Genomic DNA, 109,429 nt, shown 5'->3' with positions numbered 1-109,429 from the left:
CCGCCGCCGGCCTGATCAACGCGTGCCACTTGACCGGACGCGACCTGTCGACGGTCAAGGTCGTCGTCAACGGCGCCGGTGCGGCGGCGATCGCCTGCACCGCGCTGATCAAGGCGCTGGGCGTGCGGCACGAGAATGTCATCATGTGCGACCGCAAGGGGACGATTTACCAGGGCCGCACCGAGGGCATGGACCAGTGGAAGTCGGCGCATGCGGTGCCGACCGAGGCGCGCGACCTGACCGAGGCGCTGAAGGGCGCCGACGTGTTCCTGGGGCTGTCGGCCGCGGGCGCGCTCAAGCCCGAGATGGTCAAGGATATGGCGCCAGCGCCGATCATCTTCGCGATGGCAAACCCCGATCCCGAAATCTCGCCGCCGGATGCCCGTGCAGCAAGGCCCGACGCGATCATCGCGACGGGGCGGTCGGACTTTCCGAACCAGGTCAACAATGTGCTTTGCTTCCCCTTCATCTTCCGCGGCGCGCTCGACGTGCGCGCGACCGCGATCAACGAGGAGATGAAGATCGCCGCGGCCTATGCCATCGCCGATCTCGCGCGCCAGCAGGTGCCCGAGGAGGTCGCGGCGGCCTATGGCGGGCGGGCATCGAGCTTCGGCCCCGAATATATCATCCCCTCGCCCTTCGACCCGCGGTTGATGGAGATCGTCCCCGCGGCGGTGGCGAAGGCGGCGATGGACACCGGCGTCGCGCAGCGGCCGATCGAGGACATGGCCGCCTATCGCAACTCGCTGAAGGCGCGGCTCAACCCGACGACATCGGTGCTGACGCTCGCCTATGAAGCCGCGCGCGCCAATCCGAAACGCATCGTCTTTGCCGAGGGCGAAGAGGAAGTCGTGCTGCGCGCCGCGATCCAGTTCCGCGACGGCGGTTACGGCATTCCGGTGCTCGTCGGGCGCGAGGGGTTGCACGACAAGCTCAAGGAGATGGGCGTTGCCGATCCCGAGAGCTTCGAGGTGCACAACAGCGTCAATTCGCCGCATGTGCCGCAGATGGTCGACATGCTCTACGAGCGGCTGCAGCGGCGCGGCTACCTCCGCCGCGACGTCGAGCGGATGGTCAACCGCGACCGCAACATCTTCGGCTCGCTGCTGCTCAAGCTCGGGCTGGGCGATGCGATGATCACCGGCACGACACGCACCTATGCGCAGACGATGCGCGAGGTGCGCCGCGTGATCGACCCCGCCGAGGGGCAGACCAATTTCGGCATCCACGTCCTCGTCGGCCAGCACCACACGGTGTTCATGTCCGACACCACGGTCAACGAACGGCCGAGCGCACAGCAGCTCGCCGACATCGCCGAGCGCACCGCGCAGGTCGCGCGCCGCATGGGGCACGAACCGCGCGTCGCCTTTCTCTCCTATTCGACCTTCGGCAACCCGCCGGGATCGTGGCTCGACAATATCCGCGAGGCGGTGGCGATCCTCGACGCACGCAAGCCCGGATTCGAATATGAGGGCGAGATGTCGCCCGACGTCGCGCTGAACCCCAAGGTGATGGCGAACTATCCCTTCTGCCGCCTGTCGGGGCCGGCGAATGTGCTGGTCATGCCGGGGCTGCAGTCGGGCAATCTGTCGGCGAAGCTGCTGCGCGAACTCGGCGGCAGCGCGGTGATCGGCCCGATGCTGGTCGGCATGGAAAAGCCGGTGCAGGTGGCGACGATGGCGTCGACCGCGTCGGACCTGGTCACGCTGGCGGTGCTCGCCGCGGGCGGGATCGCGGAATAGGGAAAAGCGTCGCCCCCGCGCAGGCGGGGGCGGACGGCTTGTTACGGCCCCGAGGGGCCGCCGCTGCCGCCCATGCCGGGGGCGCCGACGGCGCCGATATTGCCGAAGATATCCTCGAAGAAGCTGCGCTCGCGGCCCAGCGTCGGAGTCTTGTCGCCTTCGGGGTTGATCTTGCTCACCAGTTCGAGCCCGGTGCGGTCGACCGCGACGACATTGCCCGCGGGGTCGAAGCGCACGCGCAGCACCTGCTGCGCGACCGGGCGCGGGTTGGCGAAGGCGAGCTGGCGCGTCTCGCGCGAGACATAATAATATTCATTGTCGCTGAACTGGCCGACGAAGGTCGGGCGGCCGAGCGTCTTTTCCACCGATTCGCGGTTGTCGACGCCGGGCGCGATCGCCTCGGTCAACACGGGGTCGACGACATAGCCCTGGCGGCCCTTGAGCTGCGCGCAGCCGCCGCTGGCGAGCGCGAGCGCGACGGCGCCCAGCAGCAGGGGCGCCCGGCGGGCCGAAAAACTGGTGGTGAAATGCGGCATCAATTGGTCTCCGTTGCGCATGCCTTGCCGCTCGCCCCCGCGACTGCGCTTGTGTGGGGCCTCTTAGCGCCAAGCGGGCGCGGCGCACAAGGGTTATGGCAAGCCGCTTGTGGCGCGGCAAAGCTTGCTGGAGCCTGACCGGCGGGCCTTTTCCGCGCGGGCAAATGCGCCTAAGCGTCACGCATGATTTCGCTTCGCAACCTGTTCAAGCCCGCCCCCGACCCGCGCGAGGCGCGCCGCCCGCTTTGGAACGCCGTGGTCGCCACCGCGCGCGCGCCGCACTGGTATGTCGAGGGCGGGGTTCCCGACACGCTCGACGGGCGTTTCGACATGATCAGCCTGGTGCTGGCGCTGGTGCTCCATCGCATCGACGAGGATCCGGGCCAAGCGCTCGCGGGCGTCCAGCTGACCGAATTGTTCGTCACCGACATGGACGGGCAGATGCGCCAGATCGGTTTCGGCGACATGGTCGTCGGCAAGCAGATCGGGCGGATGGTCGGCGCACTCGGCGGGCGGCTGGGCGCCTATCGCGTGCCCGACGGGTCGGAGGAGATGCGCGCGGCGCTGGTGCGCAATCTGTGGCGTGGGCAGGAACCCGATGCGGCGCATCTGGCGCATGTCGCGGACGAGGCGGCAAAATTGCGCGCCGCGCTCGCCGCCACGCCGGTCGAAGCGCTGATCGTCGCCGACCGCCTGCCGGACGCCGCATGACCGCCCCCGAATTTTCGCATGTCGTGACGCTGACCGAAGCCGGGCAGGGGCGCGACGTCGAACTGACCGCCGACGAAGCCGCGCGCGCGCGGATCGCGAAGCGGCTCGATCTGGTCGAACTGTCGCGTTTCGAGGTCACTGCAGCGGTGCGCGCGGTCGCGGGCGGGATGACGGTGCGCGGCGAAGTGAAGGCCAGGCTGGTGCAGAGCTGCGCCGCGAGCGGGCTGCCGGTGCCCGCGACGATCGCCGAACCCTTCGACCTCAAATATCTGCGCGACATGCCCGCGGGCGCCGAGGACGAGGAAATCGAGCTCGGCGCCGAGGATATCGACATATTGCCGCTCGAGCACGACCGCGTCGACTTGGGCGAGGTCGCGGTGCAGACGCTGTCGCTCGCGCTCGATCCCTATCCGCGCCACCCCGACGCCGATCGCATCCTGGCGGAAAAGGGCGTGTTGAGCGAGGAGCAGGCGGGCCCCTTCGGCGCGCTCGCGGCGCTCAAGGGCAAGACGACTTAGAGCGCTTCAAGCTTCACCAGAGATGGTGCGCGGAATCGCAGATGCCGGTGAAATTTTTTTCGCGCAAAGACGCAAAGATGTCGTGCCGCCCGCGAAGCGGCTGCATCCCTTCGACTTGGCGATTGACGCGACGAGGATGAGAAAGCGGCCTGACGGCCGCGCTCTGCTTCTTCATGCCTTTGCGTCTTTGCGCGAAACAAAAAAATCCCGCCCATCGGTTCAAATCGAGGTCTCTGCGTAAACGGCCGCTCTACGGGGCTGCGACTATTCGGGTGTGTCTTCGTCCTTCGGCTCGTCCGCATCGGCATCGGCCTTGGGCGGATCGGTGAGCAGGTCGGCGACCGCGTCGTCGAGACCCGATTCCTTCTTCGCTGGCGCATCCTTCTTTTTCGCGGCGGGCGCGGGCTTCTTTTCGGTGAGCGTAGGCTTTTCGCCGGCGGCTTCGGCCGCCGCCTTCTCGTCGCGCGTCGGGGGCAGGCTACCGCCGAGCGCCTTGGCGAGGCCGACGAGCTGCTCGCCGATCACCCCATCGACCGCGGGCGCGATTTCGGGGACCTTGAAGCGCATATAGCCGCCGACGACATAGTCGAAGCGGATCGCGGCGCCGGTCGGCGTTTCCTTGATCTGGATCGTCAATGTGCCGGTGAGCGCCTCGCCCTGCAGCGGCCCGAAGGCACCCGAGAGACGGAGGATCTCGTTCGGCTTGGCGAAGAGGATGCGCGCGTGCTGCACGCTGCCGAGGCCCTTGCCCGTGTCGGGAAGCTTTTCGCAGAAGCAGCCGCCCGCCTGCGAATCGAGCCAGAAGTTCGCGGCGTCGCCCGACCAGCTATGCTCCTTCGACCACCATTTCTGGGGCATTTTGAGCATCTTCCAGACATCTTCGGGGGTCGCGGCGACCTGCGCGGTATGCGCGACGGTGAAGCCGACATCGCTCTGGTCGATGACTTTGGCCTCAGCCGGCACAGCGCCAATTCCGGCAATTGGCAGGAGCGCCGTCGCCAGCATGATTTTCAGATTCATCGCTCATCCCCCACCGCCACAGGGCTTCGTCATTGCGAGCGAAGCGAAGCAATCCAGGGCGGCCTTGCGCGCTCTGGATTGCCACGGGCCTTCGGCCCTCGCAATGACGATGTGAGGTGGGCTAGGCCGTCGCGGCGCTGAGGATCGTTTCGATCGCGTTGTTTACGACGTCGATGTCGGCCATGCCGTCGACGCGCGTGACGATGCCGCGCGCATCGTAGATCGGCAGGATCGGCGCGGTCTTGGCGCGATATTCGGCCATGCGCGTGCGCACCGTTTCCTCATTGTCGTCGGGGCGGCGCTTGAACTCGTTCGAGCCGCAAACGTCGCAGGTATCGGCGACCTTCGGCAGCTTATAGCGGTCGTGATAGCCCTCGCCGCACTTCGCGCAGCTGAAGCGGCCGGTGATGCGGTCGACGAGCGCATCTTCCTCGACCACCAGCTCGATCACATGGTCGAGCTTGCGGCCGCGATCGCTGAGGATCTGGTCGAGCGATGCGGCCTGCGCGGCGGTGCGCGGATAGCCGTCGAAGATCACCGAGACGTCGCCGCCGAGCTCGTCAAGCCGCTCGCCGATCAGGCCCGAGACGATCTCGTCCGAGACCAGCTCGCCCGCGTCCATCACCGCTTTCGCCTGGACGCCGATCGGCGTGCCGGCCTTGACCGCCGCGCGCAGCATGTCGCCGGTCGAGAGCTGGATCATGCCATGCTCGTCCTCGAGCCGCGAAGCCTGCGTTCCCTTGCCCGCTCCCGGCGGACCCAGCAAAATGATGTTGAGCGTCATGAAGGCCCCTGTTTCCCTGCCCGTTCGTGATTCGCGTAGCGGGCCGATCAGCGGCGCGCAACGCCGCCTTTCAATTTGGCTTTCTTGATGAGGTCGCCATATTGATGCGCGAGCATGTGGCTCTGGATCTGGGTGATGGTGTCGATCGTCACGTTGACGATGATGAGCAGGCTGGTGCCGCCGAGCTGGAAGGGCAGGCCCGACCGCGCGATGAAATATTCGGGCACCAGGCAGATCAGCGCCAGATAGGCCGCGCCGATCACGGTGATGCGCGTCAGCACATGGTCGAGATAGGCAGCGGTGTTCTTGCCGGGGCGGATGCCGGGGATGAAGCCGTTCTGGCGCTTCAGATTGTCGGCGGTTTCCTCGGGGTTGAAGACGACCGCGACGTAGAAGAAGCAGAAGAAGATGATGCCCGCGGCATAGAGCGCCATATAGAGCGGCTGGCCGTGCGCGAGATACTGGTTGAGCGTGATCAGGAAATCGCCCGACGCGCTGTCGCTGGTGACATTGTTGCCCATGAACTGGGTGATGGTCAGCGGCATCAGCAACAACGACGAGGCGAAGATCGGCGGGATCACGCCAGCGGTGTTGACCTTCAAGGGCAGGTGGCTGCGGTCGGCCTGCATCACGCCGCGCTGGGTCGCGCGCTTTGGATATTGGACGAGCACGCGGCGCTGCGCGCGTTCCATGAAGCTGATGAAGGCGATGATCAGGACCGCACCGAGGATCACGGCGAAGACGGTGCCGCCGCCCATCGAGCCTTCGCGGACCTGGCTGAACATCTGGCCGAAGCTGCGCGGCAGCTGTGCGAGAATACCCGCCATGATGATCAGCGAGACGCCGTTGCCGATGCCGCGGCTGGTGATCTGTTCGCCCAGCCACATCAGGAAGAGCGTGCCGCCGACGACGCTGATCACGGTGGTGATGCGGAACAGCATGCCGGGGTCGAGCACCACGGTGATGCCCTGCGCCCCGGTCGACGCCTCGGCGGTGAGCGCGAGGAAATAGGCCTGGATCGCGGTCAGCGCGACGGTGCCGTAGCGCGTATACTGGTTGAGCTTCTTGCGCCCGCTCTCGCCCTCTTTCTTGAGCGCGGCGAGGCTGGGGGCCAGCGCGGCGGCGAGCTGCACCACGATCGATGCGGTGATATAGGGCATGACGCCGAGCGCGATGATGCTGAGGCGCTCGAGGCTGCCGCCCGAGAAGGTGTTGAAGATGTCGAGGACGCCGCCCGAGGCCGCTTGCTTATAGGCCTGCGCCAGCGCGACGGGATCGACGCCCGGCAGCGGCACGAAGGACAGGAAGCGGAAGACGATCAGCGCGCCGATCGTGAACCAGATGCGGTTCTTGAGTTCGGTCGCCTGGCCGAACTTCGAGAAGTTCAGGTTGGAAGCAAGCTGGTCGGCGCGAGAGGCCATGGGTATTTATCCTCGGATTTCCGGACCGCGCCCCCCGCGACCCGGCGCCTATGTGCGGTCGGAGGTCGTGAAGCGCAAGGGGAAAGGCCCGATTCAAATGCGTCGGGGGCGGCGCGGCCCGATGCCGCGCCGCCCCCGAAAATCATCAGGCCTTCTTGGCGGCCGCTTCGGCCTTGCGCGTGGCGCGCTTGCCGTCGCCCGCGGGCTTGGCTTCGGGCAGTTCGACCTTGCCGCCGGCCTTTTCGACCGCCTCGATCGCGCCCTTCGACGCGCCGGCGACCTTGAAATTGAGCTTCGCGGTCAGTTCGCCCTTGGCGAGGAGGCGAACGCCGTCCTTGCCGCCGCGCGCGACGCCCGCGGCCTTGAGCGCGGCATGGTCGATCACGGCCTTGGCGTCGAGCGTCTTGGCGTCGACCAGCTTCTGGATCATGCCGAGGTTCACGATCGCGAAATCCTTGGCGAAGATGTTGTTGAAGCCGCGCTTCGGGATGCGCATGTGGAGCGGCATCTGGCCGCCCTCGAAGCCGTTGATCGCGACGCCGCTGCGGGCCTTCTGGCCCTTCTGGCCGCGACCGGCGGTCTTGCCCTTGCCCGAGCCGATACCGCGGCCGACACGCATGCGGCCCTTGCGGGCACCGGCGTTGTCACGAAGGTCGTTAAGCTTGATAGTCATAGTTGCACTCGCTTTCGCTATGTTCGCGCTGGGAACCGGCCCATCTCCAAGACGGAGACTCAATCCGGTTCGATTTCACTCGACGGCTGAAAGCCGGGATAGGGCCCGGCTTTCTCCATCACGATGGCCTGGGCGACATAGCCGCGGCCATCGACACTGGTAATCGAAGGACTGCCGTGAAGCTGCCATCCCCGGTTGAGCAGGCCTTCGACGCGGGCGCAGAAAGCGCTGTCGTCGGGACCGGTCAACAGGCGGTAAAGCTTCATGGAAGCTTAGCCCTCGACGACTTCCACCATGTGCGGAAGCTTGCGGATCATGCCGCGCACTTCCGGGGTGTCGACCAGTTCAACCTCGCGGTTCATCTTGCCCAGGCCGAGCCCGGTCAAGATGGCGCGCTGGCCCTTGGGACGACGGATCGGCGAGCCAATCTGGCGGATCTTGATCTTCTTGTCGGCCATCGTCTTACTCCGTCACCGCCGCGGCTTCGGCCTCGGCTGCGCGGTCGGACGCACCGCCACGCTTGATCAGGTCCGAAACCTTCTTGCCGCGACGCTGGGCGACCGACTTCGGGCTGGTCTGTTCGCCGAGCGCCTCGAAGGTCGCACGGATCATGTTATAGGGGTTCGAGGTGCCGACCGACTTGGTCACCACATCGGCAACGCCCAGCGATTCGAACACGGCGCGCATCGGGCCACCGGCGATGATGCCGGTACCGGCGGGCGCCGAACGCAGCGTCACATTGCCCGCGCCGAACACGCCGCGACCGTCGTGGTGCAGCGTGCGGCCGTCGCGCAGCGGAACGCGGATCATCGCCTTCTTCGCGGCAGCGGTCGCCTTCGAAATGGCTTCGGGCACTTCGCGCGCCTTGCCATGACCGAAACCGGCGCGGCCCTTGCCGTCGCCGACGACGACGAGCGCGGCGAAACCGAAGCGCTTGCCGCCCTTCACGGTCTTCGAGACGCGGTTGATATGGACGAGCTTTTCAATGAGCTCTTCGCCGCCCTCTTCGTCGCGCGGACGACGGTCGTCGCGGCGGCCACGGCCACCTTCGCGTCCGCCCCGGCCGCCATCGCGGCCGCCGCCCCGGCCGCGGCGCGGGGCCTGGCCTTCGGTGGGGGCAGCTTCGGGAGCGCCTTCGACGTTCTGAATTTCGTCAGCCATATTAGAACTCCAATCCGCCTTCGCGAGCCGCGTCGGCCAGCGCCTTGATGCGCCCGTGGAACAGGAAACCGCCGCGGTCGAACACGACCTGGGTCACGCCGGCCTTCTTGGCGGCGTCGGCGAGGCGCTTGCCCACGTCGGCGGCTGCCGCAGTGGTCGCGCCGGTCTTGCCGCGGCCATCCTTGTCGAGCGTCGAAGCCGCAGCCAGCGTCTTGCCGGCGGCGTCATCGATGAGCTGCGCATAGATGTGGCGACCCGAACGGTGCACCGAAAGACGCGGGCGGCCGGCGGCGCGCTGGCGAAGGGCGGTACGAACGCGCTGACGGCGCTTCTGGAAAGAGGTGAGATGTGCCATGGCTTACTTCTTCTTGCCTTCTTTGCGGAAGATGTACTCGCCGCGATATTTGATACCCTTGCCCTTATAGGGTTCGGGCTTGCGCCAACGGCGGATTTCCGCCGCGACCTGGCCGACCTTCTGCTTGTCGATACCGCTGATCTCGATCGTCGTGTTGTCCGGCGTCTTGATCTCGATGCCCTCGGGCACCGCAAAATCGACATCGTGGCTGTAGCCGAGCTGCAGCTTCAGCGTCTTGCCCTGCGAGTTGGCGCGATAGCCGACGCCGGTGATCTCGAGGACCTTGGTGAAGCCTTCGGTCACGCCGGTGATCAGGTTCTGCACCAGCGTGCGCTGCATGCCCCAGAAAGCGCGCGCTTCGCGGGTCGCGTTCGCGGGCTGCACCGAAATGCTGCCTTCGCCGACTTCATAGTTGATGAGGTCGGAAAGCGGCATCGCGAGCGTGCCCTTCGGACCCTTCACCGACAGCTGGCCGCCGTCGATCGCGGCGGTGACACCGCCGGGGATCGCTACTGCCTTTTTACCAATGCGCGACATCAGAACACCTCCGCCAGCACTTCGCCGCCGACATTATGCTCGCGGGCTTCGGCGTCCGAGAGAACGCCGCGCGGGGTCGACACGATGGTGATGCCCAGGCCGTTGCGCACGATCGGAAGTTCCTTCGAACCCGAATAGACGCGGCGGCCCGGCTTCGAAACGCGCGCCACATGGCGGATCGCCGGCTGCCCTTCGAAATATTTCAGCTCGATGCGGATGCCCTTGTGCTGGCCCTTGGCACCCAGCGCTTCTTCGCTGTAGCCGCGGATATAGCCTTCGCGCTGGAGCACATCGAGAACGCGGACACGCAGGGTCGAGGCGGGCGTGAGGACGCTGTCCTTCTTCGCCTGCTGGCCGTTGCGGATGCGGGTGAGCATATCACCCAGAGGATCGGTCATTGCCATCTTGCGTCTTCCTTACCAGCTCGACTTCACAACGCCGGGGATCAGGCCCTTGTTGGCCAGATCGCGGAGCTGAATACGGCACAGCCGGAACTTGCGATAATAGGCGCGCGGGCGGCCGGTCATCTCGCAGCGGTTGCGGATGCGGGTCGGATTGCCGTTGCGCGGAACTTCCGCCATCTTGAGGCGCGCGATCAGACGCTCGCCTTCGTCGAGCGACGTGTCCGCCGCGATCGCCTTCAGCTTCGCATAGCGGCCGGCATATTTCTTCACCAGCTTCTTGCGACGCTCATTCTTGTTCACTGAACTCAGTTTCGCCATGACTTAAGTTCTCTTTCCTCTTGAAAGAGCCTGCCTGGTCCCGTGCGGGACTCAGGCGGCTTCCTTTTCCTGCGCTTCGATCGGGAAGGGGAAGCCGAACAGCTTGAGCAGTTCGCGGGCTTCTTCGTCCGACCGGGCGGTGGTGGTGACGATCACGTCCATGCCGCGCACCGTGTCGATGCGGTCATAGTTGATCTCGGGGAAGATGATCTGTTCCTTCAGGCCCATGGCATAGTTGCCACGGCCGTCGAAGCTGGTCGCCGACACGCCACGGAAGTCGCGGATGCGGGGCATCGCGATCGTGATCAGGCGGTCGAGGAACTCGTACATGCGTTCGCGGCGCAGGGTGACCTTGCAACCGATCGGCATGCCTTCGCGCAGCTTGAACTGGGCGATCGACTTCTTGGCCTTGGTGATCACCGGCTTCTGGCCCGCGATCAGTTCCATTTCGGCGGCCGCGATTTCGACCTTCTTCTTGTCCTGGACCGCGTCGCCCACGCCCATGTTGAGCGTGATCTTCTCGATCTTCGGGACTTCCATCGCATTCTTGTAGCCGAATTTCTCGGTCATCGCCTTGACGATCACATCGTCATAGCGCTTGCGCATGCGCGGGGTGTAGGTGTCAGCCATTGATCGTCTCCCCGGACTTCACGGCCACGCGGACCTTCTTGCCGTCCTTGGTTTCAAAGCGGACGCGCGTCGGCTTGCCGGTCTTGGGATCGGCGAGCGCGACCTTGCTCGCGAAGAGCGGCGCTTCCTTGCGCTCCAGACCGCCCTGCGGGTTGGTCTGGGTCGGCTTGCGGTGGCGGGTGATGACGTTGACGCCGGCGACGACGAGCTTGCCGTCCTTGGGCAGGCTCTGCGTCACTTCGCCGGTCTTGCCCTTGTCCTTGCCGGACAGGACGACGACGGTGTCACCCTTCTTGATCTTGTTCGCCATGGTTAGAGGACCTCCGGCGCCAGGCTGATGATCTTCATATAGCCCTTGCCGCGCAGTTCGCGGACGACGGGGCCGAAGATACGGGTGCCGATGGGCTCTTCGTTCTTGTTGACGAGCACGGCGGCGTTGCTGTCGAAGCGGATCACCGAACCGTCGGCGCGGCGCACATCCTTCGCGGTGCGGACGATGACGGCGCGATGCACGTCGCCCTTCTTCACCTTGCCGCGCGGCTGGGCTTCCTTGATCGACACGACGATGACGTCGCCGACGCCGGCGGTGCGACGCTTCGACCCGCCCAGCACCTTGATGCACTGGACGCGCTTGGCGCCGCTGTTGTCGGCGACTTCCAATTGTGACTGCATCTGGATCATCGATGCATTTCCTTCTTGTTTGGCCTACCGGGATGCCCCGGCGGTTCCGTGAAAACCAGCTTAGGCGTCGGCAGCCGTCTTGGGCTTGCTGTGGGTGTCGACCTTGTCGAGCACCTTCCACGTCTTCAGCTTCGAAATCGGCTTCGTTTCCTCGATGCGGACGGTCTCGCCAGCCTTGATGGCATTGTCCTCATCATGGGCGTGATACTTCTTCGAACGGCGGATGATCTTGCCGTAGAGCGGGTGCTTCACCTTGCGCTCCACTTTCACCACGACGGTCTTGTCGCCCTTGTCGGACACCACGGTACCGGTCAGAATGCGCTTCGGCATCGTCAGTCTCCTTACTTCGCGGCCGAGCGCGTACGCTCGGTCTGCTGCGTCTTGATGCGGGCGATCGAGCGCCGCACTTCCTTGACGCGCGAGGGCTTTTCCAGCTGGCCGGTGGCCGCCTGGAAGCGGAGGTTGAAGGCCTCGCGCTTCAGTTCGCCGAGCTCGACGGCGAGCTGGTCGTCGGTCTTGGCCTTGAAATCGTCGGTCTTGGCCATGTCCTTAACCCTCCAGGTGGGTCGTGTCGCCGAGGCGGGCAACGACCTTGGTCTTGATCGGCAGCTTCATCGCGGCGCGTTCGAACGCCAGCGCGGCCACGGGGCCCGGAACGCCGTCGAGTTCGAACAGGATGCGACCCGGCTTGACGCGCGCGGCCCAGAATTCCGGCGAACCCTTGCCCTTGCCCATGCGGACTTCGGCGGGCTTCGACGACACGGGGACGTCGGGGAACACGCGGATCCAGAGGCGGCCCTGGCGCTTGATCGCACGGCTGATCGCGCGGCGAGCCGCTTCGATCTGGCGCGCGGTGATGCGCTCGGGTTCCATCGCCTTCAGCCCGTAGGAGCCGAAGTTCAGCGCGGTGCCGCCCTTGGCGTTGCCGTGGATACGGCCTTTGAACGCCTTGCGGAACTTGGTTTTTTTCGGTTGCAGCATGTCAGCAGTCCTTAGCGGCGATCATCGCGCGCCGGGCGCACGCCCGACGTCTGCGCGTCGAGCATCAACCGGTCGGTCGCCATCGGGTCGTGACCCAGGATTTCGCCCTTGAAGATCCACACCTTGATCCCGCACACGCCATAGGCGGTGTGGGCTTCGGCTTCGGCATAATCGACGTTGGCACGAAGGGTGTGCAGCGGCACGCGGCCTTCGCGATACCATTCGGTGCGTGCGATTTCCGCGCCGCCCAGACGGCCGGCGCAGTTGATGCGGATGCCTTCGGCGCCGAGACGCATCGCCGACTGCACCGCGCGCTTCATCGCACGGCGGAAAGCCACGCGGCGCTCGAGCTGGTCGGCAATGCCCTGGCCGACGAGCTTGGCGTCGACTTCGGGCTTGCGGATCTCGACGATGTTCAGCGACACGTCGCTGCCGGTCAGTTCGCCGAGCTGCTTGCGCAGCTTTTCGATGTCGGCGCCCTTCTTGCCGATGATGACGCCCGGGCGGGCCGCATAGATCGACACGCGGCACAGCTTCGCCGGACGCTCGATCACCACCTTCGAGATCGCTGCCTGCGGCAGCGTCTTGAAGATGAAGTTGCGGATCTTGAGATCCTCAACGAGCATGCGGCCATAGTCCTGGCCTTCGGCGAACCAGCGGCTGTCCCAGGTGCGGTTGACCTGCAGGCGCAGGCCGATCGGATTGCTCTTCTGGCCCATCTTACGCCTCTTCTTCCTGTTCGCGCACGACGATGCGGATGCGGCTGAACGGCTTGACGATCCGGGTCGACTTGCCGCGGCCACGCGCATGCCAGCGCTTCATCGAGATCGACTTGCCGACGCTGGCTTCCTGGACGACCAGGGCATCAACATCGAGGTTGTGGTTGTTTTCCGCGTTGGCGACAGCGCTGGCGAGAACCTTGCGCACGTCGACGGCCATCGCCTTCTTCGAGAAAGCGAGGACGTTCATCGCGTCTTCGACCTTGCGGCCGCGGATCAGCGCGGCGACGAGGTTCAGCTTCTGCGCCGAGCCGCGGATCTGCGTGCCGACCGAGAGAGCCTCGTTATCCGCAACGCGGCGGGGGGACTTTTCCTTGCCCATTAGCGTTTGCCCTTCTTGTCGGCCGCGTGGCCGGGGAAGAAGCGCGTCGGCGCAAATTCACCCAGCTTCATGCCGACCATGTCTTCGTTGACCGACACCGGCACGAACTTGCGGCCGTTGTAGACGTTGAAGGTCAGCCCGACGAACTGCGGCAGGATGGTGGACCGGCGCGACCAGGTCTTGATCGGGGCAGAGCTGCCGCCGTCCTGGGCCGTTTCGGCTTTCTTGAGGAGATGAAGGTCCACGAACGGACCCTTCCAGACCGAGCGAGCCATGGCTTACCTCTTCTTCTTCGCGTGACGCGACCGGATGATCATCTTGTCGGTCGACTTGTTGTGACGGGTACGGGCGCCCTTGGTCGGCTTGCCCCACGGAGTGACCGGGTGGCGGCCGCCCGAGGTGCGGCCTTCGCCGCCGCCGTGCGGGTGATCGACCGGGTTCTTGGCGACGCCGCGGGTGAGCGGACGCTTGCCGAGCCAGCGGTTGCGGCCGGCCTTGCCAAGGTTGGTGTTCTGGTTGTCGGGGTTCGACACCGCACCGACCGTGCCCATGCACTCGCCGCGGATATAACGCTGTTCGCCCGAACCGAGACGCACGATCACGAGACCGCGGTCACGACCGACGACCTGCGCATAGGTGCCGGCCGAACGGGCGATCTGGCCGCCCTTGCCCGGCTTCATCTCGATATTGTGGACGATCGTGCCGACCGGCATCTGCGACAATTCCATCGCATTGCCCGGCTTCACGTCGGTCTTCTTGCCCGCGACGACGGTGTCGCCGACCGCCAGGCGCTGCGGCGCCAGGATGTAGGTCTGCTCGCCGTCTTCGTACTTCACCAGCGCGATGAAGGCGGTGCGGTTGGGGTCATATTCCAGACGCTCGACGGTGGCCGGCATGTCCCACTTGCGACGCTTGAAGTCGATGAAGCGATACTTCTGCTTGTGGCCGCCGGCGATGCCGCGCGAGGTCACATGACCCTTGTTGTTGCGGCCGCCGGTCTTGCGCTTGCCTTCGGTCAGCGCCTTGACGGGCTTGCCCTTCCACAGCGACGATTTGTCGACGAGGATCAGGCCGCGCTGCGCGGGGCTGGTCGGATTATAGGATTTAAGTGCCATTGTTCTTGCCTCTTCCTACAATCAGACGCCGGTGGTGACGTCGATCGACTGGCCTTCGGCCAGGCGAACGATCGCCTTCTTCACGTCGCTGCGGGTGTAGGGCTTGCCCTTCCAGCGCTTGGTCTTGCCCTTGGTGACGAGCGTGTTCACGCCGATCACCTTGACATCGAACAGCGCCTCGACGGCGGCCTTGATGGCGGGCTTGGTCGCGTCGTTCGCGACCTTGAACACCACCGCGTTGTTTTCGCTCAGCAGGGTCGACTTTTCGGTGATCACCGGAGCGAGGATCACGTCATAGTGACGCGCGTCGACAGTTTTTGCCTTAGCCATGGAAACGGGCCTCCAGCTTTTCGACCGCCGCGCGGGTCAGGACCAGCGTGTCGGCACGGATGATGTCATAGACGTTGGCACCAGCCGCCGGCATCGAGTCGATACCGACGAGGTTGGCCGAGGCCAGGGCGAAGCTTTCATGGACCGCATCGCCGTCGATGAAGAGCGCGCGGTTGCCGAGTTCGAGCTTGCCGAGCTTGCCGGCCAGCGCCTTGGTCTTGGCATCCTTGAGCTCGAGCGTGTCGAGAACGACGATCTTGCCGCCCTTCGCCTTGTCGCTGAGCGCCATCTTGAGGCCGAGCGCGCGGATCTTCTTGTTCAGCGAGTGACCGAAAGTGCGGGCCCGGGGACCGTGCGCCTTGCCGCCGCCGATGAAGATCGGCGCCTTGCGATCGCCGTGACGCGCGGTACCGCCGCCCTTCTGGCGACCGAACTTCTTGCCGGTGCGGGCGACGTCGCTGCGTTCGCGGGCGGCGCGAGCCGGACCGCGGCGCTTTTCGAGCTGCCACGAAACGACGCGGTGCAGGATGTCGGCGCGCGGATCGACGCCGAAGACATCGTCGTTGAGGTCGATGTCGCTACCGGCCTTGCCGTCGATGGTCTGAACCTTGACCTTCATGATCAGGACTCCTGTGCGCCGTCGGTGGCCGCGGTGTCGACGACGACGGCTTCTTCGGCCGGCGTTTCGACCGGCGCGTCAGCCGGGGCAGTGTTGCTGTTGGCCGCGCTCTTGATGCCCGCCGGATAGGGGGCCTCGGGGTGGCGGGGCAGTTTCACCGCGTCGCGGACGAGCAGCCAGCCGCCCTTCGAGCCAGGGACCGAGCCCTTGACGAAGAGAAGGCCGCGCTCGGCGTCGGTGCGGACGATTTCGAGATTCTGCTGGGTGCGGTTGCGCGCGCCCATGTGGCCGGCCATCTTCTTGTTCTTGAAGACGCGGCCCGGATCCTGGCGGTTACCCGTCGAACCATGGGCACGGTGGCTGATCGACACGCCGTGCGTGGCGCGCATGCCCCCGAAACCCCAGCGCTTCATCGCACCGGCAAAACCCTTGCCCTGCGTGACGCCCTGGATGTCGACGATCTGGCCGGCGACGAAATGGTCGGCCGACAGTTCGGCACCGACGTCGAGCGTCGCGTCGTCGGCGACGCGGAATTCGACGACCTTCGCCTTGGGTTCGACTTCGGCCTTGCCGAAGGCCCCACGCTGCGGCTTGGCGACATTCTTCGCCTTCGCCGAGCCGGCACCGAGCTGGACGGCGACATAGCCGTCACGTTCTTGTTCGCGCACGGAGACGACCTGGCAGCCTTCGAGGCTCAGGACGGTGACGGGCACGTGGCGGCCGTCGTCCTGAAACAGGCGGGTCATCCCCATTTTCTTCGCGATCACGCCAGTCCGCATGATCCATACTCCTCAACAGAGGCCGGGCGGACCATTCCGCACGGCTTGCGGGACCCATTGGAGCAAAACCCCTCAGGAACCCTCCCAGCCCGAAATTTCGATGCATCGCCCCGTCCGGGCTGAGGTGCCGCCATCCCGAGGGAGAGCGGCGAGACGGGGGACGCAGCCCGGACCATGATGCTTCCGAAGAAGCGGTCCGGCGGTATCCACCCTATCGTGATGCAGGCGCCTTAACGTCCTGCCGATAGAGACCCCCGCTTGTCCGGGGGCTTCGTTGGCTTAGGCCAACTTGATCTCGACGTTCACGCCCGCGGCGAGGTCGAGCTTCATCAGCGCATCGACCGTCTGCGGGGTGGGCTGCACGATGTCGAGCAGCCGCTTGTGGGTACGCACCTCGAACTGCTCGCGCGACTTCTTGTCGACATGCGGGCCGCGGTTCACGGTGAATTTTTCAATACGCGTCGGAAGCGGGATCGGGCCGCGAATAAGCGCTCCGGTACGGCGGGCCGTATCGGCGATGTCGGTGGTGGCCTGATCGAGCACGCGGTGATCAAAGGCCTTCAGGCGAATGCGAATATTCTGCGTTTCCATGACTGTTCCAGTCGAATCCCGTCTAACGATGCGAAAGAGCCGAAATGGCCTGCTCCGGCTCCCGCATGGAAGCCGAACCGGCCATTAAAATTCTTAAAGCTACGAGCCGCGCGAATCAGTCCGAATCGCGCGGCTCGCGGCCCTATATTACTTTGTGATCGTCGCGACAACCCCTGCGCCGACCGTGCGGCCGCCTTCGCGAATCGCGAAGCGCAGACCCGGGTCCATGGCGATCGGGGCGATCAGCTTGACCGACAGCTGGACGTTGTCGCCCGGCATGACCATCTCGGTGCCCTCGGGGAGGATGACCTCGCCGGTGACGTCGGTGGTGCGGAAGTAGAACTGCGGACGATAGTTCGCAAAGAACGGCGTGTGACGGCCGCCTTCGTCCTTCGACAGGACATACACTTCCGAGGTGAACTCGGTGTGCGGCGTGATCGAGCCGGGCTTCGCCAGAACCTGGCCGCGCTCGACTTCTTCACGGCCGACGCCGCGGATCAGCGCACCGATGTTGTCGCCGGCCTGGCCCTGGTCGAGCAGCTTGCGGAACATTTCGACGCCGGTGACGACGGTCTTCTTGGTGTCCTTGATGCCGACGATTTCGACTTCTTCACCAACCTTGACGATGCCGGTTTCGACGCGGCCGGTCACGACCGTACCGCGACCCGAGATCGAGAACACGTCTTCGATCGGCATCAGGAAGGGCTTGTCGAGCGGACGTTCCGGCTGCGGAATCCACTCGTCGACGGCAGCCATCAGCTTCAGGATCGCGTCCTTGCCGATGTTGTCGTCGCGGCTTTCCAGCGCGGCGAGCGCCGAACCGGCGATGATCGGAATATTGTCGCCGTCGAAGTCGCGCTTCGAGAGTTCTTCGCGGATTTCGAGTTCGACGAGCTCGAGCAGCTCGGGATCGTCGAGCTGGTCGACCTTGTTGAGGAACACGACCATGGTCGGAACGCCGACCTGCTTCGCGAGCAGGATGTGCTCCTTGGTCTGCGGCATCGGGCCGTCAGCGGCCGACACGACGAGGATCGCGCCGTCCATCTGGGCAGCACCGGTGATCATGTTCTTCACATAGTCGGCGTGGCCCGGGCAGTCGACGTGCGCATAGTGGCGGCCTTCGGTTTCATATTCGACGTGCGCGGTCGAAATGGTGATGCCGCGCTCGCGCTCTTCGGGAGCCTTGTCGATGTTCGCGAAGTCGACGGCGGCGTTGCCCGCGACGTTCTCGGCGAGGATCTTGGTGATCGCTGCGGTCAGCGAGGTCTTGCCATGGTCGACGTGACCGATGGTGCCGATGTTGCAGTGCGGCTTCGTCCGCTCAAATTTAGCCTTGGCCATGATTTAAGAACCTTCTTCTTAGGTGTTTCGTTTGATCAGTCCGGACGGGCCTGCTGAATCAGGCGCCGCCCTTAGAGGGTCTTGCCGCGCGGCGCAAGTCCGCGCGGCTTCAACCCTATCAGGCCATCTTGGCCTTCACTTCTTCGGCGACGTTGGTCGGCACTTCTTCGTAATGCGAGAATTGCATCGAGTAGCTGGCGCGCCCCTGGCTGAAGCTGCGCAGCTGGTTGACGTAACCGAACATGTTCGCCAGCGGCACGATCGCCTCGACGACCTGGGCGATGCCCCGGCTGTCGGTGCCTTGGATCTGGCCGCGACGGCTGTTGAGATCGCCGATGACGTCGCCCATGAATTCCTCAGGGGTCACGACCTCGACCTTCATCACCGGCTCGAGCAGCTTGATGCCGGCCTTCGCCGCCACTTCGCGCATCGCCGCACGGCCCGCGATTTCGAACGCCAGCGCCGACGAGTCGACGTCGTGGTACGCGCCGTCCGTGAGCTTGATTTCGAAGTCGATGATCGGGAAGCCGATCATGTGACCATTTTCGGCCGACTCGCGCATGCCCTTTTCGACCGACGGGATATATTCGCGCGGAATGTTGCCGCCCTTGATCTCGTCGATGAAGGTGATGCCCGAGCCGCGTTCGCCGGGAGCGACGCTGACCTTGACGCGGCCGAACTGGCCCGAGCCGCCCGACTGCTTCTTGTGGGTGTAGTCGACGTCGACGGCGCGCGCGAGCGATTCGCGGTACGCCACCTGCGGCGCGCCGACGTTCGCCTCGACCTTGAACTCGCGCTTCATGCGATCGACGAGGATGTCGAGGTGAAGCTCGCCCATGCCCTTGATGATCGTCTGGCCCGATTCATGGTCGGTCGACACGCGGAACGAGGGATCCTCGGCGGCCAGGCGGTTGAGCGCGATGCCCATGCGTTCCTGGTCGGCCTTGGTCTTCGGTTCCACCGACAGCTCGATGACCGGCTCGGGGAACTCCATCCGCTCGAGGATGATCGGCGCGCTGGTGGCGCAGAGCGTGTCCCCGGTGGTTGTTTCCTTGAGGCCGGCGAGCGCGACGATGTCGCCCGCATAGGCTTCGTCGATGTCTTCGCGGCTGTTCGCATGCATCAGCAGCATACGGCCGACCTTTTCCTTCTTGTCCTTCACCGAGTTCAGGTAGGTGCCCTTGTTGAGCGTCCCCGAATAGATGCGGGCGAAGGTGAGCGAGCCGACGAACGGATCGTTCATGATCTTGAAGGCGAGCAGCGACAGCGGCGCCGAGTCCGAAGTCTCGCGCGAGTCGGGCTGGTCGTTCGACGGGTTGATGCCCTGGACGTCGGGGATGTCGAGCGGCGAAGGCAGATAGTCGACGACCGCGTCGAGCAGCGTCTGGACGCCCTTGTTCTTGAACGCCGAGCCGCAGAGGACCGGGACGAACGCCTGCGCCAGCGTGCCCTTGCGGATCAGCGCCTTGAGCTGGGCGACGTCGGGGACATTGCCTTCGAGATAGGCTTCCATCGCGTCGTCGTCCTGTTCGACGGCGAGTTCGACGAGCTTTTCGCGATATTCGGCAGCCTTGTCGGCGAGGTCGGCGGGGATTTCCTCATAGAAGAATTCGGCGCCGAGGCTTTCGTCCTTCCAGATGATCGCGCGCTCGTTGACGAGGTCGACGAGACCCTTGAAGTCGCCTTCGGCGCCGATGGGCAGATAGAGGACGGCCGGGGTCGCACCCAGGCGATCGACGATCGTCTGGACGCAATAATAGAAATCGGCGCCGGTGCGGTCGAGCTTGTTGATGAAGCACATCCGCGGAACCTTGTACTTGTCCGCCTGGCGCCACACGGTTTCCGACTGCGGCTCGACGCCGGCAACGCCGTCGAACGCGGTGATCGCGCCGTCGAGCACGCGCAGCGAACGTTCGACTTCGATCGTGAAGTCGACGTGTCCGGGGGTGTCGATGATGTTCAGGCGATGCTCGGGACCCTGACCTTCGTCAGCTTTCCAGAGGCAGGTGGTCGCAGCCGACGTGATCGTGATGCCGCGTTCCTGTTCCTGCTCCATCCAGTCCATCGTTGCGGCGCCGTCATGGACTTCGCCGATCTTGTAGGACTTGCCGGTGTAGTAAAGGATGCGCTCGGTCGTCGTGGTCTTGCCGGCGTCGATGTGCGCCATGATCCCAAAGTTGCGATAATGTTCGAGCGAATGGCTGCGTGCCATGGTCTTTTCCTTGGTTTTTGGGGGAGGCCTTTGGAGCCGCCCCCGATATAGGAAGTTTTGTTGCGATTGCGAGACGCCCCCCTGACGCGGGGGGCGTCCGGCAAATTACCAGCGGTAGTGCGAGAAGGCGCGGTTCGCTTCCGCCATGCGGTGCGTGTCTTCGCGCTTCTTGACCGCGTTGCCGCGGTTATTCGACGCGTCGAGCAGTTCGCCCGAGAGGCGCGCGGCCATGGTGGTCTCGCTGCGGTTGCGCGCGGCGGTGATCAGCCAGCGGATCGCGAGCGCCTGCGCACGGTCCGGACGGACTTCGACCGGAACCTGGTAGGTCGCACCGCCGACGCGGCGGCTGCGGACTTCGATGTTCGGGCGGATGTTCGCCAGCGCTTCGTGGAACACGCCGATGGGTTCCTTCTTGGCGCGGGCTTCGACCGACTCGAGCGCACCATAGACGATGCTTTCGGCGACCGACTTCTTCCCGTCCAGCATGACGCTGTTCATGAATTTCGACAGCACGACATCCCCGAAACGGGGATCGGGCAGGATTTCGCGGCGTTCAGGACGACGACGACGAGCCATAGGTAATTCCTTTTACAACAGCATCCCGGCGCCGAGGCGTCACGGGATGATCAAATGCCGAAAAAGCGGGCCTTACTTGGGCCGCTTCGCGCCGTACTTCGAACGGCTCTGCTTGCGGTCCTTCACGCCCTGCGTATCGAGCACGCCGCGCAGGACGTGGTAACGCACGCCGGGAAGGTCGCGCACACGGCCGCCGCGGATCAGCACGACGCTGTGCTCCTGGAGGTTGTGGCCTTCGCCGGGGATGTAGGTGATGACTTCGCGGCTGTTGGTCAGGCGGACCTTCGCAACCTTGCGGAGCGCCGAGTTCGGCTTTTTCGGGGTCGTCGTGTAGACACGGGTGCAAACGCCGCGCTTCTGCGGGTTTGCGTCCATCGCCGGGACCTTGGACTTCACCTTCTGGGGAGTCCGGCCCTTGCGGACCAGCTGGTTGATCGTGGGCATGAATGCTTCACCTTTAAATGTCCGCCCATCAAAGCGAACGGTTACTGTACCGCGGTGGATGAAGCATCGATCCGAACCCCGCGGAAAACCGAGGAAAACGGGCGACCCTGTAACAGCAAAAGACCCCGGTCGGTCGCAATTGACCCCCGGAGGCTCCATCCGCGCCAGCAATGTTCAAGCGCTGTTGTGCCCGAGTTTGGCGGAAGTCCGCCGCTTTCGAACGGGGGCGCCCCTAGCCCCGATTCCCCTGCCGGTCAAGGGGTGAGCAAGATTGTTGCGCCGGTTCGGGCGCGCTATCGGTCGGCCATGCCCGCCGTCCGCCACGCCAGTTTTGCGCCGCATGTCTATCCGGATACAAGACTGTTGATCCTCGGCAGCCTGCCCGGCGTGCGCTCGCTGGCGGAACAGCGCTACTATGCGCATCCGACGAACCAGTTCTGGCGGCTGCTGGGCGAAGCGATCGACCGGCCGCTGGCGGCGATGGATTATGACGACCGGCTGGCGGCGCTGCGCGCGGCGAAGGTGGGGCTGTGGGACGTGATCCGCACTGCCGAGCGTCGGTCGAGCAGCGACAGCGAGATTCGCGAGGTCGAGGCGCAGGATCTCGCGGTGCTGACCCTGACCTTGCCCGATTTACGGATGATCGCGTTCAACGGCGGCAAGGCCGCGGCGATCGGGCGGCGGCAGTTGCCGGGGCTGGAGGGGATCGAGGTGGTCGACCTGCCTTCGAGCAGCGCAGCGAATACCGGGAGCTATGCCGGGAAGCTCGCCGCTTGGCGCGTGCTGGGACAGGCGCTGGTCGAAATCGACTAGGGCGCAACGACCTAGCGACCGTTTCTGAAGCGATAAAGATTGGGCGAAACACAGCGCTGCTGCGCCTGACAGTCTTCCGTCACGCTTTTTCTGAACGCTTCGAAATCGGGGCCATCGGCCATCACGCCCGCGAACACGAACTGATCCGACACCGCGGTCAAAAACAAGTCATCGCCGAGGGCATCGGATATTTTCTGCCACGCCGGCAGGTCGGCTGCGAGGCTGGCCAGATATTCTTCGCTTTCAAAAGCCGCGGCCGATTTCCCGAGATCCGCCGCCGACGGGATTTTCGGCAGGATCGATTGCGTCTGGCGCCACCCAATGTCCCACGCAGCCGCCTCCGACAATTTGAGTTCGGCCAAAGAAGTGTCCCCGACCAAGGCAATCGTATTGGGGCCGTCGCTCACCAATATGGCGAAGAGATCGTCGCCGATCTGCCGGCGGATCGCCTGCCGATTGCCGGCTTTGGCTTCGAACTGTCCGATGTAATCCACATAGACGGCATCCCTCACCACGATCCTGAGGCTGGCAGAGGTCAGCGGCGGCGGCTTGGTCGAGCTTTTTTCGACGAACTCCTTCTTTGCCGCCTCGCAATCCTCGGCCGCGGCGTTCTGGCAATATTGGAATATCCGGTGAAGGTTGAGCGTGCCGCTGGCGTCGGCGCCGCCATCGACGGACACCACCAATGGTTCGTCGCCGATTTCGAATTTCACGTCGGGCTGCTGCTTGCGAAAACGCTCGATCATGTCGTGACGGAACTGGTCCTCGGTCGCCTTGGCGGGCGCGCAGCCCGCGCAAAGGAGGATGATCAGGAGCGCGGCCAGTCGTTTCATTCGACCACGCTCCCCCGCGCCATCACAAAATCGACCTTCTTGAGCACCGTCACATCGGCGATCGGGTCGCGGGCCACCGCGATGATGTCGGCGCTCTTGCCGGGCGCGATGGTGCCGATCTGGTCGGACAGGCCGAGGAGGTCGGCAGCGTTTACCGTCGCAGCCTTGAGCGCTTCGGCCGGGGTCATTCCGTGCTGCACCAACAGTTCGAACTCGTCGGCGTTGCGGCCGTGCTTCGAGACGCCGGCGTCGGTGCCGAAGGCGATGCGCACGCCGCGCGGCACCAGCGCCTCGAGGCTCTTGCCGGTGATGCCGATGCGCCACTGGATCTTCGCGAGCACGTCGGGCTCATAGGCCGCGGCGTTGGCGGCGATGCGTTCCTTGTAGCCGTTCACGGTCGACAGCGTCGGGACATAATAGGTCCCGGTTTTCGCCCAGGCGGCGATGGTCGCTTCGTCGAGGATCGTGCCATGCTCGATCGAATCGGCGCCCGCCGCGAGCGCGAGGCGGATGCCGTCGGCGCCGTGGGCATGGACCGCGACCTTCTTGCCGAAGAGATGCGCGGTATCGACGATCGCCTGCGCCTCGTCGTCGAACATCTGCTTGCCGAGCCCCGCGCCGATGCGGCTGTTCACCCCGCCGGTCGAGGCGAATTTGATCACGTCGGCGCCGCGCCCGATCTGCAGCCGCACCGCGCGGCGGCAGTCGTCGGCGCCGTTGCAGGTGTTGCCCGCGCCCGCGAAGAAGGGGCGGAGCTCGTCGCGATAGCCCAGTGAGCCGTCCATATGCCCCGCACTGCCCGAGATGCTGTTGCCGGCATCGACGATGCGCGGCCCCTGCACCTTGCCCGCGAGGATCGCGTCGCGCAGCGCCAAGGTCGCGCCGTCGCCGTCGCCGAGGTTGCGCACCGTGGTGAAGCCCGCGCGCAGCGTCTTCATGCCGTTGACCTCGGCATTGAAGGCCTGCGCCGCGGGACTGAGCGTCACTTCCTCGAGCTGGCCGGCGATGCCGCCCGCGTCGCTGGTGAGGTGGACGTGGCTGTCGATCAGGCCGGGGAGGACATATTTGTCCTTGAGGTCGATCAGCGTCGCGCCGGGGTCGGCGGGCTGGTAGCCTTCGGCGATCGCGACGATCTTGCCGCCTTCGACGATGATCGTCGTGGCGCCTTTGACCGGCTTGCCGGGTTCGGCGATCAGATGGCCGGCGTGGATGACGGTACGCGTCGCCTGCGCCGCGGCGGGCGTAGCGAGCGCGGTGCCGATGAGAAGGAGCGGGAGGAAGGTCGTCGGTTTCATGAAAAGGCGTCCCCTGTCGTTTCCATATTTCGTCACCCCGGACTTGATCCGGGATCCCGCTGTTTTGAAGTGCAAGCGGGACCCCGGGTCAAGCCTGGGGTGACGGCGGGTGTGCGGGGTGGGCCATATGTATGCAACTTGCCCATCCGGCGCGCCGCCGGTAAGCGCCGCCGCATGCCCCAGCGCCTGACCGATATCGATACGTGGATCTTCGATCTCGACAACACGCTCTATCCGCCGTCGGCGCAATTGTTCGACCTGATCGACGAGCGCATGGGCGCCTTCATCATGCGGCTGCTGGGTGTCGATGCGGTCGAGGCGCGGCGCGTGCAGAAGCAATATTTCCACGACCATGGCACGACGATGGCGGGGCTGATGCGCCATCATGACGTCGCGCCCGAGGATTTCCTGGTAGACGTCCATGCGATCGCGCTCGACCGCATCGCGCCCGATGCGCGGCTGCGCGCCGGGCTCGAACGGCTGCCCGGACGGCGGCTGATCTTCACCAACGCCGATGCCGATTATGCCGCGCGGGTGCTGGCGGCGCGCGGGATCGCCGACCTGTTCGACGGCATCTGCGACATTCGCGTCACCCGCTATACGCCCAAGCCCGATCCCGAAGCCTATCGCCTGATGGTCGAGCATCTGGGCGTCGACCCCGCGCGGAGCCTGTTCGTCGAGGATATGGCGCGCAACCTGACCCCGGCGAAGGCACTGGGGATGACGACCGTGTGGCTGGACAATGGCAGCGAAAGCGGCCATCGCGACCACCTGCCGGAGCATGTCGATTTCCACGCCAGCGACATCGCCGACTGGCTCGATACTTTGCCGAAACCCTGGGGGATTTCATGACGACCGACCTGCAAGCCACGATCGAAGCCGCCTGGGACGACCGCGACACGCTGGGTCTCACCACGCAGGGCGCCGTGCGCGAGGCGGTCGAGACCGCGCTCGCAGGACTCGACGGCGGCAGCTTCCGCGTCGCCGAGCGGGACGCGGGCGGGACGTGGCAGGTCAACCAGTGGCTGAAGAAGGCGGTGCTGCTGTCCTTCCGGCTCAACGACATGGAAATCATCGATGGCGGCGCCGGCGGCGCGACCTGGTGGGACAAGGTGCCGTCGAAATTCGCCGGCTGGGGCGAGAACCGTTTTCGCGACGCCGGTTTCCGCGCCGTCCCCGGTTCGATCGTCCGCCGCGGCGCCTTTATCAGCAAGGGCGCGGTGCTGATGCCGAGCTTCGTCAACATCGGCGCCTATGTCGGCGAGGGATCGATGGTCGACGCCTGGGCCACTGTGGGAAGCTGCGCGCAGATCGGCGCCAACGTCCATCTGTCGGGCGGCGCCGGGATCGGCGGCGTGCTCGAACCGCTGCAGGCGGGGCCGGTGGTGATCGAGGACGGCGCGTTCATCGGCGCGCGCGCCGAAGTCGCCGAGGGCGTGATCGTGCGCGAGGGCGCGGTGCTGTCGATGGGCGTCTATCTGGGCGCGTCGACCAAGATCATCGACCGCGCGACGGGCGAGGTCTTCATGGGTGAAGTCCCCGCCTATTCGGTCGTCGTGCCGGGCTCGCTGCCGGGCAAGCCGCTGCCCGACGGGACGCCTGGGCCGTCGCTCTATTGCGCGGTGATCGTCAAGCGCGTCGACGCCAAGACGCGCGCCAAGACCGGGATCAACGAGCTGCTGCGCGACTGATCGCGGCGCGCGCTGGTCGAAGCCAGCGCGCGGTTCATGGAAGATGACATAATTTTACGACTTCCTTCTTTAAGGAGGCGCGGGCGACAGGATATTGCGTCGCCGCATCGGGGAGGGATTATGCGCGCCATTATCGGGGCAGCGTCGCTGAGCGCGATCGCCGCGCTGTCCTCTGCGCCTGCCATGGCGCAGGCGCCGAGCGGCGACGCGCCCCCCGCCATTCCCGCGCCGGTGAACGGCGCCGAGCGCTATACCCCCACCGATTTCGCGCGCTTTGCACCGCGCACCGCACTCGACATGGTCGAGAAGGTGCCGGGCTTCCTGATCGTCACCGGCACCAACGGCGGCGCGCGCGGGCTGGGGCAGGCGACCGAGAATGTGCTGATCAACGGCGAGCGCATCGCGAACAAGTCGACCGACGCGCGCACCGCGCTGGCGCGGATCACAGCTGCCCAGGTGGCCTATATCGACATCGTCGACGGCGCGAGCCTGAACGTTCCCGGGCTCACGGGGCAGGTCGCCAATGTCGTGCTGGTCGCGGGCGCGAGCGCCGGCGGCGGATTCAAGACGACCGTCCGCTGGCAGCCCGAATGGCGCCCGCGGATCGACGACAATTGGCTGAATGGCGAGATTTCGACCACCGGCAAATTGGGCGGCACGCAGGTCACGCTGAGCCTCAAGAACGAGGCGAACCGCAACGGCCATTGGGGCCCCGAGCGGCGCTTCGACAGCAATGGCGACCTGCAATTCATACGCGACGAGTTCGGCGCATATAACGGCGACCGGCCGCGGCTGTCGGCGGCGCTCACGCGCACCACCGCGAACGGCAACAAATGGAATCTGAACCTTGGCGGGCAGCTGCAATATTTGCGCGAACGCGTCGACGGCACGTCGGTGCAACCGGGCCGCGGGCGGGTGGACGAAGCATTCCGCTTCAAGGAAGACGAATATAATTTCGACCTCGGCGGCGATTACGAGATGGGGCTGGGCAAGGGGCGGCTGAAGCTGATCTCGCTTTATCGTTTCGAGCATAGTCCCGTCGTCGACAGCTTCGTCGTCGACCGGGAGATCGGTGGGCGCATCGGCGAGCGCTTCAGCCAGGCCGCCGACGAGGGCGAGGCGATCCTGCGCGGCGAGTATAGCTGGCGCACCGCGGGCGGCACCGACTGGCAGGTCGCGCTCGAGGGGGCGTACAACACGCTCGACGTCGATGCCGAATATGCGGTGCTGCAACCGGACGGCAGCTTCCTGCCCGTCACCTTCGGCGGCGAAAGGACCAAGGTCGAGGAAAAGCGCGGTGAAGCGTCGCTGACCTGGGGCCGCGCGCTGGCGCCGAACTTGACCGCGCAGCTCAATCTCGCCGCCGAATATAGCGAGCTCAGCTCGTCGGGGCCGGGCGGACTGACGCGCAGCTTCATCCGGCCGAAGGGCAAGTTTGCGCTCGCGTGGAAGGTGGGAGCGAAGACGACGATCAACTGGTTCGTCCAGCGCCGCGTCGACCAGCTCGACTTCTTCGATTTCGCAAGCTCGGTCGACGTCGCGAACGGACAGGGCAATGGCGGCAACGGCCGGCTCGTGCCGCCGGTCGTCAACCGCAGCGAACTCGAGTTCGTCCAGGACATGGGCCGCTGGGGCAATGCGTCGATCGCCTTTGCCTATGGCTATGCGCAGGATCTGGTCGACCAGATCCCGCTGTCGGCGACCGAGGAAGGGCGCGGCAATCTGCCGCCCGCGCATCTCTATCGCGTCACGACCAAGGGCACTTTGCTGCTCGACCCGCTGGGGTGGAAGGGGGCGCGGATCAACGCCGACGTCACCTGGCGCCGCAACCGTGTGCGCGACCCGCTGACCGACCAGTGGCGCGACCAGAGCTTCGGGCAGGAATATATAGCCGACCTCAGCCTGCGCCACGACGTGCCGGGGAGCAATTTTGCTTGGGGAGGCGGCTATTTCGACGAGCGCTTTTCGCCTGGCCTACGGCTCGACGCAATCGAGAAGGAATATACGGTCGGGCCCTTCGTCACCGCCTTTGTCGAGCACAAGAATGTCGCGGGCTTCACCGTGAAGCTCTCGTACCGCAACCTCGCGGGGATGAAGGACGGCTTCGACCGCACCGTCTTCGTCGACCGGCGCGACGGGCCGATTGCATTCAGCGAAAGCCGCCAGCGCAAGTTCGGGCAATATTTCCAGCTGACGGTGACTGGGACGCTCTGAGACCTACCGCTCGCTCAGATAATAACGTTCGCGCGCGGTCAGGTCGTCGTTCAGCTCGTACACGATCGGCTGGCCGGTCGGGATTTCGAGCCCGGTGATGTCGGCGTCCGAAATGCCCGACAGATGCTTGACCAGCGCGCGCAGGCTGTTGCCGTGCGCCGAGATCAGCACGGTCTTGCCCGCCGCGAGCTCGGGTTCGATCGCCGCCTGATAATAGGGCAGCACGCGCGCGATCGTGTCCTTGAGGCTCTCGGTGTCGGGGATCGCGATGCCGGCGTAGCGGGGGTCGCTGGCGAGGTCATAGGACGAGCCGGCTTCGAGCGGCGGCGGCGGGATGTCGAAGCTGCGGCGCCAGATCTTGACCTGTTCGTCGCCATGCTTGGCCGCGGTCTCGGCCTTGTCGAGCCCGGTGAGCCCGCCATAATGGCGCTCGTTGAGCCGCCAGTCCTTGGTCACCGGCAGCCACAAACGCCCCATCGCCTCGAGCGCGAGATTGAGCGTCTTGATCGCGCGCGACTGGACCGAGGTGAAGGCCACATCGGGGGCGATGCCCTTTTCCTTCATCAGTTCGCCTGCAGCCTTCGCCTCGGCCGCGCCCTTTTCGGTCACATCGACATCCCACCAGCCTGTGAAGCGATTTTCGAGATTCCACTGCGACTGGCCGTGACGGATGAGGATGAGCTGCGGCATTTTCTGTCCTTCCGGAGAGGGTGTTCGCGCGCGCCATAGCGCGGCTTTTCGTAGAAGGCCAATGCCCCTCTTGAAATGGTTTCAGCCGCCACCAGATTCGCCTCATCCGGCCGCCGCAACGGGGCCGGGTGGCGATCGCGGCGCGCCGCCGCGGTCCCTGACTTCGCTTTGGACAAAGGAAGAAAGACCATGCGTAACAGCTTCGACTGGACCCCCTATCGCCGTTCGACCGTCGGGTTCGACCGGTTGTTCGATTTCCTCGAGACCGGCGGTTCGGGCGCCGAAAATTATCCGCCCTTCGACATCGAGAAGGTCGCCGACGACCATTTCCGCATCACCGTCGCGGTCGCGGGCTTCAAGTCGCAGGAAATCGACATCACCGCGCAGCAGAACATGCTGACCGTCAGCGGCCGCAAGGCGCCCGCGCCCGAGGGCGAAGAGCGCCAGCTGCTTTATAGCGGCATCGCGACGCGCGCCTTCGAGCGCCGCTTCCAGCTCGCCGATTTTGTGCGGGTCGACAAGGCCGACCTGTCCGACGGGCTGCTCGCGATCGACCTGGTGCGCGAAGTGCCCGAGGCGATGAAGCCGCACAAGATCGCGATCGGCGGCGCGCAGCCGGTGATCGAGGACAAGAAGGCCGCGTAACGCGCCATCTTGTCTCAGCCCCTCGGGGCAATCAGCGGGGTCCGGAGTCCCTTCCGGACCCCGTTTTCGTTTCTAGAGCGCGCGCGTCATGAAGCGGCTGAAGGGATCGGGCTTGTAATCGGCGAAGGGCTCGCAATCTTCGAAGCCGTAGCGCCGATAGAGCGCTAGCGCGGGTTCGAAGGCGGGGCTCGATCCGGTTTCGAGGCTGAGCCGTCCGGCGCCGCGAGCGCGGGCTTCGGCGAGGATATGACCCAGCATGCGGGCGGCGACGCCTTGGCGCAAAAACGCGTCATGGGTGCGCATCGACTTGATCTCGCTGTGCGCGGCGTCGAGCATCTTGAGCGCGCCGCAGCCCGCGAGATCGCCGCCGCGGTGGATCGACCAGAAGGTCACATCCCCCGCGCGCAGGCCGTCGAAATCGAGGAAGTGGCAGCTGCCCGCCGGCGAATTGGCGAGCATGCCCGCGAAATGCCGTTCGAGCAGCGCGCGGATGGCGGCCCCCGACAGATCGTCCTCGACGATGCGCCAGGCGCCGCCATCGGAACTCACAAAATGCCGTCCAGCGTCGAGAGGCACGCGTGCGCGAGCAGCTTCGAGCGTTCGGGCGACCAGCCCTGAACCGGGTCGGGCAGGTCGCGATTGTCCTTGAAGGGCATTTCGAGCGTCATCGACACCGCGCCATAGCGTTCGGCGAGCTGCGTCGTCGACATCGTCAGATTGGCTTGCCCCGGCGCCGATTCGACATAGCCGAGATCGACCTGGAAATCGGGCGTCGCGGCGGCGAGCGCCGCCTGGAATGCCTTATATTTGTCCATCTGCTCGGCCTTGAGCGAGGGAATGCCCTCGAAGCCCGCGAAGAAGACCGCGGGAATCGCTTCGTCGCCGTGAACGTCCATCGCCCAGTCGACGCCGCTTTCGTCCATCGCATTGCGGACGCAGAGCACCTCGGGGCTGCGCTCGGGCGTCGGCTCGTGCCATTCGCGATTGAGGTTCACGCCGGCAAAATTGGTGCGCAAATGGCCGCGGCGCGAGCCGTCGGGATTCATGTTGGGCACGACGTGGAAGCGGCATTTCTGGCGCAGCGAGCGCGCGTGCGGGTCGGCGGGGTCGGTGAGCTTTTCGAGCGCGCCTTCCATCCACCATTCGGCCATGCTCTCGCCCGGATGCTGGCGCGCGTAGAGCCAGACCTGCGTGTCGCCGGTGCCCATTTCGAGGCAGTCGATCGGCTGGCCCTCGAGGCTGTGGCCGAGGCAGCGATAGGTGACGCCCTCGCATTCGGCGACCGAGGCGACAAGATCGTGGTGACGTTCCATCGAATAGGGTGCAAAATAGGCCACCCACAGGATCGGGCTTTCGGCGGTGTGGGTCAAGATCAGCGAGCCGCCATCGGTCGCGGCGTCGTATCGCGTGTCGAGGCGGAACCAATGTTCGCGGTCGGTGCTGGCGCAGACGGCATAGTCGGGCCAGCCGTCGGGATAGGCCGAAGAGGCTAGGCCGGTGATCGCCAGTTCCAGCGCGTCGCCGGTCTGGCAGCCGACGCGGAAGTGGAACCATTGGAAGAAGTCGGATTCGCGGTCCTTGCGGATCGAAAGCCGGGCGGTGGTGCCGGCGAGCGACTCCACGACGATATTGCCGCTGTCGAAGGCGGCGTCGATGCTGATGGTCATGGGACGCTGATAGTGCGTCCCGATTCGCCGGGGAAGTCCTTGAATAGGGCCTCGGCCAATTTTGCGGCAGCGAGCGACGGCTGTGCCGCGGGCGCCTTCGCCGGGATGGCGGCGATCGCGCGCCCTTCCCAGAGCGCATTACCGCTGGCAGAATCGTCGATGCGCACAGCGAGCTCGATGTCATAGATCCGGCGCGGACCGCCGCCGAGGCTGAAGCCGATGCCGAGCCCGACGCCCGAGCGGTAACCGCCGGTCGATCCGCCGACACCGACCGAAACCGGTGAGTTGCCGCCGCCGCGCTCGCGTTCGCTGCGCACGAAATCGATGCGCACGAGCAAGGGCGCGCGGTCGCCCGCGCCCGCGGCGACGAGACCCTGGCGCTGGAGCTGCTGGTCGACCGCGGCGCGATAGCTGTTCCATTCGATCGGCGGCATGCTCGCGGCCGGGCCATCGAGCGGCGCGGTCGCGATGGCGTAGCGCGTGCCGGGCGCCCAGGCGGGCGCGGCGTTGTGGAAGCGCGTGACTTCGACGGGGGGGACGGCGGTTGCGCAACCGCCGAGCACCAGCGCCGCTGCGGCGAGCAGGGCGACGTTGTGATGAAGCTTCATGGCCGCATCATGCGCCAGCTATTATGGCTTGGCAATGAACGGGATGCAGGCCGCATCCCGCCATCGTCAGCGATAGAAGATGTGATTGTCGATCTGCGCGATGCGCGTCTTGCGCCAGCCGGGCGAGACGTGGCGTGCGTGGAAGAAGAGCGCGCCGGGCGCCTGGTTCTTCCAGCTGTCGCTGCGCGCGATCTGTGCGATGGCAACGGCGTTCGACCAGAGCGTCGAGGATTCGCGGATCGCGGGCATCTTGCCGCCGCGCACGAAGCTGAACTGGCTCGGCTGGTGGACGACGCCGCAGAGGCTGGTCGGGAAGCGGCCCGATTCGGCGCGGTTGATCACCACATGCGCGACCGCGAGCTGGCCCGAGAGCGATTCGCCGCGCGCTTCGAAATAGACCGCGCCGGCGAGGCAGCGCAGTTCGGGATCGAGCGTGTCCGGAACCGGCGTCGCGGCGACGAGCGCGGCGAGCGATTCGGCGCTCACCGGCGCCTTGACGGGCTCGGCGGGCTGATCTTCGTCGATCTTGGGGGTTTCGACCGTCATATCGGTCGAAAGATCCGCCCGCTGAAGCAGCTCGGGCACTTGGCTCGACGAGGCTGCGAGGGGCAGGCTGGCCTCGGCGGCCAGATCATTGGCGAAACCGGGTTCCGCCATGACCAGCATGGTGGCGACGGTCATGCCGACGGCGGCCACGCTGGCGACGTTCAAAATGCGACTCATAAAATCCGTCAAAAGGGCGGCTGACCGGCCAAAGAAAAACAGGCGGGGGACTTGTTCTTGTACCCGCCTGCGGCAGTCATCCGACTGCGTGTCCGAACCGTTGGACCGGGTGTCTCGGCTCAGAGCCGATGCAACCCGCGGAGCGACCTACGCGTTAATCTGAGGGCGCCACTTATTGTGCGGCGCAACAATGTCAAGCCAAAGCGCCCCACTCGGCGACGAGTCGTGGCGCATCTGCGATGTCCAGTTCGACGATCCAGAGGTCGGGGTCGGCCTTTTTGCGCCGCTCGCGATAGGCGGCGCGCGCCGTTTCGTCGGTGCCGGCGGTGGCGCCCACATCCTCCCAGACATAGCCGGCCGCCATCGCGAAACGCCGTTCGAGCAGCGGACCAAGGGCCCCGCGCTCGCTGCACTGGATCAGGATGACCCCCGACTGGTCGTCGCCCGAGGCGAGGACGGTCGCAAAGCCGCCCGCGGCTTCGGTGCGGCGGCAGAGCAGATCGATGAGGAAGCGGCTGGTGAGCCGCGTCATGTGGAAAAGCGGATCTTAAGCCGCGTCACGCGTTTCGCCGTCAGCGAGCAAAGCGTAGAGCGCTTCGTCGCTCTTGGCGCCGCGCAGGCGGTCGGCGATCGCCTCGTTGCGGAGCATGCGCGACACCCCCGCGAGCGCCTTCAGATGGTCGGCGCCGGCGTCGAGCGGCGAGAGCAGCACGAACAGCAGGTCGACGGGCAGCCCGTCGACGGCCTGGAAATCGATCGGTCGCGCGAGCTGGAGGAAGAGGCCGCGGACCCCGGTGAGGTCGGCCATCTTGGCGTGCGGCAGCGCAATGCCGCGGCCGAAACCGGTCGAGCCGAGGCGCTCGCGCTCGAGCAAAGCCTCGCTGACCTCGCCCGAATCGAGCCCGAGCGAGCGCGCGGCGAGATCGCCGACGAACGGGAAGAGGGCCTTTTTCGAATCGAGCTGGACGTGCGCGCGCACGGTCGCCGGATAGAGAAGGGAAGAAAGGTTCATCGGTCTGGTCAAATCTCAATCAACCCGGCAAAGGCCGAGGTCGCCCCAATTGGCGTGCGATCCATATCGTCGTGACGGCCCCCGCCATCGCGGCCCCGGGTACCATGCTGGTATCGTTGGGCGCGGCCCTTAGGCCGGATGGCGGAGAAAATCCAGTCCTATTGCGGTTCGACCCAGCCGATGGTGCCGTCGGTCCGCCGATAGACCATATTATGCGCGCCGGTCTTGCTGTTGACGAAGAGCAGGGCGTTGGTGTTCCTGAGGTCGAGCATCATCACCGCGTCGGACACGCTGCTGTTCGGAATGTCGACGCGCGTTTCGGCGATGATCGCGGGGGCGTCACCCGCATCCTCTTCCTCGCTGCCCGCGTCGAACACGGTGTAGCCGGCATTGTCCTGGATCTCGTCGACCGTCGGCGACGGCGCGCCGGGACCGTTGTTGCGGTCCTTGAGGCGGCGCATATAGCGGCGCAGCTGCTTCTCGATGCGCTCCGCGGCGCCCTCGAAGGCGACATGCGCGTCCTGCGCCTGGCCGTGCCCCTTGAGCACCAGCCCCTGCATCACATGCGCGACGATGTCGCACTGGAAACTGTCGTGCGGCCCCTTGCCGAAGGTCGCGTGCGCGCCGATCGCGCGGGAGAAATATTTGTCGGCAATCGCGTTCATCCGATCCGAGACGTGCGACTGCAGCGCTTCGCCGGTTTCGATCTGGTGGCCAGAGACGCGGATTTCCATTATTCTTCTCCTTCCAGGGTCTCGGTGGCGGCGGCCGGAGCCGCCGTCACGGGCTATCGTGCCACAGCGGTTGGGTCAGCTTGGCAACGAACTCTGCATGACGCGCCAGTTCGGCGGGAGTTGCGGCATGCGGGCGGGGTTCGCGGAACGCCTGCGGCGCCGCGGCAGGTGTGAACGTCGGGGCGCTGGTCGCGGCGCGCGCGGGAGCCTCGGCGGCAAGGCCGAGGCCGATCTGGCGGCCGCCGGTCATCTCGATATAGAGATGCGCGAGCAGTTCGGCGTCGAGCAGCGCGCCATGCTTGACGCGGTGGCTGCGGTCGATGCCGTAGCGCGTGCAGAGCGCGTCGAGGCTGTGCTTCGCGCCCGGATGGAGCTTCCGCGCCATCTGCACGGTGCACAGCATTCGCGCCATGTCGAGCGCAGGGCGCCCGGCGCGCGCGAGCTCGGCGTTGACGAAGCCGAAATCGAACGCGGCGTTATGCGCGATCAGCGGCGCGTCGCCCAAAAATTCCATCAGGTCGTCGACGCGCGTCGCGAAGAGCGGCTTGTCCGAGAGGAACGCGATCGACAGGCCGTGCACCGCTTCGGCGGCCGCGGGCATGTCGCGCTCGGGGTTGAAATAGGCGTGGAAGGTCTGGCCGGTTTCGCGGCGGTCGACCAGTTCGATGCACCCGATTTCGACCAGCCTGTCCCCGGTCTTGGGATCGAATCCCGTGGTTTCCGTATCGAATATAATCTCGCGCATCGAAGCTTTAATCTGGACCCTATCGGGCGCGGAAACAAGAGGCGATGGCGCGAATCTGGCGATGCGTCGCGCTTTTGGGGCGGCCCGTTTCGATGATGAAATCGGCGCGCGCGCGCTTGACGCGGTCGGGAACCTGGAGACGGCGGACCGCGCGCAGCTTGGCGAGCGTCATCCCCGGCCGGCGCATCACGCGCTTGCGTTGCATCCAGGCGGGCGCCGACACGACCGCGATCGCGCCGACGCGGCGCCACCCGCCCTTTTCGAACAGCAGGGGGATGTCGAGGATGACGACGGCGCGCGCGCGGTGCCGCGCGAGGAAGCGCTTCTGCGCACGCCCGACCGCGGGATGCACGATGGCTTCCAGGGCCGCAAGTTCGTGCGTGTTGCCAAGCACTTGCGCGCCCAGTTTGTGCCGGTCGACTCCCTTCGGCCCGGTGGTACCGGGAAATCGCGCCTCGATCGCGGCGACGAGCGCGCCGCCGGGGCCCTGCAGCCGGTGCACCTCGGCATCGGCGTCGAACACCGGAATGCCTTCGGCCTCGAACATCTTCGCCGCGGTCGATTTGCCCATGCCGATCGAGCCGGTGAGGCCGAGGAGGAAGGGGCGGCGGAGCCGCGAGGCGGGGCGCTTGAAATGGCTCATGCCGTCAGCAGATCGCGGAGTTCCTCGTCGCGTCCCTCGGGCGGCGGCTTGCCGAAGAAGAGTTCGAAGGCGAGCGCGGCCTGGCCGATCAGCATGTCGAGACCATCGACGGTGTCGAGCCCGCGCGACTCGGCGGCGGCGAGCAGCCCGGTCTTCAGCGGTGCATAGACGAGGTCGTAGACGATCGCGTCGGCTGGGAGCGGCGAGAGGTCGAGCTCGAGCGGCGGCTGGTCCTTCATGCCGAGGCTGCTGCTGTTCACCAACAGCGCGGCCGGCGGGAGGCCGGCATCGAGCGCGAGCACCTCGCCCTTGAGCCCGAAGGTCGCGAGCAGGCCCATCGCTTTGAGCGGCGAGCGGTTGAGAATGGTGACGTGCCCGACGTTGGCCCGGGCGAGCGCGAAGAGCACCGCGCGCGCGGCGCCGCCGGCACCCACGACGGCGACCGGGGCACCCGCAAGGTCGAGCTCGGCGAGCGGGGCGTAGAAGCCCGCGGCGTCGGTGTTGGTGCCGATCAGCGCGCCGTCCTTCTGGCGCACCACCGTGTTCATCGCGCCGATCGTGCCGCGCACGTCGCCGGGATCGTCGACATAGTCCATCACCGCCAGCTTGTGCGGGATGGTGACGTTGCAGCCGCGCCAGTCGGGATCGGTGCGGCGTTCGGCGATAAAGGCCGCGAGGTCGTCCGGCTTTACATGCGCGCGGCGGTAATCGCCCTCAAGACCCAGCGCCTTCAGCCAGAAGCCATGAATCAGCGGCGATTTCGATTGCGCGATCGGGTCGCCGATCACCTCTGCATAAGGGACGCTCATGACGCCGCGAGCCCGGTCTCGCGCAGCCAGGCGAGCAAAGGCAGCATCGGCATGCCGATGATCGTCCAGGGATCGCCCTCGACCCGTTCGAAGAGTTGCACGCCCGCTCCCTCGATTTCGTAACAGCCGACGGTCCAGCGGATGCTGTCCCATTCGCGCGCGACATAGTCGGCGATGAAGGCGTCCGACAAGGGGCGCATCCAGAGCTTGGCCTCGCCGACCGCGCGCCAGACGGGCGCGCCTTCGCGTGCGGCGACGACCGCGCTGAACAGGCGGTGGCGGGTGCCTGCCATGCGGCGGAGATGGCTCGCGGCCTCGGCGGGATCGACGGGCTTGGTCAGCATCGCCCCGTCGTCCAGCGCCAGCGTCGAGTCGGCGCCGAGCACGGTCACGCCGGGGAGTCGCGACGAAATCTTGACCGCTTTCGCTTCGGCGAGCGCGTCGGCGATGTTGCGCGCGCTCTGGCCCTCGGCGTGCAGCGCGGCGGTCAGGCCCTCCTCGTCGACATGCGCGGCGCTGGTTTCGAAGCTCAGCCCGGCAGCGCGGAGCATCGCGGCGCGGCCGCTGCTTTGCGATGCGAGCAGCAAGGTCATGCCGCGCTACGGTCCTCGACCAGCTTGATCACCGCGGCGGCGGTTTCCTCGATCGAGCGGCGCGTCACGTCGATCACCGGCCAGCCGTTATCGGCGAACATCCGCCGCGCGAAGGCGAGCTCGGCCTTTACGCGTTCGTCGTCGACATAGGGCGTTTCGGGCGCCTGATTGAGCGCGAGCAGCCGGTTGCGGCGCACCTGCACCAGCCGGTCGAGCCCGGTGGTCAGCCCGACGACGAGCGGCTTTTTCAAATTGTAGAGCGCCGAGGGCGGCGGCGATTCGGGGACGATCGGGATATTCGCGGTCTTGAAACCGCGGTTGGCGAGATAGATGCTCGTCGGGGTCTTCGAGGTCCGCGACACGCCGGCAAGCACGATGTCGGCCTGTTCCCAATTTTCCCAGCCGATGCCGTCGTCGTGCGCGACGGTGAACTGGATCGCCTCGACGCGCGCAAAATAGGCGGCGTCGAGCTGATGCTGGCGGCCGGGGCGTGCCTTCGCCTCTTGTCCCAGCATCTGCGACAGCGCGTCGGTGACCGCATCGAGCGCGGCGACGAGCGGCAGGTCGCGCGCGCGGGCGCGGCGCTCGAGGCTAACGCGCAAATCGCCGTTGACGAGGGTGAAGAGGATCATGCCGGGGCTCGCCTCGACCTCGGCCATGATCCGGTCGAGATGCGATTCCGAGCGCACCATCGGCCAGAAATGGCGCACGACCTCGACATCGTCGAACTGCGCGATCGCCGCCTTCGCGATATTTTCGAGCGTTTCGCCCGTGGAATCGGATATGAGGTGCAAGTGGAGCCGGCCCATGGTGTCACTTGGGGCAAAGGGACGGAAAAAGGCAAGCAGAGACGCGTTTCGCGTGGGCTGTGGATAAGTTTCGGGACAAGCGCAGGGGCAAAATCGGGATGGTGGATTCATCCCCCGCCGCGTCGATTCCGCCCCATGGCTTGTCCACAGCGTGCGATGTTTATCCACAGGCTGTGAAGAACGGGGAAAGCGGCACGCGACTCCGCGGCGAAGATGGCACGGCGACGAGTCAAGCTGTTGGCAAAGGCGGCGGCGCTGCCTAAAGCCGCCTTCTTCGCCCGCCAACAAACCACCACCATATTCTTATATATTCTAATGGAAGAGAAAGAGGGACGACCGATGGCGTCACATAAGAGCTTGCTCAGTGCGCTGCGCGGGGTGCGGCAGGAGCGTCCGCCGCTGTGGCTCATGCGCCAGGCGGGGCGTTACCTGCCCGAATATCGCGCGCTGCGTGAGACCAAGGGCGGCTTCCTCGAGCTCTGCTACGATCCCGAGGCCGCGGCCGAGGTGACGCTGCAGCCGATCCGGCGCTTCGGCTTCGACGGCTCGATCCTCTTTTCCGACATCCTCGTCGTGCCGCACGCGCTCGGGCAGCATCTGTGGTTCGAGGCGGGCGAGGGGCCGCGGCTCGCGCCGCCGCTGGTCGACAGCGCGCTGGCGGCGCTCGAGGTGGCGCACCAGCGGCTCGACCCCGTCTATGCCACCGTCGCGCGCGTCGCCGCGGCGCTGCCTCCCGAGACGACCTTCCTCGGCTTTGCCGGCAGCCCGTGGACCGTCGCGACCTATATGGTGGCGGGGCAGGGGTCGAAGGACCAGGCCGCGGCGCGGCGCATGGCGTTCGGCGATCCCGCGGCTTTCCAGGCGATCGTCGATGCGATCGTCGACCTTAGTGTGACCTATCTCTCGGGGCAGATCGAAAACGGCGTCGAGGCGGTGCAATTGTTCGACAGCTGGGCAGGGAGCCTCAGCCCCGCGCAGTTCGAGCGCTGGGTGATCGCGCCCAATGCCGAGATTATTCGGCGGCTGAAGGCGATGCACCCGGACACGCCGGTGATCGGCTTTCCCAAGGGCGCGGGCGGCAAGCTTCCGGCCTATGCGAACGAAGTCGGCGCCGATGCGATCGGGCTGGACGAGACGGTCGATCCGGCTTGGGCCGATGCCGCCTTGCCGCCGCATCTGCCGGTGCAGGGCAATCTCGACCCGCTCGCGCTCGTCGCCGGCGGCGAGGTGCTCGACGCCGCGATCGACCGCATCCTTGCGGCCTTCCCATCGCGTCCCCATATCTTCAATCTCGGCCATGGCATCGTGCCCGACACCCCGATCGCGCATGTCGAGCGATTGATCAAACGCGTGCGGGGATAGGCATGGAACTGGCGGGCTTGAGTCTGACGGGCTTTTTGGGATCGGCGACCCTGTGGGTCAAAGCGGCCCATGTGATCTTCGTGATCTTCTTCATGGCCGGCCTGTTCATGATGCCGCGCTTCTTCGTCTATCACCACCAATGTCCGGTCGGGTCCGACGAGGACAAGAAGTGGATCGAGCGCGAGGAGCGGTTGCGCAAGATCATCCTGGCGCCGGCGATCGGCTTCGTCTGGATCTTCGGGCTGATGCTCGCCTTCAACGGCGACTTCTGGCGCGAGGGCTGGTTCGTCGCCAAATTGCTGCTCGTGATCGCGCTGTCCGGCTATCATGGCTGGATGGTCGGCTATGCGAAGAAGCTCGCCAAGGGGCAGCGCCCTTTGACCGAGAAGCAGCTGCGCATGCTCAACGAGGTCCCTGGGGTCGCCGCGGCGCTGATCGTGATCCTCGTGGTCGTCCGCCCGTTCTGACGCCTCGGCTGGGCGCAGCCGCGATTGACTTGGGCCGGACGCGGTTATAGGGGCCGATCAACCTCGTTTCCTGCGGGCGGCGCTCCCATGCGCCGAGCTATCTGTAACGGTCGTCCCACGGCCGGATAGGCACCAGCCGGTGCAACGAACTTAGTCCAAATATCTCCCTATATTCATACCCGGAATCTATCCATGCATCTCAAAGAACTCAAAACCAAGTCGCCCGCGCAACTCGTCGAAATGGCCGAGGAGCTGGGCGTCGAGGGCGCGTCGACGCTGCGCAAGCAGGACCTGATGTTCTCGATCCTGAAGGAACTCGCCGAAGAGGGCGAGGAAATCATCGGGTCGGGCACGATCGAGGTCCTCCCGGATTCGTTCGGTTTCCTGCGCTCGCCCGACGCCAATTATCTCGCCGGCCCCGACGACATCTACGTCTCGCCGAACCAGGTCCGCAAATATGGCCTGCGCACCGGCGACACCGTTGAAGGCGAGATCCGCGCGCCGCGCGACGGCGAGCGCTATTTTGCGCTGACCAAGCTGATCAAGGTCAATTTCGACGACCCCGAAGCGGTGCGTCACCGCGTCAATTTCGATAATCTCACGCCGCTTTATCCGAACCAGAAGCTCTCGCTCGACACCGTCGACCCGACGGTCAAGGACAAGTCGGCACGCGTGATCGACCTCGTCAGCCCGCAGGGCAAGGGCCAGCGCGCGCTGATCGTCGCGCCGCCGCGCACCGGCAAGACCGTGCTGCTGCAGAATATCGCCAAGGCGATCACCGACAACCACCCCGAGGTCTATCTCATCGTCCTCCTCGTCGACGAGCGTCCCGAGGAAGTCACCGACATGCAGCGCAGCGTGAACGGCGAGGTCGTCTCCTCGACCTTCGACGAACCCGCGACGCGCCACGTCCAGGTCGCCGAAATGGTGATCGAAAAGGCCAAGCGCCTCGTCGAGCACAAGAAGGATGTCGTGATCCTCTTGGACTCGATCACGCGCCTCGGTCGCGCCTACAACACCGTGGTGCCCTCGTCGGGCAAGGTGCTGACCGGCGGTGTCGACGCCAATGCGCTCCAGCGCCCCAAGCGCTTCTTCGGCGCCGCGCGCAACATCGAGGAAGGCGGTTCGCTGTCGATCATTGCGACCGCGCTGATCGATACCGGCAGCCGCATGGACGAGGTGATCTTCGAGGAATTCAAGGGCACGGGTAACTCCGAAATCGTGCTCGACCGCAAGGTCGCCGACAAGCGCATCTTCCCCAGCCTCGACGTCGGCAAGTCGGGCACGCGCAAGGAAGAATTGCTCGTCGAGAAGGACAAGCTCAGCAAGATGTGGGTGCTGCGCCGCATCCTCATGCAGATGGGCACCGTCGACGCGATGGAATTCCTGCTCGACAAGATCAAGGATTCGAAGACCAACGAGGATTTCTTCGACAGCATGAACCAGTAGGTCGCGGTTCTTGTGGTGACGACGGTGCGCGGACGGGCTTGAACGTGCGCGTGGCCGTCCCGATGTTGAGGCCATGCCAGCGCTCCACATGACCCGCGTTGCGGTCGGCTGTTCCGATTATGGCGTGCTCGAAGCGCGTATCGCGTCGCGCGCCGAAGCGGGCGAGGTGCGCTTCACGACGCGCTTCAAGCCCAAGCGCGCCGACGAGCTGATCGGCGGCAAGCTACATTTCATCGTCAAGCATATGCTCGTGGGGCGTGTCGAGATATTGCGTTTCGACGACCGCGACGACGGGCGGATCGACATCGTCTGCGCCGCGGTGCTCGAGCGCATCCACCCGCAGCCCAAGCGCGCACACCAGGGCTGGCGCTACCTGACCGATGCCGATGCGCCCAAGGGCGTCGACGATAAGAGCGGGATCGGCGAGCTGCCGCCCGAGCTTTACCGCGAGCTCGCCGAGCTGATGCTGATCTAGCTCGCCTGTGCGGCGAGCATCTCGGCCATCTTCTCCCAGACCTTGTTGATCGCCTTGAGCGGGCGGACCATCACCTTGAAATCGCTAATCTTTCCGTTGTCGTTCCAGCGGATGATATCGACCCCGTTGATCTGGATGCCGTCGAGTTCGCTCTGGAATTCGAGCATCGCCTGGTCGCCGTCGACGATTTCGCGCAGGTAGCGGAAATTCTCGCCGCCGAGCACATGGCTGGCGGCGTGCAGATAGGCGAAGACCTTGTCGCGCCCCGCCTGCGGTGTGTGGACGACGGGCGAGTGGAACACGGCATCCTCGGCGAGCAGGTCGCGCAGCGCCTGCGGATCGCCGCCCTCCGCCATATAGGCGTGCCAGGCGGCGAGGCCCGGATGCGCACTCATGCGAGATGCTCGACAAAGAAGGCGCGCGTACGGCCGTCGGCGAGCTGCGCGCCCTCCTCGTTGCGGCGGTTGCCGCTGGTCGCTGCGAAACCATGGTCGAGGCCGGCATAATCGTGGAGCGTGACCTTCGGGTGCGGGTCGAGCCCGTCGTGGATGACCTTCTGCGCCGCATGGTCGACCAGATGGTCTTCGGTCGGGATATGGAGCATCAGCGGGTGCGCGATCGCGTGGCTCTCGTTCAGCATCTGGTCGATCATGACGCCATAATAGCCGACCGACGCGTTCACGTCGGTGCGCGCCGCGGCCATATAGGCGAGGCGACCGCCGAGGCAGAAGCCGACGCAGCCGACCTTCGCGGCGCCCTGGCCGTGGAGCCATTTGATCGCTGCTTCGATATCCTTGACCCCGTCGTCGGCGTCATATTGGCCGAAATAGCCAAAGGCCTCCTGCAATTCGGCTTCGACATCGGGGTTGAGCTCGACCCCGGGGGCGAAGCGCCAAAAGATGTCGGGCGCGATCGCAAGATAGCCCTCGGCCGCCCAGTCGTCGCATTTCTTGCGGATGCCGGCGTTCACTCCGAAGATTTCGGGAATGACAATGATTGCGCGCGAGCTGTCTGCGTCGGGGCGCGCGACATAGGCGGGAATTTCCGCCGCGCCGTCGAGGGCGGGGATGGTTGTGTTGGTCGCGGACATTCGGAGGCTCTCCTGACTCTTGCTTCTTGCCGGTGAAAGCGCGAAGCTAGCGGCCACGGCGGCGCGGCTCAAGCGCGCGCTGAGGCTTTTTGCGGGGCGGAGACCGGCGATGAAATTCAATATCGAGATCGATTGCACCCCCGAGGAAGCGCGACGGCTGGTCGGCCTGCCCGACCTCGAGCCGCTGCACGAAATTTACCTCAGCCGCGTCAAGGAGCTGATGGCGAAGGGGATCACCCCCGATATGGTCCAGACGATGGTCAAGAGCTGGGTGCCGATGGGCGAAAGCGGGCTGGGGCTGATCCAGTCGTTGATGAGCCAGTTCGGCGGCGGGCTGATGGGCGGGGCGGTCAAGACGGCCGATGCCGACGACAAGTCCGCGAAGGGACGCAAGAGCTGAACCAAGGCGAGGCGAACGACACGATATTCGCGCTGTCGAGCGGGATGCCGCCGGCGGCGATCGGCGTCGTGCGTGTAAGCGGGCCACGCTCGGGCGCGGCGCTCGAAGCCTTGGCGGGGCGACTACCGGTGCCGCGGCGAGCGTCGCTAGCCGAGTTGAAGGATGCCAACGGCGCACCGCTCGACCGCGCGCTGCTGCTCTGGTTTCCGGGGCAGGCGACGGCGACGGGCGAGGATCTGGCAGAGCTGCACCTGCATGGCGGGCGCGCTGTGGTCGCGGCGGTCGAGGCGGCGCTGGGCGCGATGCCTGGGTTGCGACGCGCGGAGGCCGGCGAATTTACGCGGCGCGCGTTCGACAACGGTCGGATCGATCTGGCCGAGGCCGAGGGGCTCGCCGATCTGCTCGCGGCCGAGACCGAGAGCCAGCGCAAGCAGGCGATGGCCATGGCAAGCGGGCATGTGTCGCGCGCGGTCGAGGTGTGGCAGGGACGGCTGCTCGGGCTGATGGCCGGGGCCGAGGCCGAGCTCAATTTTGCCGATGAGGATGATGTCGACGTTGTCGATGGTTGCGCACATCGCTTGTGCGAGGGCATGTCGTCATTGGCGGCCGATATGAGTGAATGGCTGGCGCGGCCGGCGGCGGAGGTGATTGCCGAGGGCTTGTCGGTCGTGATCGCGGGGCCGCCTAATGCAGGTAAATCCACTCTTATCAATGCTTTAGCTAAGCGCGAGCTGGCAATCGTGTCGCCGGTAGCAGGGACGACGCGCGATGTGATCGAGACGGCGCTGGCGCTCGACGGGATCGCGATGCGCTTTTCGGACACCGCGGGCCTGCGCGCGACAAGCGCCGATGAAATCGAGATGATCGGGATCGATCGCGCCAAGGCGGCGGTCGAAGCCGCGGACATATTGTTGTGGCTGGGGCCGCCGAAGGAAGCGCCCGATCATCCGCGCGCGATCCTGGTCGCGGCGCAGGCCGACCGCTGGAAGGGCGATGCCGCGGCGGAGGCCGAGGCGGCGCGCTGCGACCTGATCCTGTCGGCGACGACGGGCGAGGGGTTGGACAAGCTCCACCGCATGATCGTCGAGATGGCGCGCGCACTGCTGCCGCGCGAGGGCGAGGCGGCACTGCGCCGTCGCCAGCGTGACGCGCTTCGCGAGGCGAGGGATTGGCTGGGGATCGAGACCGGGTCGCGCGAGGCGGGCGACCTGATCCTGCTCGCCGAGCGGCTGCGGCTCGCCGGCGGGGCGCTCGACCGGATCACCGGAAGCGCGGGGGTCGAGGAGATGCTCGACGCCTTGTTCGGGCGTTTCTGCATCGGGAAATGATGTTCCACGTGGAACAGCGGTTCTGGCCAGGTTGGGCGTAAGCCCATTATTCTTACGCAAAGGCCCAAAGAGGAAAGCCGATTCTCTTCGCGTCTTCGCGTGAGACTTTCGTGGCGCTACGCGCCGATAGATTTGCCAGCGCTTATCCGCTATGCGCCGCCACAATCATGCACAGCAGCGCAACAACATATGATGTCATCGTCGTCGGCGGTGGGCACGCCGGGACCGAGGCCGCCGCGGCGGCGGCGCGGCTGGGCGCGTCGGTCGCCCTCGTCAGTTTCGACCCGGCGCTGATCGGGACGATGTCGTGCAACCCGGCGATCGGGGGGCTCGGCAAGGGACATCTGATGCGCGAAGTCGACGCGCTCGACGGGTGGATGGCGCGCGGGGCCGATGCGGCGGCGATCCATTACCGCATGCTCAACGCGTCGAAGGGCGCGGCGGTGCAGGGGCCGCGGATTCAGGCCGACCGCAAACTCTATCGGCAGGCGATCCAGGATTTGCTCGCCGCCGAAGAGGCGATCACCGTCGTCGAAGGCGAAGCGGCGGCGCTGATCCTGTCATACGATGGCGCGCGCGTTGCGGGGCTCGAACTCGGCGACGGGACCACGCTGGCCACCGGTGCGGTGGTGCTCGCGACCGGGACCTTTCTTGGCGGGCGGCTGTTTCGCGGCGAGGAGCGGATGGAGGGCGGGCGTATCGGCGAGGCCGGGGCGCATCGGCTCGCCGAGCAGCTCCGCGCCGCCGACCTCCCGATGGCGCGGCTCAAGACCGGCACGCCGCCGCGGCTCGACGGGCGGACGATCGACTGGGCGCGGCTCGATGAGCAGCTGTCGGACAGCGCCGAGGGCGCAAGCTGGACCTGTTCCACGTGGAACAATCGCCGGACGGTCCCGCAGATTTTCTGCGCGATCACGCGCACCAACGCCGAAAGCCATAAGATCATCGCGGCGAATCTCGACCGCTCGCCGCTGTTCACCGGGGCGATTGGCGCCGCGGGGCCGCGCTATTGCCCGTCGATCGAGGACAAGATCCACCGCTTCGCCGACCGCGACGGGCACCAGGTGTTTCTCGAGCCCGAGGGGCTCAACTCGGCGCTGGTCTATCCGAACGGCATTTCGACCTCGCTCCCCGCCGATGTGCAACTCGCGATGCTGCGCACGATGGAGGGACTCGAGGCGGTCGAGATGACGGTGCCCGGCTATGCGGTCGAATATGACCATATCGACCCGCGCGCACTCGACCGGACCTTGCAGGTGCGTGGCATAGGTGGACTTTATTGCGCCGGGCAGATCAATGGCACCACCGGTTATGAAGAGGCGGCGGCGCAGGGGCTGGTCGCGGGGGCGAATGCCGCGCTCGCCATGCAGGGGCGCGAGCCGCTGATCCTCGATCGCTCGGAATCCTATATCGGGGTGATGGTCGACGACCTGGTGCTGCAGGGGGTGACCGAGCCCTATCGCATGCTCACCGCGCGCGCCGAGTACCGGCTGCGGCTGCGCGCCGACAATGCGGCGACGCGGCTGACGCCGAAGGGCATCGCGCTGGGGCTGGTGCGGCCGGCGACTGCGAAACTGTTCGACGCGCGGATGGCCGAGCGCGCGCGCGCGGCGGCTTTGCTAGACGCGCCGGTGACGAGCGCCGATTATGCGGTGATCGGGCTCGCGCTGCCCGGCGATGGCGCGGCGCGGCGGCGGATCGACCTGCTGCGTTTTCCCGAGGTGACGATGGCGAAGCTGGCTTTGCTCGCGCCCGAACTCGCGGCGATCGACGCGTCGATCCTTGCCGAGCTGGCCGAAGATGCGCATTATGCGCCCTATGTCGCGCGGCAGGAGGCCGAGTTGCGCTCGCTCGCGGCAAATGAGGCGATCCTGCTCGACCCGGCGCTCGATTATTCGGCGATCGGCGGGCTGTCGCGCGAGATGGTCGAACGGCTGGGCAAGGCGCGGCCGGAGACCCTCGGTCAGGCAGGGCGGATCGACGGGGTGACCCCGGCGGCGCTGACCGCGATCCTTGTGCACAGCAAGCGGCGAGCGGCTTGATAGGCGCGATGCCGATCGAAATCGACGCGGATGTTCATGACGAGCTGGCTGCGCAAGAACGCTAGGAATGGTCTTGGCTGTTCGGGAGTTTGAGCGGAAAGGGGACCCCGGATCAAGTCCGGGGTCATGACCAATAGTATTGGCGCTCAAGACCGAAGGCTCGTCTCGCGTGGCTCGCGGCCCCCTTTGTGACTTTGTGTGAGAAATTCTTGGGTCGGCGATGTCTTTGCATGTGCCCATGCCTTTGCGTGAGGCTTTTAAAATCTCGCGCAAAGGCGCAAAGGCACGAAGGACGGATAAGCCCGCTTCGCGGGGAAGGTGGAAGACGACGTGGCGGACGCCGAACTATTGGAAGATGAAGGCGCTGCGCGCGACTGGCTGAAAGCGGCGTTTGCGCCGACCGCCGTGCAATGGGCGGCGCTCGAGCGGTTTGCGGCGATGCTCGTCGCCGAGAACGAGCGGCAGAATCTGATCGCGGCGTCGACTATCCCGACGCTTTGGGTGCGGCATATCGCCGATAGCGCGCAGTTGCTGGCACTCGATCGGGAGGGCGAAGGGCTTTGGGTCGATTTGGGGAGCGGCCCGGGATTGCCGGGGCTGGTCGTCGCTATCCTCTCCGAGCGGCCGATTTTGCTCGTCGAATCGCGGCGGCGGCGATGCGAATTTTTGCGCGCCGTCGCGGGTGAGCTGGGCTTGGGGCATGTCGAGGTTGCCGAAGCGCCGCTCGAGCGCGTCGAAACGCAGTCTGCGGGGACGATCAGCGCGCGGGCCTTTGCGCCGCTCGATCGGCTGATCGACTTATCCGCGCGTTTTTCCACCGAATCGACGCGCTGGCTGCTGCCAAAGGGGCGAAACGCGGTTAAGGAACTGGCGTTGCTGCCGCCGGCATGGCAGAGAATGTTCCACGTGGAACAGAGCCGCACCGATGGCGAAAGTCAGATCCTGGTGGGTCAGGGGCGCATTGCGCCAAAAAAGCGAGGGAAAGCATGATCCGCATCGCGGTGGCGAACCAGAAGGGTGGGGTCGGCAAGACGACGACCGCGATCAACCTGGCCACCGCGCTCGCGGCGACGGGCTGGCGCACGCTCATCATCGACCTCGATCCGCAGGGCAACGCCTCGACCGGGCTCGGCATCAAGCAGGCACAGCGCGAGCTTTCGAGTTACGAGCTGCTGCGCGGCGACGCGACGGTCGCCGAATGCGCGATCCCGACCGCGGTGCCGCGGCTCGACATCGTCGCGGCGACGGTCGACCTGTCGGGCGCCGAGATCGAGCTGATCGAATTCCAGGACCGGCTGCAGCGGCTGCAGCAGGCGCTGTCGGGCGCCGAGGCGGGGCAGTGGGACATCTGCCTGATCGACTGCCCGCCCTCGCTGGGCATGCTGACCTTGAACGCGTTGATCGCCGCCGAATCGCTGATCGTGCCGCTGCAATGCGAATTTTTCGCGCTCGAGGGGCTCAGCCAGCTGCTGACCACGGTCGAGCGCGTGCGCGAGCGCTTCAACCAGAAATTGTCGATCTTGGGGGTCGCGCTCACCATGTTCGACCGGCGCAACCGGTTGACCGATCAGGTGTCGGACGATGTGCGCGAGGTGCTGGGGCCGGTGGTGTTCGAGACGGTGATCCCGCGCAACGTGCGGCTTTCGGAAGCGCCGAGCCACGGGCTGCCCGCGCTGATCTACGACCATCGCTGTCCGGGATCGATGGCCTATATCGCGCTGGCGCGCGAGCTGATCGATCGCCTGCCCAACGTCCGCAAGGCGGCCTAAATGTCTGATAACGATAAAGAAACTGGCACTACCGCAGCGGCTCCCGCGAAAAAGCGGCCGTCGGGGTTGGGGCGCGGGCTGAACGCGCTGTTCGGCGATGCGGCGGTCGAGGCACCGGTGCTCGCGAGCCCGGGCGGGGCGGCGAAGGTCGCCGCGCCGGTCTCGGGCGATGCGGTGCAGCACGTGCCGGTCGGCGCGATTCGTCCGCTGCCGGGGCAGCCGCGGCGTCATTTCGATGAAGATGCGATCGCCGAGCTCGCCGACTCGATCGCGGCGCGCGGCCTGCTCCAGCCGATCATCGTGCGCGCGGCGCCCGACGGGGGGGGCTATCAGCTTGTCGCGGGCGAGCGGCGCTGGCGCGCGGCGCAGCGCGCGGGGCTGCATGCCATCCCCGCGCTGGTGCGCGCCTTGGACGATGCGGCGACCTACGAGATCGCGCTGGTCGAGAATATCCAGCGGCAGGATCTGAATGCGATCGAAGAGGCCGGGGCCTATCGCAAGCTGATCGAGGATTTCGGGCACAGCCAGGACGCGCTGGCGAAGCTGGTCGGCAAGTCGCGCAGCCATGTCGCGAATCTGATGCGATTGCTCGACCTGCCCGACAGCGTGCAGGCGCTGGTCGGCGACGGGTCGCTGGCGATGGGGCATGCGCGCGCGCTGATCGGCGCCGAGGGGGCCGAGGCGATCGCGCGCAAGGTCGTCAAGGAAGGCCTGTCGGTGCGCGCGGTCGAGGCGCTGGTGCGCACGGGCAAGGGCGGCGGGCGCAAGGCGCCGATCGAATATAAGAGCATCGACGGCGGGCGCGACCCCGACATCGTCGCGGTCGAGCGGCACCTGTCCGAGCTGCTCGGCATCGGCGTCGCGATCCAATATGCCGGCGGGGGCAAGGGCGCGCTGACGCTCAAATTCGCGTCGCTCGACCAGCTCGACATGATCTGCCAGCGATTGTCTGGCGAATCGATCTGATAGCCGCCGAAGGCATGAATTGATTCGCGCAGAGGCGCAGAGAGCGCAGAGGAATGGGCAGCTCCGCAGCGCTCTGCGTCCTTTGCGCCCCTCCGCGAATCCCGATCCGGCGACACGGCTCGAATCGGTCTTTCGGCCGGGCTTAATTTGTGCCGAACCGGGCCGTTAGTAGAAAGAGACGGTCCCCACTGTCACCCTGAAACAGCGCCAAAGCGCTGATTTAGCCTGCTTTCCATCGGAAATGCGGGCCAATCGTATATGCGCCGTTAACCATGGTTGTTGGGCAAAGGCTGAACGGGTGCGCCGTAGAAGGGCGGCAGCGATGGGGTGGGATTTCCATTCGCGACACGATAGTTCAAGGGACCAAATCATATGCGCACCATTGGAATGAAGCGCGCCCTGCTGGGCGCCGCGATTGCTGCCCTCGCCATGAACGCCTCGGCGGCGCATGCGGCGTCGGCCACGGGTACGGCGAAGGCGAAGATCCTGCGCCAGATCACGCTCACCAACACCAGCGACCTGCAGTACGCCACGGTGATCAGCGGCGCGACCGCCTCGACCGTCGCGGTGTCGACCTCGGGCGCTGCGACCTGCGGTACCGGGCTGACCTGCACCGGCACCACCACCGCCGCCAACTTCAACATCGCCGGCACCTCGGGTGCGGTGGTCGTCGTCGGTGGCGATTCGTCGGTGACGCTCAACGGCTCGCTGGGCGGCACGATGTCGTCGTCGCTGACCTATTCGGCGAGCACCGTCACGCTGGGCGCGACGGGCGGCAGCTTCCAGGTCGGTGGCACGCTGAGCGTCGGCGCCAACCAGACGGCGGGCGACTATTCGGGCACGTTCAACGTCACCGCCAACTATCAGTAAGCCTTTATAAGGGTGGGGGGTACGGCGGGCGCTTGCGTCCGCCGGCCGAAAAAAGGGTCGTCGGGGTACCAGCCCCCGGCGGCCCTTTTTGCGCTGTTTTCGCGCAGCGAGCGTTGTCGGAGCCCGACGGGTCGGGATTTTTTGCTTCGCGCAAAGACGCAAAGACGCGAAGATGTCGTGTCTGCCGCGAAGCGGCCTATTCCTGCTGCGTGGCGGTGGGCGCGGCGATGAATAGGATGGCGGCCTTCCGGCCGCGAGCCAGCTTCTTCGTGTCTTTGCGTCTCTGCGCGAAATAATCTCGCTGACGTCTTCGGCAGGAAGCCCCGTCTCGGTCGGCACGCGGCCGCCCTATGGTTAGCGAAATATCAACCATGTTGGCGCAACAGGGTGGGGACTGCCGGGCGGTGTGGGCCGACGGTTTCCTAAATGGTGGGGACCATTTCATGTTGCGATTTCTGAAGGGCTTCGGCCTGTTTTCGGCGGCCGTGCTTTGCGCGGCGGCTGCGCCTGCTCATGCCGCGGGCGACCTGCTCGTCGCGCCGACGCGCATCCTGCTCGACGGATCGCGCGGGACCGAGGTGGTGCTGAACAATATCGGCAGCGCGCCCGCGACCTATCGTATCAGCCTCGAGATCAAGCGCATGACCGCGCAGGGCGGACTCGACGAGATCGAGGAGGCCGATGCCAATGACGCGGAGAAGGCCGCGCTCGCGATGATCAGCTTCAACCCCCGCCGCGTCACGCTGCCGCCGAACCAGCCGCAGGTGATCCGCGTCGGGGTGCGCGTGCCCGAGGGCATGCCGGCGGGCGAATATCGCGCGCATATGTTGTTCCGCGCGGTGCCCGACGCCGCGCCTGCGGTCGATCCCGCGAAACAGCAAAGCAGCGGCGGCGTGTCGATCGCGCTGACGCCGATCTATGGCATCACGATCCCGGTGATCGTGCGTGTCGGCGAACTCGGCGCGAGCGCCGAGATCGGCGAGGCGCGGGTCGAGGACACCGTCGACGGCCCCGCCTTTGCCTTCGACCTCGCGCGCACGGGCAATCGCTCGGTCTACGGCGATATCGAGGTGACGCGGCCGGGCCTCGCCGAGCCGCTGTTGCTCGCGCGCGGCATTGCGGTCTATCCCGAGGTGGGGCAGCGCAAGGTGTCGCTGCGCGTGCCGCCCGAACTCGCGGCGAAGCTCAAAGGGCAGGTCAAGATCCGCTATAGCGAGGACCGCGAAATCGGCGGCGGGACGATCGACGAGGCCGACCGGGTGGTGAAATGAGGTAGCGGGACGGCCAAACGAGCAAAGCCGTGTTTCGCGCGGTTCTTGCACGATTTCTCCCGGCTGCATTGGCCGGGCTGGCGCTGGCCGGGCTCGTCCCGACCGGCGCCCATGCTGCTGAAAAAGCGGAGCTTTCCGACGGGTGGAAACCCAATGAGGACGACAGCTGGCTGTTCGACGTGCGGTCGGGGCAGTACCGCCTCGGCGACGGGGTGCGCGGCTATCAGACGCCGTCGGGGGTGTGCGTCGACCTCGCCGATGTCGTGCTCGCGCTCGACCTGCCGGTGCGCGTCGACAAGAAGTTGCGCCGCGCAACCGGCTGGGTGTTCGACGAGCGCCGCAGCCTGACGATCGATCGCGACGCAGGCGAGGTGCAGAGCGGCAGCCGAAGCTTCCCGATCGGCGCCACGGCGATCCGCGACACCGCGGCGGGCTGGTGCGTCGATGTGAAGCAATTGTCGGCGTGGCTCGACCTGCCGCTCGTCCCCGATCTGTCGAATGCGGTGCTGCGCATCGATTCGAAGGAGAAATTGCCCTTCCAGCTCGCCGCCGAGCGCCGCGCGCGCGCGGCGGGGATCAAGCCCGCGGCGCAATTCGACCTCGCGAGCCTGCCGCAGGCGACGCGCCCCTATCAGATGTGGGCGACGCCCTCGGTCGATGTCGCCGCCTCGCTCGGCGCGGTGTCCGACAAGCGCGGCGGCGACTATGTCCAGGCGCGCTACGAGATATTCGCCGCCGGCGAGGTGCTGAAGCACAGCTTCGACGCGCGACTGTCGTCGGATAATGAGGGCGTGCCCGACAGTCTGCGGATGCGGCTCTATCGCACCGACCCGCAGGGCAATCTACTGGGGCCCTTGAAGGCGACGCACTATGCGGTGGGCGATGTCAGCCTGCTCTCGACCGGACTCGTCGCGCAGTCGGCGCCGGGGCGCGGCGCGGTGCTGACCAATCGCCCGGTCGAGCGTCCCGACGCCTTCGACAAGACGAGCTTTCGCGGCGACCTGCCCGCCGGCTGGGACGCCGAACTCTATCGCAACGGGCAGCTTCTGGCCTTCACCAGCCCCGATTCGTCGGGGCGCTACGAATTTCTCGACGTGCCGCTGCAATATGGCTCGAATCGCTTCGAGATCGTGCTCTATGGCCCCCAAGGGCAGATACGGCGCGAGATCAAGCAGTTGCAGGTGGGGATCGATTCGATCCCGCCGCAGCAGACCTGGTATTGGGCGGGTTTCGCGCAGGAAAATGCCGACCTGATCGAATTCGGCAACCGCCGGCGGGGGCCGTTCCGGCGCGGCTGGCGCGGCACGCTTGGGATCGAGCGCGGGCTCGATCCGCGCACGTCGGTCGCGGCCTATGCGCACAGCCTGGTGATCGAGAATGTCCGGCGGAGCTATGGCGAAGTCGCGCTGCGGCGCTCGATCGGGCCGACGCTGCTCGAGGTGGCGGGGAGTTACGCCGATGACGGGGGCGGCGCGGTGCGCGCGGGGTGGCTCGCGGCGTTCGGCGAGACCTATGTCCGCGCCGAGGCGATGCGCGGCTGGGGCGGTTTTACCTCGGATCGTTTTGTCGGCAATATCAACGGGCTGTATCAGCTCTCGCTCGACCAATCGGTCAAACTGGGGCGGACGATCCTGCCGCTGCATTTCGACCTGCGCCATGTCGACCGGACCTCGGGCATCCAGAGCCTCGAGGCCTCGGCGCGCGCGTCGGCGAGTTTTCGCGCGCTGACCTTCACCGGCCAGCTCGACTGGATGCGCACCAAGGTGCCGATCGGGCCCGATCCGCCCGACAATGTCACCGCGACCCTGCTGGCCAATGCGCGTATCGGGCGCGTGCGTCTCCGCGGCGAGGCGCGCTTTGCGCTGTCGGGCGCCAATGCCGATTCGCGCGCGACGGTGATCGCCGAATGGGCGGGCAAGCACGACGCCGAATGGCGCGCCGAGCTGGGTTACGACAAGGGGCTCGATCGCGGGCGCGCGGGCATCGGATATACACGCCGTTTCAAGGCGTTGCAGCTGACGGGTTTCGGCGAGGTGGCGAGCGACGGCTCGGTCGCGGCGTCGCTGTCGCTCGCCTTCAGCTTCGGGCCCAAGCCGCGGACCAGCGCGGGCGCGGGCGGCGGCTGGCGGCTGTCGAGCGAGAAGCTCGGCGGGCGCGGGCAGGTGAGCGCCGAAGTGTGGATGGACGACAATGGCGACGGTATCCGGCAGGCCGACGAGGCGACGCTGCCCGGTGTGCCGCTGACCGCGGGCAACGCCTTCATCGAGGCGGCGACCGACAAGGCGGGCGCAGCGACGATCGACGGGCTCGAACCCTTCCGCCCGGTGATGATCGGGGTCGACGCGGGCAGCCTGCCCGATCCTTATGTCCAGCCGGCGCTGCCCGGCGTTGTGGTCACCCCGCGGCCGGGCGTGGCGACGCGCGTGATGATCCCGATGACCGCCGCAGGCGAGATCGAGGGCACCGTCATGCGCGACGGCGGCAATGCGATCGGGGGGCTGGGGCTCGAACTGGTCGACGCCGAGGGGCGCGTGCGCGCGACGACGCTCAGCGAGTTCGACGGATATTTCCTTTTCGAAAGCGTGGCTTATGGGCGCTATACGGTGCGCCCGGCGAAAGCCTCGGCGCAGCTCTTGCGCCTCGATACGGCCTTTGCGGTGAGCGCGTCGCCGGGCAAGGCGACCCCGCGCGTGCGGCTGGGCACGCTGGCGCTGAAACCCGTGGCGCGGATGCTGGCCGAGGGCGGCGAGGGCGCGACAGGTGAAGGCAACGATGCGCGCGGACCGCCGGGCGGTGACGGTGGGGCGGGGCTATAGCCGGTCCATCCGCAGCCAGCTCTCCTTGCCCAGCCATGCCTTGTCCAGCGCGCGGCGCGCGGCGGCGGCTTCGAGTTTCTTGCCCTGCACGGCTTCGCTGCGGCTGAGGCCGTAAAGGGCCCAGCCGTTGTTCGGCGCCTGCGTCAGCGCGGCACGGAAGGCGTCGCTCGCTTCGGCGGGACGGCCGGCCTGGAACAGCGCGGCGCCGAGCGACTGGCGCACCGGATAATACCAGTAGGTCGGTTCCTGATAGGGGAGCGTCGCCTCGACTTCGATCGCCTGGCGGTAGAAGGCGATCGCCTCCTCGTAGCGGCGCAGGCGGGCGGCGAAGCGGCCGCGCGCGACGAGTTCGGCTAGTTTGACGAGATCGGGGCCGGGGACGCCCTGCGCGACCATGTCGGCGAAGGCGTCCGACGTGCGCAGCTTCTCCATCGCGGCGAGTTCGCGGTCGAAACCAGCGCGATCGCCGCGCTGCGCCTGCGCGACGGCGCGGGCGTAGTGGCGCATCGCGGTCGGGTAGGGCAGGCGCGCGTCGGGGGCGGGCATGGCGAGGATCGCCTTCGGATCGGCGAATTGCGCCATCGCGAAATAGGGCGCGGCATCGATCGACTGGATCCACGCGATGCGCGCCGAGGTCGCGGGGTCGAGCACCGCGCCGAGGCGCTTCGCCTCGCGCACCGCGGTCGTCATGTCGCCCGCCATCTGCGCCGAGGTGACGATGAAGTGGATATTGTGCGGATAATAGCCGTAGCGCACGAGCCCCTGGTCGCCGGCGCCTAGGATATAGGCCTCGTCGGCGCGCGCCGCGGCGATGTTGACGCGGATCGAATCGGCGTGGCGGCCGCGCAGCTGGTAGATATGGCCGGGCATATGGACGAGATGCGCGGCGCTGGGCGCGCGCGGGTCGGCGAGGCGGTCGGCGGCGGCCTCGGCGCGCGCCGGATCGACCGATTCCATGAGGTGGATATAGAGATGGTTCGCCTGGACGTGCGCGGGGTTGCGCGCGAGCACGGTCTCGACGAGGCGCACCGCCTCGCCGCTGCGACCCACCGGGGTCTTCTTGTCGCCCGCCCAATAATTCCACGGGCTGGTGTTCATCGCCGCCTCGGCCGCGAGCACGGCGACATCGTCGTCGGCGGGGAAGCGGCGCGCGACGCCGAGCATCGCGTCGGCATAGGCGGCGTCGAGCGCGGCGCGGTCGGCGGCGGGGTCGCGCGAATAGCGCAGCGCCACCGCCTCGATCAGCGCGCGTTCGAGCGGGGTTGCGGTCGTGCGCAGCGCCATCGCGCGGTCCATGGCAGCGAGCGCGGCGCCGCGGTCGCGGTCGTCCATCGGCGCGTTGATATTGGGGCCGAGCGCGAGCGCTTCGCCCCACCAGCAGGACGCGCAGCCGGGCTCGCGCCGCTGCGCCTCGCGGAACGAGCGCACCGCCCCGGCGTGGTTGAAACCATAAGTGAGCAGCAGCCCCTGGCTGAAATAGGCGCGCGCCTCTGCGTCTTGTGCCGAAACGGGGAAGGGCGACGCGGCGAGGTCGGGGTAGAGGGGGATGGTGGTGCCCGCACTCGCCGGGGCGGCATAAGCGCTGGCGATCAGCAGCTCGCTGGCGAGGCTGGCGCCCGCGTCGCGCGCGCCGCAAAAGGCCTTGGCGAGGCGGGTGGGATCGAGTGCGTCGAGCGCGGCGGCGGAAAAGCCGGGCTCGGCGGGCAGGCTGGCGAGGGTGAATCCCATGCAAGCGATCGCGGCGGCCTTGTACCCCTGGTACATCGCAAACCCTCCCCAAGGCGCGGAACAACCGGGGCAGGCTATCATAGAAGATGTGCGCTCCCAAGCGCGCGGCGAATGCCAAAGCGGGCGGCGTTAACCTTTCCTTATCCATATTTGCCCAAAGCGGACGACGAGCAATATTTTGCCTGTGGGGAGTCCGAAATGTCGAATGTGTCCGGTTCGAAGAACCGCCCGACCAGCGCCGATGTCGCGATCATCGGGGCGGGGCCCGCGGGGCTGACCGCCGCCTATCTGCTGACCAAGGAAGGCTATAGGGTCACCGTGATCGAGAAGGACCCCGTCTATGTCGGCGGGATCAGCCGCACGGTCGAGCATGAGGGTTTCCGTTTCGACATCGGCGGGCACCGCTTCTTTTCGAAGAGCCAGGAAGTCGTCGACCTGTGGAACGAGATCCTCCCCGACGACTTCATCCAGCGCCCGCGGATGAGCCGCATCTATTATGAGGGCAAATTCTACTCCTATCCGCTGCGCGCGTTCGAGGCGCTGTGGAATCTGGGCGTCGTGCGTTCGACCCTGTGCATGATCAGCTATGCGCAGGCGAAGCTGTTTCCGAACAAGAAGGTGCGCAGTTTCGAGGACTGGACGATCAATCAGTTCGGGCGGAAGCTCTATTCGATCTTCTTCAAGACCTATACCGAGAAGGTGTGGGGCATGCCGTGCGACGAAATGTCGGCGGACTGGGCGGCGCAGCGCATCAAGGGGCTCAGCCTCGGCGCCGCGGTGCTCGACGGACTGAAGCGCAGCCTGGGTCTCAACAAGAGGCCCAATGACGGCATGGCGACAAAGACTTTGCTCGAGACTTTCCGCTATCCGCGGCTGGGGCCGGGGATGATGTGGGAGGCGGCGCGCGGGCACGTCGAGGCGGGCGGCAACCATGTGCTGATGGGGCACAGCTTCAAGCAATTGACGCAGGACCAGGTGAGCGGCCGCTGGCGGCTGACCGCGAACGGGCCGGGCGGCGACGTCGTGATCGACGCCGCGCATGTGATCAGCTCGGCGCCGATGCGCGAGCTCGCGGCGCGTATCCATCCGCTGCCGGCGTGCGCGCTGAGCGCGGCGCCGTCGCTCAAATATCGCGACTTCCTGACCGTGGCGCTCAAGATTCGCTCGGAGGATTTGTTCCCCGACAACTGGATCTATATCCACGACAGCAAGGTGCAGGTCGGCCGCGTGCAGAATTTTCGCAGCTGGTCGCCCGAAATGGTGCCCGATCCCGAACTCGCGTGCGTCGGGCTCGAATATTTCTGTTTCGAGGGCGACGGCCTGTGGGCGTCGCGCGACGAGGATCTGGTCGAACTCGCCAAGCGCGAGATGGCGATCCTCGGGCTCTGCGATCCCAAGGATGTCGTTGGCGGCGCGGTAGTGCGGCAGGAAAAGGCCTATCCGGTCTATGACGACGATTATGCGGCGCATGTCGAGACGATGCGGTCCGAGCTCGAGGCGCGTTATCCGACGCTGCACATGGTCGGGCGCAACGGCATGCACCGCTACAACAACCAGGACCATGCGATGATGACCGCGATGCTGACGGTGCGCAACATCGTCGCCGGCGAGCGCGTCTACGACATCTGGGGCGTCAACGAGGACGCCGAATATCATGAGAGCGGCACCGAGGGCGAACAGGCGGCGCTGGCGTCGGTCCGCGACGTGCCCGCGCGCGTCAGCAAGGCGGCGTGACGCACGTGATGGCGCGGCCGCTCCCCGCCTTTGCGCAGAAACTGCTGCAGGTCACCTTCCTGCGCTACGTCGGTGCGAGCGCGATCGCACTCACCGGCGACATGGCGCTGTTCAAACTGTTCCTTGCGGCGGGCTGGGCGTCACCGGCCGCTGCGGCAGCGAGCTATGGCGCAGGGATCGTGATCCACTGGCTGATCAGCTCGCGCCTCGTCTTCGTCGAGGGCGCGCGCACCGCGGGGCTCGACCGCGTGCGGCAGAAGGGGCTGTTCCTCGGTTCGGCCTTCGTCGGGCTGGGGCTGACCGTCGCGATCGTCTGGGCGGGCGACCGCGCGGGGATGGACCTGATTCTGGCGAAGCTCGCGGCGATCGGCGTGTCGTTCGTCGCGACCTATGTCCTTCGCAAGACGCTCGTTTTCGCGGCCGACTGAAGGCCAAGACCGATGCGCGCGCAGCTCGAACGTCTGAGCGTCGACCGGATCGCGCTGCTGCTGTGGCTCGCGGTGGTCGCGGCCGGGCTGTTCCTCTATCGCGAGGGCATCGCCACGCTGGGCCTGCGCGATGCCGACGATTATCTGCGGCTGGTCCAGGTTCGCGACCTGCTCGGCGGGCAGAGCTGGTTCGACGTCACCCAGTACCGGATCAACCCCGCCGAGGGCGGCGGGATGATGCACTGGTCGCGCTTCGTCGACATGCAGATCGCGGCGCTGATCGCGCTGCTGCGCCTCTTCCTTGCGCCCGACATGGCCGAGCGCTGGGCGATCGCCATCTATCCCCTGCTTCTCGTCCTGCCGCTGCTGCTGCTGCTCGGGCGCATCCTGACGATGCTGGGCGACCGGCGCCAGACGATCGCGGGGCTGCTGATCGCCGCGTCGGGGGTGACCTTCCTCCATTATTTCGCGCCGCTGCGCATCGACCATCATGGCTGGCAGCTGCTTCTGTCGGTCGCGATGCTATGGCTCGCGCTCGGCGAAGCGACGTTCCGGCGCGGGCTGGCGGCGGCGCTGGTGATCGCCGCGCATGTCGAAATCTCGCTCGAAGGCCTGCCTTATCTGGCGATCTTCGGCGCGCTCTTCGCGCTCGAATGGCTGCGCGATCCGGCCAAGGCGCCGCGGCTCGCGGGCTTCGCCGCCGGGCTGGTGGCCATTCCCGCGCTATGGCTGCTGGTCTTCCGCGGCTGGACGTCGTTCGTCACGGTGCATTGCGACGGCTTTTCCTTGCCCTATGCCACCGGCGTCGCGGCGACCGGGTTGATGCTCTTCGCCTGCCTGCAGTTTCGCGCGCTGGCGTCGAGCTGGCAGCGGCGGCTGGTCGTCCTCGCCCTCGTTGGCGCCGCGGGCGCCGCCGCCTTCCTGATCTTCGGCCGGCCGTGCCTCGGCGGGCCCTTCGGCGAACTCGAGCCGCTCGTCCGCCGCTTCTGGTACGACCGGGTGATGGAGGGCCAGCCGGTGTGGGCGCAGGATTCCGACGTCGCGGCGCTGTTCTTTGCCCCGACGATCGTCGGCTATGGCGCGGCGCTCTGGGCGTGGCGTGCCGCGCGCGGCAGCAGCGTCGCCGAAGGCTGGGATCGCCTGCTGTTCGTGCTGACGTGCAGCGTGCCGCTGTCGATGCTGGTCTTCCGTACCGGCGCAGTGGCGCATGCCTATATGGTCCCGGCCTTCGGCGCGATGGCCGCGGCGCTGTGGGGCTGGAGCCGGGCGCAGCGCTCGCTGCTCGGCCGCGTCGGCGGCGCGATGCTGGTGCTGACCGCGATTCCGTCGATCGACGCGCTGATCGCGGCGCGCACGCTGGCGGTCGTCCTGCCCGCCGACGCCACGGGCAAGCTGAAGGCGGCCGAAGGCGAGGAAAGCTGCGTCACCCCGGCGGCGCTCGCGCCGCTTGGCGAAGCGCCCGCGGCGCTGGTCTTTGCGCCGATCGATACCGGACCCGCGATCCTCGTGCGGACCCCGCACAGCGTGATCGCGACCGGACACCATCGCAACCACGCCGCGATGAACCGCGTGATCACCGCCTATATGTCGGACCCCGTCGAATCGGCGCCGATCGTGCGCGCCAGCGGCGCGACCTGGCTGGTCTATTGCGCGGGCATTCCCGAGATGGAGAATATGGCGCTCGCCAATCCGCGCGGGCTTTCGGCGCAGCTCGCAAAGGGCGCGAAAATCGACTGGCTGGCTTACGACGCCAAGCTGTCGCGTGGCGCGCTTCGCGTCTATCGCATCCTGCGCTGAGGCGCGTCAGCCGGGCCGGAAGGACAGCGCGGCGCCGTTCATGCAATAACGCTTGCCCGTCGGTTCGGGCCCGTCGTTGAAGACATGGCCGAGATGGCCGCCGCAGCGCCGGCAATGCACCTCGGTGCGCGCATAGCCGAGGTCATAGTCGGTCGAGGTGCCGATCGCGCTCTTCAGCGGCGCCCAGAAACTGGGCCAGCCGGTCTTGCTGTCATATTTGGTCTTGCTCGAATAGAGCGGCAGCGCGCAGCCGGCGCAGAGGAAGGTGCCGGCGCGCTTTTCCTTGTCGAGCGGGTGCGAGAAGGGGCGCTCGGTCCCCGCCTCGCGCAGGATTCTGTACTGGAAGGGCGTCAGGCGCTTCTTCCATTCGGCCTCGCTCAATTGCCAGCCGGGCTGGCCCTTGGGGCGCGGCGAATTTTTGGCGAAGAGCATCGGCGCCCCGATGAGCGCGCCGCCGAGCGCGAGGCCGCCGATGAGATAGCGTCGTTCGATCATGAAAAGCTCCTCATGCCGGTTCGTCCGGCATGATCGGCCGGTTTCACCCGCGCATCAATATTTTTCGAGCTCGACCTGCATGTGGCGATAGCCGTGGACGAAGCTGGCATGGACGCGCTCGGGTTCGGCGAGGACGTTCACGCGCAGGCGGCGCTTCTGCATTTCGCTGATCAGCGTCGTGAGCTGGAGCTCGGCGACGCGCGCGCCGACGCAGCGGTGGATACCGTAACCGAAGGCGAGGTGGCGGCGGGCATTCTCGCGGTCGACGATGATGCGGTCGCCGTCGGGGAAGACGCTCTCGTCGCGGTTCGCCGAGGCGTACCAGAGCGCGATCTTGTCACGCGCCTTGATCGCGTGGCCGAACAGCTCGGTATCCTCGGTCGCGGTGCGGCGCATATGCGCGAGCGGGGTCTGCCAGCGCAGGATTTCGTGCATCGCGTTGACCGCGAGGTCGGGATTGTGGTCGCGTTCGAGCTTGGCGCGCTCCTCGGGAAAGCTGTGCAGGCCATAGGCATAGGCCGACATCGAATTGCGCGTCGTGTCGTTGCCGCCGACGATGAGCAGGATGAGGTTCCCCATGAACTCATTCTCGCTCATATGCTTCATCGCGTCGGACTGGAGCATGATCGAGATCAGGTCGTGGGTACCCGGATTCTGCGCCTTATGATCCCACAGCTGCTTGAATGCGGCGCCCATTTCGAAGGCGATGCCGAGGCGTTTCTGGCGCTTTTCGAGCGTGTCGAAGCTTTCGATATCGCCGAGCGCGTCGGACCAGCGGGTGAGGTTGTGGCGATCCGCCCAGGGGAAATCGAAGAGGATCGCGAGCATGTCGGTGGTGAGCTCGATCGACACCTTCTCGACCCAGTCGAAGGGCTGGCCGACGGGCAAGGTGTCGATGATCGCGGCGGTGCGCGCGGCGGTGTCGGCGCGCATGCGCTCGATTTCGGAGGGGCCGAAGGCGGGGGCGACGGTGCGGCGCTGCGCGGTGTGCTGCGGCGGGTCCATCGCGATGAACATCGGCATCGGGATTTCGCCCTCCTGGAGATGTTCGATGCCGTCGCCGGCGACGGTGATGCCGCCATATTCCCAGCTGGAGGAGAAGATTTTCGGTAAGGCCTCAATATGCTGGATCGGCTTGTAGGTCGTCACCGACCAATAGGGGCCGAATTTCGAATCCTCGCAGCGATAGATCGGCGATTCGGCGCGCAGCTGGCGCATCGGGTCCTGCCAGCGGTCTTCGCTCCACAGCTCGGCGCGGCTGACGTCGAAGGGGTCGAGGGTTTCGGGGACGGGGCGGATCAATGATGCCATGGGGGCTGCTCCTCTGCGCGGCCGTCTCGCGCGGCCGATTCAGTTGCAGAATGCCACTATTTACAGCTTTGTCAACGGAGGCGGGGGCCGGGCTTGTCGCTCGAAGGTCGTGCGGATCTCCGATGTTCGGATTTTTTGTTTCGCGCAAAGACGCAAAGGCACGAAGATGTCGCGCCCGCCGCAAAGCGGCTTTTTCAGGCGCGCCGTGCCATCGCGCAGCGATCGTTGAAAAAGCGGCCTTGCGGCCGCAGGACAGCTTCTTCGCGTCTTTGCGTCTTTGCGCGAAACCTTTTCACGCCATCGCGGCATAGCCCGGCATCGCGGTGAAAAAAGCCTACGCGCCCTTCTTCCGCCGCCAGAAACGCCAGTCGCTGCGGCCGCTGAGCACGCCAGCGCGGAAGAGGCGGACCGAGATGAAGATCACCAGCGCGACCCACAAAGCCTGCCAGCCGAGCGCGAGGAGGTGGACCGACTTCGCCTCGTCGGTCGCGGCGCGCGCCGCCATCGCGAGCGGCGAGGAAAAGGGGAATATCTGCGCGAAGGTCGCGAGCCCGCTGCCCGGCGCGCTCGCGGCGGCGGCCGACAGGCTGAACATGCCGACCTGGAAGATGGTGATCGGCAGGCTGAGCATCTGGATCTCGCGCACCGTCGCCGCCTGCGCGCCAACGCCGAGGAAGACCGCGCCGAGGAGCAGGAAGGACAGGATGAAATAGACGAAGCCGATGCCGAGGAAGAAACCCCAGCCGGTCGCGGGCATCGAGGAGAGTGCCGCCGCGGCCTTGCCCGCGCGGCCGGTCGCGTCGAGCATGGCGGGGTCCATCTGCGCCGCGGCGACGAAGCCGCCGGCGAAGGCCATCACGATCCAGAAGGCGATGAACAGGATCGCGACGCCGAGGAAACCGAGCAACTTGCCGAGGAAGACGCTTTCGAGCGGCACCGCCGCGGCGAGGATCTCGATGACCTTGTTGCCCTTTTCCTCGGCGAGCGAGCTCACCGTCTGCCCCGCAAGGAGCAGCGTCAGCAGGAAGATCGCGAACACCGCGCCGAAGCCCAGGCTTTGCTGGAGCGCGATGCTGTTGCCGCCGCGCGACAGGCTTTCGAAACGCGGCGCGACCGCGGGCAGGTCGCCCGCGGCGCGGGCGCGGATCACCTCGCCCGCGAGCAGCGACAGATAGCGCCCCGACGCGCTTTCGGGTTCGCGCTCGACGATGCGCGGGGCGTCCAGCGGACCGCTCATCACGGCATAGGTGTCGCTGCCCTTTTCCTTCGTGATCGCGACGGGATCGGCGGCCGGGGTCGCGATGCGCACGACGAGCGTCGCAGGTTCGCGCGGCATTGCGGCGCGCAGCCGCGTGTCCGCATCGCGCAAGGCTTCGGCGTCGGTCGCATCGGCGACGACGACGATGCGCCCGGCGCCGCGCGCGCTGTCGGCGAGCTGCGACGCGCCCATGCCGCCAGCGAGCCCCATGCCGATCATGAACAAAGGCGCGAGCAGGAAGAGCAGGAAGGTCGGCGTGGCGACGATCGCCAGAAAGTCGCGCCGCGCAACGACGAACATGTTCTTGAGGAAGGGGGTCATGCGCTGGCCTCCTCGATCGCGTCTTCGGACGCGTCGGCGGTGAAGCCCGCGTCGACCTGGCGGACGATATGGACGAACGCGTCGTGGAGCGCGGGGCGGCTGATCGACAGGCCGGTGACGCCAAGGCCGCTCGCGGTGATGCGCGCGAGCAAGGGCTCGACGTCCTGGTCCTCGATCGCGAAATGCCAGGCCTCGCCTTTGGGCTCGGCGCCGGCGGGGAGCAGCGCGGCGACGGCGGCGGTGTCGCTCCCTTGGCGGGGAGTGTAGCGCACCTGCATCGGCAGCAGCGCGCGGGCGTCGTCGACCGTGCCCTCGAAGCGCCGCTGCGAGCGCGCGATGATCGCGAGCCGGTCGCAGAGGCGTTCGGCGTGCGCCATGACGTGGGTCGAGAAAAGCACGGTGGCGCCGCGGTCGCGCTCGCGCTTCACCAGCATTTCGAGCCGTTCCTGGTTGACCGGATCAAGTCCCGAGAAGGGCTCGTCGAGCACGATGAGGTCGGGCGCGTGGACGATCGAGCCGATCAGCTGGATCATCTGCGCCATGCCCTTCGACATCTTGCGGATCTTCGAATCGATCACGCGTTCGAGCCCGAGTTCGGTCATGAAGGTCGTGGCGCGGCGGCGCCCCTCCGACCAGTCGAGCCCGCGCAGCGCGCCCATGAAGGCGATCGCCTCGCGCGCCTTCATGCCGGGATAGAGCCCGCGTTCTTCGGGCAGGTAACCGATGCGGTGGCGCACGGACTGCGGCTTGTGCCCGCCGAGGAGGCGGCTCGACCCCGCGTCGGGATCGATGATGCCGAGCGTCATGCGCAGGCTGGTGGTCTTGCCCGCGCCATTGGGGCCGAGCACGCCGTAGATGCTGCCCGCGGGGACCTGAAGCGACACTTGGTCGACCGCCTTGTAGGTCTCGAAATATTTGGTGAGGCCAAGAGCCTCGACGGCGAGATCGGTCAAAAGCTGGTCCTGCGAAATGTCGTTGCTGCCCCTATGACACGCAAAGGCGGCTCGCGTATAGGGCGGCAATGGTTGCCGAAGCCTTGCCTTCTCCCGACGACACGCTGGAACAGCGGCTGGAAGCCGTCGCGCGCGAGCATGGCTTCGCGGCGTTCGGGATCGCGCGCGCCGATGCGGCGCCCTCGACCGCGGCGCGGTTGAACGCCTGGCTCGCCGAGGGCTGCCATGGCGAGATGATCTGGATGGAAAGCCGCGCCGCTGAGCGCGGATCGCCGCAGGGGCTGTGGCCCGAGGTCCAGTCGGTGATCGCGCTGGGGATGAGCTATGCGCCCGCGGCCGATCCGCTGGCGCTGGCGGATCATCCCGAACGCGGGCGGATTTCGGTCTATGCGCAGGGCGGCGATTATCATGACGTCGTCAAGAAGGCGCTGAAACATGTCGCGCGCTGGCTGGTGGCCGAAGCGCAGGACGCCGAGGTCAAGGTGTTCGTCGACACCGCGCCGGTGATGGAAAAGCCGCTGTCCGCCGCCGCGGGGCTCGGCTGGCAGGGCAAGCATACGAATATGGTCAGCCGCGACCATGGCAGCTGGCTGTTCCTGGGGGCGATCTATACGACGCTCGACCTGGCGCCGTCGGTACCCGGACGCGATACGTGCGGGAGCTGCACCGCTTGCCAGGAGGCGTGCCCGACCGACGCTTTTCCCGCACCCTACCGGCTCGATGCGCGGCGCTGCATCTCCTATCTCACGATCGAACATGCGGGGCCGATCCCGCTCGAGTTCCGCCGCGCATTGGGCAACCGCATCTATGGCTGCGACGATTGCCTCGCGGTGTGCCCGTGGAACAAATTCGCCGACGCCGCGGCGCGGAACAAGGCGTTCCTGCCGCGCGCCGAACTCGCCGCGCCGGCGCTCGGCGACCTGCTCGACCTCGACGATGCGGGATTCCGGCAGGTGTTCGCCGGGTCGCCGATCAAGCGCATCGGGCGCAGCCGCATGGTGCGCAACGCCGCGATCGCGGCGGGGAACAGCGGTGATGTCCGCTTCCGGCCGCTGCTCGAGCGGCTGAAAAGCGACGAAAATCCGGTGGTTGCCGAGGCCGCGGAATGGGCGCTGGCCGAGCTGGCGTCTTGACGCCAGCCTAGCGGCGAAGCGCGGCGACGCAGCTTTCGGGCTCGGCGTTGCGCCCATCGGGCGTGCGCGCATCGACATGCGTCGCGACCGCGTCGGCGCCCGCGCGCGGCGCGTAGAAATAGATGTCGATGACGCACGCGCTGCCCTCATATTGCAGCTTGCGCGCGGCGCCTTCGGTGACGTCGAGGCGAGGCTTGCCGAACATCCGCTGGGTCGCGTCGGCGCTCTGGCCGATCAGGCTGTTGTTCTGCACCGGGCGCACCACGGTGGGCGGCGGCGCGGCAGCGACCGGCGGCGGGGTGCTGCGCGGCGGCGGAACGGCGGACGAGCAGGCGCCGAGCAGGAGGATCGGCCCAGCAGCCAGGATCAGGCGGTTCATTCGGTGTCCCTGTCGCGCAGGTGGATGAGGTGGACGGCCATAGCCGCGCCGATGATGGGCGCCAACAGATTGACGACGGGCACCAGGAAAGCTGCGGCGGACAGCGCGCCGAGCGACCAGCGCGCGCCGCGATCGAGCCGCGGCCGCTCGGGGTGGCGCGCGAGCACCATCGCCTCGAGATCGCGGCCGAGCAGCAGCGCGTTGAGGAAGAAGGCCAGCAGCGGCGCGCCGATCGCGGTGAACAGCAGCGGGATATAGACGGGCAGCGCGAGCAGGTTGACCGCGATGAGCCGCCCGACCGAGGCGAGGCCGAGGCGCAGGCTCTTGGCGAAGCTGACGTCGACCGCGAATTTGGCGGCGGCGGGATAATGGCGCTCCTCGACGTCGGCGACGATCGCATCGCCGAACAGCCCGACGACGAGGATCGCGACCGCGCGAAAGAGCAGCCAGCTCGAGCCGATCAGGCCGATGATGATCAGCAAGCCGGCCATGTCGAGCTCGACCTCGCCAAGCCAGGTCCAGTGATCGAGCGCCCAGCGCGCGCCGAAGAAGATCGCAGCCCCCGCGGCGACGAAAATGACGAGCGTGAGCGCGAGGCTTTGCGCGAGGACGGCGAGCACCGGGCGGCGCGGCAGGTCGCCAAGGGCGAGCATCAGGGCTTGGATCGCGCGGGCCATGGTACGGGATGGCGCGGACGGAGGCTATGCGTCAAGCGTCAGACGCCGCCAATTGTTCACGCGGAGACGCGGAGGCGCGGAGAGAAAGAAGAGAAGAGGATTCGCGCAGAGGCGCAGAGACCGCAGAGAAAGAAGGATTAAGGGCGGCGAAGCCGCCATTCTCTTCTCTTCTCCGCGCCTCCGCGTCTCCGCGTGAACCTTTTCTCTGCGCCCTCTGCGCCTCTGCGCGAATAAATCGCTGCGCCGTCGCCAACTTGCCAAGAAGCGCCGCCGTCCCTAAAGCCGCGCGCAATCTTTTTCCCATCATCGACAGGAATTTTCATGGCCTCCACCGCCCGTTTCGACGTCGTTGCCATCGGCAATGCCATCGTCGACGTCCTTGCCCGCGCCTCCGACGAGCTGATCGAGGCCGAAAAGCTGGTCAAAGGGTCGATGCGGCTGATCGACGCCGACGAGGCCGAGCGGCTCTATGCCGCGATGGGCCCCGCGGTCGAGATGTCGGGCGGCAGCGCCGCGAACACGCTGGCGGGCATGGCCGCGCTCGGGCGCAATTGCGGCTTCATCGGGCAGGTCGCCGACGACCAGCTTGGCCAGGTGTTCACCCACGACCTGACCTCGCTCGGCGTCGCGTTCGACACGCCGGCGGCGGCGGACGGCGCGCCGACCGCGCGCTGCCTGATCCTCGTCACCCCCGACGGGCAGCGGACGATGAACACCTTCCTCGGCGCCTCGCAGAGCCTGGGGCGCGAATCGCTCGACGCGGCGCTGATCGCCGACGCCGACATCCTCTATCTCGAGGGCTATTTGTGGAACGCCGACGCCTCGCGCGCGGCGATGGCCGAGGCGATCGGCCTCGCGCGCGCCGCGGGCCGCCGCGTCGCCTTCACGCTGTCGGACACCTTCGTGGTCATGGGGCATGGCGAGGATTTCCGCCGCATGATGGCGGCGCGCGAGATCGACATCCTCTTTGCCAACGAGGCCGAGCTGCTCGAGCTGGCGCAGGAAGGCGATTTCGAAGCCGCGCTGGCGAAGGTCGCCGCCGAAGTGCCTTTGCTCGTCGCGACGCGCGGCGAGCATGGCGCGGTCGCGGTGACCGACGGCACGCGCACCGAAGTCTCGGCCGAGCCGATCGAAACGGTGGTCGACACCACCGGCGCGGGCGACCTGTTCGCCGCGGGTTTCCTGTCGGGTCTGGCCGAAGGGCGCCCGATCGCCGACTGCCTGACGATGGGCGCGGTGTGCGCACGCGAAATCATCGCGCAGGTCGGCCCGCGCGCGCAGACCGACCTCAAGGCGAAGGTCGCGGCGCGGCTGGGCTAGGACATCCTTTCCGCTGACGCGGAATTCGGCACCGGCCCGCTCCCCCACCCGGCCTCCCCAGGTTACTATCGTCGGGGAGGCCGGTGGGGGAGCGGGCCGGTGCCGGAACAAATCACGATTTGACGCGTCCTATCCGCCATCAGATGGATAGGAGGCTCTTATGGCCGATGAGATTCATACCACGCGCGAGCCTGACGGCACGACGCACACCACGACGATCGTCGAACGCGAACCGCGCCGCGGCGGCGGGATCGGCATGCTTATGCTGCTGGTCGTCGTCGTGATCGCGGGTTTCTTCGCCTTCCAGTTCCTCGGCAATGAAAAGGCCGAGACCGGTGCGATCACCGAAGCGGCGCAAAAGGTCGGCGATGCCGCGCAGGATGTCGGCGACGCGGCGCAGGAAGCAGTGAAATAAGCGTCTAGCCCGGGCCGGCGGCTTCGGTCGCCGGCTCGGGATGCTTGCGGAACAATGCGCGGTCGGCGGGGCCGAAACCGCGCGTCCAGATCAGCCAGGCATAAATGCCGAGGATGACGGGCACGCCGATCAGCAATTCCGCCCATTCGGGGAGCTGCGTCGCGCCCCAGCCGAGCACCGCGGCGCCCCCGGTCGCCCAGACCAGCGCCCAGCGCAGGCTGTTCACCGGCGCGTCGAGGATCTTCGAGAGCAGCCGCGCCTTGACCAGCGACGCAAAGCCGAGCGCGAGCATCAGCGCGAGCGCGACCGCACCGGCGTAGAATATCGGCGGCCATCCCATCGCGCGCGCGATCAGGATGAAGCCGACACTGAGCGCCGCCTGCAGCGCGAGCGTCGCGAGGCTGATCAGCAGATTGCGGTGGCGCGCGACATAGACGAGCGCCGCCTCGCTGACGACGGCGGTCGCCGCGACGACCTCGGCGGCGAGCAGGAACGCGAGCGCGCCGGTACCGCCGACGAACTGGGGGCCGACGAGTCCCATCACCGCCTCGCCCGGGATGCCGAGCGCGAGCGCGACGCCCGCCTGCGCGGCGATGATCCAGAAACCGACCTGGCTCACTTGTGCCGCCACGGCGGCAAGCTTCTTTTCGGCGAGGTTGCGCGTGATCACCGGGCCCAGGATCGGTTCGAAGCTGGTCTTGAGTTTCTGCGGCAGCGAGGCGACCTGCTGCGCCATATAATAGATGCCGTAGATCGTCGGTGAGGTGAACTGGCCGAGGATGAAGAGGTCGAGGCGGCGCGTGCCCCATTCGATCGCATCGGCGGCGGCGAGCGGCGCGTTGCGGCGCGCGAGGCCGATGAGGTGCGTCGGCTGCGGCCGCCACACGCCGGGGCCGCCATAATGGCGGATCATCGGCCACAGCGCGGTCGCGAAGGCGCCGAGCATCGCCGCGGCATAAGAGAGCATCAGCCCGTCGGGGGGCGAGACATACCAGAAGGCGGCCGCACCGAGGCTGATCACCCAGGGTTCGACCACCGCGCGCGCGCGCACCGTCGCGCCGATGTCGAAACGATAGGCGCAGGCGGCGAGCGCGATCTCGGTCCCCGCGATCGCGAAGACGAGCAGCGCCATGAAACGGTCGGATGCGCTGATCGAGCCGCTGGGGAACATGAATTGCGGGAAGAGGAGGAGCACCGCCGAGCCGAGCGCCGAGGCGAGGAAGGCCACGAACATGCCGTCCCACACGGTGGTGCGCGGATCGGCGCCGGGTTTGCTGAGCTGCTCGGCGAGGCCGCGCTTGAGCCCCAGCGTCGAGAGCTGCGCGACGAGTTCGATCACGAGCACCGCGAAGGCGAAGCGCCCGACCGCCTCGGGTCCGTACCAGCGGCCGGCGACATAGAGGAAGGGCAGGCGCGCGACGAGGCGCAGGATGAAGCCGAAGAAGTTGGTACGCCCACCCTTGGCGAGCGCGGCGGTGTCGGCGTCGCGCTCCGGCGGTGCAGGAGGCACGTCGGGGGCGGTCGGTGCCGCGCTGTCCGTCTGGCTCAAGCCTGGCGCCCCTTCTGCTTCTCCCCGGCGCGCAGACTAGCGCGGCGGCGGGGGGCAGGCAATCGCGGCGATGACCTCACCGGCCCTCGCGTCGCAGCGGGCGGCTGAGCAGCGCCTGAATGGCCTCGGTCGCGCGGATCTCGCCCGCGACGAGCCGCGCCACCGCGTCGGTGATCGGCATGTCGATGCCGTCGGCGCGCGCCGCGGCGGCCACGACGGGCGCGCTGAACGCCCCCTCTGCAACCGTGCGGCGGTCGGCCATCAGCACCGCGGCTTCCTCGCCGCGCCCGAGCCCCTGGCCGAGCGCGAAGTTGCGCGAATTGGCCGAGGTGCAGGTGAGGATCAGGTCGCCGAGCCCGGCGAGCCCGGCGAGCGTCTCGGCCTCGGCGCCGCGCGCGAGGCCGAAGCGCGACATTTCGGCGAAGCCGCGGCTGATCAGCGCCGCGCGCGCGTTGAGCCCGAGCCCGGCGCCGTCGACGATGCCGCTCGCGATCGCGAGGATATTCTTGACCGCGCCGCCGATCTCGGCGCCGGTCACGTCGGTCGAGACATAAGGGCGGAAATGCGGGCGCGCGATCGCCTGCGCCAGCGCATCGGCGAGCGCGGGGTCCGCGGCGGCGAGGGTGATTGCGGTCGGCAGCCCGGCGGCGACCTCGTGTGCGAAGGTCGGGCCCGACAGCACCGCGACGGGGCGGCTTGGTGCCACGTCGCGCGCGATATCGACGGGGAAGGCGAAGCTGCCCGCCTCCATGCCCTTGCTGCACAGGATCAGCGGCGCATCGCCCGGCGGCAGGTCGGCCAGTACCGCGCGCATATAGGGCACCGGGACGACGATCAGCAGCGCGTCGCAGGTCGCGAGCTCGGCTAGGTCGCCGGTTGCGGTGAGCGAGGGGGCGAGCGTGGCGCCGGGCAGGAAGAGCGGGTTGCGATGCTCGCTATTGATCGCCGCCACGACGTCGGCCTCGCGCACCCAGAGCTGCACCGGCGCGCCATCGGCGGCGAGCAATTGCGCGAGCGCGGTGCCCCAGGCGCCGCCGCCGACCACGCCGAAATTGCTGCACGACGTCACGCCTTCACGTGTCATGCTTTGACTCCGGCGCCGCGCACCGCTTCCGCCTCGGGATCGAGCGGCCAGCGCGGGCGCGCGGGGATGCCCAGCGGATCGGTGAGCCCCGCGGCGAAGCGCTCGGCGCCCGCCCAGGCGATCATCGCGCCATTGTCGGTGCAGAGCCACAGTGGCGGCGCGACGAAGACCTTGTCGAAGCGCGCCGCGAGCTCGGTGAGCGCGGTGCGGATCGCGCCGTTCGCCGCGACCCCGCCCGCGACGACGAAGGCACTGGCTTCGGGGCAGGCGGCGAGCGCGATGCGGCTGCGGTCGACCAGGCAGTCGACCACCGCCTGCTGGAACGAGGCGGCGAGGTCGGGGGTGTTGTGCTGCCCCGACGCCACGGCGCGCACGACCGCGCTCTTGAGCCCCGCGAAGGAGAAATGCGGCTCGGCGCTGCCGACGAGCGGGCGCGGAAAGGGCACGGCCTTCGGATCGCCGTCCTTGGCGACGCGCTCGACCGCCGGGCCGCCGGGATAACCGAGCCCGAGCAATTTCGCCGTCTTGTCGAAGGCCTCGCCCGCGGCGTCGTCGATCGTGGTGGCAAGGCGGCGATAGTCGCCGACACCCCGCACCAGCAGCAGCTGGCAATGCCCGCCCGAGACGAGCAGCAGCAGATAGGGGAATTCGAGGCTGGGGTCGGCGAGGCGCGGTGAGAGGGCGTGGCCCTCGAGATGGTTGACCGCGATCAGCGGCTTGCCCGCGGCGTGCGCGAGCGCCTTGCCGGTGACGAGCCCGACCATGACGCCGCCGATCAGTCCGGGGCCCGCGGTCGCCGCGATCGCATCGACGTCGGCGAGCGTCTTGCCCGCGTCGGCGAGCACGCGTTCGACGATGGGCGCGAGCCGGTCGACATGCGCGCGCGCGGCGATCTCGGGCACGACCCCGCCATAGGGCGCATGATCGGCCTCCTGCCCCGCGACGCGGTGCGCGAGGATAGTCCGTTCGCTGTCGACGAGCGCCGCCGCGGTTTCGTCGCAGCTCGATTCGAGGCCGAGGATGAGAGTCATAATCTTGCGCGCCTCTTAGTCCTGCAAGGCTGGGGTTGGAAGGGGTTCACGCGGAGGCGCGGAGACACGGAGGGTTTTCGCGTCGAGGCTGGGCGTATTTGGAATGCGCGCAGAGGCGCAGAGAGAAGAAGCGGCGGAGCCGTCAATCCTTTTCTCCGCGCCTCCGCGTGAACAAAGAAAATCTCTGCGCCCTCGGCGCCTCTGCGCGAATCCCTTCTTCTTTCCTTTCGCAGCCCGAAGCCCTAGCAGCACCGCATGGCTTCGATCCCGCTTCCGACCCCCGACCGCCCGCTACGCATCGGAACGCGTGCCTCGCCGCTGGCGCGCGCGCAGGCCGATATGGCGGCGGCGGCGCTCGTGCGCGCGCATGGGCTCGATCCCGCCGCGCTCGAAATCGTGCCGATGACTGCGACCGGCGACCGCATCCAGGACCGCGCGCTCGCCGAGGTCGGGGGCAAGGCGCTGTGGACGCGCGAGCTCGACGCCGCGCTCGATGCGGGGACGATCGATATCGCGGTGCACAGTTTGAAGGATGTCGAGACCTTGCGCGATGCGCGCTTTTTCCTCGGCGCGATGCTCGAGCGCGCCGACCCGCGCGACCGGCTGGTGGTGCGCGAGGGGATCGTCGCGGCGACGATCGACGCGCTGCCGACGGGCGCAAGGCTCGGCACGAGCAGCCCGCGGCGCGCGGCGCAGGTGCAGCGGCTGCGCGGCGATATCGAAACCATGCTGCTGCGCGGCAACGTCCAGACGCGGCTCGCCAAGCTGGCGGCGGGCGAGGTCGATGCCACTTTGCTCGCGGCGGCGGGGCTCGACCGGCTGGGGATGTTCGAGATCGGGGTGGTGCAGGATTCGAAGATGCTGTTGCCCGCGGCGTCGCAGGGGGCGATCGGGATCGAGTGCCGCAGCGACGATGCGGCGACGCGCGCCCTGCTCGCGGCGGTCGACCATGGCCCGACGCACCGCGCGGTCGCGGCCGAGCGCGCCTTGCTCGCGGCGCTCGGCGGCGATTGCCGCTCGCCGGTCGCGGCGCATGCGGCGTGGCAGGCCGATGGCGCGCTGCGGCTCGACGCCGAGCTCTTCTCGGAGGACGGGCGCGAACATGTCGCGGGCTGGACGCTGGTCGATCGGGACGATGCGCCCGAAAGGCTCGCCGCGCGGCTGCTCGGCGAGGCGCCCGAATCCGTGCGACGGCTCTTCGCGGCATGACGCCAAGCGGTCCGGTCCTCGTCACGCGCGCCGAACCGGGCAATGCGGCGACGGTGGCGCGGGTGCGGGATATGGGGCTCGATGCGCGGGGGGTGCCGCTGTTCGCGGCGCATGCGGTCGGCTGGGACGCGCCCGATCCGGGCGATTTCGATGCTCTGCTGTTGACGAGCGCGCAGGCGTTGCGGCTTGCAGGACCGGAACTGGGAAGGCTTGCAGGGCTTCCGGCTTATGCCGTCGGCGCGGCGACGGCGGCCGCGTCGGAGGCGGCGGGCCTGACCGTCGCGATGACGGGTCCAGGTGATGCGCAATCGCTGATCGACGCCATGGCGTCGTCCAGGAAAGTATCAAATATATTATGGCTTTGCGGGTCCGATCGGACCGCGTTCGATGCGCACGGGGCGCGGCTGCTGCCGCTGCCCGTCTATGCCGTCGACCCGGTCGATCCGCCGTCCGGCTGGCAAGCGGTGACGGCCGCGCCGGCGATCCTGCTTGCGCATTCGGCGCGCGGCGCGGCGCGGATCGCCGAGCTGGTTGGGGGGCATCGCGGCCATCTGTCGCTCGTCGCGATCAGCGATGCCGCGGCCACTGCGGCGGGCGACGGCTGGGCGGCTGTTACCGTTACGGAGCGCCCCGACGACGCGGCGATGGTGACAGCGGCTTATGCTTTGTGCCAAAAGGCGCAAAAATAGGGTCGTTCGAAAGAGGTTTATGGCAATCGAAAGCAACGACAACCCCGTCCAATTGGGCGAGGCGGGTTCGGGCAAAAGGCCATCTTTCCGCAGCTTGGCAATCGCGGCGCTGCTGTTGCTGCTGGTCGGCGTCGTCGCCGGCGGCTGGGCGATGAATCGCTTCCTGGCCGACAATGGCGCGCCGGCGGCCAAGGTCATCGACACGGCAACTCCTGGCGGCACGGTCGCCGTGGCCGGCGCGGGCGAGGCGCCCGCGGTCCTCGGGACGACCCCGCAGCCGCTCGCGGCGCTGCCCGCCGACGGCTCGACTTTGCCCGCGCGCGTCGCCGAACTCGAACAAAGGCTGTCGCGGATCACGCTCGAAGCCGCCTCGGCGTCGGGCAATGCCTCGCGCGCCGAGGGGCTGCTCGTCGCCTTTGCGGTGCGCCGCGCGCTCGATCGCGGGCTGTCCTTGGGTTATCTCGACGCGCAGCTGCGGCTGCGCTTCGGCGACGACCAGCCCAATGCCGTCAAGACGATCATCGAGACGTCGCGCGACCCGGTGACGCTCGAACAATTGCGCGCCGAGCTCGACGCGATTGCCCCCGAACTCGTCGGGCGCAGCGGCGACGATGCGAGCCTGTGGACGGGAATCCGCCGCGAACTCGGCGAATTGTTCGTCGTGCGCGCCGCGGGCACCCAGTCGCCGCGCGCGACCGAGCGCCTCGACCGCGCGCGCCGCTACCTCGCGGGCGGCATGGCCGACAAGGCGATCGCCGAGGTCGAGGCGATGCCCGGCGCGGCGGCGGCGAACGAATGGCTGATCGACGCGCGCCGCTATCACGAGGCGCGCCGCGCGCTTGACCTGATCGAGACCGCGGCGATATTGGAGCCGCGCGGCGGCCAGCCGACCGCGACGGCCGGAAAAGCCCCGGCCGCGACCACCCCCTAGCGCGCGTTCCCTCCCGGGCGCTCGCATAAAGAGAAAGCCCAGCCAATGGCCCTCGCCGATCCGCAGCGCGTCGCCGCGCTCGACCCGCTCGATCCGCTGATGCTCGATGCGCAATTGAGCGAGGAGGAGCGGATGATCCGCGATGCCGCGCGCGCCTATGCCGAAGGCGAGCTCTTGCCGCGGGTAACCTCGGCCTTTCTCGAGGAGCGCTTCGACCGCGAGATCATGTCCGAAATGGGCGCGCTCGGGCTGCTCGGCGCGACGGTCGACCCCGAATATGGCGGCGCGGGGCTCAGCTATGTCAGCTACGGGCTGATCGCGCGCGAGGTCGAGCGGATCGATTCGGGCTATCGCTCGGCCTGCTCGGTGCAGAGCAGCCTCGTGATCCACCCGATCAACGCCTATGGCAGCGAGGAGCAGAAGCGCAAATATCTGCCCGGGCTGATCTCGGGCGAACTCGTCGGCTGTTTCGGGCTGACCGAGCCCGACGCGGGCAGCGACCCCGGCGGCATGCGCACCCGCGCCGAAAAGATCGAGGGCGGTTATCGCCTCAAGGGCGCGAAGATGTGGATCACCAATTCGCCGATCGCCGATATCTTCGTCGTCTGGGCCAAGTCCGACGCGCACGACGGCGCGATCCGCGGTTTCGTCCTCGAAAAGGGCATGAAGGGCCTGTCGGCGCCGAAGATCGAGGGCAAGGTCAGCTTGCGCGCCTCGATCACCGGCGAGATCGTGATGGACGGGGTCGAGGTCGGCGAGGATGCGCTGCTGCCGCACGTCTCGGGGCTGAAAGGTCCGTTCGGTTGCCTCAACCGCGCGCGCTATGGCATCGGCTGGGGCGCGATGGGCGCGGCGGAATTCTGCTACGAAGCGGCGCGCAATTATACCGGCGAGCGCAAGCAGTTCGGGCGCCCGCTCGCGGCGAATCAGATCGTGCAATTGAAGCTCGCGAACATGCTCACCGAGATCGCGCTCGGCCTCCAGACCGCGCTGCGTGTCGGGCGGCTGATCGACGAGGGGCATGTCGCGCCCGACATGATCAGCCTGCTGAAACGCAACAATTGCGGCAAGGCGCTCGATATCGCGCGCGTCGCGCGCGATATGCACGGCGGGAACGGCATTTCGGCCGATTATCATGTCATCCGCCACGCGGTGAACCTCGAGACGGTGAACACCTATGAGGGCACGCACGACGTCCATGCGCTGATTCTGGGCCGCGCGATCACGGGCATTTCGGCCTTTGCCTAAACCGTTGGAAGGCATCCGCGTCGTCGAACTGGCGCGGGTGCTCGCGGGTCCCTGGTGCGGTCAATTGCTCGCCGACCTCGGCGCCGAGGTGGTCAAGGTCGAGCGGCCCGGCGGCGGCGACGACACGCGGCTGTGGGGCCCGCCCTTCATCAAGGGCGCCGATGGCGAGAATCTGGGCGCGGCCTATTATCACAGCACCAATCGCGGCAAGTCCGGTGTGGCGATCGATATCGCGACGCCCGAGGGCCAAGCCGCGGTGCGCGCGCTGCTCACCGATGCCGATGTCGTGATCGAGAATTACAAGCTCGGCGGGCTCGCCAAATATGGGCTCGATCCCGCGACCTTGCGCGCCGATTTCCCGAAGCTGATCGTCTGCTCGATCACCGGCTTCGGCCAGACCGGCCCCTATGCGCACCGCGCGGGTTATGATTTCATCATCCAGGCGATGGGCGGCGCGATGTCGCTGACCGGCGAGCCCGACGGCGCGCCGCAAAAGGCGGGAATCGCCTATGCCGACATCTTCACGGGGATGTATTCGACGGTGGCGATCCTTGCCGCGCTGCGACGCCGTGACGTCACGGGGGCGGGCGCGCATATCGATATGGCGCTGCTCGATTGCCAGGTCGGGGTGCTCGCCAATCAGGCGGCGAACTATCTCGCGAGCGGGGTGTCGCCGAAGCGCATGGGCAATGGCCACGCCAATGTCGTGCCCTATCAGGCCTTTGCGACCGCCGACGGCCAGCTGGTGATCGCGGTCGGCAACGACGGCCAGTTCCGCAAGCTTTGCGCGGTGCTCGGCGAGCCCGCATGGGCCGAGGATGTCCGTTTCGCGACCAATGCCGCGCGACTCGCGAACCGGGCGGCGCTGATCCCGCTGCTCGCGGCGAAGATCGCCACGTGGCAGGCGCAGCCTTTGTCGCTCGCGCTCGAGGCCGAGGATGTACCGGCGGGACCGATCAATGACCTCGCCGGGGTGTTCGCCGACCCGCAGGTGATCGCGCGCGGCATGCGTTTCCGGCCCGAGGGGGCGTTCGTCGATGGCGTCGCGAGTCCGATCGTGATCGACGGCGAACGAATGGTCGCGCCGGGCGGGGCGCCGGTGCTGGGGGGCTGAGGCTGGGCGGCAACGGCCGAAGGCCATCATCTTGTTCGCGCAGAGACCGCAGGGAGGATGGCCTTTTCTCTCTGCGGTCTCTGCGTCTCTGCGCGCATCAAATTGATCGGATGCTGTTCGGTCGCTTTCGGGCGAAACGCGACGCCGGTGTAATCCACCTTCGTCACCCCGGGCTTGACCCGGGGCCTGCCTTTTCTTTGATCCGACGGCGAAAGAAGGAAGGCGGGTCCCGGGTCAAGCCCGGGATGACGACCGGACAAGTGGCAGCTCCCCACCCCTAAGCGGCCATATGCCACAAAGAAAAAGGGGCGCCGTCGCCAGCGCCCCTCTCCCCCTTTTTCGCGTGAAGCTGCCGGTCAGAATTTGACCGTGCCGGTGACGAACACCTGCCGCGGGTTGCCGTAGAAGACCGTCGCGACGCCTTCGCGGCCGAGCGACGGGGTCGGCAGGCCGTTGGCGTTAGTGACAGGCAGGCCGGTCGCCGGGTTGACGACGAGGAACTGGTAGCCCGAGGTCTTATACTGCTTGTCGAGGATATTCTTGCCGTGGACGCCGATCGAATAACGGTCGCCGCCGAAGCTGTAGACCAGGCTCGCATCCCACAGCGCATAGCCCTTCTGGTCGAGATAGGGGCTGGGATATTCGAACTGCTGCGTCTTGCTGCGGTACGAGAGCGTGGTCGAGAAATTGACGTCGCCGTCGCCGACCGGGACCAGCGCGCCGAGAGTGCCCGATGCGGTCCAGCTCGGCGTGTTCTGGATATCGGTGATGTCCGACACGTCGGTGCCGAGGTTGCCGATGAACTCGTCGTACTGCGCGTCGATATAACCGAGCGTGCCCTGGAAGCTCATCCGCGAGCCGGCGCCGGCGAAGTCGTGCGCGAAGCGCGCCGAGGTTTCGAGCTCGAGCCCCTTGAAGGTCGCCGAGGCGGCGTTCGTGGTGACCCCCGAAAAGCCTTCAAAGATGCCGTCGTTGTTCGCGTCGATGCCGACCGAGCCGGGGATCTGGACATTCTTGTAGTCGGCATAGAAGCCGGTCAGCGCGAAGTTGAGGTCGCCGTCCAGCGCCGAGCCCTTGATCCCGGCCTCGTAGCTGTCGACCGTTTCGGGTTCGAACAGGAAGAAATTGTAGATTTCCTGATAGGCGAAGACGCCGTCGTTGTTGACGTCGATCGCGCGGACATTGGCGCTGCCGCGCGGATCGAAGCCGCCGCCCTTGAAGCCCTTCGAGTAGGATGCATAGATCATCAGGTCGTCGTTGACGTCGAACGACACCGACGCGCGCGGGGTGAATTTCTTGAAGCGCGCCTTGCCATCGAAATTGGTGATCGGCGCGCCGAGCGGGACGCTGGCGCCGCCGAATTCGGGGTCGGCGCCGAGCAGGCGGTTCTGCTTGAAGACGAAGCTGTCGCGCCGGTCGACGGTGTAGCGCCCGCCCGCCGAAATGTGCAGGCGGTCGGTGACGTCGAAGGTGAAGTCGCCGAACACCGACCAGGTGTCGGTGCGCACGTCGCCGATCGTCTGCTGCGCGAAACCGGGCAGGCCGAGCAGCGCGCCGGTGGTGGCGAGCAGCACGTCGAACTTGGTGTAGGCCTTGGCGTCGAGATAATAGAAGCCGACGAGCCCGTGCAGCCGGTCGCTGTCGTAGAGCAACTGGAATTCCTGGCTCAGCTGCTCGTTGCGATAGACCGCGGGGACGTCGACGTCGACCGTCGGCAGGCTGTCGAAATCGATCGGCGTGTAGCTGGTGTCCTTGCGCCACGAACTGATCGAACGCAGCGTCAGATTGTCGGTGAGCTCGGCCGAGACGTTCATCGCGAGGCCCCAGGCCTCGATATCCTGCTCCGGATTCACGAGCCCCGCGCGCGTGTCATAGACGTCGTCGAGCACGGGGGCGCCCGAGAGCAGGCCGGGGATCAGCCGGTGGCCGTTGCGCGGGTCCGACTTGTCGCGGGTATAGTCGCCCGAGATGCGGATCAGCACCGGCTCGCCGTAACCGCCGAATTCGAGCGTTCCGCGGCCCGCCCATACATCCTTGTTGTAGTTCTCGAGGCCGGGGACGGTGAGGTTGTCGCCGAAACCGCCGCGCGACAGCCGTGCGACCGAGCCGCCGACGCGCAGCATGTCGGTCACGGGCGCGCTGACGGTCAGTACGCCCTCGGCCTGGTCATAGGTGCCATAGGTCGCACGCGCCTTCAGGCTGAAATCCTGCGGCAGCATCTTGGTGACATATTTGACCGCGCCGCCGATCGTGTTGCGGCCATAGAGCGTGCCCTGCGGCCCGCGGAGCACCTCGATGCGCTCGACGTCGTAGATGTCGAGGACGGCCGCCTGCGGGCGGTTGAGATAGACGTCGTCGAGATAGATGCCGACGCCCGCTTCGAAGCCCGGGACCGGGTCCTGCTGGCCGACGCCGCGGATGAAGGCGCTGAGCGTCGAATTGGTGCCGCGCGAGGTTTCGAGCGTGGTGTTCGGGGTGATGTTGCCGACGTCGGTGAGGTCGAGCGCGCCGCGCACCTCGAGCGCGTCGCCCGAGATCGCGCTGACCGCGATCGGCACGTCGAGCAGGCGTTCGTCGCGGCGGCGCGCGGTGACGATGATTTCCTCGCTGCCGTCATCGGCGCTCGCGGCCGGGTCCGTATCCTGCGCAAGGGCGGACGGGGCGAAGGCGATCAGGCTGAGCGCGGTAGTGGCGCAGACGGCGTGGCGCAGGCGGCGGGCGAAAGGACGCATGTGAGTCTCCCATGACAGGGGCGGCGCAGCGCCGCCCTTTTTCGATTTTCTTGGGCCGGTCTTGCCAAGCCGCGTCGCACCCAATAATGAAAGGTGAACCAAGTTTCAACTTGGAATATTTATCCGCTGTCTTTTGGGGCGCGGTGATGCGAAAAAGCCACGCTTGGCCGCGCTGCTCGATGCGCCGGTCGTCCGTGGGGGAGGACGGGAAGGCAGATGATGGACCAGCCGCGCGTTTCGACGCCCGACGACGGGGGAATGGAAGGGGGCGAGGCGGGCAACCCCGACAAGGTGCCGCGCACCGAGCGCGGTCGGCGAACCCTGCGCAAATTGCTCGATGCCGCGGCGGTCGAATTCGGCGAGCGCGGCTTCCACGAGGCGTCGATCAGCGGCATCACGCGCCGCGCCGGGACCGCGCTCGGCAGTTTCTACACCTATTTCGACTCGAAGGACGCGATCTTCCGGGCGCTCGTCGCCGACATGTCGGGCCGCGTGCGCGACCATGTCGCCCCCGCGATGGAGGCCGCGGCCGGCGCGATCGACGCCGAGGCGCGCGCGCTGGCGGCGTTCCTCGAGTTCGCGCGCGAGCATCAGGAAATCTACCGCATCGTCGACGAGGCCGAATTCGTCGATCCCGAGAGCTTCCGGACGCATTATGCGTCGACGGCGGAGCGCATCGCGGCGCGTTTGGGAGCCGGGAGCGACGCGGGCGAATTGCGGAGCGGCCTCGGCGAGGTCGAGGCCTGGGCGATCATGGGGATGAACGTCTTCCTGGGGCTGCGCTACGGCGTATGGGACACGCGCGAGGATGTTGCCGCCGTGGCGGCACGCGCCAATGCGCTGATCGCGGAGGGGATCAGGAAGCGCGGCTGATCAGGAAAATCGCATGCTCGGCGCGCCAGCTCGCGGCGGCGTCGCTCGCCGGTTTGTCGCCCGACAGGTGCCAGACGCGCTCGACCTTGATGCCCTTGGTCCGGACGAGGTCGCGGAAATCGCTGACCGTGACGTGGTGGATGTTCGGCGTCTCGTACCAGGCAACGGGCAGCAGCCGTGTCATCGGCATGCGCCCGGTCCACAGCAAGGACAGCCGCACGCGCCAATGCGCAAAATTGGGGAAGCTGACGAAGGCGCGCGGCGCGATGCGCAGCAGCTCGTCGACGACCAGGTCGGGGCGCTCGGTGGTCTGCAGCGTCTGCGACAGGATCGCATAGTCGAAAGCGTCGCCGGGATAGTCGGCGAGGTCGCGGTTGGCGTCGCCCTGCACCACCGACTGGCCGCGCGCGATCGCCGCGGTGACGTTCGCCGGATCGATCTCGAGTCCGCGCGCATCGACGCCCTTGGCGCGCAGCGCTTCCATCAGCTCGCCGTCGCCGCAGCCGACGTCGAGCACGCGCGCGGATGACGGCACGGCGTCGGCGATGATCGCGAGGTCGGGGCGCAGCGCCATCAGAAGCCGCTCCCCAATGCGCCCGCGACGAGCCGGTCGAGCGCGGGCACGTCCAGGAGAAAGGAGTCGTGGCCATAGGGCGCCGACAGCTCGACGAAGCTCGCCGCGGCGCCGACGCTCTGCAGCGCCTGGACGATGCGGCGCGATTCGGCGGTGGGATAGAGCCAGTCGGTGTCGAAGCTGACGAGCGTGAAGCGAACCTCCTTGGCGCCCGCAAAGGCGCCCGCGAGGCGGCCGTCGTGCGGGTCGGCGAGGTCGAAATAGTCCATCGCGCGGGTGATGTAGAGATAGGCGTTGGCGTCGAAGCGGTCGGTGAAGGCCAGCCCCTGGTGCCGCAAATAGGATTCGATCTGGAAATCGGCGTCGAAGCCGAAGCTCTTGATGTCGCGCGCCTGCAGCCGCCGGCCGAATTTCTCGGTCAGCCCGGCCTCGGAGAGATAGGTGATGTGCGCCGCCATGCGCGCGACCGCGAGGCCCTTGGTGGGCGCGCGCGCGCTGCCATAATATTGGCCGTCCTGCCAGTCGGGGTCGGCCATGATCGCCTGGCGCCCGACCTCGTGGAAGGCGATATTCTGCGCCGAATGGCGCGCCGCGCTGGCGATCACCAGCGCGCGTTCGAGCCGCTGCGGATAATTCGCCGCCCAGGCGAGCGTCTGCATGCCCCCCATCGAGCCGCCGACCACCGCGTGCAGCCGCGCGATGCCGAGATGATCGAGCAGCATCGCCTGCGCGCGCACCATGTCGCCGATGGTGATCACCGGGAACGCCATGCCGAGCGGCGCGCCGGTCACCGGGTCGGGGGTCGCGGGTCCGCTCGACCCCATGCAGCTGCCGAGCACATTGGCGCAGATGACGTGGAAGCGGTCGGTGTCGATCGGCTTGCCGGGGCCGACCATGCGCGCCCACCAGCCGGGCTTGCCCGTCGCGGGATGATCGCTCGCGACATATTGGTCGCCGGTCAGCGCGTGGCACAGCAGGACCGCGTTCGACCGGTCGGCGTTCAGCGCGCCATAGCTTTGCCAGGCGATCGTCACCGACGGCAGCGACTGACCGCTGTCGAGCGGCAGCGTCGCGGGAATCGTCACGCTCTGGTGCACTATCTGGTGGAGCGCGCTCGCCATAGGTGCGCGGGGCTAAGCGCGCGCGGGGGGGCTGTCAACGATAGGGCGGGGGTGTTTTAATTGGTTCGCGCGGAGACGCGGAGACGCGGAGGGTTTTGGGACGCCGGCATCGTGTATGAAATATTTTTCGCGCAGAGGCGCAGAGGACGCAGAGAAGGGGAAGGAAAATGGGCGGCGAAGCCGCCAATCTTCTTCTCCGCGTCTCCGCGTGAACAATTTCCTCTTCTCTCTGCGTCCTCTGCGCCTCTGCGCGAATCTCTTCTACGCCCTTGGTCGAACAAACTGGACTCGCCGGAGCGAGCCGCTAAACGCCGCCGCATGACCGACACCACCCCGACCCTCACCCCGAAGCCGTGGATCAGCGGCATCGCTCCCTATGTTCCCGGCAAGTCGGCGGGGGCCGACGGGCGGCCGCTGATCAAGCTGAGCGCCAACGAAAATCCGCTCGGCACTGGCGAAAAGGCGCGGGCGGCCTTCGCTGCGGCGCAGGGCGCGGCCGATGCGCTGTCGCGCTATCCCGATCCGGGGTCGAACGAGCTGCGCGCGACGATCGCCGCGAAGTTCGGGCTCGACCCGGCGCGGGTGATCTGCGGCAACGGGTCGGACGAGCTGCTCCACCTCGCGGCTGGCACCTATGCCGGCGCGGGCGACGAGATTTTGTACGTGCGCTACGGCTTCGCGGTCTACGAGATCGCCGCGCGCCGCGTGGGCGCGGTGCCGGTCGAGGCCGACGACAAGGATTATGCGACCGACGTCGATGCGCTGCTCGCGGCGGTGACGACAAGGACCCGCGTCGTCTATCTCGCCAATCCGAACAACCCCACGGGCACGCTCGCGACGCGCGAAGAGGTCGCGCGGCTCTACGCCGGGCTGCCCAAGGATGTGCTGTTCGTGATCGACCAGGCCTATTCGGAATATCTGTCCGAGGCCGAGGACGACGGCGGGCTCGAGCTCGCCAAGAATGAGCCCAACGTCTTCATCACGCGCACTTTTTCGAAGATCCACGGCCTCGCTGCCGAGCGGATCGGCTGGGGCTATGCGTCGGCCGAGGTGATTTCGGCGCTGCACCGCATCCGCCTGCCGTTCAACGTCACGCGCGCGGGGCAGGCGGCGGCGGTCGCGGCGCTCGGCGACGAGGAATTCGTGACGCACAGCCGCGCGCACAACGCCGAATGGCGCGCCTGGCTCGCCGGTGAGATCGAGAGCCTGGGCAACCATGGCCTGCGCGTCGTACCCTCGGCGTGCAACTTCCTGCTCGTGTTGTTCGAGGGCGCGGTGAGCGCCGAGACGGTCTACAACCGGCTGATGGACGCGGGCTATATCGTGCGCTGGCTGCCGGGGCAGGGCTTGCCCAATGCGCTGCGCATGACGATCGGTACCGAAGGCGAGACGCGCGGGCTCGCCGCCGCGATCCGCGCGGCGGTCGAAGGCTGATGGTCATAGCGAAGGTCGCGATCGTCGGGCTGGGCCTGATCGGCTCGTCGCTCGCGCGCGCGATTTCCGAGCGGCTGCCCGGCGTGACGGTGGCGGGGCATGACGCCAGCGCCGACGTGCGCGCCGAGGCGCGCGCGCTCGGGCTGTGCAATGCGATTATCGACGATGCGGCCGAAGCGATGGCCGACGCCGACCTCGTGATCCTGGCGGTGCCTGTCGGGCGGATGGCCGATGCCGCCGCGGCCATCGCGCCGGGGCTGAAGGCCGATGCGATCATTTCCGACGTGGGGTCCTCGAAGGCGAGCGTCGCCGAAGCGCTCGCAAAAGCTCTGCCGCACCATGCCGTCATTCCGGCGCACCCGGTCGCGGGGACCGAGAATAGCGGGCCGGCGGCGGGCTTTGCCAGCCTGTTCGAGGGGCGCTGGTGCATCGTCACCCCTGATGCGAAGGCGCCGGGCGAGGCGGTGCAGGCGCTGACGGGCTTCTGGGAGGCGCTAGGCGCCAGGGTCGACGTCATGGACGCCGCGCATCACGATATGGTGCTCGCGGTAACGAGCCATCTGCCGCACCTCATCGCCTACACCATCGTCGGCACCGCGAGCGAACTCGAAGAGGTCACCGAGAGCGAGGTGATCAAATATTCGGCGGGCGGCTTCCGCGACTTCACGCGCATTGCGGCGAGCGACCCGGTGATGTGGCGCGACGTCTTCCTCGCGAACAAGGATGCGGTGCTCGCAACCTTACAGCGCTTCAACGAGGATCTGACCGTGCTGCAACAGGCGATCCGCCGCGGCGACGGCGCCAAGCTCGAGGACTGGTTCACGCGCACGCGCGCGATCCGGCGGTCGATCATCGAACAGGGTCAGGACGATGCCGCGCCCGATTTCGGACGCAAGCATTGATTTCGAATGCCCTCCCCCTGGATGGGGGAGGCAGCGAGACTTACGAACTTGTTCGTTAGTCGCAGCGGTGGGGGTGCGCTCTCGTTTCGAAGCGACGGAGCAAGGACGCGCCATCACCCCCATCCAACTTCGCCCATCTAGGGGGAAGGGTTTTTATAGCCTTCCAGCAACGCCTCGGGCGGGTTCAGCGCGTTGATCGCGCGCCAGACGCGTTCCTCGGCTTCCTCGCGCGGCAGGCCGGCGGGGATCGTCTCGCCGATCCGGTAGGTGATCGTGCCCGGCCATTTGACCCAGCGGCGCGGCGGATAGGCGTGGCCGCTGTCCACCGCGACGGGGATCACGTCGATGCCGAGCAGGCGGTACATGCCTGCAAACCCGGGGCGCAGCGGCGGCGCCTTGCCGTGCGGGACGCGCGTTCCCTCGGCGAACAGCACCAGCGGCCGCCCGGCGGCGAGCGCAGCCTTGGCGGCGCCGAGCATCGCACGCATCGCCTTGCCGCCGCCGTCGCGATCGACCGGAATCAGACCGTAAAACTGCGCCGCCTTGCCCCAGACGGGGATCGAGAATAATTCCTCCTTGGCGAAGACCGCGGGATGCTTGAACAATCCCGGCTGTTCGATCGTCTCGAACGCCCCCTCATGCTTGAAGACATAGAGCACCGGGATGTCGGGGATTTCGCCCTCGAAGACGATCCGGTGCCCGAGCACGAAGCGGCAGATCAGCCGGTGGAATTGCGCCCAGATGCGCACGAACCAGATCGTCGCCCGATGCGAGATCGGCAGCGCGATGACCGCGCCGATCGAGCTGAAGCTGCTCATCAGGAAAAAGAGCAGCCAGAAGAGGATCGAGCGGAGGAGGGCGATGGTGTAGCGCATCAAAGCCCGAGCAGACCGCCCGCCAGCCCCGCCAGATATTTGTGATATTCGCGAAACAGCGTCGCGAAGCTCGGTTCGCTGTGCACCGCGTCGGGGACGATCGTCACCTTGTCGCCGACCGCGCGCGCGAGCTCATATTCGGCGCGGCGCATATGCCAGTCGGTGGTGATCAGCCGCACGCTCTTATAGTTGCGCCGCGCAACCCAGGTCGCGACCTCGGTCGCGTTCGAGCGCGTATCCTCGGCCTCGAAACCCAGCGCGATGCAGCAGTCGAACAGCTCCTCGGGGCGCTTGTACTCGGCGGCGAGCTCGCGCGGCTTCACCTCGCGCGCGACCCCGCTGATCAGCAGGCGCTTGGCGTCGCCGGCCTCGAGCCGCTCGAGCGCGCGGTCGATGCGGCCGGGGCCGCCGGTGAGCACGACGATCGCGTCGGTCTTCTGCGCGCCGGCCGGCAAGGGCGGCAGCAGCGCAAACCAGGCGAAGCCGAGTACCCAGGCCAGGAAGAGGAGGGAGAGGATACGCTTGATCATAAAATCTTCTTGAGCGCGGACAGCAAGGTCAGCCGCGCGGTCAGGGCTGCGAGCGCGATAGCCAATAGCGGCAGCGCCAGCAAGAGCACCCAGCCCATCGGCCCGAGCGAGGCGGTGGCTGCGAGCCCCGAGGTGACCCCCGACCATTGCCAGCCGATGAGCAGGATGATCGCGGCGGCGACGACGGTGCCGAGCGCGATGCCATAGGCGGTGTCGATCGCGATGCGGCGCTGGAACAGCCGGGTGATCTGGCGATCGGTCGCGCCGATCAGATGGAGCATCTCGATCGTCGCATAATGGGTGCCGAGCGCGGCGCGCGCGGTCATGATCACCACCGCGCCGCTCGCGAGCGTCATCAAGAGGACGAGCCCCGCGGCGACCCAGGCGAGGCTGCGGATCAGCCGCGCGACCGGGCCCAGCCATTCGGCGTGCGGGATGACGCGCGCGCCGGGCGCGACTTCTGCAACCAGCGTGCGGAGTTGCGACAACTGGCCCGCGCGGTTGCCGCCGACGAAATCGACATCGACCAGAGCCGGAAGGGGCAGCGAGCGCAGCACCGGGTCGTCGCCCCCCGCGCTGCCCAGCCACTGACCGAGCGTCGCGAGCAATTCGTCCTGCCCGACCTGGCGCGCGGCGCGGACATAGGGCTGCGCCTGGGCCTGGCGGCGGAGCGCGGCGGCCTGTTCGGCGCGCGTCACGGGATTGGCGGTGACGATCTGCACCGTCACGCGGCCGGCGATCGCATCGCCGATATTGTTCGCGGCGCGCGCGAGCCCGACGCCAGCACCCGCGGCGAGCAGGGTGAGCATCATCAATATCGCGATGACCCATGGCGTCGGCCCCGACAGGCGGCGGTCGGGCAGCAGGCGGCGGTGCTGGACGGGAACGCGCGGGATGATCATGACGCCCAAGCCCCGCCTAGATCTTGTTTGCCGGCGGATAGCGCAGCGCGCCGGTGGGATCGGCGAGGCGGCCCTTTTCGAGCCGCATCATCTGCGCATTGTCGATGCGGCTGATCAGATGGATGTCGTGCGTCGCGACGACCACCGTGGTGCCGAGGCGGTTGAGCGCCTCGAACAGGCCGAGGAGGCGCATCGCCATTTCGGGATCGACGTTGCCCGTCGGTTCGTCGGCGACGAGCAGTTGCGGGCGCGCGATGACGGCGCGCGCGATCGCGACGCGCTGCTGCTCGCCGCCCGACAGCGTCGGGGGAAAGGCGTGGGCGCGCTCGTCGAGCCCGATCCAGCTCAGCATCTCGCCGACCGGGCCCGACAGATCCGCTTCGCTGACCCCCGCGATGCGCAGCGGCAGCGCGATATTGTCGCGCGCGCTGAGGTGCGGAATGAGGCGGAAGTCCTGGAACACCACACCGATGCGGCGGCGAAAGCCGGGCAGGCGGTGGCGCGGCATATGGACGAGGTCCTCGCCGAACAGTCGGACCAGCCCGCGGCTCGGGCGCTGCGCGAGGTAGAGCATCTTGAGCAGCGAGGTCTTGCCCGCGCCCGAGGGGCCGGTGAGGAAATAGAAGCTGCCCGGCTGGAGGTTGAAGCTGATGTCGGCGAGCACCTCGGCATCGGGGCCGTAACGCAGCCCGACGCGGTCGAATTCGACCATCGCGCCGCCGCCGCGGCCCGGGCCCGCGTCGGTCATGGCGTCACGCCGCGGCGAAGCCCGCGTTCCGCGCTCGGCAAGGATAGGACGACGCCCATGGCCCGCCTGTTGCATGGCTTTCCCACAAGGACAAGCGCCGAGTAGGGGCGCTCAGGCGACGCGGCGCTTGCATGCCGCGAATCGCCGTGTTTAGAGGGAATCCATGATCCTCGCCTGTCCTGCCTGCCACACGCGTTACGTCGTTCCCGATACGGCGATCGGCGCCAACGGCCGCACCGTGCGCTGCGCCAATTGCCGCCACAGCTGGTTCCAGGAGCCCGCGAGCGGCGCGGCGGCGGCCGTCGCCGCTCCGGCTCCGCAGCCCGCGTCCGCGCCGGTCGAGCAGCAGCCCGCGGGCGCCGCGCCCGAAGTCCCGGTGTCCGCGCCGCGCGTCGAAGCGCCGGCTCCGGCCCCGCGCGAGCCCACCGAAGCGCCGCCCGCCGCGGCTTTTGCCACGCCGCCGGTCGAAAAGAAGGTCACCGTCACCGACAGCGAGGCGCCGCTGCCCTTCCGCCGCCCGCGCCGCAACCCGGCAAAGCGCTGGACGCTGATCGCAGGCGGTGCCGCGGCGCTGATGATCGCCGCGACCGCGGGGCTCTACTGGTTCGGGCTGCCGGGCTGGGCGCAGGGGCTGGGCATTCCGGGGATGAGCGACGAGCCCGACCTCGTCATCGAGCTGCCGCCGAACCAGGATCACCGCGAACTCGCCGACGGCACCATCTATTTTGCGGCGTCGGGGGTGATCATCAACCCGACCGATCGCGAACAACGCGTGCCGCCGATCCTTGCCGAACTGCGCGATGCGCAGGGGACGATCGTCTACAGCTGGACGATCAAGCCGCCGGTGCGCATGCTGCCGCCGAACGAGAAGGTCAATTTCAGCGAGGCCAAGCTCGACATCCCGCGCCGCGCGACGCAGCTGACGGTGAGCTGGGCGTTGCCGAAGGGCTGATTTCCAGACACTTAGCCTGACGCCACGGCGTCACAGCAACAGCGCGGCCCCCAGCGACAGCAGGAAACTCGTCAGCGTCGCGACGATGATCGGCGCGAAGCTGCGCCAGCCCTGGTCGAGCAGCAGGTGGAGCCGCGCCTTCATCGCGGTCGCGACGATCGCGAGCAGCAGCAGCGCCTGCGCGGCGGTCGCGGCGCCGTCGGTGACGGGCTTGGGGATCGCGACGAGCGAGTTGAGCGCGGCGATGGCGAGGAAGCCGAGGATGAACCAGGGCAGGCGCAAGGGAATGTGCTTGCCCGCCCCGATTCCATCTTCGCCGCCGCCGCTCCGCGCGAGCCACAGCCCGACGAGCATCAGCATGGGCGCGAGCAATGCGACGCGCGTCAGCTTGACGATCGTCGCGACCTCGCCCGCGGGGGGCGAGAAGGAAAAGCCGCCGCCGATCGCCTGCGCGACGTCGTGGATCGAGGCGCCGATCAGGAAGCCCGCCTGTGCGTCGCTGAGGCCGAGCTGCGCCGCGAGCACGGGGTAGAGCGTCATCGCCAGCGCGCTCGCCACGGTGATCCCGACGAGCGTCAGCGTGAAGCGCGCCTGATCGACGCGCTTGTCGCCGATCAGCGAATAGAGCGCGAGCGCCGCCGACGCGCCGCAGATCGCGGTCGCGCCGCCCGCGAGCAAGGCGGCGTGGCGGTCCTGCCGGAACAGGCGCGCGGTCGCGACGGTCACCGCGATTACCGCGACCATGATCAGCACGAGCAAGGCGAAGGGCAGGGGGCCGAGGTCGACGAGCTGGTCGGCGGTGATCCGCGCGCCGACGAGGACGATGCCGAAGCGGAGCGCGGTCTGCGACATCAGGTCGAGCCCCGCGTGAGTGCGCTTGTCCTGCGACAGGAAGGAGAGGGCGAGGCCGATCAGCAGCCCCATCAGCACGATCGGCGCGGCATAATGGTCGGCGAGCCACGCGGCGGCAAGCGCCGCGATGGCGGTGACGAGGATGCCCGGCGCAAAGTCGCGCCAGCTGTGCCGCGCGGGCGGATGCGCCTCGAGCTGCATCTCGCCATAGAGGTCGGCGGCCATCGGCCAGTCGTAGTCGGATGCCTTCACCTCTGCCCCCTGCGCGCCTCGCTTTGCACATCCGCGGCTTAGCGTCGATAGGCCATTGCTGGCAGCGCCCTTGCTTGCTAGAGGCCGCGCTCTACCGGCACCCGTAGCTCAGCTGGATAGAGCGCTGCCCTCCGAAGGCTGATGTCAAGGGCGGCTGGTCTTTAAGTGATGACGAAAAGGAGTTCGTTTACAAAGGTTTGCGAGAAACGCGAGTAGAGCTTCCAACTCACAGGTTTTCCGCGTAAGCACGGCGTAAGCAATAGGCACCCATAGCTCAGCTGGATAGAGCGCTACCCTCCGAAGGTAGAGGTCTCAGGTTCGAATCCTGATGGGTGCGCCATCCCTGCCTTGATTGACTTCTGGGTCGAGCGACTGCTCCCCATTCGAAGCTACTCAGACTTACGTCACAGTTTGGTCTGTGACGGCGGGGCGGAGTAGACCCACTCCAGTTTCCACAACTTTGAGCCGGGCTTGGAGCACGGACATCACCTGCGATGAGCTCCGATACTCGGCCTTCCCTGTATGGCCCAGTGCCAGCCCCGGCCGGCAGAGGCCTGCGCCTCATCGCGGCGGTGTATGTTCTGTGAACCGTTTGCTTTCAAAGCCTGGCCGCCGACCCCACCGAGATGTCCCCCGATTTTCGGCTTATTAAGACACGCCAGTCCCGAAATTGATGGTGCCATGTGTATCCGCCGGGTACACATAGGGCCATGAAGGACTCAGGGCTTCGCATCCGCATTGAGCGGGATTTAAGGGAGAAATTCCTAGCAGCATGCCGGGAGCAGGACCGGCCTGCTGCACAAGTCATTCGCGAATTTATGAAGAATTACATCAGTTTGCACACCAGTAATGCGGGCGCTTCAAGAGTCGGGGCGGAGAAGAAATGAACGCGGTTGAAATTGAGCAAGCCGTTAGCGATTTGGCCGAGCGCCCATTCGACCCAGTGGAATTCCCCTTCGCGTTTCTAGAGGCCTTCGGCAACAAGGAAACCACTATCAAGCGCCTGCGAAGCGGCGTGTCGAACAAGTCGGACATGGGCGGAGTCCTCCAAACTAACAACATCCATATCGTTAGCTGCGCCGTGGGAGAGGTCACGAAAACCCTTCTCGCGCTAAGGGCCAGTCCAGCCACCTCGCGGGCCAAGGCGAAGTTCGTGCTCGCGACGGATGGCGATATGTTCGAGGCGGAAGATATCGAGAGCGGCGAGACCGTCGCGTCCGCATATGGGGATTTTCCTGATCATTTCGGCTTCTTCCTGCCGCTTGCAGGGATTTCGACCGTTCAGCAAATCCGCGATAACTCGTTCGACATCAGAGCGACTAGTCGCCTCAATCGCCTCTATGTCGAGCTTTTGAAGGACAATCCTGATTGGGGCACGGCAGAGCGGCGGCCCGACATGAATCATTTCATGGCGCGCTTGATCTTCTGCTTTTTCGCCGAAGACACAGACATCTTCAGCAAGACAAGGCTATTTACCGACACAATCGATAAGATGAGCGCGAAAGACTCGTCAAACACCCATAGTGTCATAGGCACGCTCTTCCGCGCAATGAACACCAAAGGCGAAGATCGAAGTTCGGCGTCTCTTCCTCGATGGGCCGAGCCGTTTCCCTACGTGAACGGCGGGCTGTTCTCGGGAAACACGGACGTACCGAGCTTCAGCCGGATCGCGCGATCATATTTAATCCATATAGGGAAGCTCGACTGGAGGCAGATCAATCCCGATATTTTTGGGTCGATGATCCAAGCCGTCGCAGACGACGAAGAGCGCAGTGCGCTCGGGATGCACTACACCAGCGTGCCGAACATTCTGAAGGTACTGAATCCGCTATTCCTCGATGATTTGCGGCAGCGGCTCGAAGAAGCTGGCGACAACGCTCGCACGCTATTTAATCTGCGCAAACGCTTATCGAAAATCAGAGTGTTCGATCCAGCCTGCGGCAGCGGAAATTTCCTTGTCATTGCCTACAAGGAAATGCGCGATATCGAAGCCACTATCAACACGCGGCGTGGCGAAGCCGATCGACCTTCTGATATCCCGGTGACGAACTTCCGCGGTATCGAGTTGCGTGACTTCCCTGCAGAGATTGCGAGACTTGCGCTCATAATTGCAGAGTACCAGTGCGACGTGCTCTATCGAGGCCAAAAGCTGGCTCTTGCGGACCTTCTGCCGCTTGATGCCCAGAACTGGATTTTTAGAGGCAACGCCCTGCGCCTAGATTGGCTAAGCATTTGCCCTCCAACCGGAACAGGGGTGAAACTGGTAGGTGAAGATCTATTCAGCATCCCGCTCGACCAGGCTCAAATCGACTTCGAGAATGAGGGTGGCGAAACGTACATTTGTGGTAACCCGCCTTACCTCGGAAGTAAGTGGCAGAACGAGGATCAGAAGGACGATTTAAGGGCGATTTTTGACAGTCGCACGCCCGCATGGAAGTCCCTAGACTATGTCGCAGGCTGGTTCATGAAGGCTGCGGATTACGGCTTGAGATCGAACGCCGCTGCGGCGTTCGTTTCAACCAATTCGGTCTGTCAGGGACAACAGGTTCCGATCCTGTGGCCCCTGATTTTCGGCACCGGCCACCAGATCTCGTTTGCCCATACCTCATTCAAATGGGCCAATCTTGCGAGCCACAACGCGGGCGTGATTGTGGCAATCGTCGCCATTTCGCGGGAGGCACCGGCTTCCAAACGCCTGTTCTCGATCGCCGATGACGGTTCGGTGACCGAGCGGCAGGTGAGCAACATCAACGCCTACCTTGCGGCCGGCGCCAACACTTCCGTCGATGCGGCACGAAGCCCGATCGGAGGTCTATCTCCAATGCTCTTTGGAAACATGCCGCGTGATGGCGGCCATTTCATCTTGTCGCCAGATGAGCGTAGGCAGGTTCTCCACCAGTATCCCGAGTTGGGTCGGTTCGTCCGGCCCTATCTGGGCTCCGAGCAGATGATTCAGGGAAAGCCCCGCTGGTGCGTTTGGATCGAGGCCAAGGACTCCGAGTTTGCGGAGGCCCACCCATATTTACGAGCCCTGTTAGCCCGCGTGCGGGATTTCCGCGCCAGCAGCGCAGCCGCATCGACTCGGGATTTCGCTTCCAAGCCCTATCGGTTCGTCCAGATCGCGGGCACTGCCAAGCGCTACACACTGGCCGTGGCGAAAGTGTCGTCGGAAAGACGCCCCTACCTGCCCGTGCATCTTTTCGATCGGGAGACGATCGTAAGCGATCTGTTGTTCGCCCTCTACGATGCACCGTTGTGGAATATGTCGATCGTGGCGTCGCGGCTTCATCTGGTCTGGGTCGCCACCGTCTGCGGAAAGCTAAAAACGGACTTCCGATACTCGAATACGATTGGCTGGAACACCTTTCCGGTTCCAATCCTCACCGACAAGAACAAGGCTGATCTGACACGATGCGCGGAAGATATTCTCCTCGCCCGTGAGGCCCATTTTCCTGCAACGATTGCAGATCTCTATGAGCCCGAGCACATGCCGTCTGACCTGCGGCAGGCGCACGAGCACAACGACGAGGTTCTGGAGCGCATCTATATCGGGCGGAGATTTCGCAATGATACCGAGCGGCTGGAGAAACTGTTCGATCTTTACACGAAGATGACCACTTCGCAGGGCGAAACCAGAAGACGCAGGGCGGGGGCAAACGCATGACCGACGAAAAGAGATCCGTCCCCTCTGTTTCGGTTTCATATGTGCGCAACGGCGCTTCGACCAAAGCCAATGCGCTCGGCATGCGGCCCATGCAGGAGCGCGCCTTCGAAAAGCGCGGTGAGCAGTACCTTCTCATCAAGTCGCCTCCAGCCTCCGGGAAAAGCCGTGCGCTGATGTTCATCGCGCTCGACAAGCTGGCGCATCAAGACGTGAAGCAGGCTATCATCGTCGTGCCGGAAAAATCGATCGGCTCCAGCTTCAATGACGAGCCGCTCACCCGGTACGGCTTTGAGGCCGACTGGCATGTCGAGCCGAGGTGGAATCTCTGCAATGCGCCTGGCGGGGACAACGGCGGTAAGGTCAAGTCCGTCGTCGCCTTTCTTGATAGCGAGGACAAGGTGCTGGTTTGCACCCACGCCACGTTCCGCTTCGCCGTGGACGAATACGGCGTGGAGCGATTCGATGGCCGCCTGATCGCGGTGGACGAGTTCCACCACGTCTCGGCCAATCCCGACAACAAGCTCGGTCAGCATCTCGGCCAGTTTATGGCCCGTGACCGCGTGCATATCGTGGCGATGACGGGCTCGTATTTCCGTGGCGACGCGGAGGCCGTGCTCGCGCCGCACGACGAAGCGAAGTTCGAGAGCGTCACCTACACCTATTACGAGCAGCTCAACGGCTACGAGTATCTCAAGCAACTCGACATCGGATACTTCTTTTATTCCGGCTCCTATGCCGACGACATTCTTGGGGTGCTTGATCCCGCCGAGAAGACGATCATCCACATTCCGAACGTCAACTCGCGCGAGAGCACGAAGGACAAGATCAAGGAGGTCGAGCACATCATCGGCGAGCTGGGCGAGTGGCAAGGGGCTGATCCGCTCACAGGCTTTCAACTCGTCAAAACGCTCGAGGGGCGAATTCTGCGCATCGCCGATCTCGTCGATGACGATCCGGTCAAGCGGGATCGTGTCTCGCTGGCGCTCAAGGATCCCAGGCAGAAGAACAACCGAGATTTTGTGGACATCATCATCGCGCTCGGGATGGCGAAGGAGGGTTTTGACTGGATTTGGTGTGAGCATGCCCTCACAGTCGGATACCGCTCCAGCCTGACCGAGATCGTCCAGATCATTGGACGCGCCACGAGAGATGCGCCGAACAAGACCCGTGCTCGCTTCACCAATCTGATCGCGGAACCCGATGCGTCGGAGGCGGCTGTTACCGAAGCGGTGAACGACACACTTAAGGCCATCGCCGCAAGCCTCCTCATGGAGCAGGTTCTTGCGCCGCGCTTCGAATTCAAGCCAAAGAATCCGGCGAGCGGCCCTTCGCCTGGCTTCGACTATGGCGAAGGCGGATACGACCCCACCAAATGCAATGTCGGCTTCAACGAGCAGACCGGCCAGTTCCAGATCGAAATCAACGGGCTTGTGGAGCCTAAATCCAGCGAAGCTGCGCGCATCTGTCAGGAGGACCTCAACGAGGTGATCGCGGCCTTCGTGCAAGACAAGACCGCGATCGAGAGAGGTCTGTTCGACGAGGAGCTCGTGCCAGAGGAGCTTACGCAAGTGCGTCTCGGGAAGATCATCAAGGATAAGTATCCCGAGCTGAGCGACGAGGACCAGGAGGCGGTGCGCCAGCACGCTATCGCCGCGCTCACCCTGACGCAGCAGGCGAAGAAGGAAGCAGATGGCGAGCCGAGCGCTAACACTGCCCTGATCGATGGCGTGCGTAAATTCGCGCTTAGCGTCACCGAACTCGACATTGATCTTATCGACCGGATCAACCCATTCGGCGAAGCATACGCCATCCTTGCAAAAACGATGAGCGAGGAAAGCCTCAAACAGGTAGCTGCCGCCATCGCAGCCAAACGCACGACCCTCACGCCCGATGAGGCCAAGGAACTGGCCGTGCGCGCCGTGAAGTTCAAGAACGAGCGCGGACGGCTTCCTTCCATCAGTGCGACCGATGCGTGGGAAAAGCGCATGGCAGAGGGCGCGGCCGCGTTTGTCCGCTTCAAGGATGAGGGCCGCTATGAGTGATCTCAACCTCGATGAACTGCGCGAGGAGCTGGCCGAGTTTGCCCAGCCGGAAAAGAACGCCGGACGCTCCCAGCGTGAGGAGCGCATCATTGCGGGTTTTGAGGAAATCCAGCGCTTCACCGAGGAGCATGGCCGCGCCCCGAAGCACGGCGAAGAAGGGGATGTTTTCGAGCGGCTCTATGCCGTCCGGCTTGACCGTCTTCGTGGTCTAGAGGAGTGCCACTCCCTTCTAGCGCCGCTCGACCATCAAGGATTGCTGACTGGTGCGGAGAGCGCTTCCGCCTCGTCGGTGGAGGAAATGGACGAGGATGAGCTACTCGCCGAGCTAGAAGGCGCGGCAGGATCGGCCGACATCACCGAACTTCGTCATGTGCGAACGACCGCCGAAAAGCGTGCAGCGGAGGAAATCGCCAACCGTGAGCGGTGTGAGGATTTTGAGCGGTTTGAACCTTTGTTCGAAGCCGTTCAGGCCGAGATCGATTCCGGTCTGCGCGAAACGCGTCCGTTCGAAATGAAAGCGGAGATCGGCCCCGGCGCATGGTTCATCGTCAGCGGGCAAAAGGCTTATGTTGCCGATATGGAGGAGGTCTTCGTCAACGCGCAGGGCAAGACCGATGCTCGGCTCCGTGTGGTTTTCGACAACGGCACCGAGAGCAATATGCTCATGCGCTCGCTCCAGCGGGCGCTGCATAAAGACGAGGTCGGAAGGCGTATAACCGACCCCGTTGCAGGGCCGCTGTTTTCCGGTGAGCACGCCGGCGATGATCTGGCTTCCGGCACGATCTACGTGCTTCGGAGCAAGTCCGATTATCCAACCGTTGCCGCTAATCGCGATCTGGTCCACAAGATCGGCGTAACGAACATGAGTGTCGAACAGCGTATCGCAGGCGCGCGCTTGCAGCCGACATTCATGATGGCCGACGTAGAAATCGTCGCGACCTACGATCTCTTCAACATCAATCGTGCCAAGCTGGAGCGTCTCATCCACCGCGTTTTCGATCCCGCGCGGCTGGACATCACCATTACCGATCGCTTCGGTAATCCTGTGGTGCCGCAGGAATGGTTTCTTGTGCCGCTGTTCGTCATCGACGAAGCGGTCGATCGCATCAAAGACGGCTCGATCACTGGGTTCGTTTACGACCCAAGCAAAGCCGCCCTCGTTCGATCGGGGAACAAGGCATGAGGCTGCGCACGTTCCTTCACAGCGATCAGAATTCACCTACGACCCTCTCGGAGATACAACGGGCTCACGATTGGATCGGCTCGGAAGAATATTTGGGCGTATACGCCTACGCCACTCAGTCCGGCGCTTCCGCCTTCAGCATTGCGATGTCGCCTGCCTTTTGGGCCGGAACGCAATCGCGATGGTTGTTCGGGCTGGATTACGGACGGACCCAGCCTTACGCCCTACGGATAATCAGCGACAAACCCAATGCGGAGGTCCGCATCTACGATGGGGCGTGGATTGTCGAGCAAAACGGATTTCTGCCCCGCCGAGACTTCCATGCGAAGTCATCGATATTGGCAAACCGTACCAACGGCCGAGCGGGGATGATCGTAGGGTCCGGCAACTTTTCCTCAAACGGCCTGCGGAAGAGTATCGAGGCGGGAGCCTCGATCTGCACCGATGTTCAAGTGGAATACGAACGCAGGATCCGCAATATCGAGGCGATGGCCGATGACCTTTGGGCACAAGCCACACCGCTGGACGATATCCTGGAGATATATGAGGAACGCTGGAAGGCAGATTTCGCTGCGGTAACGGCTGAAGATGAGGACGAAGCCGGCCAACCAGCCCCAAACATGTTCTGGATTGAGGCTGGCTACGTCACACAGAATCGTGGACCGCATCGTCCTGGGAACCAGATCGATTTGCCGAGAGGGATGAGCGGTTTCTTTGGCTTTAATCCCCCTGCGAATCTTGCGCGCAACTCGGTAATCGGGACCATTACATTTGAACCGCCGAGCGGCGGCCTCGTTTCGCGAGACTTAAGACTTGGCAATAATCTGATGGAGAAGATAACGCTGCCGATCCCTGAAACGCATGGTTTTGACCTCTATGACGGCAAGGTTCTTGTGTTTCGCCGCAGCGGCAACCGGTTCAAGATGTGGGCATTGGAAGCGGACGATTTCCTCACGGCCTTTGGCAACAGGCTGCACGACGTCAAGGCAATGGCGAGTGGGAGACGTTTTGGACCGATAGCCGACTAGACAATCACTAGTTGCGAGCCGTTCTCAAAAGCCCGGCTTCAAACCTTTTGCGGCCGTCGACTTGGCAGCGATCGCGAAGCGGCTCTTATGGGGTGTACCACGCTGCGGACGCCAATCCGCCAGCTTGATTGAACGCTGCGCCTGAAGCGGCAGAAGTCCGTGTCGGGAGGAATGCCAGCGCAGCATTGGCTACTCAGGCAACGCGTTCTCCGAAAAATGTTTGCGGATGAAGTCGAGCTTCGGATCGATGTATCGACGACAGAAGGGTCTGTTCGGGTCAGTGCGATAATAGTTCTGGTAGCGCTCGTCCGAAGCTTTGAAGCCCGCGAACGGCAGGACGACGGTGTGGACGGGCGTGCCAGCCTCCTCAGCGAATTCGCGTATCGCCTCGTCGGCTTCGACCCGCTGGCTCTCGTCAAAGATATAGATCGCGCTTCGGTATTTGTTCTGCGGTGAGCGGGCACGTGTAGCGGAGTGTGTGCGCAGGTGCACCTCGGACAGTGTCCCCAGCCCGATAACGGAGGGTTCGAACGTTACAATCACCCCCTCGGCCCAGGTGTCAGCCGGAGCGGCCGATTGCAGAAAACCCTGGTCGACCTGCGTGACGCCGCGCAACGCTTGGAAAACGCCCTCGGTGCACCAGTGGCAACCTCCTCCAAAGCCCACCTTCGCCATACTCAACTCCCGCGCAAAGGCACAACGGCCGGGCCAGACCTATCGAGCTGGCGCACGAACGCGATGATCCGCTGTCCGACATCGTTCGCCATTTCGACATGAGGGTAGTGCCCGGCACCCTCGACAATCATGGTTTCCCCATTGAGCCTGGAAGCCAAGCTCCGGGCTTCTTCGACGGGGTCCGGGAAATCGGGATCCTTTGTGCCCATGACGATGAGGCTCGGCACAGAGATCTCGTCCAAGATCGCTGCGGTGTCGGACTTCGACAATGAGAGCATCGTCAAGAGAGCCTGCATGCGCTTTGGCTCCCTGAGGTTTGCAGCAATCGCCGCTTTTACCTCAGCGTGATCCGGCGCCGGTTTCGTCGGGAATAGGCTGCTCCAGTAAGTGGTCCAAAACCAGGTTCGCCATGGCCCCGCAAATCCGAGCCCAAGGACAAGTTTCTGGATCGTCGTGAGGGGAAGGTCGCGAACGATCGGACCGAGCAGCACCACCCCGTTGACGTGACTAGGAGCTTCCTTGGCAGCCCAAAGCGCGGAGCCGGCTGCGAACGAGTTGCCCATGATCACGGCTGGCCCGGCAGCCAACTGTCGGAGGATGGCGACGGCGTCACGGCCGACCGCTCGCGCGGAGTAATCCGACCACTCCGGCGACGATTGGCCGAACCCGCGGACGTCCATCGTCACCACTCGGCATCCCGCATGCTGCAGCATGGGCTTGATGAGCCGATACTCGGAGCGCAGGTCTCCCATTCCTGGGATGCCTACGACGAGAGGTCCGGTTCCGCCCGTATCGTCGAAGGCTATCCTACCGCCCTCTGTCTGGAGGAACTGGGTCTGCCCATCGTTAGGTGCCATGAAACGATCCGATCCTTTGAGTAGCAGACCTATCGGCTAACTTCGAAAAGGAACCACGCTCGGCGTTCCGCCTCGTCGGTCCAGGTATCGATCAGGCCGGAGGTCGCGTTGTCCTTCGCCTCGTCGGCGACGTCCTTTGCGCGGCGCAGCGACTCGACCATGTGAAGATTATCGGCGCGCAGCTCCGCCAGCATGTCCTGCGGCGTGACGAATTCCGCGTCGTTGTCCTTGATTGTCTGGTGGCGGGCGATATCGCCGATCGATCGTATGGTCGTATTTCCGGTCTTCCGGGCGCGCTCCGCCATCGCATCGGTCGCTGCTAGGATCTCCGCAGCTTGCTCATCAAGAAGCAGATGGTAGTCCCTGAAGTACGGGCCCGAGACATGCCAGTGAAAGTTCTTGGTCTTGAGGTAGACCGCATAGCTGTTCGCCAAAATGATCTTCAACGCATCCGCGACCGTCATGGTCGCGTTTTCGTCGAGGTCAGATGGTGAAGGCACGGTTGCAGCACTGGAATTTGTCATCGCGTGAACTTCCTCGATGAGGGCTTGCGCAAAAGATCAGCGCCGATTCTCTGGCACGCTGAGGTATAGAAGATGAATTTACCTCAGATCGAAGTCCAATGGCCTGTGTCTATAGTTTCGATAGTTCTGGCGACCAGAAGGGGCGCTTGGAGCGGCATGGGAGCATAGGAAGGCAGTGAACCCCACATGCTCATCAGGCATTCGGCTGATAGCCCAATACGTGTGTTTCGGCTTGCAAAAGTGACCCCCATCTCGGGGATATCGGCGTCCAAAAATGACCCCCTGTCCTTGAGGCTTTGATGGCCAGATCGGCGGCTTGTGTAGCCGCGGATCGAGACGGGGATGTTGGTAGTGGAGACGGTGGCGAAGATCCGGCGCGAGCACTTCGCGCGGGGCAAGGGCGTGAAGACGATCGCGCGGGAGATGGGCCTGGCGCGCAACACGGTGCGCAAGGTTTTGAGGTCGGGAGCGACCTCGCTGGAGTACGAGCGCCGCGAGCAGCCGCACCCGAAGCTGGGGCCGTTCATCGAGCGGCTGGAGGCGCTACTGGAGGCCAATGCGTCCGGCGCTCGCAAGGATCGGCTGACGCTGATGCGGATCAGCGATCTGCTGCGCCGGGAGGGCTATGACGGCGGTTACGACGCGGTGCGGCGCTATGCGGGGCGCTGGTCGGTTCAGCACCGAGGCGTGAGCTCTCCGGTCGAGGCCTTCGTGCCGTTGAGCTTCGCGCCGGGCGACGCCTATCAGTTCGACTGGAGCCACGAGCAGGTCGAGATCGGCGGCACACCTCTGACGGTGAAGGTCGCCCACGTGCGCCTCTGCCATAGCCGCCGCTTCTACATCCGGGCCTATCCGCGCGAGACCCAGGAGATGGTGTTCGACGCCCATGCCCGGGCCTTCCAGGCGTTCGGCGGCGTCACCCGAAGGGGCATCTACGACAACATGAAGACCGCCGTTGAAGCGGTGTTCACCGGTAAGACCCGCCGCTTCAACCGGCGCTTTGAGCAGATGTGCTCGCACTATTTGATCGAGCCGGTGGCCTGCACGCCAGCCTCGGGATGGGAGAAGGGCCAGGTTGAGAACCAGGTCGGCTACGCCCGTGACAACATCTTCAAGCCGCGCCTACGCTTCCGGAGCCTGGAGGAGCTGAACGGCTGGCTGGAGGCCGAGTGCGTGCGCCGGGCCCGCAACGATCGCCATCCCGAGCACCGCGATCGCGTCGTCTGGGATGTCTACGAGGCTGAGCGGCCGTTCCTGGCTCCCTTCGCCGGCCCCTTCGACGGCTTCCACCAGATCGAGGCCGTCGCCCAGGCCACCTGCCTGATCACCTTCGATCGCAACCGCTACTCGGTGCAGGCCAAGGCCGCGCGACGAGCCGTCCAGATCCGCGCCTACGCCGACCGGATCATGGTGCTGTGCGACGGCGAGGTGGTGGCCGATCACCCGCGCGGCTTTGGCCGTGACCATACTGTCTACGATCCCTGGCACTACCTGCCCGTCCTGGCTCGCAAGCCCGGGGCGCTGCGCAACGGCGCGCCATTCCAGGAATGGGCGCTGCCGCCCGCCTTCAACAGGCTGCGCAAGCGGCTGGGCTCTGGCGACGAGGCCGACCGGCGCTTCGTGCGGGTCCTGGCGGCGGTGCTGGACGATGGCCTCGACGCCGTCGACCACGCTGTCCAGGAAGCGCTCGACGCCGGCGTCGCCAGCGACGAGGTAATCCTCAACATCCTGGCCCGCCGACGCGAGCCGCCCAGGCCCGATGCGATCACGACTTGCCAAGCCCTGGCTTTGAGCCACCCGCCGATCGCCGACTGCGCGCGCTACGACCTGCTGCGAGGCTCCTGTGCAGCGGCATGAGATGATCCAGGCCCTGAGCGAGTTGGGCCTCAAGGGCATGGCCGGCGCCTTCGATGACGCCGTCACCACGGGCCTGCAGCGCAAGCGCACCGCCATGGAGATTCTGGCTGACCTCGTGAAGGCCGAGGCCGCCCATCGTCAGGCCGCCTCGATCCGCTACCGGATCACCGCCGCCAAGTTGCCGGTGCTCAAGGACCTGGCGCACTTCACCTTCGAGGGCTCGCCTATCAACGAGAGCCTCGTGCGCGCCCTGCATGGCGGCTCCTTCCTGGCCGATCACCGCAACATCGTCCTGATCGGCGGCACGGGCACCGGCAAGACCCACCTGGCCATCGCCATCACCGCCAACGTCGTGCGAGCCGGCGCGCGCGGGCGCTACTTCAACACCGTCGATCTGGTGAACCGTCTTGAGGACGAGGCCCGGCGCGGCAAGACCGGCGCCTTGGCCGCCCAGCTCTCGCGTCTGGACGTCGTGGTGCTCGACGAGCTCGGCTACCTGCCATTCGCCCAGTCCGGCGGCCAGCGCCTCTTCCACCTGATCAGCAAGCTCTACGAGCGCACCTCAGTGATCATCACCACCAACCTGACCTTTGGCGAATGGCCCACCGTCTTCGGCGACGCCAAGATGACCACGGCGCTGCTCGACCGCCTGACCCATCACTGCGACATCGTCGAGACCGGCAACGACAGCTGGCGCCTCAAGACCAGGGCTTGATCCACAATCTATTCAACCTCCCCCAGACCCCCTCCGGGCAGCTGAATCTCACGCAGCTCACCCGGCGGCGACGCGCTGCGCTAGCTGACCGCTACGCGCCTCGCCGCCGGTCCGGGAACAGAGACCAGAGGGGTCAATTTTGGACGCCGATAGGGGGTCAATTTTCAACGCCGTTTGACACAATACGAAAGCGATAACCTTCTCCGAGGACATCTCGCACGGCTTCAGCGACGCACTGCCCGAAGCAACGCGATACAGATTGAAGCTGACTATGTCGTTCCCGGCTAGTTCTCGAGCAAAAAGGCTGTTCCTCCGTCCATCCTCCGACCGACGAACCGTCACGCCGAAACGCCTGTCTTCGTAAGCGCCTTCGCTATACCCCTCAGGCAGGCGCTCGAAAGCCGTATCGAATTCTGGATGGTCCATTCTGCATCACCGCCAATCGGCCTTCGCCCTGCGAACGTGAGCGCCGCGCCATGCGATTGGGGTCATCGCGTCAGTCTGACGTTGCGGCCCCAAAGAAACCCCGCGTCATTAGCGCTAGCGAAGTCGGGGTCCACGTAGATGAAAACACGCTTGATAAGCGTGCCGTCGAACTCGAATACGTTGGCGAAACGGCCTTCGGACCGGCCTTCAACCGGCCACGCCGTGCCGTCAGCCATAACGCCACCTTCAAAGCCTTCGACGATCACGTGGTCGCCGGCTACGTGGAAGGTCATGCGATCGAAATCGTGCTCGATCCGCTGAAGCGACCCCAACAGACCCTTGGCGACTTCCATGAATTCGGCTTTGCCATATCCAACTCCGAACTTCGGGAAGTACGTCACGACATCGTCAGTCAGAATATCGAGAATGGTGGGATCTCCACTGTCGATTTTCCGGAAATAGTCGGTGGCGATGGCGATGCGCTCTTGGGTTAGCTCTGTATTCGGCACTCTATGAACTCCTGAAATGCGGAAGCTTTATCCACTATGGCTTCGAGAATAATGGGCCCTGCAGGATCAGCCGATCTGCTGCCCGGATTTCAACGGAGCGCTGAGGCGCGGAAGCGATCGTCCTTCAGCTATCCGCGTGACACGCCCGTCGCGCATCGTTTCAGACCAGGACGCCCCCTGACACATCTATCACCGCGCCAGCTGTGTAGCTTGCAGCGGGACTAACGAGGTAACTGACGGCGCCCGCCACTTCTTCAATCGTGGCGATCCGACGGATGGGATGCATATCGATGACGGCCTGCGGAAAATTCTCAGCAACTTCTCCGGTCATGTCCGTCGGCATGATGCCAGGTTGGACCACATTGACGGTAATGTTGCGTGGGCCAAGATCGCGCTGCACCCCTCGGGCATATCCTGTGATCGCTGCCTTGGTTCCTGCGTAGTCGGCAATTCCCGGCACGATCGCTCGGGTACCCAGGCCGGAACCGATGAAGACAATGCGGCCACCGTCAGAGATTTTCTGGGCCGCCGCGCGCGTGATCGCCACGGTCCCAAGCACATTGACCATCCACTGCCTGTCGAACGCAGCGGAATCGAGCGTCGGATCGTCGACCAATTTTCCTTGGACGGCGATTGCGGCGTTGTTGATCAAGATGTCGAGCTTGCCGAGTTCAGCTACGACCTGCTCGACCATGGGCTTGGCGGCGGACGTATCCGCTTGATCGCATCGGATCGCGAGAGCGCGAACGCCTTTGGCCCTCACCACCTCGGCGACGGACTCGGCTTTATCGGCCGAAGCAGCGTAGGTGATAGCAATATCGGCTCCCTGATCGGCGAGCGTCGCCGCCAGCACGGCGCCAAGGCCCCGAGAGCCACCCGTGATGATAGCGACTTTGCCGTCCAAAACTTTCGACATCGGCGGTTCCTTTTTGAAGTCTAATGGCCGGCTGACGGCTAAGCGACGTTGACGCCTTTCCAGAAGGCGATGTGATCCTTGATGGAGTGCGCCGCCGGAGAAGGGTCGGCGTACGTCCAGGCGGCGTTTGCATTGCGCCGGTCGCCGACCTGGAGATGGAAGTATTGCGCCGTCCCCTTCACGGGACAGACAGACGTGTACTCGCTCGGTTCCAGATACTGCCGGTCAACCGATTGAGGCGGGAAATAATGGTTTCCGTCCACCACCACAGTCTCGTCGCTGACCGCGAGGATGACATCGTTCCAAACTGCTGAGACCAAACCGGAATCCTCTCTTGTCGTTCAGCCACTTGCATCGCCCAGTGGCCCTATCGGGCGGGACAAATCAGTTTGCCGGGGTTGTCCGGCAAGCAGCTTGTCGAGCGAGCCAGTTGCATCGAGCGCAACGAGATCGTCGGAGCCGCCGACATGCGTCTCGTTGATGAAGATCTGCGGCACGGTGCTTCGCCCCGACGACTCGATCATCGCCTTCCGGTGTGCAGGATCGGCTTCGATATCAAGCTCGGTGAATGCCACGCCCTTCTCTTGGAGGAGCGCCTTCGCGCGGCGGCAGAACGGGCACCAACTCGTGGTGTAGATGAGGACTTCAGGCTTCATGTCGTGTCTCCAATCGTTGAGGGATGACGGGCCGGCCGGATTCGCGGGGGCCATCCGAAGGTGAAGGCAAAGGCTTGCGCCCCGGGGTAGAGAAGCTCGATTTCGAAGGTGCACTCGTGGACCTCGCCGCTTTGGCGTCCGAGTTGGTTGAGGCGCTGGGCATCACGCCGCCATCTTTCGGACCGTGTCCAAAACCCGGTCTTGCCGGTATGGCTTGGCGAAGAACACAACGTCCGCTGGAACGACGGCCTCGACCGGCCAAGGCCTCCCGGACGTGATGATGATCTGAATGGTCGGCCACCGCCGGCGGATGCAAATGGCGAGCATGATGCCATCGATCCCGCCGGGCATGTTCACGTCCGTGAACACGACGCGCACATCCAGTCGTTCCTCCAAGGTCATGAGCGCGGCGGATGCATTCGGCGCCTGCAAGACTTCGAAGCCCGCCTCCTCGATCATGTCCGTCGCAAACAGACGGAGAAGTGGTTCGTCTTCGACGACGAGCACCACGGGTTTCACCATTCCACCCATACTCCCATCAACCTTGAACCAGGTGACGCATGGAGGCGTGCAGATCGGCCGTTAACCCGGCGGGCTCGAAGCGAACATCGACGCCTCCGGTGCCGACCAGGCCGATGTTGATCAGCTTCGATCCAAAGCCTCGGCGAGTTGGCGGCACAACCGGTGGCCCACCCCGTTCTCGCCATTTTACGCGGAGAAGGTCGTCGTCCTGGCCGACTTCGACATCCCACGACAGCGAGACGTGGCCGTCGTCACTGGTCAGCGCGCCGTATTTGCAGGCGTTCGTCAGCAACTCGTGGACGATGAGGGAAAACGAGAGCGCCGCTCGTGGCCCCAGCGCCACCGCCGGCCCACTCATGTCGACCCGATCTGAGAACCCGATCGCGTCGATCACTGTCGCCGCGACAGCTTGTAGATCAGCTTGTGTCCAACTCCTTTGAAGCAAGGCGTCGTGCGCCGCGCTCAAAGCCATCAGCCGACGCTCGAAGGCGTAGACCGCTTCGCGATCGGTGACGCTTCGCAGCGTTTGGCTCGCGATGGCCTGCACCATGGTGAGCATGTTCTTCAGGCGGTGAGCAATTTCGCCGTTCACTATGAGTTGCTGCTGCTCGGTACGATGCCTCGCGACGCCTGCCTCGAGCCGGTCTGCCGCACTTCGCAGGAACGAGATTTCCTCTGCGGGCCAAGGTCGGGGATGCGCCGAATGAACGAAGAAAACGGCGATGGTTTTGCCACGATCTCGAACCGGCATGTCGACCAGCGACCGAACGCCGACCCGCATTGCGCTCTCTAGATTGTGCAGAGTGCGATCGTCGGTCAGGGCGTCCCAAACAACGAGAGGGTCGCCAACGACGAGCGGCTCGCGCAAGTTCCCGTACTCGTCGAGACGGTGGCGCCCGGCAATGCTCACGGCCCCGGGCGCCGTCCAATCGGTTTCGACGTCGATCGTATCGACGTCCTCGTTGACGGATCCGAACCCGGCTCGGTCCGCGGAGAGCGCTCGGCCGACGATGGCGGCGGTCGCCGAAGCCATCTCTGCGGTATCGTGGCTGCTCCGAATGGTCTCGCCGATCTCGACCAAGGCAGTCTGCAGGGCTGTGAGGCGCTCGCTCGCGGTTGCGATCCGGCGCAGCTCGAGATTTTCGCTGGCGAGACGGGCAAGCGCCTGCAGCATCGCCTTTTCCATCTCGCTGAGCCCTTTAGGCCGCGGAACGGTATCGATGACGCACAGGCGACCCACGATCGCTCCGGATCGCAGGACGAGCGGTGCGCCAGCGTAGGCGCGAAAGTGCCTGGCACCTGTGACGAGCGGATTGCGCTTGGTCCGCGCATCATTTGTGAGATCGACGATCTCGAGAAGATCGCCCTGATCGATCTCGATCCGACAGACCGAGTGTTCGATCTCCGTCTCGCATACCTCAAGCCCGTACTTGGCTTTGAACCATTGCCGGTCAGTATCCAGCAGGGTGATGAGCGCGATGGGAACGTCACAGGCCTTTGCGGCGACAAAAACGAGATCGTCGAAGGCTTGCTCATCCGGTGTGTCGAGCACCATGAGGTCTGCAAGCGCCCGCGCCCGTTGTGCCGCCCCGAAATCGGTTCTGTCAGCGCTCAGGCTCACCGCAGTTCTCCTGGATGATGCCGCGAAGGTCGAGCGTGGCCGATCATCGGCGTTTCCCGCGTCATGTCAGTGCCCCCTCATGCGGGGCGGCCACTGCGATGACGGCACGCCCGCTTGGCCGCTCTGATCGGCGATGGGGTCACCGACGGCGAGGACGATCTTGCCCTGGATATGGCCTGCCTCTGCGCGTTCGTGAGCGGCGGCTGCTTCGGAAAGAGGGTATGTGCTGTCGACGGCGACGCGAACCGCACCGCTGTCGAGCAAGCGAGCTAGCTTGGCCAACTGGTCGCCACTGGAACGCACCTGCGTCGCCGAAACGGTCACTCCCCGGTCGGCAGCTTCATCATGTCCGGCAAAACCAAGGGGAAAAATCGGGAACAGCGCTCCGCCCCGACGTATGGTCCGAAGGAAGCGGCCGGAGGTCGGACCTCCGACGGCATCGACGACAAGATCGATGTCTCGCACATCGTCTTCGGGTTTGGTCTTCGTGTAGTCGATGAACTCGTCGGCACCCAGTTCGCGGAGGAACGCTTCGTGCCGGGTTGAAGCGACAGCGATGACACGCGCGCCTTCGTGCTTTGCCAACTGCAATGCCAGATGACCGACACCCCCTGCAGCGCCGTTGATCATAACGCTCTTCCCAGCCAACGGGACCGGGCTGTGGCGCTCGGACTGCAGCGGGTTCTGCTCGTTATGGCCTAGCTCGATCAGGAACTGCCAAGCGGTCAGCCCCGACATGGGAACGGCGGCTGCATGAATGTGGTCCAGGTGTCGGGGCTTGGCCGCAAGGTCGGAAGCAGGCGCGGAAACATACTCGGCGTATCCCAGGCTCTCGCCGAAGCTGGGAAAGCGGATCATTCCGAAAACTTCATCGCCCGGCGAGAACGCGGTCACATCGTCGGCGACCTTCTCGACGATCCCGGACACATCCGAGCCCGGTATGGCGGGGAATGTCACCGACGGCCGCCACTCGGGCGGCAGAGCCTTGTATCCCTCGCGGAGATACCAGTCGGGCGGGTTGAGGCCTGCCGCTTGTACACGGACGAGCACCTCTCCCGGCTTTATCACAGGTGTCGGCGCGTCCTCATAGCGAAGAACATCGGGAGCGCCGAACTCATGGAAGCGGATCGCCTTCATTTTTTTCGTCCTCCGATCAGATGCGTTCGAGGAGGGCGACAGTGCCTTGACCACCATCGGCGCAGATGCTGACGATCCCTCGAGATCCGACCGGCATGGCCCACAGCTCTTTCACAGCTTGGCTGAGATCACGCGCGCCGGTCGCGCCGAAGGGATGTCCGATGGCTACCGAGCCGCCGTTCGGATTGACGCGATCCCAATCGAAGTTGCCCATCTCAGCCGAAACACGGGCCTTCTCTCGGACCCAGTTCGGATCGGTGATGGCCGCGACGTTGGCCAGCACCTGTGCCGCGAAGGCCTCGTGGATTTCCCAAAGTGCGATGTCGGCGAAGCCAAGGTGATGGCGCGCGAGAAGTCGTGGAATGGCATATGACGGCGCCATCAGCAGCCCCTCCGTGCGCAGGTCGACCGCCGAGACTTCGTAGTCGATTATCCGCGCATAGGGCGTGCCATCGGGCAGCCTCTTCAGACCCTCCTCGTTGGACACCCAACAGCCGGCCGCCCCATCCGTGATGGGGGAGCTGTTGCCGGCTGTCAGGCTACCCATTCCGCTCTCACGATCGAAGGCGGGCTTCAAACCGGATAGACGTTCGGCGGATGTGTCCGCGCGCGGGTTCGCATCGCGGGAAAGCTCCGGCAACGAGATCACGAGGTCATCGAAGAAGCCGCCGTTCCAGCCGGCGACGGCGCGCTGGTGGCTTTTTAGAGCCCAGTCATCCTGAGCCTCACGCGAGATGCGCCACGCCTTGGCGGTCTCCTCCATGTGATCGCCCATCGTCCTGCCCGTAAGGCGGTTGGCCCAGCCCTTCGTGGGGAGCACATAGTCTTGAGGGGTCAACGCCCCCAGGGCGGCAAGTGCTGCGGCCGGATCCTGCGCGAAGAGATCGGTGAGTCGTTTAGATGCCTCAGCGGTGAGAGCGAGCGATGGTCGGCTCATGACCTCAGACCCGCCGACCAGTATCAGGTTGAGCCCGCCGCCGAGCATCCCGGCTGCGGCGAAGCTCGCGGTCATGCTGGTCGAGCACGCTAGGACTACGGAGAATGCTGGAACGTTGGGGTTGAGCTTCGCGTCCAGCCAGATTTCGCGAGCGATATTGCTCCAGCCCAGGTTCGGGATGACGGTTCCCCAGATCGACA

The 109,429-nt window shown here is 65.9% G+C and carries 122 protein-coding genes and 1 tRNA gene (2 of these 123 only partly in view); 44 read left to right on the top strand and 79 right to left on the bottom strand.

Features of this window, described 5'->3' with window-relative positions; genetic code table 11:
• On the top strand, positions 1-1,742 hold the 3' portion of the coding sequence (locus ATE62_RS02230; protein ID WP_058806648.1) for an NADP-dependent malic enzyme. It extends 523 nt beyond the left edge of the window; only the last 1,742 of its 2,265 coding nucleotides appear in the window; its start codon lies off the left edge, out of view; the stop codon is at positions 1,740-1,742.
• 41 nt (positions 1,743-1,783) lie between these two features.
• Here ATE62_RS02230 and ATE62_RS02225 read toward each other — a convergent pair whose 3' ends face one another.
• Positions 1,784-2,278: an outer membrane protein assembly factor BamE gene (locus ATE62_RS02225; RefSeq protein WP_082662556.1), complete on the bottom strand. Its 495-nt coding sequence runs from the start codon at positions 2,276-2,278 to the stop codon at positions 1,784-1,786.
• A 183-nt stretch (positions 2,279-2,461) separates the two neighbouring features.
• On the opposite strand from ATE62_RS02225, the gene ATE62_RS02220 reads away from it, so the two are divergent.
• Together ATE62_RS02220 and ATE62_RS02215 are read left to right on the top strand one after the other, a co-directional pair.
• Positions 2,462-2,989, top strand: coding sequence for a ubiquinol-cytochrome C chaperone family protein (locus tag ATE62_RS02220; RefSeq protein ID WP_058806650.1), 528 nt, complete (start codon positions 2,462-2,464; stop codon positions 2,987-2,989).
• The gene (locus ATE62_RS02215; RefSeq protein WP_058806651.1) at positions 2,986-3,507 is read left to right on the top strand and encodes a YceD family protein; all 522 of its coding nucleotides are present in this window, start codon (positions 2,986-2,988) and stop codon (positions 3,505-3,507) included. The genes ATE62_RS02220 and ATE62_RS02215 overlap by 4 nt, the downstream gene beginning before the upstream one ends.
• Before the next feature lie 13 nt (positions 3,508-3,520).
• On the opposite strand, the gene ATE62_RS23120 is transcribed toward ATE62_RS02215, so the two are convergent.
• From ATE62_RS23120 to rpsL, 30 genes are all read right to left on the bottom strand, one after another.
• Positions 3,521-3,682 (bottom strand): hypothetical protein, encoded by a 162-nt coding sequence (locus ATE62_RS23120; protein WP_156420408.1) that lies wholly within the window; start codon positions 3,680-3,682, stop codon positions 3,521-3,523.
• Positions 3,683-3,771: 89 nt separating this feature from the next.
• Entirely contained in the window at positions 3,772-4,527 is a 756-nt protein-coding gene (locus ATE62_RS02210; protein WP_058806652.1) for a hypothetical protein, read from the bottom strand.
• 121 nt (positions 4,528-4,648) lie between these two features.
• On the bottom strand, positions 4,649-5,311 hold the full coding sequence (locus ATE62_RS02205; protein WP_058806653.1) for an adenylate kinase: 663 nt from the start codon (positions 5,309-5,311) through the stop codon (positions 4,649-4,651).
• Between the two features lie 47 nt (positions 5,312-5,358).
• Positions 5,359-6,732: a preprotein translocase subunit SecY gene (secY, locus tag ATE62_RS02200; protein WP_058806654.1), complete on the bottom strand. Its 1,374-nt coding sequence runs from the start codon at positions 6,730-6,732 to the stop codon at positions 5,359-5,361.
• Positions 6,733-6,877: 145 nt separating this feature from the next.
• Positions 6,878-7,405 (bottom strand): 50S ribosomal protein L15, encoded by a 528-nt coding sequence (rplO, locus tag ATE62_RS02195; protein ID WP_082662553.1) that lies wholly within the window; start codon positions 7,403-7,405, stop codon positions 6,878-6,880.
• A gap of 59 nt (positions 7,406-7,464) precedes the next feature.
• The gene (locus tag ATE62_RS02190) at positions 7,465-7,671 is read right to left on the bottom strand and encodes a DUF1737 domain-containing protein (protein WP_037556386.1); all 207 of its coding nucleotides are present in this window, start codon (positions 7,669-7,671) and stop codon (positions 7,465-7,467) included.
• A 6-nt stretch (positions 7,672-7,677) separates the two neighbouring features.
• Positions 7,678-7,863 carry a 50S ribosomal protein L30 gene (gene rpmD, locus ATE62_RS02185; protein WP_058806655.1) on the bottom strand — a complete coding sequence of 62 codons (186 nt, stop codon included), beginning with the start codon at positions 7,861-7,863 and terminating at the stop codon, positions 7,678-7,680.
• 4 nt (positions 7,864-7,867) lie between these two features.
• Positions 7,868-8,566 (bottom strand): 30S ribosomal protein S5, encoded by a 699-nt coding sequence (gene rpsE / locus ATE62_RS02180; RefSeq protein WP_058806656.1) that lies wholly within the window; start codon positions 8,564-8,566, stop codon positions 7,868-7,870.
• 1 nt (position 8,567) lies between these two features.
• Positions 8,568-8,921 (bottom strand): 50S ribosomal protein L18, encoded by a 354-nt coding sequence (gene rplR, locus ATE62_RS02175; protein WP_058806657.1) that lies wholly within the window; start codon positions 8,919-8,921, stop codon positions 8,568-8,570.
• A 3-nt stretch (positions 8,922-8,924) separates the two neighbouring features.
• Entirely contained in the window at positions 8,925-9,458 is a 534-nt protein-coding gene (rplF, locus tag ATE62_RS02170) for a 50S ribosomal protein L6 (protein WP_058806658.1), read from the bottom strand.
• Positions 9,458-9,862 (bottom strand): 30S ribosomal protein S8, encoded by a 405-nt coding sequence (rpsH, locus tag ATE62_RS02165; RefSeq protein WP_054589697.1) that lies wholly within the window; start codon positions 9,860-9,862, stop codon positions 9,458-9,460. Before rpsH ends, rplF begins: the two co-directional genes overlap by 1 nt.
• A gap of 12 nt (positions 9,863-9,874) precedes the next feature.
• A complete protein-coding gene (rpsN, locus tag ATE62_RS02160; protein ID WP_058806659.1) occupies positions 9,875-10,180 on the bottom strand; it encodes a 30S ribosomal protein S14 in 306 nt (101 codons plus the stop codon).
• Positions 10,181-10,231: 51 nt separating this feature from the next.
• Entirely contained in the window at positions 10,232-10,810 is a 579-nt protein-coding gene (gene rplE, locus ATE62_RS02155; protein WP_058806660.1) for a 50S ribosomal protein L5, read from the bottom strand.
• Positions 10,803-11,120 carry a 50S ribosomal protein L24 gene (gene rplX / locus ATE62_RS02150; RefSeq protein ID WP_058806661.1) on the bottom strand — a complete coding sequence of 106 codons (318 nt, stop codon included), beginning with the start codon at positions 11,118-11,120 and terminating at the stop codon, positions 10,803-10,805. Before rplX ends, rplE begins: the two co-directional genes overlap by 8 nt.
• Positions 11,121-11,122: 2 nt before the next feature.
• Positions 11,123-11,491 carry a 50S ribosomal protein L14 gene (gene rplN / locus ATE62_RS02145; protein ID WP_053555865.1) on the bottom strand — a complete coding sequence of 123 codons (369 nt, stop codon included), beginning with the start codon at positions 11,489-11,491 and terminating at the stop codon, positions 11,123-11,125.
• A gap of 60 nt (positions 11,492-11,551) precedes the next feature.
• The gene (gene rpsQ / locus ATE62_RS02140; RefSeq protein WP_039578283.1) at positions 11,552-11,821 is read right to left on the bottom strand and encodes a 30S ribosomal protein S17; all 270 of its coding nucleotides are present in this window, start codon (positions 11,819-11,821) and stop codon (positions 11,552-11,554) included.
• A gap of 11 nt (positions 11,822-11,832) precedes the next feature.
• Positions 11,833-12,036 (bottom strand): 50S ribosomal protein L29, encoded by a 204-nt coding sequence (gene rpmC / locus ATE62_RS02135; protein ID WP_058806662.1) that lies wholly within the window; start codon positions 12,034-12,036, stop codon positions 11,833-11,835.
• 4 nt (positions 12,037-12,040) lie between these two features.
• Positions 12,041-12,472 carry a 50S ribosomal protein L16 gene (rplP, locus tag ATE62_RS02130; RefSeq protein WP_058806663.1) on the bottom strand — a complete coding sequence of 144 codons (432 nt, stop codon included), beginning with the start codon at positions 12,470-12,472 and terminating at the stop codon, positions 12,041-12,043.
• An 11-nt stretch (positions 12,473-12,483) separates the two neighbouring features.
• Positions 12,484-13,191 carry a 30S ribosomal protein S3 gene (gene rpsC, locus ATE62_RS02125; RefSeq protein WP_058806664.1) on the bottom strand — a complete coding sequence of 236 codons (708 nt, stop codon included), beginning with the start codon at positions 13,189-13,191 and terminating at the stop codon, positions 12,484-12,486.
• Between the two features lies 1 nt (position 13,192).
• Entirely contained in the window at positions 13,193-13,573 is a 381-nt protein-coding gene (gene rplV / locus ATE62_RS02120) for a 50S ribosomal protein L22 (RefSeq protein WP_058806665.1), read from the bottom strand.
• Positions 13,573-13,848, bottom strand: a complete 276-nt coding sequence (gene rpsS, locus ATE62_RS02115) for a 30S ribosomal protein S19 (RefSeq protein ID WP_037556370.1) — start codon at positions 13,846-13,848, stop codon at positions 13,573-13,575. Before rpsS ends, rplV begins: the two co-directional genes overlap by 1 nt.
• A gap of 3 nt (positions 13,849-13,851) precedes the next feature.
• Positions 13,852-14,688, bottom strand: coding sequence for a 50S ribosomal protein L2 (gene rplB, locus ATE62_RS02110; protein ID WP_058806666.1), 837 nt, complete (start codon positions 14,686-14,688; stop codon positions 13,852-13,854).
• A 21-nt stretch (positions 14,689-14,709) separates the two neighbouring features.
• Positions 14,710-15,018 carry a 50S ribosomal protein L23 gene (locus tag ATE62_RS02105; protein WP_058806667.1) on the bottom strand — a complete coding sequence of 103 codons (309 nt, stop codon included), beginning with the start codon at positions 15,016-15,018 and terminating at the stop codon, positions 14,710-14,712.
• A complete protein-coding gene (gene rplD, locus ATE62_RS02100) occupies positions 15,011-15,637 on the bottom strand; it encodes a 50S ribosomal protein L4 (RefSeq protein WP_058806668.1) in 627 nt (208 codons plus the stop codon). Before rplD ends, ATE62_RS02105 begins: the two co-directional genes overlap by 8 nt.
• Positions 15,638-15,639: 2 nt before the next feature.
• On the bottom strand, positions 15,640-16,416 hold the full coding sequence (gene rplC, locus ATE62_RS02095; RefSeq protein WP_058806669.1) for a 50S ribosomal protein L3: 777 nt from the start codon (positions 16,414-16,416) through the stop codon (positions 15,640-15,642).
• Between the two features lie 279 nt (positions 16,417-16,695).
• Positions 16,696-17,007, bottom strand: a complete 312-nt coding sequence (rpsJ, locus tag ATE62_RS02090; protein WP_003042199.1) for a 30S ribosomal protein S10 — start codon at positions 17,005-17,007, stop codon at positions 16,696-16,698.
• A 147-nt stretch (positions 17,008-17,154) separates the two neighbouring features.
• Entirely contained in the window at positions 17,155-18,348 is a 1,194-nt protein-coding gene (gene tuf, locus ATE62_RS02085) for an elongation factor Tu (RefSeq protein ID WP_058806670.1), read from the bottom strand.
• Between the two features lie 118 nt (positions 18,349-18,466).
• Entirely contained in the window at positions 18,467-20,560 is a 2,094-nt protein-coding gene (gene fusA / locus ATE62_RS02080) for an elongation factor G (RefSeq protein ID WP_058806671.1), read from the bottom strand.
• A gap of 105 nt (positions 20,561-20,665) precedes the next feature.
• A complete protein-coding gene (gene rpsG, locus ATE62_RS02075; RefSeq protein WP_037556359.1) occupies positions 20,666-21,136 on the bottom strand; it encodes a 30S ribosomal protein S7 in 471 nt (156 codons plus the stop codon).
• 72 nt (positions 21,137-21,208) lie between these two features.
• The gene (rpsL, locus tag ATE62_RS02070; protein WP_058805196.1) at positions 21,209-21,580 is read right to left on the bottom strand and encodes a 30S ribosomal protein S12; all 372 of its coding nucleotides are present in this window, start codon (positions 21,578-21,580) and stop codon (positions 21,209-21,211) included.
• 306 nt (positions 21,581-21,886) lie between these two features.
• Between rpsL and ATE62_RS02065 the strand changes: the two genes are divergently transcribed.
• Positions 21,887-22,393, top strand: a complete 507-nt coding sequence (locus ATE62_RS02065; protein WP_058806672.1) for a DNA-deoxyinosine glycosylase — start codon at positions 21,887-21,889, stop codon at positions 22,391-22,393.
• Between the two features lie 11 nt (positions 22,394-22,404).
• Here the strand turns inward: ATE62_RS02065 and ATE62_RS02060 are convergent, their stop codons facing one another.
• Both ATE62_RS02060 and ATE62_RS02055 read right to left on the bottom strand, forming a co-directional pair.
• The gene (locus ATE62_RS02060) at positions 22,405-23,226 is read right to left on the bottom strand and encodes a hypothetical protein (protein ID WP_058806673.1); all 822 of its coding nucleotides are present in this window, start codon (positions 23,224-23,226) and stop codon (positions 22,405-22,407) included.
• A complete protein-coding gene (locus ATE62_RS02055) occupies positions 23,223-24,521 on the bottom strand; it encodes a metal-dependent hydrolase family protein (RefSeq protein ID WP_058806674.1) in 1,299 nt (432 codons plus the stop codon). The genes ATE62_RS02060 and ATE62_RS02055 overlap by 4 nt, the downstream gene beginning before the upstream one ends.
• A gap of 174 nt (positions 24,522-24,695) precedes the next feature.
• On the opposite strand from ATE62_RS02055, the gene ATE62_RS02050 reads away from it, so the two are divergent.
• The 3 genes from ATE62_RS02050 (at position 24,696) to ATE62_RS02040 (ending at position 28,426) form a co-directional block, all read left to right on the top strand.
• Positions 24,696-25,373 (top strand): pyrimidine 5'-nucleotidase, encoded by a 678-nt coding sequence (locus tag ATE62_RS02050; protein WP_058806675.1) that lies wholly within the window; start codon positions 24,696-24,698, stop codon positions 25,371-25,373.
• On the top strand, positions 25,370-26,212 hold the full coding sequence (gene dapD / locus ATE62_RS02045; protein ID WP_058806676.1) for a 2,3,4,5-tetrahydropyridine-2,6-dicarboxylate N-succinyltransferase: 843 nt from the start codon (positions 25,370-25,372) through the stop codon (positions 26,210-26,212). The genes ATE62_RS02050 and dapD overlap by 4 nt, the downstream gene beginning before the upstream one ends.
• Before the next feature lie 120 nt (positions 26,213-26,332).
• Complete coding sequence (locus ATE62_RS02040) at positions 26,333-28,426, top strand: TonB-dependent receptor (protein WP_058806677.1); 2,094 nt, start codon at positions 26,333-26,335, stop codon at positions 28,424-28,426.
• A gap of 3 nt (positions 28,427-28,429) precedes the next feature.
• Here ATE62_RS02040 and gpmA read toward each other — a convergent pair whose 3' ends face one another.
• Complete coding sequence (gene gpmA, locus ATE62_RS02035; protein WP_058806678.1) at positions 28,430-29,116, bottom strand: 2,3-diphosphoglycerate-dependent phosphoglycerate mutase; 687 nt, start codon at positions 29,114-29,116, stop codon at positions 28,430-28,432.
• Positions 29,117-29,305: 189 nt separating this feature from the next.
• On the opposite strand from gpmA, the gene ATE62_RS02030 reads away from it, so the two are divergent.
• Positions 29,306-29,761 (top strand): Hsp20 family protein, encoded by a 456-nt coding sequence (locus tag ATE62_RS02030; RefSeq protein ID WP_058806679.1) that lies wholly within the window; start codon positions 29,306-29,308, stop codon positions 29,759-29,761.
• A gap of 72 nt (positions 29,762-29,833) precedes the next feature.
• On the opposite strand, the gene ATE62_RS02025 is transcribed toward ATE62_RS02030, so the two are convergent.
• From ATE62_RS02025 to ATE62_RS01970, 12 genes are all read right to left on the bottom strand, one after another.
• On the bottom strand, positions 29,834-30,310 hold the full coding sequence (locus ATE62_RS02025) for a GNAT family N-acetyltransferase (RefSeq protein WP_197411600.1): 477 nt from the start codon (positions 30,308-30,310) through the stop codon (positions 29,834-29,836).
• Positions 30,307-31,428, bottom strand: coding sequence for a M14 family metallopeptidase (locus ATE62_RS02020; protein ID WP_058806680.1), 1,122 nt, complete (start codon positions 31,426-31,428; stop codon positions 30,307-30,309). Before ATE62_RS02020 ends, ATE62_RS02025 begins: the two co-directional genes overlap by 4 nt.
• Positions 31,425-32,036 (bottom strand): DUF4136 domain-containing protein, encoded by a 612-nt coding sequence (locus tag ATE62_RS02015; protein WP_058806681.1) that lies wholly within the window; start codon positions 32,034-32,036, stop codon positions 31,425-31,427. The genes ATE62_RS02020 and ATE62_RS02015 overlap by 4 nt, the downstream gene beginning before the upstream one ends.
• A 66-nt stretch (positions 32,037-32,102) precedes the next feature.
• Positions 32,103-32,759, bottom strand: coding sequence for a cell wall hydrolase (locus ATE62_RS02010; protein ID WP_058806682.1), 657 nt, complete (start codon positions 32,757-32,759; stop codon positions 32,103-32,105).
• Positions 32,760-32,952: 193 nt separating this feature from the next.
• Complete coding sequence (locus tag ATE62_RS02005) at positions 32,953-33,291, bottom strand: DUF1491 family protein (RefSeq protein ID WP_058806683.1); 339 nt, start codon at positions 33,289-33,291, stop codon at positions 32,953-32,955.
• A 15-nt stretch (positions 33,292-33,306) separates the two neighbouring features.
• Positions 33,307-33,771: a PTS sugar transporter subunit IIA gene (locus ATE62_RS02000; protein ID WP_058806684.1), complete on the bottom strand. Its 465-nt coding sequence runs from the start codon at positions 33,769-33,771 to the stop codon at positions 33,307-33,309.
• 158 nt (positions 33,772-33,929) lie between these two features.
• Entirely contained in the window at positions 33,930-34,505 is a 576-nt protein-coding gene (hpf, locus tag ATE62_RS01995) for a ribosome hibernation-promoting factor, HPF/YfiA family (protein ID WP_058806685.1), read from the bottom strand.
• A 46-nt stretch (positions 34,506-34,551) separates the two neighbouring features.
• A complete protein-coding gene (gene dnaQ, locus ATE62_RS01990; RefSeq protein WP_058806686.1) occupies positions 34,552-35,250 on the bottom strand; it encodes a DNA polymerase III subunit epsilon in 699 nt (232 codons plus the stop codon).
• Between the two features lie 19 nt (positions 35,251-35,269).
• Positions 35,270-35,893, bottom strand: coding sequence for a dephospho-CoA kinase (coaE, locus tag ATE62_RS01985; protein ID WP_058806687.1), 624 nt, complete (start codon positions 35,891-35,893; stop codon positions 35,270-35,272).
• Positions 35,890-36,702: a shikimate dehydrogenase gene (aroE, locus tag ATE62_RS01980; protein ID WP_058806688.1), complete on the bottom strand. Its 813-nt coding sequence runs from the start codon at positions 36,700-36,702 to the stop codon at positions 35,890-35,892. The genes coaE and aroE overlap by 4 nt, the downstream gene beginning before the upstream one ends.
• Positions 36,699-37,295: a Maf family protein gene (locus ATE62_RS01975; protein WP_058806689.1), complete on the bottom strand. Its 597-nt coding sequence runs from the start codon at positions 37,293-37,295 to the stop codon at positions 36,699-36,701. Before ATE62_RS01975 ends, aroE begins: the two co-directional genes overlap by 4 nt.
• Positions 37,292-38,104, bottom strand: coding sequence for a pyruvate, water dikinase regulatory protein (locus ATE62_RS01970; RefSeq protein ID WP_058806690.1), 813 nt, complete (start codon positions 38,102-38,104; stop codon positions 37,292-37,294). Before ATE62_RS01970 ends, ATE62_RS01975 begins: the two co-directional genes overlap by 4 nt.
• A gap of 339 nt (positions 38,105-38,443) precedes the next feature.
• On the opposite strand from ATE62_RS01970, the gene hemE reads away from it, so the two are divergent.
• From hemE to ATE62_RS01950, 4 genes are all read left to right on the top strand, one after another.
• Complete coding sequence (gene hemE / locus ATE62_RS01965) at positions 38,444-39,466, top strand: uroporphyrinogen decarboxylase (RefSeq protein ID WP_156420409.1); 1,023 nt, start codon at positions 38,444-38,446, stop codon at positions 39,464-39,466.
• A 2-nt stretch (positions 39,467-39,468) separates the two neighbouring features.
• Entirely contained in the window at positions 39,469-39,933 is a 465-nt protein-coding gene (locus ATE62_RS01960) for a CopD family protein (RefSeq protein ID WP_058806692.1), read from the top strand.
• Between the two features lie 192 nt (positions 39,934-40,125).
• Entirely contained in the window at positions 40,126-41,382 is a 1,257-nt protein-coding gene (rho, locus tag ATE62_RS01955; RefSeq protein ID WP_058806693.1) for a transcription termination factor Rho, read from the top strand.
• A gap of 73 nt (positions 41,383-41,455) precedes the next feature.
• Entirely contained in the window at positions 41,456-41,857 is a 402-nt protein-coding gene (locus tag ATE62_RS01950) for a DUF1489 family protein (RefSeq protein ID WP_058806694.1), read from the top strand.
• Here ATE62_RS01950 and ATE62_RS01945 read toward each other — a convergent pair.
• Entirely contained in the window at positions 41,854-42,252 is a 399-nt protein-coding gene (locus ATE62_RS01945) for a nuclear transport factor 2 family protein (protein WP_058806695.1), read from the bottom strand. The two genes, ATE62_RS01950 and ATE62_RS01945, sit on opposite strands and share 4 nt — an antisense overlap.
• A complete protein-coding gene (locus ATE62_RS01940) occupies positions 42,249-42,947 on the bottom strand; it encodes a dienelactone hydrolase family protein (RefSeq protein WP_058806696.1) in 699 nt (232 codons plus the stop codon). Before ATE62_RS01940 ends, ATE62_RS01945 begins: the two co-directional genes overlap by 4 nt.
• Before the next feature lie 109 nt (positions 42,948-43,056).
• On the opposite strand from ATE62_RS01940, the gene ATE62_RS01935 reads away from it, so the two are divergent.
• From ATE62_RS01935 to ATE62_RS01895, 9 genes are all read left to right on the top strand, one after another.
• Positions 43,057-43,347, top strand: a complete 291-nt coding sequence (locus ATE62_RS01935; RefSeq protein WP_058806697.1) for a DUF6489 family protein — start codon at positions 43,057-43,059, stop codon at positions 43,345-43,347.
• Complete coding sequence (mnmE, locus tag ATE62_RS01930) at positions 43,344-44,675, top strand: tRNA uridine-5-carboxymethylaminomethyl(34) synthesis GTPase MnmE (protein ID WP_443028849.1); 1,332 nt, start codon at positions 43,344-43,346, stop codon at positions 44,673-44,675. Before ATE62_RS01935 ends, mnmE begins: the two co-directional genes overlap by 4 nt.
• A gap of 167 nt (positions 44,676-44,842) precedes the next feature.
• A complete protein-coding gene (gene mnmG, locus ATE62_RS01925) occupies positions 44,843-46,717 on the top strand; it encodes a tRNA uridine-5-carboxymethylaminomethyl(34) synthesis enzyme MnmG (protein ID WP_058806699.1) in 1,875 nt (624 codons plus the stop codon).
• Between the two features lie 330 nt (positions 46,718-47,047).
• Positions 47,048-47,707 (top strand): 16S rRNA (guanine(527)-N(7))-methyltransferase RsmG, encoded by a 660-nt coding sequence (gene rsmG / locus ATE62_RS01920; protein ID WP_058806737.1) that lies wholly within the window; start codon positions 47,048-47,050, stop codon positions 47,705-47,707.
• The gene (locus tag ATE62_RS01915; protein WP_058806700.1) at positions 47,704-48,486 is read left to right on the top strand and encodes a ParA family protein; all 783 of its coding nucleotides are present in this window, start codon (positions 47,704-47,706) and stop codon (positions 48,484-48,486) included. The genes rsmG and ATE62_RS01915 overlap by 4 nt, the downstream gene beginning before the upstream one ends.
• The gene (locus ATE62_RS01910) at positions 48,487-49,452 is read left to right on the top strand and encodes a ParB/RepB/Spo0J family partition protein (RefSeq protein WP_058806701.1); all 966 of its coding nucleotides are present in this window, start codon (positions 48,487-48,489) and stop codon (positions 49,450-49,452) included. It abuts the gene before it with no gap.
• A 372-nt stretch (positions 49,453-49,824) separates the two neighbouring features.
• The gene (locus tag ATE62_RS01905) at positions 49,825-50,322 is read left to right on the top strand and encodes a DUF4402 domain-containing protein (RefSeq protein WP_058806702.1); all 498 of its coding nucleotides are present in this window, start codon (positions 49,825-49,827) and stop codon (positions 50,320-50,322) included.
• A gap of 443 nt (positions 50,323-50,765) precedes the next feature.
• The gene (locus tag ATE62_RS01900; RefSeq protein WP_058806703.1) at positions 50,766-51,593 is read left to right on the top strand and encodes a hypothetical protein; all 828 of its coding nucleotides are present in this window, start codon (positions 50,766-50,768) and stop codon (positions 51,591-51,593) included.
• 68 nt (positions 51,594-51,661) lie between these two features.
• Positions 51,662-54,409 carry an MSCRAMM family protein gene (locus ATE62_RS01895; RefSeq protein WP_231736040.1) on the top strand — a complete coding sequence of 916 codons (2,748 nt, stop codon included), beginning with the start codon at positions 51,662-51,664 and terminating at the stop codon, positions 54,407-54,409.
• Here the strand turns inward: ATE62_RS01895 and ATE62_RS01890 are convergent.
• Positions 54,404-56,173 (bottom strand): tetratricopeptide repeat protein, encoded by a 1,770-nt coding sequence (locus ATE62_RS01890; protein ID WP_058806705.1) that lies wholly within the window; start codon positions 56,171-56,173, stop codon positions 54,404-54,406. The genes ATE62_RS01895 and ATE62_RS01890 overlap by 6 nt on opposite strands.
• Positions 56,174-56,335: 162 nt before the next feature.
• On the opposite strand from ATE62_RS01890, the gene ATE62_RS01885 reads away from it, so the two are divergent.
• From ATE62_RS01885 to ATE62_RS01875, 3 genes are read left to right on the top strand one after another with little or no spacing between them, the layout of a single operon-like run.
• The gene (locus tag ATE62_RS01885) at positions 56,336-57,871 is read left to right on the top strand and encodes an NAD(P)/FAD-dependent oxidoreductase (RefSeq protein ID WP_058806706.1); all 1,536 of its coding nucleotides are present in this window, start codon (positions 56,336-56,338) and stop codon (positions 57,869-57,871) included.
• Complete coding sequence (locus ATE62_RS01880) at positions 57,868-58,299, top strand: GtrA family protein (RefSeq protein WP_231736038.1); 432 nt, start codon at positions 57,868-57,870, stop codon at positions 58,297-58,299. The genes ATE62_RS01885 and ATE62_RS01880 overlap by 4 nt, the downstream gene beginning before the upstream one ends.
• 12 nt (positions 58,300-58,311) lie before the next feature.
• Positions 58,312-60,096 (top strand): hypothetical protein, encoded by a 1,785-nt coding sequence (locus ATE62_RS01875; RefSeq protein WP_058806708.1) that lies wholly within the window; start codon positions 58,312-58,314, stop codon positions 60,094-60,096.
• A gap of 6 nt (positions 60,097-60,102) precedes the next feature.
• Here ATE62_RS01875 and msrB read toward each other — a convergent pair whose 3' ends face one another.
• Positions 60,103-60,591: a peptide-methionine (R)-S-oxide reductase MsrB gene (gene msrB / locus ATE62_RS01870; protein WP_058806709.1), complete on the bottom strand. Its 489-nt coding sequence runs from the start codon at positions 60,589-60,591 to the stop codon at positions 60,103-60,105.
• A gap of 54 nt (positions 60,592-60,645) precedes the next feature.
• Entirely contained in the window at positions 60,646-61,902 is a 1,257-nt protein-coding gene (locus ATE62_RS01865) for a cytochrome P450 (RefSeq protein WP_058806710.1), read from the bottom strand.
• Positions 61,903-62,024: 122 nt separating this feature from the next.
• Here ATE62_RS01865 and ATE62_RS23115 point away from each other — a divergent pair, with 122 nt between their 5' ends.
• Positions 62,025-62,213: a hypothetical protein gene (locus ATE62_RS23115; RefSeq protein ID WP_156420410.1), complete on the top strand. Its 189-nt coding sequence runs from the start codon at positions 62,025-62,027 to the stop codon at positions 62,211-62,213.
• A gap of 23 nt (positions 62,214-62,236) precedes the next feature.
• Here the strand turns inward: ATE62_RS23115 and ATE62_RS01860 are convergent, their stop codons facing one another.
• Complete coding sequence (locus tag ATE62_RS01860; RefSeq protein ID WP_058806711.1) at positions 62,237-63,481, bottom strand: ABC transporter permease; 1,245 nt, start codon at positions 63,479-63,481, stop codon at positions 62,237-62,239.
• Positions 63,478-64,434: an ABC transporter ATP-binding protein gene (locus ATE62_RS01855; RefSeq protein WP_058806712.1), complete on the bottom strand. Its 957-nt coding sequence runs from the start codon at positions 64,432-64,434 to the stop codon at positions 63,478-63,480. Before ATE62_RS01855 ends, ATE62_RS01860 begins: the two co-directional genes overlap by 4 nt.
• 68 nt (positions 64,435-64,502) lie before the next feature.
• On the opposite strand from ATE62_RS01855, the gene queG reads away from it, so the two are divergent.
• The gene (gene queG / locus ATE62_RS01850) at positions 64,503-65,567 is read left to right on the top strand and encodes a tRNA epoxyqueuosine(34) reductase QueG (protein WP_058806713.1); all 1,065 of its coding nucleotides are present in this window, start codon (positions 64,503-64,505) and stop codon (positions 65,565-65,567) included.
• Between the two features lie 7 nt (positions 65,568-65,574).
• Here queG and ATE62_RS01845 read toward each other — a convergent pair whose 3' ends face one another.
• Together ATE62_RS01845 and ATE62_RS01840 are read right to left on the bottom strand one after the other, a co-directional pair.
• Positions 65,575-65,946 (bottom strand): hypothetical protein, encoded by a 372-nt coding sequence (locus tag ATE62_RS01845; RefSeq protein ID WP_058806714.1) that lies wholly within the window; start codon positions 65,944-65,946, stop codon positions 65,575-65,577.
• Positions 65,943-66,623 carry an EI24 domain-containing protein gene (locus ATE62_RS01840; RefSeq protein WP_058806715.1) on the bottom strand — a complete coding sequence of 227 codons (681 nt, stop codon included), beginning with the start codon at positions 66,621-66,623 and terminating at the stop codon, positions 65,943-65,945. The genes ATE62_RS01845 and ATE62_RS01840 overlap by 4 nt, the downstream gene beginning before the upstream one ends.
• Before the next feature lie 321 nt (positions 66,624-66,944).
• Here ATE62_RS01840 and ATE62_RS01835 point away from each other — a divergent pair, with 321 nt between their 5' ends.
• Complete coding sequence (locus ATE62_RS01835) at positions 66,945-67,943, top strand: adenosine kinase (protein WP_058806716.1); 999 nt, start codon at positions 66,945-66,947, stop codon at positions 67,941-67,943.
• 160 nt (positions 67,944-68,103) lie between these two features.
• Positions 68,104-68,358 (top strand): hypothetical protein, encoded by a 255-nt coding sequence (locus tag ATE62_RS01830; RefSeq protein ID WP_058806717.1) that lies wholly within the window; start codon positions 68,104-68,106, stop codon positions 68,356-68,358.
• Between the two features lie 4 nt (positions 68,359-68,362).
• Here ATE62_RS01830 and ATE62_RS01825 read toward each other — a convergent pair whose 3' ends face one another.
• The 3 genes from ATE62_RS01825 to tsaD all read right to left on the bottom strand — a co-directional run bounded on the left by ATE62_RS01825 (position 68,363) and on the right by tsaD (position 72,022).
• The gene (locus tag ATE62_RS01825; protein ID WP_058806718.1) at positions 68,363-69,907 is read right to left on the bottom strand and encodes a lipopolysaccharide biosynthesis protein; all 1,545 of its coding nucleotides are present in this window, start codon (positions 69,905-69,907) and stop codon (positions 68,363-68,365) included.
• Positions 69,908-69,983: 76 nt separating this feature from the next.
• On the bottom strand, positions 69,984-70,991 hold the full coding sequence (locus ATE62_RS01820; protein WP_058806719.1) for an NAD(P)H-dependent glycerol-3-phosphate dehydrogenase: 1,008 nt from the start codon (positions 70,989-70,991) through the stop codon (positions 69,984-69,986).
• Positions 70,988-72,022, bottom strand: coding sequence for a tRNA (adenosine(37)-N6)-threonylcarbamoyltransferase complex transferase subunit TsaD (gene tsaD / locus ATE62_RS01815; protein ID WP_058806720.1), 1,035 nt, complete (start codon positions 72,020-72,022; stop codon positions 70,988-70,990). Before tsaD ends, ATE62_RS01820 begins: the two co-directional genes overlap by 4 nt.
• Positions 72,023-72,277: 255 nt before the next feature.
• On the opposite strand from tsaD, the gene hemC reads away from it, so the two are divergent.
• The 5 genes from hemC (at position 72,278) to ATE62_RS01790 (ending at position 77,213) form a co-directional block, all read left to right on the top strand.
• A complete protein-coding gene (hemC, locus tag ATE62_RS01810) occupies positions 72,278-73,231 on the top strand; it encodes a hydroxymethylbilane synthase (RefSeq protein ID WP_058806721.1) in 954 nt (317 codons plus the stop codon).
• A gap of 71 nt (positions 73,232-73,302) precedes the next feature.
• Positions 73,303-73,920 (top strand): uroporphyrinogen-III synthase, encoded by a 618-nt coding sequence (locus tag ATE62_RS01805; protein WP_231736036.1) that lies wholly within the window; start codon positions 73,303-73,305, stop codon positions 73,918-73,920.
• A gap of 19 nt (positions 73,921-73,939) precedes the next feature.
• Complete coding sequence (locus ATE62_RS01800) at positions 73,940-74,851, top strand: mitofilin family membrane protein (RefSeq protein WP_058806723.1); 912 nt, start codon at positions 73,940-73,942, stop codon at positions 74,849-74,851.
• Between the two features lie 45 nt (positions 74,852-74,896).
• Entirely contained in the window at positions 74,897-76,099 is a 1,203-nt protein-coding gene (locus tag ATE62_RS01795) for an acyl-CoA dehydrogenase (RefSeq protein WP_058806724.1), read from the top strand.
• Positions 76,100-76,103: 4 nt separating this feature from the next.
• The gene (locus ATE62_RS01790; protein WP_231736034.1) at positions 76,104-77,213 is read left to right on the top strand and encodes a CaiB/BaiF CoA transferase family protein; all 1,110 of its coding nucleotides are present in this window, start codon (positions 76,104-76,106) and stop codon (positions 77,211-77,213) included.
• 356 nt (positions 77,214-77,569) lie between these two features.
• On the opposite strand, the gene ATE62_RS01785 is transcribed toward ATE62_RS01790, so the two are convergent.
• The gene (locus ATE62_RS01785; RefSeq protein WP_082662551.1) at positions 77,570-79,945 is read right to left on the bottom strand and encodes a TonB-dependent receptor; all 2,376 of its coding nucleotides are present in this window, start codon (positions 79,943-79,945) and stop codon (positions 77,570-77,572) included.
• Between the two features lie 219 nt (positions 79,946-80,164).
• On the opposite strand from ATE62_RS01785, the gene ATE62_RS01780 reads away from it, so the two are divergent.
• Entirely contained in the window at positions 80,165-80,818 is a 654-nt protein-coding gene (locus tag ATE62_RS01780) for a TetR/AcrR family transcriptional regulator (protein WP_082662550.1), read from the top strand.
• Here ATE62_RS01780 and metW read toward each other — a convergent pair.
• Positions 80,802-81,392 carry a methionine biosynthesis protein MetW gene (metW, locus tag ATE62_RS01775; protein WP_058806726.1) on the bottom strand — a complete coding sequence of 197 codons (591 nt, stop codon included), beginning with the start codon at positions 81,390-81,392 and terminating at the stop codon, positions 80,802-80,804. The genes ATE62_RS01780 and metW overlap by 17 nt on opposite strands.
• Positions 81,392-82,513 carry a homoserine O-acetyltransferase MetX gene (gene metX / locus ATE62_RS01770; RefSeq protein WP_058806727.1) on the bottom strand — a complete coding sequence of 374 codons (1,122 nt, stop codon included), beginning with the start codon at positions 82,511-82,513 and terminating at the stop codon, positions 81,392-81,394. The genes metW and metX overlap by 1 nt, the downstream gene beginning before the upstream one ends.
• A 318-nt stretch (positions 82,514-82,831) precedes the next feature.
• On the opposite strand from metX, the gene hisC reads away from it, so the two are divergent.
• Entirely contained in the window at positions 82,832-83,947 is a 1,116-nt protein-coding gene (gene hisC, locus ATE62_RS01765) for a histidinol-phosphate transaminase (protein ID WP_058806728.1), read from the top strand.
• Entirely contained in the window at positions 83,947-84,849 is a 903-nt protein-coding gene (locus ATE62_RS01760; RefSeq protein WP_443028848.1) for a prephenate/arogenate dehydrogenase family protein, read from the top strand. The genes hisC and ATE62_RS01760 overlap by 1 nt, the downstream gene beginning before the upstream one ends.
• 137 nt (positions 84,850-84,986) lie before the next feature.
• Here the strand turns inward: ATE62_RS01760 and ATE62_RS01755 are convergent, their stop codons facing one another.
• Genes ATE62_RS01755 through ftsE form a run of 4 tightly spaced genes read right to left on the bottom strand, consistent with a single transcriptional unit; the run spans position 84,987 to position 87,904 of the window.
• Positions 84,987-85,724 (bottom strand): lysophospholipid acyltransferase family protein, encoded by a 738-nt coding sequence (locus ATE62_RS01755; protein ID WP_058806729.1) that lies wholly within the window; start codon positions 85,722-85,724, stop codon positions 84,987-84,989.
• Positions 85,724-86,254 (bottom strand): YdcF family protein, encoded by a 531-nt coding sequence (locus ATE62_RS01750; RefSeq protein WP_058806730.1) that lies wholly within the window; start codon positions 86,252-86,254, stop codon positions 85,724-85,726. The genes ATE62_RS01755 and ATE62_RS01750 overlap by 1 nt, the downstream gene beginning before the upstream one ends.
• Positions 86,251-87,156, bottom strand: a complete 906-nt coding sequence (locus tag ATE62_RS01745) for a cell division protein FtsX (protein ID WP_058806741.1) — start codon at positions 87,154-87,156, stop codon at positions 86,251-86,253. Before ATE62_RS01745 ends, ATE62_RS01750 begins: the two co-directional genes overlap by 4 nt.
• Positions 87,157-87,172: 16 nt before the next feature.
• Complete coding sequence (gene ftsE, locus ATE62_RS01740; RefSeq protein ID WP_058806731.1) at positions 87,173-87,904, bottom strand: cell division ATP-binding protein FtsE; 732 nt, start codon at positions 87,902-87,904, stop codon at positions 87,173-87,175.
• 163 nt (positions 87,905-88,067) lie between these two features.
• On the opposite strand from ftsE, the gene ATE62_RS01735 reads away from it, so the two are divergent.
• Positions 88,068-88,856, top strand: a complete 789-nt coding sequence (locus ATE62_RS01735; RefSeq protein ID WP_058806732.1) for a zinc-ribbon domain-containing protein — start codon at positions 88,068-88,070, stop codon at positions 88,854-88,856.
• Between the two features lie 30 nt (positions 88,857-88,886).
• Here the strand turns inward: ATE62_RS01735 and ATE62_RS01730 are convergent, their stop codons facing one another.
• Complete coding sequence (locus ATE62_RS01730) at positions 88,887-89,933, bottom strand: YeiH family protein (RefSeq protein WP_058806733.1); 1,047 nt, start codon at positions 89,931-89,933, stop codon at positions 88,887-88,889.
• 290 nt (positions 89,934-90,223) lie between these two features.
• On the opposite strand from ATE62_RS01730, the gene ATE62_RS01725 reads away from it, so the two are divergent.
• From ATE62_RS01725 to ATE62_RS01705, 5 genes are all read left to right on the top strand, one after another.
• Positions 90,224-90,300 (top strand) — tRNA-Arg (locus tag ATE62_RS01725).
• A 543-nt stretch (positions 90,301-90,843) separates the two neighbouring features.
• Positions 90,844-93,624, top strand: a complete 2,781-nt coding sequence (locus ATE62_RS01720) for a class I SAM-dependent DNA methyltransferase (protein ID WP_058454288.1) — start codon at positions 90,844-90,846, stop codon at positions 93,622-93,624.
• Positions 93,621-95,666 carry a DEAD/DEAH box helicase gene (locus ATE62_RS01715; protein ID WP_058454287.1) on the top strand — a complete coding sequence of 682 codons (2,046 nt, stop codon included), beginning with the start codon at positions 93,621-93,623 and terminating at the stop codon, positions 95,664-95,666. The genes ATE62_RS01720 and ATE62_RS01715 overlap by 4 nt, the downstream gene beginning before the upstream one ends.
• A complete protein-coding gene (locus ATE62_RS01710) occupies positions 95,659-96,849 on the top strand; it encodes a GIY-YIG nuclease family protein (RefSeq protein ID WP_058454286.1) in 1,191 nt (396 codons plus the stop codon). The genes ATE62_RS01715 and ATE62_RS01710 overlap by 8 nt, the downstream gene beginning before the upstream one ends.
• Complete coding sequence (locus tag ATE62_RS01705; protein WP_058454285.1) at positions 96,846-97,877, top strand: hypothetical protein; 1,032 nt, start codon at positions 96,846-96,848, stop codon at positions 97,875-97,877. The genes ATE62_RS01710 and ATE62_RS01705 overlap by 4 nt, the downstream gene beginning before the upstream one ends.
• 24 nt (positions 97,878-97,901) lie before the next feature.
• Here ATE62_RS01705 and ATE62_RS23510 read toward each other — a convergent pair whose 3' ends face one another.
• The 4 genes from ATE62_RS23510 to ATE62_RS01690 are packed head-to-tail and all read right to left on the bottom strand — an operon-like array spanning position 97,902 to position 99,933.
• Positions 97,902-98,063 carry a hypothetical protein gene (locus tag ATE62_RS23510; protein ID WP_156420411.1) on the bottom strand — a complete coding sequence of 54 codons (162 nt, stop codon included), beginning with the start codon at positions 98,061-98,063 and terminating at the stop codon, positions 97,902-97,904.
• A 3-nt stretch (positions 98,064-98,066) separates the two neighbouring features.
• Positions 98,067-98,552: a peptide-methionine (S)-S-oxide reductase gene (locus tag ATE62_RS01700; RefSeq protein WP_058454284.1), complete on the bottom strand. Its 486-nt coding sequence runs from the start codon at positions 98,550-98,552 to the stop codon at positions 98,067-98,069.
• Positions 98,553-98,554: 2 nt separating this feature from the next.
• A complete protein-coding gene (locus ATE62_RS01695) occupies positions 98,555-99,409 on the bottom strand; it encodes an alpha/beta fold hydrolase (protein WP_058454283.1) in 855 nt (284 codons plus the stop codon).
• 29 nt (positions 99,410-99,438) lie between these two features.
• Entirely contained in the window at positions 99,439-99,933 is a 495-nt protein-coding gene (locus ATE62_RS01690; RefSeq protein WP_058454282.1) for a Dps family protein, read from the bottom strand.
• 342 nt (positions 99,934-100,275) lie between these two features.
• On the opposite strand from ATE62_RS01690, the gene istA reads away from it, so the two are divergent.
• Together istA and istB are read left to right on the top strand one after the other, a co-directional pair.
• Entirely contained in the window at positions 100,276-101,790 is a 1,515-nt protein-coding gene (istA, locus tag ATE62_RS01685; RefSeq protein WP_058454281.1) for an IS21 family transposase, read from the top strand.
• Positions 101,777-102,505 (top strand): IS21-like element helper ATPase IstB, encoded by a 729-nt coding sequence (gene istB, locus ATE62_RS01680; protein WP_058454280.1) that lies wholly within the window; start codon positions 101,777-101,779, stop codon positions 102,503-102,505. The genes istA and istB overlap by 14 nt, the downstream gene beginning before the upstream one ends.
• Before the next feature lie 488 nt (positions 102,506-102,993).
• Here the strand turns inward: istB and ATE62_RS01675 are convergent, their stop codons facing one another.
• The 9 genes from ATE62_RS01675 to ATE62_RS01640 all read right to left on the bottom strand — a co-directional run.
• Positions 102,994-103,440, bottom strand: coding sequence for a nuclear transport factor 2 family protein (locus tag ATE62_RS01675; protein ID WP_058454279.1), 447 nt, complete (start codon positions 103,438-103,440; stop codon positions 102,994-102,996).
• A 160-nt stretch (positions 103,441-103,600) separates the two neighbouring features.
• Positions 103,601-104,356 (bottom strand): SDR family NAD(P)-dependent oxidoreductase, encoded by a 756-nt coding sequence (locus tag ATE62_RS01670; RefSeq protein ID WP_058454278.1) that lies wholly within the window; start codon positions 104,354-104,356, stop codon positions 103,601-103,603.
• A 38-nt stretch (positions 104,357-104,394) separates the two neighbouring features.
• Positions 104,395-104,676 carry a DUF427 domain-containing protein gene (locus ATE62_RS01665; RefSeq protein WP_058454277.1) on the bottom strand — a complete coding sequence of 94 codons (282 nt, stop codon included), beginning with the start codon at positions 104,674-104,676 and terminating at the stop codon, positions 104,395-104,397.
• Positions 104,677-104,697: 21 nt separating this feature from the next.
• Positions 104,698-105,012 (bottom strand): glutaredoxin 3, encoded by a 315-nt coding sequence (gene grxC, locus ATE62_RS01660; RefSeq protein WP_058454276.1) that lies wholly within the window; start codon positions 105,010-105,012, stop codon positions 104,698-104,700.
• Positions 105,009-105,242 (bottom strand): hypothetical protein, encoded by a 234-nt coding sequence (locus ATE62_RS24070; RefSeq protein ID WP_082657574.1) that lies wholly within the window; start codon positions 105,240-105,242, stop codon positions 105,009-105,011. The genes grxC and ATE62_RS24070 overlap by 4 nt, the downstream gene beginning before the upstream one ends.
• On the bottom strand, positions 105,175-105,534 hold the full coding sequence (locus ATE62_RS01655) for a response regulator (RefSeq protein WP_035449975.1): 360 nt from the start codon (positions 105,532-105,534) through the stop codon (positions 105,175-105,177). The genes ATE62_RS24070 and ATE62_RS01655 overlap by 68 nt, the downstream gene beginning before the upstream one ends.
• Before the next feature lie 16 nt (positions 105,535-105,550).
• Positions 105,551-107,155: a sensor histidine kinase gene (locus tag ATE62_RS01650; protein ID WP_058454275.1), complete on the bottom strand. Its 1,605-nt coding sequence runs from the start codon at positions 107,153-107,155 to the stop codon at positions 105,551-105,553.
• A 66-nt stretch (positions 107,156-107,221) separates the two neighbouring features.
• A complete protein-coding gene (locus ATE62_RS01645) occupies positions 107,222-108,292 on the bottom strand; it encodes an NADP-dependent oxidoreductase (RefSeq protein WP_058454274.1) in 1,071 nt (356 codons plus the stop codon).
• Positions 108,293-108,308: 16 nt separating this feature from the next.
• Positions 108,309-109,429, bottom strand: partial view of a thiolase family protein gene (locus ATE62_RS01640; RefSeq protein ID WP_058454404.1) — the 3' portion only. The gene runs 145 nt beyond the window's last position; 1,121 of the gene's 1,266 nt are visible here — the last part of the coding sequence; its start codon lies beyond the right edge, outside the window; its stop codon occupies positions 108,309-108,311.

It is taken from the genome of Sphingopyxis sp. HIX (assembly GCF_001468285.1).
In the GTDB taxonomy this organism is placed as follows: domain Bacteria; phylum Pseudomonadota; class Alphaproteobacteria; order Sphingomonadales; family Sphingomonadaceae; genus Sphingopyxis.
Note: the sequence above shows the minus strand (reverse complement) of the source record. Positions and strands in the feature narration are given on the sequence as shown.

Coding starts and splice junctions, on each gene's coding strand:
- rpsJ (WP_003042199.1), bottom strand. CDS start 17,007: ATGGAAACGCAGAATATTCGCATTCGCCTGAAGGCCTTTGATCACCGC.
- rho (WP_058806693.1), top strand. CDS start 40,126: ATGCATCTCAAAGAACTCAAAACCAAGTCGCCCGCGCAACTCGTCGAA.
- rplB (WP_058806666.1), bottom strand. CDS start 14,688: ATGGCACTTAAATCCTATAATCCGACCAGCCCCGCGCAGCGCGGCCTG.
- ATE62_RS23120 (WP_156420408.1), bottom strand. CDS start 3,682: ATGAAGAAGCAGAGCGCGGCCGTCAGGCCGCTTTCTCATCCTCGTCGC.
- rplF (WP_058806658.1), bottom strand. CDS start 9,458: ATGTCGCGCATTGGTAAAAAGGCAGTAGCGATCCCCGGCGGTGTCACC.
- ATE62_RS23115 (WP_156420410.1), top strand. CDS start 62,025: ATGTTCGGATTTTTTGTTTCGCGCAAAGACGCAAAGGCACGAAGATGT.
- secY (WP_058806654.1), bottom strand. CDS start 6,732: ATGGCCTCTCGCGCCGACCAGCTTGCTTCCAACCTGAACTTCTCGAAG.
- ATE62_RS01645 (WP_058454274.1), bottom strand. CDS start 108,292: ATGAAGGCGATCCGCTTCCATGAGTTCGGCGCTCCCGATGTTCTTCGC.
- hpf (WP_058806685.1), bottom strand. CDS start 34,505: ATGGAAATCCGCGTCTCTGGCCACCAGATCGAAACCGGCGAAGCGCTG.
- fusA (WP_058806671.1), bottom strand. CDS start 20,560: ATGGCACGCAGCCATTCGCTCGAACATTATCGCAACTTTGGGATCATG.
- ATE62_RS02065 (WP_058806672.1), top strand. CDS start 21,887: ATGCCCGCCGTCCGCCACGCCAGTTTTGCGCCGCATGTCTATCCGGAT.
- rpsC (WP_058806664.1), bottom strand. CDS start 13,191: ATGGGCCAGAAGAGCAATCCGATCGGCCTGCGCCTGCAGGTCAACCGC.
- ATE62_RS01940 (WP_058806696.1), bottom strand. CDS start 42,947: ATGTCCGCGACCAACACAACCATCCCCGCCCTCGACGGCGCGGCGGAA.
- ATE62_RS01710 (WP_058454286.1), top strand. CDS start 95,659: ATGAGTGATCTCAACCTCGATGAACTGCGCGAGGAGCTGGCCGAGTTT.
- ATE62_RS01730 (WP_058806733.1), bottom strand. CDS start 89,933: ATGGCCGCCGACCTCTATGGCGAGATGCAGCTCGAGGCGCATCCGCCC.
- rplO (WP_082662553.1), bottom strand. CDS start 7,405: ATGACTATCAAGCTTAACGACCTTCGTGACAACGCCGGTGCCCGCAAG.
- ATE62_RS01915 (WP_058806700.1), top strand. CDS start 47,704: ATGATCCGCATCGCGGTGGCGAACCAGAAGGGTGGGGTCGGCAAGACG.
- ATE62_RS01795 (WP_058806724.1), top strand. CDS start 74,897: ATGGCCCTCGCCGATCCGCAGCGCGTCGCCGCGCTCGACCCGCTCGAT.
- rplD (WP_058806668.1), bottom strand. CDS start 15,637: ATGAAGGTCAAGGTTCAGACCATCGACGGCAAGGCCGGTAGCGACATC.
- ATE62_RS02055 (WP_058806674.1), bottom strand. CDS start 24,521: ATGAAACCGACGACCTTCCTCCCGCTCCTTCTCATCGGCACCGCGCTC.
- ATE62_RS01890 (WP_058806705.1), bottom strand. CDS start 56,173: ATGTACCAGGGGTACAAGGCCGCCGCGATCGCTTGCATGGGATTCACC.
- rplR (WP_058806657.1), bottom strand. CDS start 8,921: ATGGCACATCTCACCTCTTTCCAGAAGCGCCGTCAGCGCGTTCGTACC.
- ATE62_RS01835 (WP_058806716.1), top strand. CDS start 66,945: ATGGCCTCCACCGCCCGTTTCGACGTCGTTGCCATCGGCAATGCCATC.
- ATE62_RS01900 (WP_058806703.1), top strand. CDS start 50,766: ATGTTGCGATTTCTGAAGGGCTTCGGCCTGTTTTCGGCGGCCGTGCTT.
- dapD (WP_058806676.1), top strand. CDS start 25,370: ATGACGACCGACCTGCAAGCCACGATCGAAGCCGCCTGGGACGACCGC.
- ATE62_RS01780 (WP_082662550.1), top strand. CDS start 80,165: ATGGACCAGCCGCGCGTTTCGACGCCCGACGACGGGGGAATGGAAGGG.
- hemE (WP_156420409.1), top strand. CDS start 38,444: ATGGCGTCACATAAGAGCTTGCTCAGTGCGCTGCGCGGGGTGCGGCAG.
- ATE62_RS23510 (WP_156420411.1), bottom strand. CDS start 98,063: ATGCTGCGCTGGCATTCCTCCCGACACGGACTTCTGCCGCTTCAGGCG.
- tsaD (WP_058806720.1), bottom strand. CDS start 72,022: ATGACTCTCATCCTCGGCCTCGAATCGAGCTGCGACGAAACCGCGGCG.
- istA (WP_058454281.1), top strand. CDS start 100,276: ATGTTGGTAGTGGAGACGGTGGCGAAGATCCGGCGCGAGCACTTCGCG.
- ATE62_RS01720 (WP_058454288.1), top strand. CDS start 90,844: ATGAACGCGGTTGAAATTGAGCAAGCCGTTAGCGATTTGGCCGAGCGC.
- ATE62_RS02030 (WP_058806679.1), top strand. CDS start 29,306: ATGCGTAACAGCTTCGACTGGACCCCCTATCGCCGTTCGACCGTCGGG.
- ATE62_RS01970 (WP_058806690.1), bottom strand. CDS start 38,104: ATGGGCCGGCTCCACTTGCACCTCATATCCGATTCCACGGGCGAAACG.
- dnaQ (WP_058806686.1), bottom strand. CDS start 35,250: ATGCGCGAGATTATATTCGATACGGAAACCACGGGATTCGATCCCAAG.
- rplC (WP_058806669.1), bottom strand. CDS start 16,416: ATGCGGACTGGCGTGATCGCGAAGAAAATGGGGATGACCCGCCTGTTT.
- mnmG (WP_058806699.1), top strand. CDS start 44,843: ATGCACAGCAGCGCAACAACATATGATGTCATCGTCGTCGGCGGTGGG.
- aroE (WP_058806688.1), bottom strand. CDS start 36,702: ATGAGCGTCCCTTATGCAGAGGTGATCGGCGACCCGATCGCGCAATCG.
- queG (WP_058806713.1), top strand. CDS start 64,503: ATGGTTGCCGAAGCCTTGCCTTCTCCCGACGACACGCTGGAACAGCGG.
- hemC (WP_058806721.1), top strand. CDS start 72,278: ATGGCTTCGATCCCGCTTCCGACCCCCGACCGCCCGCTACGCATCGGA.
- rplX (WP_058806661.1), bottom strand. CDS start 11,120: ATGGCGAACAAGATCAAGAAGGGTGACACCGTCGTCGTCCTGTCCGGC.
- ATE62_RS02060 (WP_058806673.1), bottom strand. CDS start 23,226: ATGAAACGACTGGCCGCGCTCCTGATCATCCTCCTTTGCGCGGGCTGC.
- ATE62_RS01655 (WP_035449975.1), bottom strand. CDS start 105,534: ATGGTGAAACCCGTGGTGCTCGTCGTCGAAGACGAACCACTTCTCCGT.
- rpsN (WP_058806659.1), bottom strand. CDS start 10,180: ATGGCGAAACTGAGTTCAGTGAACAAGAATGAGCGTCGCAAGAAGCTG.
- ATE62_RS01840 (WP_058806715.1), bottom strand. CDS start 66,623: ATGGCCCGCGCGATCCAAGCCCTGATGCTCGCCCTTGGCGACCTGCCG.
- ATE62_RS02220 (WP_058806650.1), top strand. CDS start 2,462: ATGATTTCGCTTCGCAACCTGTTCAAGCCCGCCCCCGACCCGCGCGAG.
- rpsQ (WP_039578283.1), bottom strand. CDS start 11,821: ATGCCGAAGCGCATTCTGACCGGTACCGTGGTGTCCGACAAGGGCGAC.
- ATE62_RS02010 (WP_058806682.1), bottom strand. CDS start 32,759: ATGAGTCGCATTTTGAACGTCGCCAGCGTGGCCGCCGTCGGCATGACC.
- ATE62_RS01805 (WP_231736036.1), top strand. CDS start 73,303: ATGGGGCTCGATGCGCGGGGGGTGCCGCTGTTCGCGGCGCATGCGGTC.
- ATE62_RS01945 (WP_058806695.1), bottom strand. CDS start 42,252: ATGAGTGCGCATCCGGGCCTCGCCGCCTGGCACGCCTATATGGCGGAG.
- hisC (WP_058806728.1), top strand. CDS start 82,832: ATGACCGACACCACCCCGACCCTCACCCCGAAGCCGTGGATCAGCGGC.
- ATE62_RS02020 (WP_058806680.1), bottom strand. CDS start 31,428: ATGACCATCAGCATCGACGCCGCCTTCGACAGCGGCAATATCGTCGTG.
- ATE62_RS01700 (WP_058454284.1), bottom strand. CDS start 98,552: ATGGCGAAGGTGGGCTTTGGAGGAGGTTGCCACTGGTGCACCGAGGGC.
- ATE62_RS01860 (WP_058806711.1), bottom strand. CDS start 63,481: ATGACCCCCTTCCTCAAGAACATGTTCGTCGTTGCGCGGCGCGACTTT.
- ATE62_RS01705 (WP_058454285.1), top strand. CDS start 96,846: ATGAGGCTGCGCACGTTCCTTCACAGCGATCAGAATTCACCTACGACC.
- ATE62_RS01865 (WP_058806710.1), bottom strand. CDS start 61,902: ATGGCATCATTGATCCGCCCCGTCCCCGAAACCCTCGACCCCTTCGAC.
- ATE62_RS01670 (WP_058454278.1), bottom strand. CDS start 104,356: ATGTCGAAAGTTTTGGACGGCAAAGTCGCTATCATCACGGGTGGCTCT.
- ATE62_RS02205 (WP_058806653.1), bottom strand. CDS start 5,311: ATGACGCTCAACATCATTTTGCTGGGTCCGCCGGGAGCGGGCAAGGGA.
- ATE62_RS02000 (WP_058806684.1), bottom strand. CDS start 33,771: ATGAACCTTTCTTCCCTTCTCTATCCGGCGACCGTGCGCGCGCACGTC.
- ATE62_RS01875 (WP_058806708.1), top strand. CDS start 58,312: ATGCGCGCGCAGCTCGAACGTCTGAGCGTCGACCGGATCGCGCTGCTG.
- msrB (WP_058806709.1), bottom strand. CDS start 60,591: ATGATCGAACGACGCTATCTCATCGGCGGCCTCGCGCTCGGCGGCGCG.
- rpmD (WP_058806655.1), bottom strand. CDS start 7,863: ATGGCCGACAAGAAGATCAAGATCCGCCAGATTGGCTCGCCGATCCGT.
- ATE62_RS02215 (WP_058806651.1), top strand. CDS start 2,986: ATGACCGCCCCCGAATTTTCGCATGTCGTGACGCTGACCGAAGCCGGG.
- ATE62_RS02225 (WP_082662556.1), bottom strand. CDS start 2,278: ATGCCGCATTTCACCACCAGTTTTTCGGCCCGCCGGGCGCCCCTGCTG.
- ATE62_RS01760 (WP_443028848.1), top strand. CDS start 83,947: ATGGTCATAGCGAAGGTCGCGATCGTCGGGCTGGGCCTGATCGGCTCG.
- tuf (WP_058806670.1), bottom strand. CDS start 18,348: ATGGCCAAGGCTAAATTTGAGCGGACGAAGCCGCACTGCAACATCGGC.
- ATE62_RS01785 (WP_082662551.1), bottom strand. CDS start 79,945: ATGCGTCCTTTCGCCCGCCGCCTGCGCCACGCCGTCTGCGCCACTACC.
- ATE62_RS02105 (WP_058806667.1), bottom strand. CDS start 15,018: ATGGCTAAGGCAAAAACTGTCGACGCGCGTCACTATGACGTGATCCTC.
- ATE62_RS01960 (WP_058806692.1), top strand. CDS start 39,469: ATGGAACTGGCGGGCTTGAGTCTGACGGGCTTTTTGGGATCGGCGACC.
- rpsL (WP_058805196.1), bottom strand. CDS start 21,580: ATGCCCACGATCAACCAGCTGGTCCGCAAGGGCCGGACTCCCCAGAAG.
- ATE62_RS01975 (WP_058806689.1), bottom strand. CDS start 37,295: ATGACCTTGCTGCTCGCATCGCAAAGCAGCGGCCGCGCCGCGATGCTC.
- ATE62_RS02210 (WP_058806652.1), bottom strand. CDS start 4,527: ATGAATCTGAAAATCATGCTGGCGACGGCGCTCCTGCCAATTGCCGGA.
- coaE (WP_058806687.1), bottom strand. CDS start 35,893: ATGAGCCATTTCAAGCGCCCCGCCTCGCGGCTCCGCCGCCCCTTCCTC.
- ATE62_RS01845 (WP_058806714.1), bottom strand. CDS start 65,946: ATGAACCGCCTGATCCTGGCTGCTGGGCCGATCCTCCTGCTCGGCGCC.
- metW (WP_058806726.1), bottom strand. CDS start 81,392: ATGGCGCTGCGCCCCGACCTCGCGATCATCGCCGACGCCGTGCCGTCA.
- ATE62_RS01820 (WP_058806719.1), bottom strand. CDS start 70,991: ATGACACGTGAAGGCGTGACGTCGTGCAGCAATTTCGGCGTGGTCGGC.
- ATE62_RS01715 (WP_058454287.1), top strand. CDS start 93,621: ATGACCGACGAAAAGAGATCCGTCCCCTCTGTTTCGGTTTCATATGTG.
- ATE62_RS02005 (WP_058806683.1), bottom strand. CDS start 33,291: ATGACGCGGCTCACCAGCCGCTTCCTCATCGATCTGCTCTGCCGCCGC.
- rplV (WP_058806665.1), bottom strand. CDS start 13,573: ATGGGCAAGGAAAAGTCCCCCCGCCGCGTTGCGGATAACGAGGCTCTC.
- grxC (WP_058454276.1), bottom strand. CDS start 105,012: ATGAAGCCTGAAGTCCTCATCTACACCACGAGTTGGTGCCCGTTCTGC.
- gpmA (WP_058806678.1), bottom strand. CDS start 29,116: ATGCCGCAGCTCATCCTCATCCGTCACGGCCAGTCGCAGTGGAATCTC.
- ATE62_RS02190 (WP_037556386.1), bottom strand. CDS start 7,671: ATGAAGCTTTACCGCCTGTTGACCGGTCCCGACGACAGCGCTTTCTGC.
- ATE62_RS01800 (WP_058806723.1), top strand. CDS start 73,940: ATGGCAATCGAAAGCAACGACAACCCCGTCCAATTGGGCGAGGCGGGT.
- ATE62_RS02050 (WP_058806675.1), top strand. CDS start 24,696: ATGCCCCAGCGCCTGACCGATATCGATACGTGGATCTTCGATCTCGAC.
- ATE62_RS01690 (WP_058454282.1), bottom strand. CDS start 99,933: ATGACAAATTCCAGTGCTGCAACCGTGCCTTCACCATCTGACCTCGAC.
- rpsG (WP_037556359.1), bottom strand. CDS start 21,136: ATGGCTCGTCGTCGTCGTCCTGAACGCCGCGAAATCCTGCCCGATCCC.
- rpsE (WP_058806656.1), bottom strand. CDS start 8,566: ATGGCTGACGAAATTCAGAACGTCGAAGGCGCTCCCGAAGCTGCCCCC.
- ftsE (WP_058806731.1), bottom strand. CDS start 87,904: ATGACCGACGCGGGCCCGGGCCGCGGCGGCGGCGCGATGGTCGAATTC.
- ATE62_RS02040 (WP_058806677.1), top strand. CDS start 26,333: ATGCGCGCCATTATCGGGGCAGCGTCGCTGAGCGCGATCGCCGCGCTG.
- rpmC (WP_058806662.1), bottom strand. CDS start 12,036: ATGGCCAAGACCGACGATTTCAAGGCCAAGACCGACGACCAGCTCGCC.
- rpsS (WP_037556370.1), bottom strand. CDS start 13,848: ATGGCTCGCTCGGTCTGGAAGGGTCCGTTCGTGGACCTTCATCTCCTC.
- ATE62_RS01950 (WP_058806694.1), top strand. CDS start 41,456: ATGCCAGCGCTCCACATGACCCGCGTTGCGGTCGGCTGTTCCGATTAT.
- ATE62_RS01745 (WP_058806741.1), bottom strand. CDS start 87,156: ATGATCATCCCGCGCGTTCCCGTCCAGCACCGCCGCCTGCTGCCCGAC.
- ATE62_RS01910 (WP_058806701.1), top strand. CDS start 48,487: ATGTCTGATAACGATAAAGAAACTGGCACTACCGCAGCGGCTCCCGCG.
- rpsH (WP_054589697.1), bottom strand. CDS start 9,862: ATGGCAATGACCGATCCTCTGGGTGATATGCTCACCCGCATCCGCAAC.
- ATE62_RS01830 (WP_058806717.1), top strand. CDS start 68,104: ATGGCCGATGAGATTCATACCACGCGCGAGCCTGACGGCACGACGCAC.
- ATE62_RS01750 (WP_058806730.1), bottom strand. CDS start 86,254: ATGATCAAGCGTATCCTCTCCCTCCTCTTCCTGGCCTGGGTACTCGGC.
- rplE (WP_058806660.1), bottom strand. CDS start 10,810: ATGGCTGACACCTACACCCCGCGCATGCGCAAGCGCTATGACGATGTG.
- ATE62_RS01695 (WP_058454283.1), bottom strand. CDS start 99,409: ATGGCACCTAACGATGGGCAGACCCAGTTCCTCCAGACAGAGGGCGGT.
- ATE62_RS01905 (WP_058806702.1), top strand. CDS start 49,825: ATGCGCACCATTGGAATGAAGCGCGCCCTGCTGGGCGCCGCGATTGCT.
- ATE62_RS01935 (WP_058806697.1), top strand. CDS start 43,057: ATGAAATTCAATATCGAGATCGATTGCACCCCCGAGGAAGCGCGACGG.
- ATE62_RS02015 (WP_058806681.1), bottom strand. CDS start 32,036: ATGAAGCTTCATCACAACGTCGCCCTGCTCGCCGCAGCGGCGCTGGTG.
- rplN (WP_053555865.1), bottom strand. CDS start 11,491: ATGATCCAGATGCAGTCACAATTGGAAGTCGCCGACAACAGCGGCGCC.
- ATE62_RS01755 (WP_058806729.1), bottom strand. CDS start 85,724: ATGCGCTACACCATCGCCCTCCTCCGCTCGATCCTCTTCTGGCTGCTC.
- ATE62_RS01735 (WP_058806732.1), top strand. CDS start 88,068: ATGATCCTCGCCTGTCCTGCCTGCCACACGCGTTACGTCGTTCCCGAT.
- ATE62_RS01885 (WP_058806706.1), top strand. CDS start 56,336: ATGTCGAATGTGTCCGGTTCGAAGAACCGCCCGACCAGCGCCGATGTC.
- rplP (WP_058806663.1), bottom strand. CDS start 12,472: ATGCTGCAACCGAAAAAAACCAAGTTCCGCAAGGCGTTCAAAGGCCGT.
- metX (WP_058806727.1), bottom strand. CDS start 82,513: ATGGCGAGCGCGCTCCACCAGATAGTGCACCAGAGCGTGACGATTCCC.